The sequence below is a fragment of the Paenibacillus sp. EKM211P genome, assembly GCF_011066175.1.
Taxonomy (GTDB): domain Bacteria; phylum Bacillota; class Bacilli; order Paenibacillales; family Paenibacillaceae; genus Paenibacillus; species Paenibacillus polymyxa.
On record NZ_JAAMNS010000002.1, the window covers coordinates 173,015 to 288,357 of the forward strand.

Consider the following 115,343-nt stretch of genomic DNA (forward strand, 5'->3'; position numbering starts at 1 on the left):
CGGAGAACTCAACATCTTCGTTTTTGGCAGATTGCATGCGTTTGATTTTCTCGGTTTTGGTCAGCACTTTATCGAACCGTTTGTTTTTAGACATCGGTCACTGCTCCTTCCAAACTTGTCACAGCATTCCACCCGCTTGTTCCACAATCGACATCGCCTGATGATGAATGGATTCGTCCACCACCGCAGTCAACAAAATATCGCGGCCTGTCGGTCCACCTTGTCCTCCATCACTCATGCCACTGGCAGCAGGATCAGCCGCAGCCAGTATCGCTGGAGAAGCATCTGTAAAATCCACGCCCTGTGTGAGTGAGGACAAGCTGCTAATCTGTCCCGAAAACACAGGCAATCCGGCGTTGCCTGTAGACTGCCGCGGATACCGGCTAAAACGATCTATCGACATATCCGTTACCCGGAGAGCTTCCAGTTTTCTCGCGGCTCCCTGTGCTTCCTCAGGACTTTTGAAATACGCCAAAATATTTTTTTCGCCCATCCCGAAATCTCCCTGTGTAGTATTGAGCGCAACTCGTGTTTGAGAACATAGATCGTTACGCTTTGTTATATCCTGCTCATTGGCAAGACTTTATATTCTCCACGAAAGCTTAACGGATACAGACATTGCATTGTCATGAACAGCAGGGCAAGACGGTGAACTAAAGTTTGTGAAGAACATAACTTTTACGGACGTAAAGTAGCAGCCGGAGCTTCACCTGACATGGCTACTCCTGTCTCCCAGGCTGCGTGAATAACAGCATCCCGTACCTTTTGCACCACCTTTGGATTAAAAACATCCGGTATGATATAAGTTTCACTTAGCTCCTCAGGGCAAATTGCATCAGCGATGGCAAGCCCGGCAGCCAGTTTCATCTCCTCGTTAATCGTCTTCGCATGGCAATCCAGAGCGCCCCGGAAAATTCCCGGAAAGCACAACACGTTATTAATCTGATTAGGAAAATCGGAGCGACCGGTAGCAAGCACACGAACATAAGGTGAAGCTATTGCCGGATCAATTTCTGGCTTCGGATTCGCCATGGCGAACACTATAGGATCAGTTGCCATGCTCTGTATGTCTTCCACAGTCAGTATATCTGGACCCGACACACCGATGAACACATCAGCTCCCACAATTACCTCAGATAAGCTTCCACTTAGATTATGCGGGTTAGTCATGTTCGCATACTCTGTCCAATGCGGGTTACTGTATTCCACATCGCGGTGAATGGCTCCTTGCCGATCGACCCCAATCAGATTGCGTACTCCTGCCTTGAGCAGCATGCGCGAGCAAGCCATACCCGCCGCACCGATACCGGCAAAAACTACTTTGACATCTTCCATTTTTTTGCCGCATACCTTTAATGCATTGACCAAACCCGCTAATACCACGACTGCCGTACCATGCTGATCATCATGAAATACTGGAATGTCGAGTTCCTGCTTCAACCGTCTCTCGATCTCAAAACAGCGTGGTGAAGATATATCTTCCAAGTTAATGCCGCCAAAGGCAGGAGCGATCATTTTGACAATTTGAACAATCTCATCAGGGTCCTTCGTATTGAGACAGATTGGGAATGCGTCGACACCTGCAAATTGTTTGAACAGTACTGCCTTCCCCTCCATCACAGGCATAGCTGCCTCCGGCCCGATATCTCCTAATCCAAGTACCGCTGTTCCATCTGAAACGACTGCTACTGTATTTTTTTTGATCGTTAATTGAAACGCTTTGGCTGGATCATTGGCAATTTCCATGCAAATTTGAGCCACACCTGGCGTATAAACTTTGGACAACCCCTCCATCGTTTCAATTCGCTTCTTGGGTAAGGTCTCCATTTTGCCACCTTCGTGTAATTCTCTGATTTCATCTCTTAAACTGCCCATATATTTCTCCATCCTTTCATGACTGTATATGATATGAATTTTATAGCTTGGTCTAAAACTCATCAGCTCCATAATTGTAGTAACAAGGTTGCTAAAATGACGGTGCCTGCTCCACCAATCCGTGTTGCAATTTGGGCAAAAGGCATCAGTTCCATCCGATTGGATGCAGACAGAATGGCTACATCGCCCGTGCCCCCCAATCCGCCGCGACAACTGGTCACCAAGGCAGCTTCTACGGGATACATATGAATCCATTTTCCTGTGAAGTATCCAGTAACAATCAATGCAACCACTACAGATGCACAGGTGATCGCATAAGGAACCGTTAGAATCCCAACTACACTATCTAATGGCACATACAAAATACCTAACCCCACCATCAAGGGCCACGTCAAACTAGCGGTTATACATTTGTACAAATGAAAAGCTCCCTGCTCCAATGTGTTCGGCATGATCTGAATACACTTTATTAATGCGGCCGCCAGAATCATGAGAATCGGCCCTGGAATATGGAGATACGGCTCTAGCAGCTTACCCACAATAAAGAAAGTACAGGCCAACAGCAGACCACCACCCATTAATGGAAAAGAAACGGATTGCCCCAAATTTACCGGAGCTAACTTGTCTTCGTCCTTTTCTAGTTTTAACAACCTTCCGTTACCAGAAGTTTTTGGTTTTTTCTCCGCTAATCTCTTCAAGACGCCTGCACCTATAATTGCAACAATGTTACCGATAATGGCAGCCGGGATAAACTGGGATACGAATTCCGCAGAATCCTTGCCCAGTACCATTCCATACGAAATGGACAACGGTAAAATACCTTCTCCAATCCCACCGGAAATAATCGGAATGATGATGAAAAAAAATGTATGATAAGCACTGTAGCCAAAAGCCATACCCACCACCATACCGACAGCAACAGCAGCAATAGATCCTATGATAATGGGGGCAAAAATTTTGACAATTCCATTCATCAGCATTTTGCGATCCATGCCAAGAATGCTTCCTGTTACTAGACATGCGATGTAAAAATAAAGGAAATTTGAGGTTTTCATAAGCGTGTGCACAGCCCCCATTGCAGATGGACTGAACATATTCCAAAATACCATTAACGATGGAACCATAAGGGATAAAATGGCTGGCCCGCCTATATGTTTGAGCAGTGGAAGTTTGGCCCCTAGATCACTGAGCAGTATACCTAAAATCATGATGACGGCAAACCCGCCCAATAGATCGTTCGGAAGTCTTTCTGTAATTGCAGCCGCATAAACAATTAGCGCAATCACGGCATATAGCGGAAGAGGAATAACTCCCACCTTTATCCTGCCCAGCATCCTAAACCCATCTACAGTATTTTTACTCCATCTTTGCCCCTTTTGCATGACAGGCTGGTTCGTAGCATTTTCCATAAATCTCCCTCCATAAAGTGAAGAATGATGATCATGTTCCCATTCTACACCTTGGAAAACGCTTTATTTGGTTTTAAAACTAAGAACTAACTTTAGTAACTAAAGTAATCAGAAATAGGGCTAAATATAACTATTCATGATTCCTTCTGCCTGCGGCAACACCTGGTATTGGTAAACAGGACGTCCAATGGTACCATATATAGTTTCCATAGAAAGCACTTCAATCTCTGTCATAAAAGCCAGATACTTGCGCATAGACACCCTGGAGATCCCTGCACTCTCCGCAATATCCTCGGTGGAAAACAGAACCTTATGATGCTGCTGGATACAATTCCATATCATAGCCAGCGTGGATTTCGTTATCCCCTTAGGCAACCGTGCCAAGTCTTTAGTCAAGCTTTTATGATAAATCAGTCGGTCCAGCTCCTCCTGCGACAGTAGACTACGCTCACGAACAATACTAATGTGTTCTCGGTACCCGGTAAGGGCCTCTAAAAAACGGTTAAAGTGGAAAGGCTTGATTAAATAATCCACCGCGCCAAAGTTCATCGCTTTTTTGATGCTACTCATGTCACTTGCAGCTGAGATGACAATAACGTCCACATTCACTCCAGCCTCCCGTATAAATGACAGTAAATCGAGGCCATTACTTTCTTGCATATACACATCCAGCAATATCAGATCAATGGCTTGTTCAGCTATATATTTCTTAGCCTCTTCCACCGAAGAAGCCCAACCACCACATTGGAAACCCTCTACCTGCTCCGTATATTTGCGGTTGAATTCCGCAACCATCGGATCATCTTCTACAATCAGGACATTAATCATGTTCATCATTCCCCGCTATAATGTATGGAATCTTAATCTGAAAACAGCACCCCTGCTCGACTGGGATCAACTTTACACTACCTTGTAGCCTTTTCACGCTTTGCGACACTAGGTAAAGTCCCATCCCTCGCGACTCTCCCTTGGTCGAAAAACCTTTTTCAAAAATGGCCTTCCCAAGGCCCTCCGGTATACCTGGACCATTGTCGCACATGATACTGGTCAGACAGCCATTTTTCTGGTTTTCTTCATAATAAAGTGAAAGGGTAATCCGCTTGTGCTCCAGAGATTCCATCGCCTCCACTGCATTATCAAACAGATTGCCAAGAATAGTAATCAGTTCATGAGTCGTTTGAGTTTGACTGGATTCAGGCAAGTAACTACCCGGAGTCAGTTCAAAATTTACCCCTGCCTCTCTGGCCCGGCTTAATTTCCCTAACACAAACCCCGCCATCACTGGGTCCTTAAGCTGCCGAGTAATGGAGCCAATCTCTACTTGATGATGCTCGACAGCATCCATAATATAGTGCTCCAGTTTATCATACATTCGCAAATGCACCATCCCCATAATGACATGCAACTTGTTCATAAATTCATGAGCCTGCGCGCGTAGTGCTTCCGTGTACAGAGAAACTCCTGTCAAACGTTCAGCAAGCTGTTTCATCTCCGTCTTATCCCGAAAGGTTACAATGGCTCCGACAATTTTTCCTTTGACCCGTATCGGAACACTGGTGGTCAGCAAGGTGATCCCACCCAGCTGCATTTCCTCATCCATCAGTGGAGTGCTTACTTCCAAGACCTCTTGTAATCGGAAAGCAGATAAATAAACAGTAATTTCCTGTCCAGAGAATGAGAAATCTTCAATCCCCGCTTGCCTCAGTAGACGGATCGCTTCTGCATTCATCAGCATGATACGACCGCATTCATCCACCGCAATGACGCCTTCCTTGATGGACTGTAACATCGCGCTGCGTTCCTCCAGCAAACGTGCGATTTCCGGCGGCTCCAGACCGACCAGCATATTTTTGATTTTACGGGCCAGCACAACCGCTCCTCCTGTGCCAATCAACATTCCGATCCCAATGGCGATAGCAATAAGACGGGTGTTGCCTTCCTGGGCCCGCTGTACATCCTGCATGGATATACCGACAACAATCGCACCTACCTGTTTTCCCGTCACACTAAACACGGGGGAGAAGGCCCGCATGGACATGCCCAATGTCCCCTTTGCAACGGACACGCTCTCCTGACCATGAAGTGCAGTATACTCGTCCCCTCCGACAAAGGCTTTGCCGATCCTCCTAGCATCCGGGTGGGTTTTACGAATTCCCTTCATATCCATAACCACGACAAATTGGATATGATTCGCCGTTGAGACCTTCTTCACATACTCCTGCATGGAAGGAGAAGAACCTGTCTGTTGCAATTGCTCAATAATAAGCGGTGTATGGGCGAGTGTACGCGCAATGGACATTGCCTTTTCCTCGAGTCCTTTCTCCGTTTCATGCTCAACTCTCTCGGCAAATAACAGTGTTACTGGCAGGAGCACAAGTGCCATAACCAGACATACGAGCAGCGTTATTAGACCTCTAAGCTTTAATAGCGGCTTACCTCGACGCAGACTTGCCCGTATTTTTTCGATGGAACTCACCCCTTTCTAGTTGATAGAAGCTCAATTGTTAACTCTGGTTATACAAAAATGGCTATGTATGTGTTTACGTGAATATAAAAAAAGGGACTATCCCGCAATTGCGGAATAGTCCCTCGGATTCATAATTGAAGCTCCGCGATTTCGACTTTGGCTTAGTCGCCTCGGAAAGCCCGCTTCACACGGTCAAAAAAGGACTGCTCATTCTCATGTGTCTGCTCTCCACTAAGCGAAGAGAACTGACGCAGCAAATCCTTCTGTTCCTCACTCAGCTTGCTAGGCGTTACCACAACTACCTTAATATGCTGGTCACCTTGACCTACGCCGCGCAGTTTTGGTACACCCTTTCCTTTAAGACGGAAATAAGTCCCTGTTTGCGTGCCTGCTGGAACTTTCAGCTTCACTTTCTCGGTCAACGTCGGGATCTCAACTTCATCTCCCAACGCTGCCTGTGAGAACGTCAGCGGAATTTCACAGTAGATATCGTCTCCCTCACGCTCAAAGAAGTCGTGCGACTTCACGCGGAATACGACGTACAGGTCACCTGCCGGTCCTCCGTTGACACCGCCTTCGCCTTCACCGTTGATACGCATTTGTGCGCCGTCGTCCACACCCGCTGGAATGCGGATATGAATTTTACGTTTCTTGCGGACACGGCCTGATCCGCTACAAGTCGTACATTTTTCTTTGATGATTTTACCGGAACCGCCGCAATTGGAGCAGGCGCGTCGGTTAACCATGCGGCCAAACGGTGTATTCTGCACCACTTCTTCCTGTCCACTGCCGTGGCAGACGGAACAGGTCTGTGGTTGAGTGCCCGCTTTGGCTCCTGTACCATGACACGTATCACATGTTTCCGTACGTTCAATTTGAATGTCGGTTTCTTTACCAAACACCGCTTCTTTGAATTCGATTGTCATCGTATATTGAAGATCGTTCCCTCGTTGCGGTGCATTCGGGTCACGTCGACCATTACCGCCACCAAAGAACATATCAAAAATATCACCAAATCCGCCACCGAAGTCGGCACCACCGAAGCCGCCTCCCATGCCCTGATTCGGGTCTACATGACCGTATTGGTCGTATCTTGCCCGCTTCTGACCATCACTGAGGACATCGTAAGCTTCTTTAACTTCTTTGAATTTAGTTTCTGCGTCCGCAGCCTTGTTCACGTCCGGATGATACTGACGCGCAAGCTTACGGTAAGCCTTTTTGACTTCTTCATCCGAAGCGCCTTTTGCGACACCCAGCACCTCATAATAATCACGCTTATCAGCCAATGTTCCACCCCCATGCCTACAACGTGTCTGCACTACATATAAAAGGAAAGCCAAAGGCGCGGGATGACCCGGCTTTGACCTTCCCATCATTTCAAGGCAGTACAACCCGTAATATGCTTATTTATCTTGGAAATAACAGTTACCCTTAGGCTAATTGCTATTTATCAAGGCAGCTACGCTGCTAATTATTGTTCAGTATATCATAACGTACCGGTATACCGTAAAGTTGCCACTACCCGATTCGTTGCTTAGTCTTTCTTCTGATCTTCGTCAACAACTTCATAGTCCGCATCAACTACATTGTCACGGCCTTTGCTGTCTGCTGCTCCGTCTTGAGCTTGCGCTGCTTGAGCAGCTTGCTCATACAATTTCACAGACAATTGCTGAACAATCTCAGTCAGCTCTTCAGTAGCTTTTTTGATGTCTTCCAGGTTATCGGATTCCAGCGTTTTTTGCAGATTTTCTTTAGCTGCATTTGCTTTTTCGACTTCACCTGCATCCGCTTTTTCGCCCAGATCTTTAATCGTTTTGTCTACGGAGTAGATCAGTTGGTCTGCAGCGTTTTTCGCTTCTACCAACTCTTTACGTTTCTTATCTTCTTCCGCATGCAACTCGGCATCCTTCATCATACGTTCTACTTCTTCGTCACTCAAGCCGCTAGAAGAAGTGATCGTAATTTTTTGGCTTTTGCCTGTGCCTTTATCTGTAGCAGATACGTTCACGATACCGTTCGCATCCAGATCGAAAGTAACTTCGATTTGCGGTACACCACGTGGTGCTGGAGGGATATCTCCCAATTGGAAACGGCCCAGTGTTTTGTTGCCTGCTGCCATTTCGCGTTCACCTTGCAGCACGTGAATTTCTACGCTAGGCTGATTGTCGGCATACGTCGAGAATACCTGCGATTTGCTCGTAGGGATTGTCGTGTTACGATCAATCATTTTAGTGAATACGCCACCTGCGGTTTCAATACCGAGGGACAGTGGAGTTACGTCAAGGAGAACGACGTCTTTCACATCACCTGTCAATACACCTGCTTGAACTGCCGCGCCCAAAGCTACCACTTCATCAGGGTTTACACCTTTGTGAGGCTCTTTACCTGTCAGTTTTTTGATTGCTTCTTGTACAGCTGGAATACGTGTGGAGCCGCCGACCAAAACGATTTTATCGATGTCGCTAGCACTCATGCCTGCATCTTTCATCGCTTGACGAGTAGGTCCCAAAGTACGTTCTACCAGACCTGCGGACAATTCTTCAAACTTCGCACGAGTCAGGTTCAACTCCAAATGCTGTGGAACGCCATCAGCTACTGTGATAAACGGCAAGGAAATTGTCGTTGTCAGCACGCCGGACAGTTCTTTTTTCGCTTTTTCTGCTGCATCTTTCAGACGTTGTACAGCTGCTTTATCTTTGCTCAGGTCAATACCTTGATCTTTCTTGAACTCATTTACGAGGTAATCAATAATCACTTGGTCAAAGTCATCGCCACCCAGCTTGTTGTCGCCGCTTGTTGCTTTAACTTCGAAGAAGCCATCGCCCAGTTCCAAAATGGATACGTCGAATGTACCGCCGCCCAAGTCATATACGAGGATGGTTTGGTCTTCGGATTTTTCCATACCATATGCTAATGCAGCTGCTGTTGGCTCATTGACAATCCGCAGAACTTCCAGACCGGCAATTTTACCTGCGTCCTTAGTTGCTTGACGTTGACCATCATTGAAGTAAGCTGGAACAGTGATAACCGCTTGAGAAACCGTTTGGCCCAGGTAAGCTTCAGCGTCAGCTTTCAGCTTTTGCAAAATCATAGCGGAAATTTCCTGTGCGGAATATTCCTTACCGTCGATGTTTTCTTTATGATTTGTACCCATGTGGCGCTTGATGGACATGATTGTACGATCCGGGTTCGTAATTGCTTGGCGTTTTGCCGTTTCCCCTACAGTACGCTCCCCATCTTTTTTGAAACCGACAACGGAAGGGGTTGTGCGCGCGCCTTCCGGATTTGGAATAACGACGGCTTCGCCGCCCTCCATAACAGCCACACAAGAGTTGGTTGTACCTAAGTCAATACCGATTACTTTGCTCATCGGACAATTCCTCCTTCTGTATATACGAGGCCCTCAGGCCAGAATGGTTGAATCAAAAATGATGTAATTCTAATGTATATAGAAAAAGTTACATGCTAACTTTTACCATCGCTGGACGAAGCACCTTGTCCTTCAGCATGTATCCTTTTTGTACCTCTTCAACGACGATGCCTTCATCATGCTCTTCGCTCTCCACCTGCATAATAGCCTGATGGAAATCAGGATTAAACGGTTGTCCCACTGCATTCATGGCCGTCACTCCCTCTGCCTGAAGCACACTCTCAAACTGGCGGAAAATCATTTCCACGCCTTTGGTGAATGACTCAGACTCCGCTCCTTGCGATGCTGTTGCCAGCGCTCGCTCGAAGTTATCCAGAACAGGCACCAACTCGGTAACAAGCTTCATAGACGCATATTTAGCAAGGTCTTCCTTTTCTTTCAGCGTACGGCGGCGAAAATTATCAAAATCCGCCTGTGCGCGCAAAAACCGTTGCTGATGCTCCTCAGCCTCTGCACGAAGTTTTGCCACCTCTGTGTTTTCTTCCTCGGCTTCCAGTGCTGCCGCTTCATTCACCAGCTCGTCCTGCTGGCTCGTTTCGGCGGCTTCCTCTGTGCTTACATTTTGTTGTTTGTCATCTTGGAACGCTTGTTCTTCCTTCAAAATGTTTCACCTCCTTCAAGTTGTAACTCCCCTATAAAAGCACGCAACAATGCACCCGCGCAGGATACAAACCGTATCCCAGCGCGGAACATGTAGGACCGCAACCTATGCGATCTTATTTTATTTAAACCGTTGCGTTAGCATTGCGGTCAAATCCTTAGACAGGATACCCAAAATATTAATAACTCTCGCATACTCCATCCGCGTCGGACCCAATATACCTATAGTACCCAACGCTTCTCCGTCTACTGCATATGTAGCAGTAATCAGGCTGCAATTGGCAAATGCTTCATGATCATTTTCTGTGCCGATGCGGACTTGAATTTCAGGTGCTCCGGCTACAGGAGTCATCAGTTTAAGTAGCGTTGGTGTTTCCTCCAGCAGATCGAGAATATGTTTAACCTTTTCTACATCTTTAAATTCAGGCTGATTCAGCATGTTCGTCGCACCGCTTAAATATAGGCGCTGATCTGATTCATTATCGAGTGCTTTATCCAGCACCTTCATAGCGTCCTCAAAATGAGATACATGCTTCTCCATTTCCTGACCCAGCGCGGTGTAAAGGCGTGATTTAAGCTGATAAATCGGTACACCGACCAGCTTGCTGTTCAGTAAATTCACAACCTTTTCCATCTCGGAGATTGAAATTCCAGGCGGAATATCCACCGTTTTATTCTCCACCTGACCGGTATTGGTCACGATAATCGCCACAGCCGTCGTTTCGTTGAGCGGCAACAGCTGAAAATGACGCAACGAAGTATGAAAAACCTCCGGCCCAAGCAGGATGGAAGTATAATTGGTCATATGGGACAAAATGCCTGATGCATGCTGGATCACTTGCTCCATTACATTCAGCTTTTCGGCGTAAAAGGCTTTTAGTTCCCGCATTTCCATAGGCTTCAGTGTATTTAGCGGCACCAAATGGTCCACATAATAACGATAGCCTTTATGAGACGGGATGCGTCCCGCAGAAGTATGGGGTTGCTCCAGATAGCCCTGTTCCTCCAAATCCGACATTTCATTACGGATTGTGGCTGGGCTGAATCCGACATCCTGCCTTTTGGATATGCTGCGGGAACCCACTGGCTCAGCCGAACGAATGTAGTCATCAATAATCGCATTCAAAATGAGTCTCTGACGTTCGGTTAACAAGCGAATCCCCCCTTGTCATTTATCCATAATAGCATGATTGTTAAATGGAATCATTAGCACTCGTTCGCGATGAGTGCTAACTGATAATACAAAAATACCAAACCGACCTGATCATTGTCAAGTCAGATCAGTATTTTCAATAAACGATATTTATTATATCCATTTTAATTACTATGGCAAAACAGAGGGTTTGCATTTTTTCACGGAAAACCTCATTATTTACCATATCCAAACCATATTTATGTATAGGGATGCGTAAAACTGAAAAATTTGAGACTGTGCCTACAAACTATATAACTTTATTGCCTTTAAGGAGGAATGGGGTCTGAGAAGCAAGCGCCGCAACCTTTTATACGCATTAATCGCTCTTTTACCTACAATTTGTATGTTTTACATTTTAATCGAATTGTTTCCGTACACAGGACTAGGAAGAATACTTGCTTTGCCACTAGTTTTTATTCTGAACGCTGCCCTTATCATTTCGGTGATCCACTTAATTCGTAAATTAAGCCCCCTATGGTGTGCCTTAATTTTGGTCCCTACAATTCTGTTAAGCATGTGGAATACCATTTTATTTTACCCACAAGAATTCAGTCCAAGCATTCCCAAGCAAATCAAATATAGTGTGGCAGCTATACTGCATTATGATGATGTAACACCAGCCGACTGGGAAGGGTACACATATCATCCAAGCCGAACCGGAGAGTCTGAAAAATATGTTGTCGCCTTGTATAAATACAAGCGTCAGGTCCCGTTAGATGGCACTACATACTTTTATAATGATACGGATTACCATAAGGACCATCCCATAGGAAGCTTGAGTGATATACCTTCGGAACTGGAGCCTCATCATCAATTCATTTGGTGGTTACTCCAAACATTTGAGAAATAAACAGGGACACAATAATGTAAGCCGTAACACATACACACGGCTACGTCCTGATAAAAAAACACTGAACTGACCTCATTATTGACAGGTCAGTTCAGTACTTTCAACACTGCGATTTCATCACAATTGTTTTGCTTACTACAGTGAATGCAGTCGGTCCATACCTTCTCGGGGAAAATCTCTTTGCTAACTACATCAAAACCGTTTTTTATAAAAAAGGATACCTCGTAGGTCAGTGCCATAATTTTAGGAATACGTTGCCGCCGTGCTTCTATAATAAGGCCTTCCACAAGCTTGGAGCCTATCCCCATTCCTTTATGCCCCTCAGAGATGCCAAGGGAGCGAATCTCTACCAAATCAGCCCCCAATTTGCATAAAGAACCACAGCCAACGACTTGGCCGTCCACCTCTGCAACAATAAACAGCTCCAGTTGGCGCGTAAGCACTTCCCTTGAACGTGGCAGCATAATCCCCCGCTCTGCATAGCCACTAATCATTTGATATAAAGGCTCCACATCCTCAGGAACCGCACTTCTGCACAATACATCTTTACACACTGAAGCCATCTTGCTCTCCTCCTGCCGCTTGCCGCATATAATGAATAAATATACAACATAACGCATAGAATCGCAATACTCCATTTACCCTGCTGTGGCAGAATGGTGTAATAAAATGATAGCCCAGCTTACGATGTCAAAATGTATTGTATTGAAACCTGCAACTTATGAATTTACCGTGATAGAACCGATGAACTCTGCAAATACGTCATTTCCGAATAAAATACCGCGTTCGCTCAAACGATACCCATCCTCGATTGATTCAATTAATCCCGCATTCAGCATTTTTCTGAGAGGAACTGTAAACGTGTCTTCCAATGTCTGACCAAATTGAGCCTCAAAGCGGGATTTAGACACACCTTCCAGCATTCTCAAACCGACCATGAGGAAATCCTCCATGGCTTCCGCCGTCGGCACCTCAAAACTGTCCAAACGCGGTAGGCCATTCCGAGTAGCCTCCACATAAGGGTTAATGCCCTTAATGTTCATATGACGCTCTCTGCCAACATAACCATGTGCCCCAGCGCCAAGACCATAATAATCCTCATTCCGCCAATAAGTCATATTGTGCTTACTACCCAAACCTGGTTTAGCGAAATTACTAATTTCATACTGTTCATAACCCGCTTCTTTCATGCGACGCATAAGGAGCAAATACATTTCCAGTTCGTCATCTTCATGTGGAAGTGGCAGCTGGTTTTTCTGGTATAACGTGTGGAAGAGCGTGTTCTCTTCAACCTTCAAACTGTAGATAGAGTAATGAGGAAGATCCAGCTCCAGCGCTCTACTGACGCTTTCATCCAGCATGTCGACCGTTTGGTTCGGCAAACCGAACATCAGGTCAATCGACAGATTGTCCAAGCCGGCCTTACGTGCGTTTTCCAAACTACGATAGACGTCATCTGTACTATGAATACGACCTATGCCTGTAAGCAGCTCATTCTGGAAAGCCTGCACACCAAAGCTGAGTCGATTGACACCGCCTTCTTTCATCACAGAAAGTTTTTCAAAATCAGTTGTGCCTGGATTGGCTTCCATAGAAAACTCAATATCTTCCGCCCAGTTTGGAAAATAGGTACGAACGCTCTTCAGGAAATATTCCATTTCCTTCGGATTGAGGGTTGTTGGTGTTCCGCCCCCGACAAAAATGGTTTTTATCTGTCCTGGCGGGTGAAGTTTGACCGTATGTTCCATCTCCCGTTCCAAGGCATACAGATATTCCATAACAGGCTGATCCTTGAGCACATAAGAGTTAAAGTCACAGTAAAAGCATTTATTCGTGCAAAAAGGTATATGCAGATAAACCGCTTGAGGCGCGGATGAATATTCATGTTTTTGTATGGATGCGGTCATACCGATCCTCCTTGTCGATTCAGGGTTTAGTGAGAAAATGAGCCGAGGTCGAGACCAACCGCTTCGTGTTCCATTTGATCTTCTGATCGCTGTTACTCCCCAATTTTCCATTATATAAGCACTCTTAGGGATAAAATTGGGGAGTAAAGGCGAACGCTACGCTTCTCCAGATTCAAATGGCCCACTCCGCTGCTGCCCACCACGAGTCGGCCCATTTTTGTGGTGTAGGTGTTGCAGTAAAAGAGACACTGCTTTAAGAAATACTCTAAAGTTTTAATGATACTATGCTTTGTTACGCTGATTGTAACTTGAACGAGCTCCCTGTCCTGAATAGCTTGCTCAAATAAAGAACGTCCATTCTCCATGCATGGCAAATGCCCCATGAAAGAATGGACGAATACTTCAAACTGCTTTACTCATCTATCTTCAGTACCGCCATAAATGCTTCCTGTGGTACTTCTACGTTACCGACCTGCTTCATACGCTTCTTGCCTTCTTTTTGCTTCTCAAGCAGTTTCCGTTTACGGGAAATATCGCCGCCATAACATTTGGCCAAGACGTTTTTACGCATAGCCTTAACGGTTTCACGCGCAACAACCTTTGTTCCTACAGATGCCTGGATTGGCACCTCGAACATTTGCCGCGGGATCAACTCGCGCAGCTTCTCACAAATGATACGTCCGCGGTGGTAAGCTCGATCTCTATGCACGATGAACGACAGCGCATCGACCTGCTCACCATTCAACAGAATATCCATCTTCACCAGATTTGATTGGCGATAGCCTGAAATCTCATAGTCAAAGGAAGCATAGCCTTTGGTGCTGGATTTTAGCTGATCAAAGAAATCATATACGATTTCAGACAAAGGAATCTGGTACGTAATTGTTACCCGTGTTGTATCTAGGTACTCCATGTTCACGTACTCACCACGCTTGTTCTGACAAAGCTCCATAACTGTACCTACATAATCATTTGGCACGATGATACCCGCTTTAACATATGGCTCTTGTACATGTTCAATACGCCCTACTTCTGGGTAGTTGGAAGGGTTATCGATTTCGATCGTTTCCCCATTAGTCAATTGTACACGGTAAATTACGCTTGGTGCCGTTGTAATCAACGGAATATTGAATTCACGTTCAATACGTTCCTGAATAACGTCCATATGCAGCAGACCAAGGAAACCGCAACGGAAACCGAAGCCCAGCGCACTGGATGTTTCCGGTTCAAAGCTGAGCGAAGCATCGTTCAGCTGCAGCTTTTCAAGCGCCTCACGCAGATCGTTGTATTCCGATGTTTCAATCGGATACAGACCGCAATACACCATCGGATTAATTTTCCGATAGCCTGGCATCGGTTCTGGTGTTGGATTTTTGGCATCCGTTACCGTATCCCCGACACGAGTGTCGCCCACATGCTTGATTCCGGCCACGATAAAACCAACATCACCGATATTTAGCTCATCCACGATCGTCATACGTGGCATGAAAGCTCCAACCTCGATAACCTCAAACGTTTTGTCAGTCGCCATCATTTTAATTTTCGAACCCGCACGGATACTGCCGTCCACAACACGTACATATACGATTACGCCTTTATAAGGATCATAATGCGAATCGAAAATAAGCGCCTTAAGCGGATTATCCGGATTTCCTTGCGGAGCAGGCACACTTCTGACCACCTGTTCCAATATTTCCTTGATACCGATTCCAGCTTTGGCTGAAGCATGTACAGTTTCACTCGTGTCCAAACCGATAACATCCTCGATTTCCTGCTTTACCCGTTCAGGATCAGCACTTGGCAAATCAATCTTGTTAAGCACTGGCAAAATCTCCAGATTGTTGTCGAGCGCCAAATAAACATTAGCCAATGTCTGCGCCTCAATCCCCTGCGCTGCGTCTACTACCAGCAAAGCACCTTCGCAGGCTGCCAAACTACGAGATACCTCATAGGTAAAATCGACGTGTCCCGGTGTATCAATCAAATTCAAAATGTACTCTTCGCCGTCATCGGCCTTATAGGTGAGTCGCACTGCCTGGAGCTTAATTGTAATCCCGCGCTCCCGCTCCAGTTCCATCTGGTCAAGCACTTGCTCCTGCATTTCGCGGGAAGTGAGTGCACCGGTGTACTCCAAGATCCGGTCAGCCAGCGTGGATTTACCATGGTCTATATGTGCAATGATACTAAAGTTCCGAATTTTACGTTGTCTTGCCAAAATGTCAGTCATGCCTTACCCCCACACAATGCCTAGTATCAATCAGCTTATTATAGCAGTTGTAAGGGGGGGCAGCAATATTTCTATTCTGTTACCCCGTCAAATACAGATACAACCCAGCGAATACCTTGTCTTGACAGGTTTTGAAGCAGCCCAGCCGTTTTATCGGCCATGGTATCCACCGAAGCCTGCTGCGCCTTTACGGCTAGCAGCTCACGAGGCGTCTCTAGGCCCTGCCGAATATTGTCATTCTGAGCAGTCTTCGTATCCCATTCATGTGTCCAGCGTGCGGTCTGCTCCTCACTTCGTTCGTTTGTTTTTCCTTCATTCGTGTCCGTTTGTGGCTCGAACTCGACCTTTCCACTTGTATTATACGTACGATTATACGCTCGGGCATTAGCTGCCGGGGTATCTTCAATCACCGTCTGCTCATAATCAACTTTCTGTTGATTCACCGATGAAACTGGATTCTCGTCCCATTCCGGGCCATAGACTGAGCGCAGGCCAGAGCCTGCCAGCTGCATGCCAAGTAATACGCCTGCTCCGATCAGAAGCACAAATCCAAGCGCTTTTTTACGAAAATGTCCGGTCATTATATCCCCCCCCTAACTGCTACCTTATTTAATTACCGCTGTTGTTCTTTTTGGTGTCAGATACGTTAGTACCCGCCTTCTGTGCTTTCTGATCCTCCCAATACACTTCACTGATCATGTCCGCCAAAACGTCAGAAGTTCGTTTTAACTCCTCCTCGGTGTTGTCAATCCCTCCGATTTCGATCAAAATGCTATGAGAAGACAAGCTTTGATTGTATTCACCATTGTTTCCTTTGCCGCCATCTTTTCCCCATACACCGCGCGATACGCCGTGATATGATTTTTCCAGCTTTTCATGAATGCGAGCAGCAAAAGCTTCATTTTTGCGCCAATTTTTGTTGTCATGTCCGATAATAAAATACACTTTGGCATAAGAAAGTCCATTAATCGTGGCTGTTGTTTTTCCATGACGTTGGGAATCACGATGAATATCGAGCAGATAAGTTAAACCTTTATTTTGAGCCAAAGCCTCCTTGACTGTTGTGCGTGAATATTTATAGGAGTAGTTCCAATTGTAATTTTGAACTGTGGTGGCATAATCCTTGTTTACATGCAGTGTAGATATCCCTTGCTTTTCCAGTCTCTTCTTTACAAAGTCTCCTACCCTTGATACATTAGCTGACTTAGAGCCTGAATTGGGGTTGGAACTGGTTTTGCTCAGTAATGGGTTATATGCTTCTCTGGGATGAGAATGGTAGATTAATATACGCTTCTCGCCTTTGGCGGAATCACCTGGATCATCCTCACGTGCAGGGTCTGTTTCCGGTGTTGTCGGAATATCCGGCGTAGTAGACGGCGGGTTCTCAGCTGCGTTTGAGCTCCCAGGGGTATCTGTCGTTCCCTGATCAGGCTGATAATCCGTAGGACCCTCTACCTTGATGTTCCCCGAACCCTTACGCAGCAAGACAGGCGCTCCAGCAGCCATGCCAGGAATTTCACGAGAAATGAGACTTTTGGGATCTTGCGGATTAATACCTGTAAGCATCTGAAAAACAAATGGCGACCATTGTTCACCCGACAACGAAGAATGCTGTTTCTTTTGTGCCAAATGAGGTACCTCCATACCTAGCATATCCGCGAAAAAACCGCTGGACACCGAGCCTGCCAATCCTTTCATCGAAGAAACAGGAGAAGTTTGCAAACGATTTTCTGCCAGCCCTCCTAGTCCCAAAACGACAAATAAAAGCGCCGAGCCCATGATGAGCAGCACAAGCGTATGTCCCATTGCCAAAATTTCGATACCTTTTCTTCTCCATCTTCCGACGTTCCAGGTCTGAATTTTTTTCATGTGAGCCTTGTCCTCCTTCGTCCCGTCGAAACCCGCTTATTGCATTTCAGAACACAGGGTTCCTATCTGTTTCGGAAATCTCTTATACTTCAACTCTATGAACGGAGAACAATTACTAGAACACAAAAATCTCTATCTACAGGACAAGCCCATCCCTTTTTGAAAGAGATAGGCTACCTGTTAAATAGAGATTTTCTGCCGTGTCTTAGAAAGATGGTTTTGCTAGCCTTTCATTAATGCGTATAAGCGGCGACATTGTCGGGATCAACAGCTTCATGTAGAGCTGCGTTCAAACCGGTCGCAATGATATTCGCGATATCTTCAATAAATTCATCGATCTCTTTTGGAGTCACAATCAAATCATGCCCCAGCGGTTGAAGTACCTCTCTCACCAGCCCGAGTCTCTCAGGTTCTGAAATATCATCCAACATTCCCAGAATTACTTTGGTAGAAGCCTTTTCTTTGGTAAAATGCGTTTTCATCAGTTCGATTACATTATTGACGATGGTCGAAGCATAGCATACCGTTGGAACGCCGATAGCAATACACGGAACTCCCATAATATCCTTGGTGATACCGCGGCGCTTGTTGCCAATACCTGAACCCGGATGTATTCCGATATCCGCCACCTGAATGGTCGTATTGACACGCTCCAGTGAACGTGACGCCAAAGCATCAATAGCAATAATAAGCTCTGGTTTTGTGCGGTCCACAATGCCTTGAACGATCTCACTGGATTCGATTCCCGTGATACCAAGAACACCCGGCGCAATCGCACTCACATCCCGATATCCAGGGTTGATCTGATCAGGTGTCAGTTCAAAATATTGACGGGTGACCATTAAATTTTCAACGACAAGCGGACCCAGCGAATCAGGAGTCACGTTCCAATTCCCCAGCCCTACCACCAGCACCCTTGCCACCTTAGAGATCCCTATTTTTTGTATAAAATGCTCCATTTCTTTTGCAAAGGCAATGGCTACCCGTTGTTGGAGTCCAGTGTCGCCTTCACGCAAGCCAGGTACTTCGAGCGTAACGTAATGCCCTTGTACCCGCCCAATACGGTTGGCTCCTTCCTCATTTAATACATCCAGCCGCGTAATTTTAATCCCGTTATCTTCCTCCACATTCTCATTTATACCCGCCAGCGGTACAGGCTGATTCCGTTCTGCCAGCTCTCTTGCCTCTAATGCCAAATCCGTGCGTACCGCATACTTCTGCAAATCCAGATCCATCTGTTAAACCTCCTTGTATACCATCTCTGGCTATAGTGTGCGAGACACCCAACAGGTTTATGCACATCCATTTTCATCCTGTAATTTGCATCGTCTTAGAATGTTTTCTTATTGCAATTTGAGGTGTGGCATGCTAAAATATTTTAAGTTGTGAAACGTTTGTGTTCATAAGTAATGCCTTTACAGGAGGTGAATGTAATGCCAAACATCAAATCCGCTATCAAACGCGTTAAAACTAGCGACAAACGCCGTGCGTTGAACGCTTCCCAAAAATCCGCGCTTCGTACAGCAGTTAAAGCTGCCGATACAGCGTTGGTAGGTAACGAAGCTGAAGCTGCTGCTGCTGCTTTCAAAGTGGCTTCCCAAAAGCTGGACAAGGCTGTAACTAAAGGTCTGATCCACAAAAATGCAGCTGCTCGCAAGAAATCCCGCTTGGCGAAAAAACTTAACGCTCTTACAGCTCAAGCGTAAGCAAGAGCTACTTTTATACGTTAATGAAAAAATCCTGACCAGCCTTGGCTGATCAGGATTTTTTAGTTTATAACTTTATGAGATTAGATTGAAGCGCCTGCCCCCATTTTCATTAAAAACAGTTCCAGTCCCAGCACCTTGTCAACGACACCTGTCTTCATATGATAGTCCAGTTCGCCCAGTTCATAGAGAAGCTGGCGCAGCTGCTCAGAACGGAAGCGTCGTGCTTGATCTCCTGCAACTTTCACCCCATAAGGATGCAAGCTGAGCTGACTCGCAATTTGTTGCTGAGAATAGCTTTGACCTGCCAGCTCTTTGACCTGCAACATAATACGAAACTGCCGTGTGATCAAAGCTGCTATCTTGATGGGTTCTTCTTTTTGCTTAAGCAATTCATAAAAAATACTGAGCGCCTTATCCAGCCGCAAATTAGCCAGATCCTCAACCATCGCAAATACGTTCTGCTCTGTATTACGAGGCACAAGGGATTCAATGTCAGCGGATGAGATCGTTCCCTGCGCTCCTGCGTACAAGCACAGCTTATCTATCTCGGCTGCCAAGGATTGAAGCCCGACACCCGTGTATTGAATGAGTCTCTCAGCCGCTCCTGCTGCCAACTGCACTTCTCTTTCTGCTGCACGCTTATGGACCCAAGCCACAAGATCATCTCCACCCATAGGGGCGAAAGCAATAACTGAGGCATCACTTTTCAGTTTCTTGACGATCTTTTTCCGTTCATCCAACTTTTCAGCCTGAACCGTAAAAACGATGACGCTATAGTCAGTCGGGTTATCCATGTAAGTCAACAGCGTCTCAAGACGGTGCTCTATTTTGCCGTTATCTTTGCCTGCAAATACACTGGTATCCCGTACAATAATTAGCTTCTTTGGCACCAGAAAAGGCGCTGTTTCTGCGTCCTCTACAACCACCTCAATTGGCGTCTCGGTTAAATCATAAGAACTAATGGCGAAGTCACGATGCTCCTCCTCCACCACCTTCTCTTTTAGCATCTCAACAAACTGCTTCATTTGATATTTTTCATTGCCATATAACAGATACACTGGCGAAATATCACCTTTACGAATAGCCTTAGAGGCTGTTTTTACATCCATTTTCCGTTCCCCCCACCCACTGATCGTACCTGACATCTGACCGGAAGGCAAGTCATGACACAAACAAAGGGACCCCACCTTTAGGCAGAATCCCTTCACCACCATCTATATCAACACGGCAGCAGAAAGCTCTAGAAACTTTCGGCCGTCGGGATACGACGTCGGTTCATATAGTTTATTCTCTGTTTCTAAAAAGTGTGCCAACTTACGAAAACTATTTTCCAGTGCCACGCGGAACGGTGTACGTATATTTACTTGCAGTCCCATCCTGCTCTGTCTCATACATAAAGGTCTGGCTGTCATCTGACCAGCTTCCTTTGACCCAAGCACCCTTCAGGGTACGGACTTCCAGTGTTGTTCGGTCTACACCGTTATCGGAAAGCTTATACACTTTCAGCTTTTTGCCCTCAATAGCCACCGCATAGCTACCATCAGGCGAGTTGAACTGATCTGTAGAGGCCGACTGGGCACCATAGGTGGAAGCATTATTACTGTCCGGAGAGACCAGCGAATTAGATACAAAGCCTTCTCTACGAACCGGGTCTTGTGACACCGATGATTGCTGATCATTAGAATCGGCATTGCTGCTATCCGCCCCTAAAGAGTTCCCCTCATCCTTGGTGGCACTTTTGGATGTCGCATCTTTCGAAGTTTCATTTGAAGCAATTCGACTCTGTACCTTTAATTCTTGACTAAGCGACGAAGATGCATCATTTGTACTTGTATCATCGCTATTATCCTCCTGAGCGGTACTCGTACCCGCTAAAGGTGCCTTTTCCATTTTCGGATCCAGCTGTTCATCAGGAGCAATCGTGGGTTGATCAGTTTTTTTCTGTTTTAGCTGTTTGTCATCGGATGTAGGAGCATCTGCAGGCGAGTCATCCTTTGTCGCCTGACGATCGATGTTCGGCTGTCCCTGCTTTTCATCCTGATGGGATGAATGCTTAGTCGGTGCAGACTTTGTTGAAGGTTCCTCGCCAGCTTGCTGATCATCCACCTTCCCAGTATCCTGTTTGGAAGGATTCTTTTCGCTATCTGAACTGTCTGTTCCCTGGTTGCCCAGGTCAGGTTCCTTATCTGCAGGTGTCAGTGAGGAATCAGCACCTTGTCCCTGTTCAGATGGCTGCTTGGTCGATTCCGCTCCAATGGCTGCATCACGTCCTCCACTCCCATTGGTCGTACCTGGAATTTCCGTCTGAGTCTGCTGGCTTGTCACCTCGGGTGACTGGGATGTAAGTATACCTTCCGCATCCTGCACCGTTTTAGGCTCGAAGTTGAATACTACAATCCCCAGTACAACGGCAGCAGCAGCCACGCCCATGGCAGCACGCCCTCCCACCCGGTTCCACCAAGGTACAGGCTGAGTACGTTGTCTAGGCCCTGCTCCAGACTCTGGATCAGCAGCCACAGGCTGCATTTCCTGAAGCGCGCTTCCCTGCTCTTCACGTGCGCGGTCAATGGCATCAAGCTGAGGCATGATGGAATCCACCAGGCTGAACGCCGGGGAAACCGCAGGCAATTCCTCCAGCTCGCGAGAGAGTGTCTGAAGAATATGGAATTTTTCCGCACAGTCCGGGCAAGTCGCAATATGGTTCATTAATTGGGACGTCTCTTCTTCGCCCAGTTCATGATCCACATAACGCTGCATCCAATCCATCACCTCTTCTCCACACTTCATCCTGATACACCACCTTTCTGATATTCCTGAAGTAGCCCTTGCAATTGCTGTCTTGCACGATACAAGTATGACTTGACCGTATTTAGCGGCAAATCCAGAGAATCGGCAATCTCGTTATAAGAGAAATCCTGCAAATATCTCAGGACAATTACCGTCCGGTGGTGTTCTGGGAGCTGTTGTATAGCCTCACGAACATCCTGTGCCATGTAAGAGGTTAACACCTCAACCTCCACGTTTTGGGGGTCGTTAAATATCATGTCATGCTCGTCAATGGAAACCGAAGGCTTTGTTCTTCTGAATTTGTCGATGCATATGTTCGTTACAATGCGCTGGACCCAGGTTTTAAACTGTGCTTTTTCCTCATAAGAATTAATTTTGGAATATATTCGTATGAGGGCTTCTTGTGAAGCATCCATGGCGTCCTGCTCATTATTTAGAATGTAATATGCCGTACGGTACACATGCTGTTCTATCTCTCTTAATAGGGTAATGAGAGCGTCGCGATCGCCCGATTGAGCGGCTCGGATGAGTCCCTGCTCTACCACAAAGGATCCCCCTCTCCCTGCAATATTACAGACGTATCCCTTTTGCAAATTGTTGCAGGATAGACGCCTGACGCTAATTTTATTTTTTTAATAAAAAAAATTATAACAAAATGCCCAGAATCCCCATTGTATCCTCCCTTAGAATAACAGAAAAAGGGAAGGTAGTCACCTTCCCTCAGCCCCTACATACATCTAAATACTAGACCTATTAAACTGCATGAAACATTTTGTCACTTCTTAGAAATCAGAAAATCAGATATGAGTTGTAATCGATAAGATAGAGCAATCGGATCTTGAAAATAAAAATCGTCGATTAAGAATTGATATACCTTATCTGATTTAACGGCAGGCAGGTTCTTGGCTGTTACAAGCCTGCTTTTTTGTAGTTGAAGATGATTTTAACAAAATCATTTTGAATTCGTCTGTTCACGTCTGCGTTGATACCGAACACTCAGCTTCCCTTGCTGCGCACGAATCTGTACCTCTCCCATTGTATCTGTTCGATATATGGCAGAATCAACCTCCGCCAAACGTTCCAATACTGCTTGATTCGGATGGCCATAAGTGTTGCTTGCACCAACTGAAATGACGGATACTTTAGGCTGCCAGTAGGACAACCACTCTTCCGAAGTAGAGTACTTACTTCCGTGATGTGCCACTTTCATAACGTCTACAGCTTTCCTTGCAGCTCCTGTCGCCCCCTGAGCTTTCACACTGGATGGAGAATGGGTTAATTCAGAAAGTAACAGCGACTCTGCGGCATCATCCATATCTCCTGTGAATAAAAATGAGGCCCCCTCCATCTCTAAAATCATGGCAACGGAATAATGATTCTGTTCCTTCATAACAGGCAACTGCTCAGATTCGTTCTCCTCCAGCTTAAACGGATAGAGAAAGCGAATTTTCGTATCCCGGTCTGGTTCCCACTCCATGCTATGATGTGCACCGTACAGCTTGATCTGCTTGTCCAAAGCCGTGTTTAACAACTTTCGAAATGGAGCTTTGTCTGTTAGGGTACCGTTAAAAAACAAGGTGGTTACGGGAATCTGGTCAAATATAGCCTGTAGTCCTCCGGCATGATCATGGTCTCCATGCGTTAAGATGACAGCGTCCAGCCGATGCACCCCACGTTGCTTTAGCAAAGGGACAATCGTATCCGCGCCAACCTCGTAGGGATCTGTACGCTTGCGCCAAGCATTTTTCCCTGTTGCAAAGTCCATCGTACCCCCGCCATCTACCAAAATATGTTTCCCTCCCGGCGTTGTAATTAAAATGCTATCACCTTGGCCCACATCCAGATATTGAACAACTCCCGTGTTTCTTTCACTAGGAGATTGGTACCCTATACATAGTATGCCAAGCCAGGCAATACCACTTAAAGCCAGTGCCACATGACGATATCCATCCCACTGTCGATGCGCAAATTTCCCTGCACCCTTCGGTTCATGATCCGTTTGCAAAATAGCCGCCCACTCGGCAGAAGCCGCTAGTCCTGTATGCACAGGTGAAGCTATGGGATTAGATTTCACATCGGAAATGTCGCCTGTTTGCCTTCGAGATATCAACCATGTTTTGAGCCAGTACAGAACGCTGTACAAAGCTGCGTAATATGCCAGAACCCACAGAATAGAAGAAGACGGCCAAATACTCACATAAGCATCATCCACATTCATCCATTTCACAAGCGAAAAGGTTAGATCGTTTAATTGCTCCGCTGGCCACGCAAGGATGCGAGCCCCCTCCCCCCATAAAAAGGCCATTCCCATTGCCACCGTACCTAGTGGAAGCACGATATATGTAATTAGGGGGACAAGTAAAAAATTAGCCGCAAATGATAATATCGAAAATTGATTAAAGTAGAACACCGTCATTGGAAACGAAACAAGCTGTGCCGTAATTGTGATCGCAACTTCACCACCGATCAGGAGGGGCCATTTGGCGAAAAACGGCTTCATAAGCGGCATATATATGAGCAACCCACCTGTCACCAAAAAGGAAAGCTGAAAGCTGACGCTAAGCAGGTAGTATGGATTCCATAGCAGCATAAGCAACGCAGATATACTTAAAATATTAAGTCCGTCTTTGAGCAACCCTCGCCGAGCTGCAAACAAGCCGATCATCGCCATAATCCCTGCTCTTACAACAGAGGGAGAAGCACCTGTCAGCAGCACATAAGCCGGAATCAGTACCATCACAATCGTAAGGGAGGTTTCACGGCTAACTCGTAACAGCTTGAGTAAATATAATAATGTGGCCGCATATACCGCCACATGCATACCTGATATCGCCAAAATATGCGTTAAACCAAGCTGCGTAAATTCATTATACGTTGCTGGGTCCAGCTCATCTGTAACCCCAAGTATCAGACCTTTCATATATCCTGCGTGAAGAAGTGATGTAAAAGCAGATTCCATTTTCTGACCTAACTGCTCTCTAAGCTGATCATTCCATCTCAATAATGTGTAGCGGTTCCACAGTGAAGCCTTCTGCCTCTGTAACGAGGCGGCTCCAGCCCCCTTGATAAGCCAGTGAATTTCCTGCGTGTGCAGGTACTCACTGTAATCAAAGCTACCAAAGTTCCCCGCTTTTGCTGGTGCCTTTAAGCTGCCACGCAGCAGGATTGCATCCCCACGCTGCCATGCTGCCGCAAGTTGCTGTTCCTGCTTCGCAGCCAACTTGATATGAACAATGGCCTGTTCAGAAATAGACCCCCGATGTTCATCCTTATTGGAATGACTGGCAAAGTGATGAATTGAAGTAACTCTCATCTCAAACTGCGCGCGATCACCATCAATCTCAACTTCTGAAGCAATAAACCCTGCTGCTTGAACAGGCATGTCTTCTATGACAGAAGAAGATACATGAAGTGCACCAGGAATACTGCTCACGTTATGCGTATCATGCCAAAACCAATGAAATCCACCACCACTCAATGCAATCCATAGCAATACCATATGTCGGATAGGAATTTTCATCAATAAAGCTATAAGCGGGAAAACCAGAGTAATTCCCGCCCACAGCACCAAAAGTATACGTCCCGAATACAGACACGCTCCCGCACTTCCTATAATCCAACAAACAGTGAGGCTTAATATAGGCCTAGCAAACACAAGTTGGGCTTGAATACAATCACCTTCCCATTAGCAAACATTGCTTTCTGTCAACACACAAAACAAAAAAAGAACCCCTGACAAAATAACATTGTCAGAGGTTCTTCCTCGTTATTATTTAATCCTTAACATCCATCAGCGTTTCCTGCGGTGGATGATAAGTCTCCAGCATGCGAAAGGCGATTCCCTTTTCCTCCATCATAGCTCGAACCTTGTCGGCATCTTTTGGATAAGGTCGGTGATATACAATCTCCACAATGCCGCTGTTCGCCAGCATATTGGCACACGTCCAGCACGGCTGGTCGGTGACATATACTGAGGAGCCTTCACGGTCAATCCGGTCAGTAAACAGCAGCAGGTTCTGCTCCGCATGAATAGTGCGAATACAACGCTGCTTCTTAACCATTTCCTCCCGTCCATCACGGTGAACGACCTCATATTCCTCCGAGATCATACAGCCTGCCTCAGAACAGTCAGGCACCCCGGATGGTGCTCCATTATAGGCCGTCCCCAATAGCTTCTTACCTTGCACAAGTACGGCTCCAACATGACGCCGCGAGCAGCGCGAACGGGTGGATACCATATAAGCGATATCCATGAAATAGGTGTCCCAGTCCTTGCGTACATCTGCACTCATTTCCATCTCTCCCGTATAAACAAGTTAAACGTAAAACATATCCGTTACAGCCACTCTCAAAGCCTACACCGTAAACTTAAATAAGTTATAAGCTAACATACGGCTTCATTTTCGCTAACATTTTAGCTCCGATTCCCTTTACATGATCCAAATCGTTCACACGTTTGAACAGCCCGTGCTGATTACGATAGTTCAAAATAGCCTCGGCCTTTTTAGCCCCAACTCCCGGCAGCTCCATTAACTCGGCAGCAGTCGCTGTGTTAATGTTCACCTTTTTTTCACCGGAAACGGATGGAGTAGCCGAATCATTCACCGTATTTGTCCTACTCGTCGTTGCAGCATTCGAACTGGCAACAGCTGTGTCTGATCTCGAATCCGCAACATCTGACTGCTTTACGGTACTTGAATTCCCCGCCATGGAGTGTTCAGAGTTTTCACTTAAATCAGCAGATATACCCGTAGAACTCTGCTTAGTATTATGCTTCACATTGTCAACAGCTTCGTCATTCGCACTGCGTTCAGCTTGGTCTGAAGCCTCTTTTACAGCATGCTTTCCTTCGGCATACTCACTGCTGCGCTGTGACTCAATTGGCTGCGACTCTATCGCCAAAGCCTGCTCCACCTTATGGTTAAGCAAACTCCACTCTTCTTGTGGCTCAGTTCGCTGCCCTCCAGCAAACAAAATAAGTCCACTCCCGATTACAGCAAGCGTTATTGCCGTTCCTGTCCATACGCGTTTCATTTTTCGTATCGTCCCCTACTCCACATGGATTTCGAGAATTTTGAGCCAACTGAAAACACCGTCTCAATTAAACAGAGCAAGTCTGTTCAATTCCCGTCAAACCGGAGGTTGTAAACACCTCCATACGGTATCGCTGTGAGTATTTATACACAAGGGTGGTACGACCCCAGGCACGATCTAATGTGCTCAGACATAAAATTCGTCATGTCGGCCAAGACCAAGTGCATACACTAAGAAGAATGACAGCACAGCGTCTATACCGCAAAGTATGAAAGGAGGACGTTGAACAATGAAAGTTGGATTTATCGGGACTGGCAGCATGGGAAGTCTGCTAATCGAATCTTTTATTCATTCGGACGCACTCAAACCGCAGCAAATATTAGCAAGCAACCGAACGTATTCCAAGGTAACCGAGCTAGCCCGTCGTTATCCAGGTTTGCATGCAGCCCAAAGCAACCGTGAGACGGCAGCGGAAAGCGATATCCTATTTATCTGCGTGAAGCCGCTGGAATCAAAAACCGTAACGGATGAAATACGCAATGTCATTACAGAAGAGCAGATCGTCGTTTCTATCACAAGTCCAGTACAGATCCGTATTTTGGAGCATGCACTGAAAGCCAAGGTGTCCAAAATTATTCCGAGTATCACTCACCAGATTGGAAGCGGAGCCTCACTGTGCATCCATGGAAACCGGATTACAGAGGAGGATCGCTCCCTTCTGGAAGAGCTTATGTCCCACATCAGCAGGCCAATTCGGGTTAAAGAGTCTCACACACGGATCACATCGGATTTTTCGAGCTGCGGCCCTGCTTTCTTGGCCTTTTTTATGGACCAGTGGATTCAAGCCGCAGTTCAAGCTACGGGTATAGACCGTACAGAACTATGCGCATTGGCCGGTGAAATGATCATCGGCACTGGAAAGCTGCTCACGGAAGGCGGGATGACACCAGCCGAGTTACAAGCAAGAGTAGCGGTTCCCGGAGGTATAACCGCTGAAGCTCTTGCGTTGTTAGACATCAGCCTGCATAGTGTCTTCCCTGAGCTAATACGGGTCACGCACAACAAGTATGAAGAGGACATGCAAAAGATAGATGCCTCCTTCGGCTTAAAGCCGATTAACCGGCAACAATATTAACCAGCTTACCCGGAACAGCAATTACCTTGCGAACCGTTTTACCAGCCAGTGCTTCCTGAACGCTGTCCAGCGACAATGCAAAAGTTTCCATCGCTTTGGCATCAAGATCTTTGGCAATCGTTGCACGCTGTACGATTTTACCATTCATCTGAATGACAATTTCCACTTCAGCGTCTACCGTCCATGCTTCATCATAGGCAGGCCAAGCCGCGTAGGTAATGCTCTCGTTGTGTCCCAGTAGCTGCCACAGTTCCTCGGCTAGATGCGGTGCAAGCGGCGACAGCATTTGCACGAAGTTTTCCATCGCTGCACGCGGCAGAAGGTCTGCTTTGTATGCATCATTGGTGAAGATCATCAGCTGGCTGATCGCTGTATTGAAACGCAATGCATCCAGATCCTCGGTTACCTTTTTCAGCGTTTTATGCCAGGTCCGTTTGAACTCGTCGCTACCGCCGTCATTTTTAATTTTTTCGTTCAGGCTACCATCCTCGGAAACAAACAGGCGCCATACGCGGGACAGAAAACGATGCGCTCCCTCTACCCCATTCTCATTCCATGGCTTGGTCGCTTCCAGCGGCCCCATAAACATCTCATAAATACGCAGCGTATCGGCGCCAAACGTATTAACAATATCATCTGGATTGATGACATTACCGCGTGATTTACTCATTTTTTCATTATTGTTGCCTAGAATCATACCCTGGTTGACCAGCTTATAGAAAGGCTCTTTCGTTTCCACTACGCCGATATCATACAGCACCTTGTGCCAGAAACGGGCATACAGCAAGTGAAGAACCGCATGTTCCGCTCCGCCAATATACAGGTCAACAGGCATCCATTCGCGCTGTTTCTCTTTGGACACAAGCTCTTTATCATTTTTTGGATCAATAAAGCGCAGGTAGTACCAGCAGCTTCCTGCCCATTGCGGCATCGTATTTGTCTCGCGACGTGCTTTCATACCTGTTTCAGGATCAACGGTTTCTACCCAATCTGTCGCATTCGCCAGTGGGGATTCACCTGTACCTGAAGGCTTGATATTGTCCATCTCTGGCAATACGAGCGGCAGTTGATCCTCAGGAACTGTTTTAATCGTTCCATCTTCTAGATGAATTACTGGAATCGGCTCGCCCCAATAGCGTTGGCGGCTGAACAGCCAGTCACGCAGACGATAGGTTACTTTGCCCTGCCCCTTACCCTCAGCTTCGAGCCATTCAATCATTTTCGGAATAGCTTCCTCATTGGTCAGTCCATTCAGCAGGCCTGAATTGACATGCGGACCATCCTCGGTGTATGGCTCTTTGTCCACGTCTCCACCTTGAACGACCTCAGTGATTTTCAATCCGAACTTCTTGGCAAATTCCCAGTCACGTGCATCATGGCCCGGTACTGCCATAATTGCACCTGTTCCGTAGCCTGCCAGTACATAGTCCGCAATCCAGATTGGCAGCTTTTCGCCGTTCACCGGATTTACTGCATAAGCTCCTGTGAATACGCCTGTTTTATCTTTGGCCAGATCCGTACGCTCCAGGTCACTTTTCCGAGCAGCTTGTTCACGATACTGTTGTACAGCGTCCTTTTGCTCAGGTGTAGTGATCATATCCACCAATTCCTGCTCTGGGGCCAGCACACAGTAGCTTGCACCGAACAATGTATCTGGACGGGTTGTAAATACTGTGAGTTGTTCGTCATAGCCTTCAATTGGAAAATGAACCTCTGCCCCGGTAGACTTACCAATCCAGTTCCGCTGCATATCCTTAATGCTTTCGGACCAGTCCAGTTCCTCCAGATCGTCAAGCAAACGATCGGCGTATTCCGTAATTTTCAGCATCCATTGACGCATGGGTTTGCGGATAACCGGATGGCCGCCACGCTCACTCTTACCATCAATTACTTCTTCATTCGCCAGTACCGTTCCCAGTGCTGGGCACCAGTTCACGGGCACTTCAGCTACATAAGCGAGGCCACGCTTGTACAGCTGGATGAAAATCCACTGTGTCCATTTGTAATAATCAGGATCAGTTGTGCTGATTTCACGATCCCAGTCATATGAAAAGCCAAGTGATTTGATTTGACGGCGGAAGTTATTTACGTTCTTCACCGTAATTTCGCGTGGGTGCTCGCCTGTATCCAGCGCATGCTGTTCGGCAGGCAGACCAAAGGCGTCCCAACCCATCGGATGCAGTACGTTGTAGCCACGCATTCTTTTATAACGTGAAACAATATCTGTAGCTGTATATCCCTCCGGGTGGCCTACATGCAGACCAGCTCCAGACGGATACGGAAACATATCCAAAGCATAAAACTTCGGTTTACCCGGTTCTTCCCCAGTGCGGAACGTTTTGTTCTCATCCCAATATTTCTGCCATTTTGGTTCAATACTTTGCGGTTGATAGCCGTGCTTCGGCTGTGTGTCTGTCATTGTCTTTTCCTCCTCAAACGGTATGCAACAAAAAAACCTCTGCATCCCGTAGCGTGTCAGCGCTAGGGACGAGAGGTTATATTCCCGTGGTACCACCCTAGTTAGCAGAAAGCGTTCTTCGCATTCTACTCCCTTTGCACCTGATAACGGAGGTGATCCGATGCGTATTAATAACAGGACACTGACACCTATATAGGTGCTTTCCTGCGTTGGACGCATATCTCCGAGGTGAGTTCGCTTTGCACTGTCAACCGGCTTGCACCACCCGCCGGCTCTCTACATGTCCAGACAAAACTACTATTCCTCATCAGCGATTATTTAACCGTTAATAATGGCACTATTATATTGAAAACCGCGAAGAAAGTCAAATAAGGACTACATTTGATACGAAGCGCCATCTTCATACTAGTTGTCCATGACACATGAATACGAATGTTTTATAATAACTCCAAGTTGCAATGGTTCAAGTTGAGATGAGATAAGAAAGGTGAGTGGAGACATGGCACAGATTAAAATTTTCGGGACAAAAGAAAAGCTAAATCCGATCAAAAAGCAACTTTCAGAGGTGATTCACTCTGCCGTGGTGGATGCGTTCAATTATCCTCCAGACAAGAGGTTTCATCGTTTTTTCCCTATGAATCATGAAGATTTTATATATGCAGATGGTCGCTCCGACGCATACACCATTATTGAAATCAGTATCTTCGAAGGCAGAACGACAGAAGCTAAGAAGCAACTCATCAATCTGTTATTTCAAAGAATTAACGATCTTTTGGGTATTTCTCCACAGGATCTTGAAATTACTATATTTGAAACCCCGAAACAGAATTGGGGCATTCGGGGTGTACCGGGTGATGAACTTCAGCTGAACTATAAAGTGAATATATGAGAGCAAAAAGACGCCCTTCATGACTTCATGAAAAGCGTCTTTCTTTTTCTATATTAGCTCAATGAATCCTGCTATTTTACAGCGACATAAAAAAGTCTCGCCGCGTCATCTGTTGCTTCTACCCATTCAAAATCTGCATATACCTTCACATCACGAAAACCCGCTTTGGACAATTCTGCCTTCATCCAGTCTGGATCATAAGCACGCTGTACGTGAATTTCCTCAAAACGCTGGTACAGATCGCGTCCTTCATGTTCTGCTTTCGCAAAGATACTGAGATGATGCTCAATTTCACAACGGGGAGTGTCCAATGCGCATGTCCAGATATACGAAATAGAGCGTTCATCCAGTACGAATGGTTGTTCTTCATCATAACGCAAAAATGTCTGGGGATGATGTACATCAAACAGAAAGGTTCCACCAGGCTTCAGACCAGCATACGTTCTGCGAAAAGCAGAAATGATATCTTCTTCCTCAAGTAAATAATTCAGGCAATCGCAAAAAGAAATGACAGAATCCACGGGCTCCGGTAAAATCCATTCTCGCATATCCTGCTGTATCCAGCGAACGCTCCCCTCACGAAACAATCGCTGCCCTTGAGGAGTAGTTTCCATTTTGCGACGGGCTACTGCCAGCATGTCAGAGGACAAATCGATGCCAGCCACCTCGAAGCCTGAGTTAACCAGTGGAATCGTAATTGAGCCCGTTCCGCAGCCCAGCTCAGCCACTGTATGTGGCATACCGTATCGATCCCAAGCTTGCCGTGCAAAGCGCAACCAGTCCGGGTACGGCATGTCCTGCATTAGCTCATCATACACATAGGCAAACTTGCGGTAAGAAGCCATCTTTATTCCCCATTCCCGTCCTTCGGTTTAGGCATCTTCTCCACCAGGTAGGTCCAGTTTTCTTTTTGTGTAACCAGCCCTTCCTTCATCAGCTTGCCCATCGCACGCTTGAAGGCGGATTTACTGATACCAAACCGTTGCTTAATAATATCCGGCGGCGTTGCGTCAGAATATGGCATGCCGCCACCCGGACGTTCCTTCAGAAATGCAATCAACCGATCCGCATCCTCATCACGGCCTACTTCCTTGCGTGGCGACATCGCCAGATTGACCCGGCCGTCTTCGCGAACAAGCGTGACCCGTACCTTAACCTCCTCGCCCAAGCGAAGCATGCGGTTACGTTCCGACGAATGAATCATTCCTATTGCACCAAAACCAAGCACACCCCCGTCCACCAGGACGAATGTGCCCATCTGAAGCGGCTTGTACACCGTCGCCTGCACCCATGTATTAAGCCACGAACTAGGAGCATGGAAACACAATGGAGCCAGTTCCTGCTCCCCTGCCAGCTTAGCTCGCAGTCTGCCTTGTTTGTCATGCTCCATAATGGCATACACGTAGTCACCCACCCGAGGATGCAGATCACGGTTTTCTGGCAACTCACGAATCGGCAGCAAAAGTTGGCGCCCCAATCCCATCTCCAGGAAGCATCCCAACCGCGGATGCACATCGGCCACCTCAAGCTTGGCCATTTCCCCCAGAGACAAGAACGGCTTTTTCATAGTTGCAGCCAAACGGTCCTCTGTATCATGGAAGATAAATACCTCCAGCCGTTCACCCACCTCGATTTCACGAGTCAGCTCGGTATAATGCAGCAGAACATCCTGCTCACCGACGGTAAGAAAGTAGCCGAAAGGAGATACCTCACGATCCACCATAATGGTGACATAAGTACCAGCGATCAAACTCATACCTTCTCCACAACCTTAGCATCCGACCAAAGCCGTTCAATGTTATAATATTCGCGTTCGTCGCGATGGAAGACATGCACTACAACATCTCCCAAATCCATTAGAACCCAGCGAGCAGAATCCATTCCTTCGATTCCTTTGATGGTTACACCTTCATCATGAGCGCGTTTGCGAATTTCTGTTACAATCGCCTGTACTTGTGTATCCGAATTACCGTGACAGATTACAAAATAATCCGCAACTAGCGATACTCCACGCAAATCCAGTGCGACAATATTCATTGCCTTTTTATCATTAGCGGCCTCAACCGCCGTTTGCATTAATTTCTCATTCGTTAGGGTCATTCATGAACCTCCGTTTTTTTCTGTTTTAGCTGTCGAATCAAGTCATTGCGCGACAAAACCGTCAGCGGAAAAATAACCTTTTGCTTTTCCAGCAACAATGAAATCGTAGAATCAAAGCCAGCGATAAGGCCCTGCTCCAAACTTTTCTTTGCCTGTTTACGGATATGTTCAACCCCGGGAAAATCCCGCCCCGGTTCGATGTAATCAGCCAGACACACGACTTTATCCAGCAGGCTCATACCTACGCGGCCTGACGTATGCCAGCGGATCGCATTCCTTATTTCCGGATCATCCACTCCGTAATCTCTTGCCGCAACGCAGTACCCTACCTCTGAATGCCAGAGCTGCTTGTCATGCTCCAATAGCGCCTGATCACATTCGGGATAGTTACGAATCACTTCCTCCATCTGCTGAACAGGCCAATATTTCGCTACATCATGCAAAATAGCCGCCAGTTCTGCCTTATCCGGGTCTGCTCCATAACGCTTCGCAAGCTCAACAGAGGTATGCATAACACCCAGCGTGTGCTTCCAGCGTTTTTCAGGCATCTGGCCAGATACGACTTCCATTAGCTGCTCACGGCTGTACTTCATACAAACCGCCCCTTGTAATATAGTCATGAACACGATCAGGCACAAGATAACGAATAGTGCGGCCTTCTGCCACACGCTCTCGTATATCCGTCGAAGAAATGTCCACCACTGGCATATCCGCCAGCAGTACCTTGTCCTGCAAATAATATGGCAACTCATCCAGCGCAAGCTGGAAGCCCGGTCGCCGCACCCCAATAAAACAAATCCGCTGCGCCAATTCCTCAATCCCCTGCCAATGAGGCAAGTAGTTCACCATATCTGCACCAATAATAAAATAAAAATCTACAGCAGGATGCAGCTCCTGAAGTTTCTTGATCGTGTCAATGGTATAGGATACCCCCCCGCGAAGCACTTCAATATCCAGCACTTCAAAAGCAGGATGACCCGCCACCGCTTCACTCGTCATCTCCAGACGCTCCTTGCCGCTTGCCCCCGCTTGATGCTTGTGCGGAGGAATATGAGAAGGCATAAACCATACTTGATCCAGCCCATAGGCATCTCTTGCCGCTTCTCCAGCCAGCAGATGTCCAATATGAATGGGATCAAATGTACCACCCATAATACCGATTTTCATAATTTTCTCCCCGCGTATTATCCTCTAGGCAACTCGATTTGCTTATGATCACGAGATTCCTTGTACAAAATAATGGTGCTCCCAATAAGCTGTACAAGCTCGGAACCCGTCTCTGCTGCCAGTTCTTCCGCAATTTCATGTTTGTCGTCTAAACAGTTGTTCAAAATTTGTACTTTCATCAGCTCACGCTTTTCAATCGCATCATTGATGTGACGCATAAGATGCTCATTCGTACCGTTTTTACCTACTTGAAAAACTGGGTCCAAATGATGCGCCATGGAGCGCAGATATCTTTTTTGTTTACCTGTTAACATGTATATTTAACCCCTTCGTCGCCACATATACAATGCGGCATTTCCATAATTTTAATGTATATCCGACTTACGTTAGGCTTCTCAGCACAGCCGCTCTCATTTGGTCTGCTGCAGGGGCCACTCCCGTAAAATACTCAAAAGCCACTGCCCCTTGGTACACAAACATGCCTAAACCTCCATGTACAGTGCAGCCACGCTGTTCACGACTTTCGCGTAAAAGCCTCGTTTCCAGCGGGTTGTAGATCAAATCGCTCACAATGATTCCCTGCGGAATCAGATTCGTTTCCAGTGGAAGCTCATCAGATAAAGGAGACATTCCCACCGAGGTTGTATTAATCAATACATCCACTGTCGTGAGTACATTCTTGGCTTCCTCGTTGGAATAGCCCATTACTGGAATTGCTTCTGTCGTCCACTCCAATGCCAGTTGTTCAGCTTTGTCACGTGTTCGGTTCAGAATAATGACCGATTCAGGTCGCTCCTCCAACAAAGCATGAATCACGCCCCGAGCAGCCCCACCGGCTCCTAGAACAGCAATTCTTGCACCCTTTAACTCAACAGAAGTCTCTTCTTTAAGGGAACGCACATAGCCAATTCCGTCCGTATTATAGCCCTTGAGCCGTCCATTGTCATTCACTATCGTATTGACAGCGCCGATGAGCCTGGCCCCTTCATCAATCTCATCCAGATATTTCATAACCTCAACCTTATGGGGAATCGTCACATTGACTCCGCGGAAATGCAAAGCCCGAATCCCCTTCACAGCATCCTCCAGCTGATCCGGTGTGACATGAAGAGGTACAAAATCTCCCTCAATCCCCGCTGCCTGTAAAGCTATTTTATGCATAAGAGGCGATTTGGAGTGCTTGATCGGATCACCCAATACGCCCAATAGTACAAGATCTCGTTCGGTCGCTCCAGACTCCCCGCTGTTCATCGTTGCTCTCCCCCATATTGCAAAATATTAGGCCGCTCAAATACATGAATGGCGGCAGGAACCCGTATGTGTTCCTTGCCGCCCTATAGCTTGGTTACAGCATTGTTAAATCAACGCAGGCCGCAAAAGCACACGGACTCCCCGAGGAGCATGAACCGCTACCAGAGCTCCGTTCTCACTATTTACCCTAATCCATCCCAAACCGGATATATAGATGTCCGATGGAGATTTGCGTGGAACGCGGAACTCATGTCTGGTCCATTCTGGCATCTCTGCCAATTGATCGCGTGTTGGTGGAGACAATAGCTCCCCGGCATGATCAACGAACAACTGATCAGCTCGCTCCAGCTTCGTGCGATGTATTTTAAGACCACCGTTAATGTAGCAGGTAAAAGATTGGTGCTGACCGTCTACAAAATCAAATCGGGCCATACCGCCGAAAAACAATGTTTGTCCGGCATCAAGCTGATATGCAGCAGGCTTCAGCGGCTTGTCCGGCATAATAGCACTCAAGTCCTGACGGGAGACAATTTCACTGAACCGCCAAGGGTACACAATACCCGGAGTATCAATAATGTGCTTGCCGTCGTCGAGCGGAATATTCACCATATCGAGTGTAGTTCCTGGGTAACGGGATGTTGTGAGTTCCTGCTCCATATCGCTATAATCACGAATCAAGCGGTTAATGAGCGTGGATTTACCCACATTTGTGGCTCCGACTACATATACATCACGGTTACCACGCAGTTCAGATACCACATCCAGCAGACGGTCAAAGCCCTGATTTTTTTTAGCAGAGCACAGTACGATTTCTTCCGTGCGTAGCCCTTGCTCCTTCGCTTGCTTTTGTACCCAGTTACGTACCTTGTTCCAGTTTGTGACCTTAGGCAACAAATCAGTCTTATTGACTGCCAGTACAACCGGATTCGAACCTACAAAACGCTGTAGGCCGGAAATCAAGCTGCCTTCAAAATCAAAAATATCTACAATGTGGATGACGAGCGCATCCTTGTCCCCAATCTGACTAAGCAGCTTCAAGAATTCATCTTGATCTACCGTCACCGAAGAGGTTTCATTATAGTTTTTGATCCGGAAGCAACGCTGACAGATGACCGGTTCACGAGTTAATAATTTTTCCGGAATATATCCCGGAAAGTCCGGGCTAGTGGTCTGCATGGCGATACCGCAACCACTACATTTGACGGCAGTTCCACCGTCAGGTCTTTCAGTCATTCTTCTTTTCCTCCTCAAGCCATAAGCCTTTCTTACGTAACCTTGTGAGCGCGATTCGCTCCAACCGTCGATTAAATCGGGTCATGACTCCTTCATCATGAATGGATATCGGCAGCACCAAAACGGTATGCAAACCCATTCGGTTGCCTCCCAATACGTCCGTCAACATTTGATCCCCGACCATAATAGTCTCTTCCGGAGTAAGCCCCATCATACGAATGGCTCTACGAAAGGACGAGTTGGATGGCTTCCGGGCGGCATGTATAAATTCAATGTCCAAAGGCGTAGCAAACACGGATACACGGTCCATATTGTTATTAGACACGATGACAAGCTTAAAACCCGCCTGTTTGACCTTTTCAAACCAGGCCACCAGCTCGGGAGTTGCGTTCGGCGCTTTTGCACCGACCAGCGTGTTATCCAGATCCGTAATAATGCCGCGATATCCTTGAGCATACAAGCCTTCAAGATCAATATCAAAGACGGTATTCACCCGTAATTTGGGCATCAGCATTTCAAACAACGTCGGTCACCTCAGTTTCATACGACAAACTATACCATATTACTATGGCTTAGTAAAAAGCTATCCGCAACAAACGGACAGCTTTTTACTAAACATATAGATTAAGATTAAAAATTGCGACACCAAACCTAGTAAAAATGACTAGCCTTCATCCTTCTGGTCAGACTTGGCTCTTCGCCCAGCCCATCGTTTTATCCATGGTTCCTTTTGCAACAGGGAAGCTTGCTGGCGAACACTGCGCCAATCCTCGGCGGTTACCGACGAAGGACTATAACGTGCTTGTTCAAAGCGTCCTAGTAACTGATGTAAAATCACAGCGCGTTCCGGTGCTTCTTGTGACCATCTGTCGACTGATTCCCTCAGTGTCTCATGGCTTGCGCGGACATAGCCTTTCCTTCGCATGTACCGTAACCAGTGTTCCGTTTCGACGATCACCTTTTCATCTGGGGTCAGCGGTTTACCTGTGCGTAAACGCAGCAGGTAAAAGTGAATGTCTGCCCGATTACGCCAAATGATATAAGCAGCCCACAGCAGAAGAATGGCAACAGCAGAGCCTATGATTACAGGATGAATCTCTAAACCTTCCCCTGGATCCGTCTGCGGAGTCTGCTCAGGCTGCTCTGATTCTGGCTGATCCTTGACCTCTGGGGCGGCTGGAGTCTTTGAATCCTCCTGCTCTGTAAGCAGCGGCATGTCAAAGCCGGGCGTAGCTTCTACAGGAATCCAGCCATATTCGCCTAAATATACCTCTGCCCAGGAATGAGCGTCCGCGTTTGTCACGGAATAAGAGGACATGTTTTCGTCACCATCGCCCATGGTTGCATCATCTGAAAACGTCTGCTGGCCAGGAGCATACCCTTTGACCCAACGGGCTGGAACCCCAACGGAGCGAGCCATCATGACTAATGAAGTGGAATAATAATCGCAATAGCCCTCCCGAATCTCAAACAGAAAGGCATCCACGAAATCCCTGCTTCTTTTCCGTGAGAGATCCGGATTGTTCGTATATGCGTAATTTTGCTGTAGATACTGCTGTAGCAATCCGACTTTTTCATACGGCGTTTTGGCCGTCGCCGTTACATTGCGAGCCAAATCACGAACCCGCTGCGGCAATTCCTCTGGAATTTGTAAGTAGGCTTCCTGTTTATTTTTTCCATACAACTCATTAAAACTTTTTCTACGCAGCTCTTTCTCAGGGATCACTGGAACATGCGATACCAAAGTATACGTTTTAGGATAAGCAGTTCTTCGAGATGCTGGATTCCAAAGCAGTTCTGCCTGTTCCGGATTCCAACGCAACCCGTTTGCCCGTGAATCTCTGTCCACCGATTGAACACGATGCACCGAATAGGCGCCAAACAGAACGGGATAGCTCTGATCATTTTGCATGGTAACGGTCTGCACGACCTGCTCAGTAGAGTGTCTCGTTTCTTGTGCGTTTTCAAGCTCTGCGGTCATCGACACCTCATTTGGTGCTGGATCATCGTTGCCCACGTCAACCCAACCTGTACCGGAATAGGTTCGTTTCGTTTCTCCTCGCCAATAGCTTCGCTGATTAGTTGTGATGGTCATGACAGGCGAATAATCAAAATTAAAACCTCCACCCAATCGATTATCCTGGCGACTATAACCAGATGCGGTGTTCATGCGCTGATTCAGTGCCCCAGATCCATTGGTGGTTCCTGCGGTGGTTGAGCTAATGCGCTGGGTCCACGCTGTATAGGGGTCCGTCAAAGCTGGCTGTACCTCGGGCATATTCACACCCGCCATAATTATAAGCGCAAAAATGACAGCAATATTGGCCGCAATTTTATACGGATAACGTCGAATATGCTTCCATCCTTGAGGATAATGCTGACGAAAATACTGCAGATGCTGTGTCACTAGCCATCCCATACCAGCAAAGACGATCCAGGCAACCTCCTCCCACAGCACAGTTGGTGTGAAGGAATCAAGCACCGCCAGAGCTGCAACGTTGATGCCCACAAAAACTAGAATCCGCTGCTTCGTGGTAACGATGAGCGGCACCATTTCAATGACTAGCCAAGCAATGAGGGAAAACCAAAGATAAGGAGACATATTAGATATAAACTGATCCAGACGATTGGCTGCCCCGCCAAAGGGGATAATGATGGAGTAAGACACTAATGTCCGATACAAAATAAAGAACAGCGTTACCGCCTTAACGACAAATTCAATCCATGGACGGAATGGTAGTAAAATCTTCACCAGCGCCAGCATTGTAATGGTCATCAGTACAAGTGCCCTCGTCTCTTCCAGCCATAATTCAGAAGCAAAAGACACCCATTGCATAGCAATAATAATAATCCACAAGAACGTAAAGGCGGGAGCCCAGGAGCCCTTTAACGATTGTAACCAGCTTTTCATTGTGTCCCTCCCCCCATTACAGCCGGGAGCTCTTCGAGGCTCTCAACATCGTAGCCCTTAATTCCCCTTGCACGAAGCATACTCATCCACTTTTCAGCTTCTCCCTCGGCAGAGCCTTCGCCGATATAGACATGGCACGGAGTCATCCCCCGGGTATCGGCCCAGCGAAGAAGTTCCAGCGCCTGATGATCCTTCAGCGGACTAATCAGTATAAAATAACAGCCTTGCGGAAACTGGCGCACACAGCTTTCTACAGCAGTCATCAAGCTGCCTTGCGAAGTGGTGTGGATGTCTACCAAGTGATGCATCATTCGTTGTCGTTCCATCATCTGCTCACTTGGCTGAAAAACAGTCCCCTTCTCTCCAGCTGTACACAGTCCGACCCCCATCCGCTCCCGTCCACCATATTCCAGTAATGAAGCGGTAGAAGATACAGCTAGCTCAAACTGATCGGGGTTTACATAATGCTTTGTTTGCACGTCCAGCACAAGCATCGTTTTGGGAACCGTTTCATGTTCAAATTCCTTGGATTTCCAGCTACCTGTACGAGCTGTCGCATTCCAGTGGATGCGTGAAAACCGATCTCCATATACATAATCTCGTACACCGTTGATTTGTGTCGTTTCACGGCGCGTTCGAGTTTGAACGGTCTGCGGTCCAGACATCCTTGAGCGGCGATCATTGATCTGCCAATATGGAATGAATGCCGTGCGAGGAAGCACCCGAAATTCACCGCGTGCATTCAACCTGCCCTTGTGCTCCAACAGGCCAAAGATGTCCTCACTCACACATTCGGTTTCCTCAAAATAGTAGCTTCCTCGTTCTAAAGCAGGGGTTTGAAATGTAAGCTGGCCGCCACCTTTCATACTAGGGATAACACTGTCTTCAAACGACCAGGATTCCCCCGTATGTCGCTTGAGCACCTCGCGAACAATGACATAGGGTAACGGAAGAAAGCCAGGAATGCTCAGACTGAGCTTTACGTGTACCTGATCTCCCGCATGCAGCAGCTCGCCAAACTCCGAGCCTTGCGAAAGCTGACGATGGCCCTGGACGCGACGAACTCCACTTAGACCAACCATCCATAAATAAACGATTAACAACGTAACCATAGAAAACAGCATGACCGATGTCTTTCCACCCTGAAACAACAAATAAAGCAGGCACACTACCCATATACATAGCATAAGCCAGATGCGACTTGATAGCCGGGGAAGCCTGCGCTTCCTTTTAACCATGTTCATTCCCTAAGAACGCTCCATTCGTACGGGTACATGAACCTGTCGGAGCACAGACTGCAGCACGGACTGGGCGTTGGAACTATCGAGGCGTGCTTCGGGACGCAGCAGCAAACGGTGCGTCAGCACATAAGGTGCCAGCGCCTTCACATCATCAGGCAACACATAGTCACGGTTATCCTGAAAAGCGAATGCCTTGGCAGCCATGACAAAAGCAAGTGCGGCCCGTGGACTAGCTCCCAGCAGCACAGATGGATGTTCTCTCGTCGCACGCACGATATCGAGTAAATAGGACGTCACCGCTTCATCCATATAGATATTTCTGATTTCCTGCTGGATGTCAGCAATCTGTTCCATATGCGCTACAGCCTCCAGACGGTCTGCTGGCTGGCTGGCCTGATGATGAAGCAGCATGTTTCGCTCTGTCTCCAAATCAGGATAACCCAAGCTGATTTTGAGCATAAAACGATCTAATTGTGCTTCCGGCAGCATATAAGTACCTTCAAAATCAATCGGGTTTTGAGTGGCACACAACATAAAAGGATGAGGCAACATATGAGTGTCCCCATCCACCGTCACACTTCGTTCCTCCATAACCTCCAGCAGAGCTGACTGGGTTTTCGTCGTCGCTCGGTTAATTTCGTCTGCCAGTAAAATGTTAGTCATAACTGGACCCGGACGGAAATAAAAACGCTCATCCCGTGGATGGAATATAGATACCCCTGTAATATCACTCGGTAGAATATCAGGATTACATTGAACACGGCGATAATCACCACGCATGGATTTTGCAAGAGCCTTGATCATTTGCGTTTTCCCCGTACCCGGAACGTCTTCGATCAGAATGTGTCCACCCGCCAGCATAGCCGTAAGCAATAATTTTATTTCAAAGGATTTCCCTAATATGCAGGATTCCAGATTAGAACGGATTGCAGATACAATCTGCACAGATTCTTGACGCACGGGCATAACTCTGTAAACCTCCTAGATAGCAACATGTTTCCTATTATTGTACATGAAGGTGGACATAGAGTACACTTAACTCCTTGCCCATATTATTCAAGCTCCATCTTCTCTTATAGGTACATATTTTTTGGAACAGTCAAAAACCCTTCGGTTATCAAATCCGAAGGGTTCACGTATACAATTTATTTTACTTTTTTTATCCCATTTAAAGCACCCTGCTATATGCTTCCTTTTGGACGAACAAACAAGCATGCCAGAAAAGAGAAAATAATCGCCGAGGAAATCCCTGCGCTTGTCAGACTAAAGATCCCTGTAATAACACCAAGCCATCCGTCCTTTTCCAATTCGGTTAGTGCACCATGTACGAGTGAGTTACCAAAGCTGGTAATTGGAATCGTCGCACCCGCTCCAGCAAATTTGATAAGGGGATCATATATTCCGACAGCGTCGGCAATTGCACCTGCTACCACCAACGTACTCATTGTGTGTGCCGGGGTCAATTTGATTACATCCATCATCAACTGACCCACGACACAAATGGCACCGCCCACTAAAAAAGCCCATAGAAATATCATACTTTTCCTCCCGCTTCAAAAGCTACAGCATGTGCAACACATGGAATGCTTTCACCCTGCTGTGTAGTCAAAGGAGACAATAACGCTCCGGTCGCCACGACCAGCACCTTTTGTAGTTCTCCCTTTTCGATCCGCTTTAACAGATGTCCATAGGTTACAACAGCTGAGCATCCGCAACCACTTCCACCTGCAATGACCTTCTTTTGCTTATTGATGTCGTAAATCAGTAAACCGCAATCATTAAATTCCGTTTGATTCATATCGAATCCATCTTTTTTAAGCAGCTCCTTGGCAATCGGCAGCCCTACGGAGGCTAAATCCCCTGTTACAATAAGATCATAGTAGCCTGGGTCCCTGCCTGTATCTCGAAAATGAGACAAAAGCGTGTCCGCCGCCGCTGGAGCCATGGCTCCGCCCATATTAAAGGGGTCTTTAATGCCCATATCCATTACACGCCCAATAGTAGCACAATCTACCACCGTCCCTGACTTCGCATGTCCCACAATGGCCGCACCGGAACCGGTAACAGTATACTGAGCTGTGGGGGGCTTCTGTGCTCCGTATTCATTAGGATAGCGGAATTGTTTTTCCACAGTACAGTTATGGCTGGTTGTACCCGCCATCACGTAGTCGCCCGCCTCTGAATCCACGATAAGTGCTGCTAAAGCCAAGCTTTCCATCGACGTTGAGCAGGCTCCGAAAACACCTAAATAAGGAATAGCAAGCTTGCTAGCCGAAAATGAGCTGCTGATAATCTGATTCATCAGATCACCACTTATGAAAAATTGCACTTCCTCTTTGTTTAAATTTGAATTAATTAACGCAAGCTCTGTAGAATGCTCAATTAATCTTCGTTCCGCTTTTTCCCATGTTTTCTCGTTTATTTCGATATTGTCATAAATATAATCGAAATCTGTGGACAACGGCCCCTCTCCTTCATCCGGGCCTACAACAGTTGCACTCCCAATGATGCGCGGTCTCGACTCGAACTTCCAGGTTTGTCCTCCCTGTCTTCTCATAAGTGATTGCCCCCCACACCGAGGATTGCGTATATAACGCCCACGATAAATGCGGCCACAACACCAAATACGACAACGGAGCCTGCCAGCTTGAACATATTTGCACCCACTCCAAGTACCAATCCCTCGGAACGATACTCCAATGCAGCTGAACACATTGAGTTCGCAAAACCTGTGATGGGTACAGCGGTTCCCGCTCCTGCCCATTGGGCAATCTTATCGTAGACCCCGATGCAGGTTAATATAACAGACAAGAGGATCATCATGGATGCAGTTGGTGCCGCAGCTTCTTTGGCTGGAATATGCATCCCTGCCATAAAGGCTTCCTGAATCGCCTGCCCAATCACACAGATGACGCCACCAACCAGAAAAGCACGCACACAATTGGCAAATACTTTTCTGGAAGGTTCATGCTTTTGGGAAACACTTTGATAGTCTTTCTCATTTATGGACAACGGCGACGAATTGGTACGAAAACCGCGCTGTCCTGACTTAGCTGGCATCATTCACCACCCCTTATTCAAAAGTTCCGCGCTTGGCGGTTCAGATTGCTTGGCTCCTTAACATTATGAGCTTTTTGGGGAAATGTTATGTCAGGAAAATGATATCGTGGACATTCCGTACAAATCCATTCATACTGAATACATGACGACCACTGGTTAATTAATAAGGAGTGAGGTATACATCATGGAAGCAAAAACATTGGAATTGTTTAAAACCTTAACAGAGTTCCCTTCCATTCCTGGACATGAGCGTGAGCTGCGGGCATGGGTTAAAGAACGAATATCCGGTTATACGGATGAAATCGTGCAGGACCGTTTGGGCAGTCTTTTTGGTGTACTGCGCGGGCAAGAAAGTGGCCCACGTGTAATGGTGGCAGGACATCTGGATGAAGTTGGTTTTATTGTAAATGGCATTACGGAAAATGGAATGATTCGTTTTCAGCCGGTTGGAGGCTGGTGGAGCCAAGCCATCATGTCACAACGTCTTCAAGTATTGACCCCAAATGGCCCAATCATTGGTGTAGTTGGATCTGTCTCACCACATTTGCTTGATGAAGCGCAACGCAGCAAACCGATGGACATCAAACATATGTACCTGGATATCGGCGTAGACAGCAAACAGGAGGCGCAAAATCTGGGGATTGTACCCGGAACGGCGATCGCTCCGATCTGTGATTTCACTCCACTTGCGAATCCAAAAAAAATCATGGCTAAAGCATGGGACAATCGATATGGTGTAGGCCTGGCCATTGAGCTGTTGGAGGCATTACATAAGGAAAAGGACCAGCTTCCAAATACATTGTATGCAGGAGCTACGGTTCAGGAGGAAGTGGGACTGCGCGGTGCACGCACAGCTGCCAATCTGATTCAGCCGGATATTTTCTTTGCACTGGATTGCAGTGCTGCCAACGATATGGGTGGAGATCCGAACGCATACGGACAGCTTGGTAAAGGCGCACTGTTGCGGGTTTTTGATCCAGGTATGATTACACACCGCGGAATTGTGGAGTATGTGCAGGACATGGCGGAAACTCACAAAATCAAGTACCAATATTTTATCTCCACTGGGGGAACGGATGCTGGTCAAGTGCACTTGAGCGGAATTGGTGTGCCATCTACCGTCATCGGCATATGTGGACGATACATCCACACTTCCTCGTCCATTATTCACACCGATGATTATGATGCGGCCAAGGAACTGATCATTAAGTTGGTTCAAAATCTGGATCGCACAACACTGAATACCATTATTGAACGAGCTTAAGAAGTAACAGAGAATAAGAATCTATAAAAAAACAGTCAAGACACATACGTGTGCTTGACTGTTTTTTAATTTAATAGAAGAAAAAATAGAAGTTCTCAAATTAAATGCTTGTACCGAAGCAAAGCAATCACTACAAGTACAGCTGTTAAGGTGATACAGATATTTTCTACCTTTGCTCCCTTCCGGGTTCCGGTGCTCATTAATCTAAATCTTAGCTTCCATTTGAATGGCGGCAAAGGCTTAATTCCGTTATTCGTCAAGGAATCTGCCAATAAATGTAGCAAGTACGCTATACCTCCAGCCAGCCATATACTGTCGCCATGTAAACGTGTCGTGCCGTAAAGCAGCGCGGTCCATGCTACTGTCCCATATACCGTATGCGTCAATCCTCGGTGCGGAACAAGCGTACATATGATCAGCAGACACCCGGCGATATAATTCCACGGTGCATATGATTCCCCATACCAGGCAAGGCCGATACCAATTAGAAAAATGATAACTTTACGCATAGACCGTGACGGCATAAAAGAAGCGCTGATCATCAGCAAAGCCAAAACAAGATTCCAGGGTGGCGGAGCCAAACGGGTGAAAAACACCCAACCCGCAGCCCCAATCATTAGAAGCTGTATGAGCCTAAGCATTTTGTTCGGTAACGCACGGCTCACAAGCATTGAGTTAGGCTCGTCAATATCCGGCAGCAATGAACCAACCACAGCGGCTGCCACGGCAGCCGGAGTCACTTCGAATCCACTTAAGGCTAATACCGATAGGGAGACCCCGGTTCCAATAATTAAATGGGCTCTTCCCATCATGATGCATAACATCCTTTCTTGCAGTATACACAGAGTCGACATTACTCTATTTGAATCAGCATGATTCGATTGTATACGACAATCAAAACGAGAACAATAGTTCGCTTATTCTATTTAAAAGACTTCATCCAAAAGTCCTAGTTTCGCCCCCCATTACTTGACCCTCCCCTTATTCTTTATCTGTACAGCTATTTCTCAAAAAACACGCCATATGACCTATGGGTATGTTGACAAATATCTTCAACATTTTCTTTTTGCCTCAAAGTCCTATTGTACAATTTGGAATATTAGGTAATATAGTGTTTATATTTACTATATAAATCTATTAAATGAACAAGGAGGAAATGATTATGCAAGAAAAATCTCTGTTCCGAAAGTTCAAAACGATTGGTCTGACGTCGTTGCTAAGTGTCGTATTGTTCGCACTTCCCGCTTCAGCTGCTTGGAATGATACATACACCGGGTACGCCACATATACAGGATCAGGTTACTCTGGAGGAGCATTACTGCTTGACCCTATCCCTTCTGATGCCAAAATTACAGCGCTTAACCCCACACAACTGAATTATAACGGAATCAAAGCCGCATTAGCTGGAGCCTATCTAGAAGTCCAAGGCCCCAAAGGAAAAACGACCGTCTATGTAACAGATTTATATCCTGAGGGTCCGAGTGGCGCACTTGATCTATCTCCGAATGCCTTCAACCTGATCGGCAATCAAAAGGATGGAAAAATCAATATTTCATGGAAAATTGTCAAAGCTCCGGTTAGTGGCAATGTCTCCTACCGCATTAAAGAAGGCAGCAGCCAATGGTGGGCAGCCATTCAAGTACGCAATCATAAATATCCAGTCTTAAAAATGGAGGTCCAACAAAATGGGCAATGGCTCAATCTCGAAAAACAGGATTACAACCACTTTCTGGGTACTAACTTAGGAAAACAGCCTCTGAAAATACGGATTACGGACATTCGCGGTGTCGTACTGAACGATACCATCCCAGCTCTAGCCGAAAATGGCACAGGCCAAGCCTATATCGTTAAAGGTAATGTTCAATTTCCAGACTGATTGAAGTGCCGCCTCATCTTTGCTTCTTTTCATTTGAACCAATAAAAACGGCCGGGAACCGACGCAATCCAGTTTGCGTATACGTGTTCCCGGTCTTTTTACGGAAAAATCATTATTTTTCACAAAGAATCGGTTTGTTCACTGTCCTGTTCATAAGATCATACGTATAATGAATACATAAATAGGGTGTACTTTACAGCTACGTGCACACAGACAGGAGGCCTGTTCATATGAGCAATTTCAAAAAGCATCATAAGCTACACAGCAAATTGCTGGTCAGCATTACGTTATGTATAACACTAACATTGCTGGTATCCACCACTGTATATTATTTCTACTATATTCGCGTGGAAAAGGAGCAGGCGTTCGAAGCCAATCACAATAGCTTAACGTTGAGAAGCAAAGAGGTCATCAACATGACATCTATTGCTCAATCGTTGGCATTTCAAATGTATCGCAGCAGTACCCTATCCAAGCTGTTGTATTATCCCAAGCCCAATGTATATGATGTAACCGCTGCCATGACCGAATTAAATAATTATCTTAACTCCATGCCTTATATTGAATCCATCTACGTGTATAACCCTAAAAGTGACACCTTCTACATTGCGTCCTCACAAGGCCAAAACGGGTTATTCAGCAAGCATGAACTGGCTGATACAGACATCATTCGCGTGCTGGATCATTATCAGGACTACAAACCCTTTACGCCTATTCCACGCACGTATCCGTTGCTGTCTGCCTCAGACTCCGAAGCTGGCGTAGAGCAAGCAAGCCCAGACATCGTAGCCTATACGTATTTATGTTATGACGCAATCAACTCGAACGAAGCGATAAATTCGGCTGTGATTGTGAACGTGTCAGCGGCCTGGATGAACAAGGAAATGGCGTCGACCCCCATCTCAGGTGGGACTGCTTATATTTTAGACGATCAAGGCAGATTGTTATCTGGTACAACGTTGACAGACGAAGCTTTGAACGAAAAAGAACAGCTATGGCTGCACACTAGAGTCAAAAAACAGGAAACAGGCTATTTTGTAGAAGACTTTCATGGTAAAAGATCACTGATTTCCTATACTTCCCCGGATGGACTAGGTTGGCAGTATATTAGTGTCACACCTTATGAAAGCGTTATCAAAATGGCGAGTGTTATTCGTAATGCCATGGTACTGATCGCGGCCATCATCGGAATGGCAGGATTTGTAGCTTCCTGGCTGCTGTCCAAAATGCTGTATACGCCTATTGGTCAAATTGTTGTGCATATGAATTCACTGGAATCGGAGAAACGCAACAGTATGTACACGATTCGGCAAAACATTTTACGGAATGTGATTCGGGGAATCCGAAATCTTCCTGCTGGTGAAGAACCGGAACGACTGCGCGAGCTTGGGATTACATTTCAGTTCGACAAAGACTATCGGCTTGTACTCCTGCGCATAGATGAATATGCCCGCTGGCAAAGCGAGCGTGGACCTGATCTGCTACCTTACAAGTTTGCCATCATGAATATCGCTTCTGAAATATGCGGGCAAACATATCGGGTGGAGACCGTTGATATGGATGAGGATAGCGTCCTGCTGATGCTCAACATTTTAGACCCTGCGGAACATACAGACACGGTACTACTGGAAACCCTATTACGCCAAATACGCGAAGCCTGTCTCGAATATTTGAAGCTAAGTGTATCACTAACCTACAGCGTAATTACAAGTCAACCAGAACGGCTGCATTTGCTGTACCGCCAGGTAGAGAACGCATCTATGCACCGTTTTTTTCAGGGTCATGGCTGTATTATTGATGCGCGAAACACTACAGATGAAGATGTCCAAAATACTTATGTATTTCCATCGGATAAAGAAAAAAAATTGCTGGATACGCTGCTATCTGGTCATACGGAGGATGCACACCGGATGTTCCAAGATCTGTTGATGCATATGGAGCAATATCCGTTTTCCTCTGTGCGGGTGGCAATATCTCGGCTTATCATGAGTGTGAATAATGCCGTTCGGCATATAAGTGAGCTCAATGGATTTGCTATCGAATCTAAACCTGAATTACCATCCGCAGATCGATTAGAGACCGCCGAGGATCTTATTGCTCATTACCAATTGGTCTTTGAACAGATTCGCTCCAATCTGGCGGAAAAACGAAATACAAAGCAAGAACGATTGGTACAACAAATCAACGAACGAATGGAGCAAGCTTATACGGACCCTAATTTCTGTCTCAATCAGATTGCGGAAGAGCTGGATATGTCGCCAATTTATGTCAGCAGGCTTTATAAGCAACAAACCATGTCTACCATCGTAGACGTCATCCAGCAGCTTCGTATTCGCAAGGCCTGTGAGCTGCTGGAACAGACCGACTGGTCGGTGGCTGACGTGGCAGAACAAACCGGGTTTGCGAGTAGCTCTTATTTCCACCGTATGTTTAAACGCAGTTTAGGCGTGACACCCACAGATTTTCGCCGTTCTAAAGCGAATGCGCAATAGGCGATATCAAAAAAGCAAGCCTCCAACTTTCTGGAGACTTGCTTCTACTTTAGATCACAGCTCTTAACGTTTTACTTGATCCCCTTCTCCTTCACATAGGCTTCCCATTGTTTTGTATATTCGGTTTGAATCTTCTCCAAACCAGCTTGGTTCGCCTTTTGCATGAAAGTCTCAAGACCTTGATCAACATTGTCGATCAGCCCAGCTTGAAGCGGGTACAGATACTGCTTCTCGACCTGTTCTAATGCCGCCTTTTCTGCTTGGTAGGTCGTATAGTCCTCTGCAAAACCGGTAAACAGGTCAGGCTTCTGGATTTTATCCAGCTCGGCAAAAATCTTCTTCACACGGTCAAAGCCTGAATCAAACAGCATGTATTCCGGGTTACGCCAAGCCCAGCTGTTCATTCCTTCCCGTGAAAATCCATTCGTACTGCCGCTACCTATCATATGATAGTAACCATCTTTGACTTCGTAGTTTTTGCCTTCAATACCATATTGCGTAAGCAAATTATAACGTTTGTCTGTTACCAGCTTTTCATAAAAGGCCAATGCACGGGCTGGGTTCGGGCTGCTTTTTGGAATTGCAAAGCCATTATGGATCGGATGCACCGGAGTTGCATAGCCTGTTGTCAGCGGGAATGGATAGTACTCAAGCTTCCAGTCGGGATGAGATGCTTTGAGCTTAATGACCATATCATTAAACCGGGTTGGGTTGTCGCCAAAAATACTCGCAGCTTTACCAGAAGTGACCTGATCCTGAAGCGTATCTTTTACGTTTAATACGTTTTTAGGAATGAATCCTTTATCAGCCCAGCGTTTATAAGTATTCAGCTCTTCTTTTTGTTCATCTGAGCCCCAATATTTATACACCTCTGTTGGTTTTTCATATTTGATACCAATGCCATAAGGCAAAGCACCTATACTCTTCGTTACTAATTCGGTATAACGATCATGCAGATTTCCCTTGATATCACTGTTCAAAGATACCGTTTTCATACTAGGCTCATGCTGACGTATCCCGTCCATGTAAGCCTCGTAACTTTTGATGTCTGTCGGTTTAGGCAAATTGTACTTTTCGCGTAAATCCTCACGCCATACAAAACCGTTTGTGACATATTCTTTATACGTGCCAGGCACGGTATAAATTTTGCCTCCGATTTTAACCCCATCCCACATGTCCTGAGGCACGAATTTTTGCAAGGCAGGTGCGGCCTTAGGCAGCAGATCGTCTAGCGGCAGGAATGCCCCCTTCTTGGCATAGGCCTGATACTGCGTCCAATCTGCAGTGAAGATCAGGTCGATAGGCTGACCCGAAGACAATAACAGCTTATATTTTTGATCCCAGTCTGTCCACGTCGTATAGTTAAATTTGACGGTGGCATTCAGATCTTTTTCTGCCAACTTATTAATCTCTGCCTCAATGGTAGACAGATCCTTAGGAGCATCACCCAGCATATAAAATTGCAGCTGTACTTTCTGGGCTTTATCATCCTCTCCATTTGCTTTTTGTGAGCTGTTTCCGCTACCGCCCCCACATCCGGCTAAGAGCGCCATGATAACCATTACTGCAATCAGGATGGACATGCGTTGTTTTCTTTTCTTTGTGAATGTCATGTGAATCCTCCCTTTGAAATGGTAGTCCGTTTAAATAAAACGCTTACAAAAAGTGCTGCTTGGATGGCACAATGTCAGCACATTATGCCATCTCAGCCTTTAGTGCCGCTTATCCTTTTACCGCACCAATCGTCAGCCCCTTGACAAAGTAACGCTGAATGAACGGGTACAGGAGTAAAATGGGACCCGTAACCACGATCGCCATTGCCATTTTGGTCGACTCTGTCGGCATATCGTTGGACAGGGACACGCCGGTACCTGCACCCATTTGAGCAATAAATTGCATGGAGTTAATGACATTATACAGATAGTATTGCAACTGGTATTTATGCGGGTCATTAATAAAGAGTGAGGATGAAAACCAGTCATTCCAGTAAGCCAAAGCCAGAAACAGCCCCACAGTGGCAATACCCGGTGTAGATAAAGGCAGTACAATTCGGTAGTAAATTTTAAAATCACCCGCACCGTCTATTTTAGCGGACTCGAACAGTTCTTCCGGCATGGAGGAACGAATGAAGTTTTTCATCAAAATGATCAGAAATGGAGTCATTAATCCCGGGAAAATAAGCACTGTATACGTATCTAGCAGCCCCAAATACTTCGTGAGCATAATGTACCAAGGTACTAATCCGCCTCCAAACAACGTCGTAAAGTAAATATAGAATGAAAACGCGTTGCGGTATTTAAAATCTTTGCGTGCCAGCACATATCCGGCCATCGTCATCAGGAACAGGCCCAGCGTCGTACCTACAACCGTGGTAAAAATCGTCACCCCATATGCCCGCAACACCTCTTCAGGAAAGGTGAACACCGTCCGGTATCCTTCCAGCGAGAATTGCTGTGGAATGAAGTGATAGCCATCCCTGATAATCGATTCATTACTGGTTAGTGAAGCCGAAATAATAAGTAGGAACGGGAGTAAACAAGCAATGGATGCCACAATGATAATCACATAAGAGATAATTTTAAAAAGTCGAGTGTATACATCCTCTTTGATCGCCATCCGTTTCGGTCCTCCTTTCTAGAATAAGGCATATTCGTCGTTCAGCTTGCGAATGATATAGTTCACGGTCATGATCAGTACAAATCCGAACAGGGATTGATACACGCCTGCGGCCGAAGCCATACCCACATCAAAAGTTACTTTCAAGGAACGATACACATAAGTGTCCAAAATATCCGTCGTATTGTACAGCACACCGTTGTTACCGATTAACTGATAGAACAGATCAAATTGTCCTTTCATAATACTACCCAGTGCAAATAACAGCAGCACAACGAATGTTGACTTGAGCATAGGAACGGTAATGTACCAAATTCGTTGAAAAATGTTGGCTCCGTCTATTTTAGCTGCCTCATAATACTCGTCACTGATCCCTGTGATCGCTGCCAGGTAGATTACCATACTGTAGCCGAGATTTTTCCACAAATAGAACAGGATAATCAGGAAAATCCACACCCATGGTTTGTTATACACATCCACACGTTCACCACCAAATTGCACGAGCAGCGTGTTCAGAAAACCATTATCATAATTAAATATGTTATACACGATGACACTTAGAATGACGAAGGAAACAAAGTATGGAAGAAACATCACAGATTGAGTGATCTTTTTAAAGTAGCGGCCTCGCAACTCATTCAGCAAAATAGCGAGGACAATCGCTAACACGTTGCCGAGTAAAATAAACGCTGCATTATATCCAACTGTATTCAATGTCAATTTGGTCAGCGTGCCGGATTGCCATAGAAAGCGAAAATTCTGGAGTCCGACAAACTGGGCCTCAAATAGGCTGGTATTAAAGTCAAACTGGGTAAATGCGTAATAAATGCCAACCATAGGAATGTACGAATTTATGAAGAAAAAGATTAAAGTAGGTAACAACATCAGAAATAATACTCGATTGCGGATCAGTTCATAGAAAAAACCGTGTTTCTTGCCTGTTCCCAGCCTACCGTTCAAGCGGGAATCCGTCGTAAGCATTGCAGAATTTTTGGGCATAGGCTGATTCAATGTGAGTCACTCCCCCTCTATATACATTACCGACTGCAAGGTTTGTAGCATTGCCGCCGTATAACTATATATTATGTAAGCGCATTCAAAATGAAAAGTGAAGCCTCTCATGCTTCATGAACAAAGGAGTGTCCAGAGGAGTGAACAATTCTGATATTTGTGAAGTTTTATGTGATATGAGGCGCCTGATCGACGCCTTCAGCCCATTCGTCAAGCATATTTGGACGATCTGCTCTATTCCTTTTGCCCACCCTGAAAAATGGTTTCATCCTGTTTTACTCGAAATCCGTTTTTCTTGGCCTGCTCCAGCAGCTCAGCGGCATTATCCTGCGGCTTATATCCGATTAGTTCTTCCAAGTAACCAATGTCATAATAATTATCCGTATTGGCTGACGTACCGTACAAATTAAGATAACTCATCTCCGAAGGGGCCTCGATACAGCAGACGGTCAGATGGATCATATCGCGCTCGGAGATCCATATATGAGCAGCACGCTCCGAATGCGGCCGATCATCCCCAGGAAAATTACCGATGCGGATATTCATTGAAGATATTTTGCCCTGATCGGCATATAGCCGTCCCAGCAGTTCAATGTAGCACTTACTCAATCCATAAAAGCTATCCGGTCGGTAGGGATCTTCTACATCTATGGTTTCGCCTACTTTATAAAACCCTGTGGCATGATTGGAACTGGCAAAAATAATGCGCTTTACCCCATTTCTGACTGCAGCTTCATACAGCTTATACGCTCCGCTTACATTGCCAGACAGTACTTTACCGAGGAAATCCCCCTCATCCTTAATCCATGCAAAATGCAATACCGTATCCACTCCATGTGTAAGTTCAGCCAATCTTGCAGCATCATGTATATCCAGTTCGACAATCCCTGTTTCTTCATCCCTCTTCACATCGGCGGCGGTTATTTCATATTTCCCTTCCGTTTTTAGCCCTTCGTAGAGTACTTTTCCAATTGTGCCCGCTGCTCCTGTTATCAATAATTTCCGTGCCATCGTCCGCATCTCCCTTCTTTATGTGACAGTGTGCTGTCATCCATAGCTTAACCAACTCCCTAGAGTGGGAACCTTGTTACCATCATTCATTACATTCTGTCACCTATAAAAAAAGGACTCTGCTACCTGAGCAGAGTCCTTACTTGTTGCTATTATTAAGTTATTAATTTCAAGCTTGCCGTACTACCCTCACTCTGCGATTAACCAGATAAATGCTAAAGCCGATTAATACCAGACCGATCAGCAGAAAAGCCGTAATCGATTCGTGAAGCAGCATAGAACTGACAAATACCGAAATCACCGGCACCAAAAACGTATAGGAAGCGACCTTACTAGCATCTCCCGAATTGACCAGCGTGAAATACAGCAGCCAGGATAGTGAAATTCCCAGCACAGTCCCGAACACCAGTCCTGACACATATGGAACATTCCATACGATGTCTGACCAGCTTTCCGTTACCGATCCAGCTCCTGTCAACACGATGCCTCCAAGTGTACATTGAAATGCGACCAGCCACAACGAATCCACACGCTTGTTAACCTTTTTCACATACACGGTTCCCAACGCCCAGCTCACCGCTGTAACAATGGCAATAATTACACCTGCAATAGCCACATGTCCTGAAAATCCTCCGACACTGACAGCTGCCACGCCCAGAAATCCAATGATCAATCCAATCACTTTGAGCTTGGACATTGCTTCCCCCAGCCACATCCATGCAAAAATGCCAACCAGCACAGGCTGAAGATATACCAGCACAGAGAACAGGCCTGATGGAACGTACATGAGCCCCACGGTTTGCAAGCCGTAAAACAGTACTACGTTAAAAATACCTGAAATAGCATACACCCGCCAATTTTCTTTCCAGCGAATGCGATTCCATCTCGGTGCTAAAATCGCTCCCAATAGCAGACCACCCAACAGTGTGCGTAGTCCTGCAAACAAAAGGGGAGGCGTGAATTCCAGTGCAACTTTATAGATGGGCCAAGAAATGCCCCACAATACAACCAGTAGCGCGATCATCATTATCCGCTTGGCTGTCGTTAACTCTCCCATGATGCTCTCGCTCCTCTATGAAAAAAATCACTAGACTTTATATATTACGCCTACGGGACAACTTTATCAAACAAAAATATATAGGTAAAAGCTTCGATTCTCCAGCACGCTTGTTCATGGGATAGGGTTCCGAACAGAGGAATCCAGTCTTTGGCCTATGTTACAATGTACCCAATAGATAAAGCTTATAAGGATAGGAGGGTGTCTGCACTTGATTTATTTCATCAAATTTTTATACAGCTTCGTGCTTCCTCCCGGTTTGTTCATCCTCGTGATGGCAGGGCTTGTAATCTGGCTATGGAAACGGGCGCGTAAACCTGCTGTGGTACTGCTCTTTGTTACATTGCTGCTGTATGTTTCATCGACCAATTTGGCTGGAGATTTGTTAATCCGTAGTCTGGAAAAGCAGTATCCACAGCCCCGTACCATTCAAGGCGATGTTATTGTCGTACTTGGGGGTGGAGCTACAGAGGGAACTCCCGACATCAATGGACAAGGTAATCTGTTAGGGTCTGCGGCCAACCGACTGCTCACTGCGGCTAGACTGCATGAAGCAACAGGTCTACCTATTCTTTTTTCCGGTGGACAAGTGTTTGGAGACAGTGGTAACGAAGCGAATATTGCGCAGAGGCAGCTAGTAGGACTCGGTATTCCGGCAAAGGACATCTTCATCGAAAACCGTTCCTTAAATACACAGCAAAATGCCGTATATACCTCCCAAATTTTAAAACAGCACCAGCTCACAAAACCTATTCTGGTGACCTCCGCATTCCATATGCCCCGTGCTGCACTGGAATTTCAGCGTGCAGGTATGCAAGCCACAGCTTATCCAACCGACTATCTGGCAAGTGAAAAGCTGTCACTGTATGCTGCCAAACTTTCACCGTCTGCTGGGGCCATATCTACAACCGGGACAGCCCTCAAGGAGTATTTGGGGATTTTGGCCTTAAAGCTTAAATAATGTGATACACAGGTGTAAAGCGAACACAGCACAAACAAGCGTCTTGCGCTCACCGCTATAAGCCAGTAAGCGATTAAGACGCTTGTTTTATCATTACATATTCTCATGCAAGAAAATTTCCGATATTTGTTCTTCTGATATGACCTTAAAGCCCTCCCTTTTTAACAAGGCGGAGGTTACCCCATTGCCTGCAATTTTACGGTTTTCGAATGCTCCACTATAGATCGCTGCCGATCCGCAGGACGGACTGTTTTCTTTTAAAACAATAAGTGACGCGTTAACCTCTCTGGCTATATGTAAAGCTTCGTGCGCACCTCTAATGTACATATCACTGACATCATTGCCTGAATACTCGATCACCTTGGCGGTGCCAGTCAGCACATCCTCCCCTGTCCCTCCAACAATCTCAGCAGGCTCTCTCGGCGTCATAAAGCCCCCCAGTAGCTCAGGACAGATCGTCATTGCCTTCTTTTCCTCTACCAACTTCTGAATATGTACATCCAGGCTATCCGTCCCGTTATATCGCACCTTCATGCCTGCCAAACATGAACTTACCAGAATCATTAATCCACCTCATATCCATTGCTTTCACTGTTGAGTAATTTAAAGTATAAACGAGTTTGATTGTAGAGTCATCGTACGAAATGTAGTTACTGCTATCTTTCTAACGGCCGTTGCTTCTGCAGCCATCCAATAAACCATGTGAAATCCTTCCTTAAACAAGGATGTCGTCCAATTGATGAAATACTCATGATCCTGCATGTTGAAAAACTCCTGACGATTTGAAATATGTATTAATGCTGCTCAAGAAAGATATCTGGCAATTTGTTACGAAGCAGTTTTCGGAGTACAGGCACGGATGGGCACCTGCCTACATACAATAAACAGACCGCAAGCCTGGTAAGTAACAAAGTCCAGTAAGTTCGCAACTACCTCAGGAGGTGTCATCCGTGCCCGGACTATTTAGTGCTATCGCTCTGTTCATCAAGGAATTGACGCTACTCGTTTCCTACGTGAAAAACAACGCCTTTCCGCAGCCATTGACTGAGAAAGAGGAAGCTCGACACCTGAAGCTGTTTGCCGAAGGCAACGCACATTCCCGTAACACACTTATTGAACATAACCTAAGGCTGGTGGCCCATATTGTAAAAAAATTTGACAACACCGGCGAAGATTTGGAGGATCTTATATCCATCGGCACCATCGGACTGATCAAGGCTATTGAAAGCTTTCAGACCGGAAAAGGAACAAAACTGGCAACATTTGCAGCCCGTTGTATAGAAAATGAGATCCTGATGCATTTAAGATCCTTGAAAAAAACACGTAAAGACGTATCTCTCCACGATCCTATAGGAACTGACAAGGAAGGCAACGAGATTACTTTAATCGATATCCTCGGTTCCGAGGCGGACGATATTGTAGACAAGGTACAGCTCAAAATCGAGAAGAGTAAAATTTATCGCAATCTGGATATTTTAGATGAGCGTGAAAAAGAAGTGGTGATTGGCCGATTCGGCCTGGAAGCCGGAGGAAAAGAACGAACACAGCGGGAAATTGCACGAGAACTGGGAATTTCTCGCTCGTATGTGTCACGAATTGAAAAGCGTGCGTTGATGAAGTTGTACCATGAATTTTACAAGCAGAAAGGATAATGCATAGGCAGATACCTAAAACCTATACTATTTGGAGGCCCTCATTAGGGCCTTTTTTCATTATTTTTATTTCAAATAGAGTTCCTTGTTAATAAGATGTCTCGGACACAAATATACTCAATGTGAGGGTTAATCACAGATCACAAATGTTTTTAACATTTTTATATTTTTATATTCTTCACAGCTCTAAAATAATCTTGTATTTACATTAGCCAGCACTTGTTTTCCCTTTTTCTTCCAGTACAGTATTAACTTTTTTCTAAATATGATAATGGAAGTGGGGAATAGACTATCGTATCTCCATCATTATCTCGTTTTAAAATAATAGCAAACTCGGCACCCTTACTCTCATCGCCTCTCGGCAGCGGGAATATCATAGCGGGACAACGCAACTCATAATTATGAGGAAATTCCTTTCGAAAATCCTCTAAAGCATAATTCAGAATCGCATCTATTTTATTGGTAAGCACATGATATCCGCCTATTACAAAATCATTGTATTCTTGGGAAGCGATATACTTCTCAAATAATTTGGTTTTGTATTCCTCAACCGTACTAAAGCAAACTTCCCAATCCAAAGGAAATACACCATCTGCTAAATAATAAGTGTATATTTTCATATCTCATACATTCCCCTTCTCGCACCTAAAATAGTTATTCAAGTTATTCATATTCTTTCTTTCAAACATTTCTATTTAAACTAGCCTAGTCTTTGGAATGAGCTAGTTAAGAACCCGAAAACGGCACCCTTTTCTTATTTCCTCCTATATCGTTTAATTTTTAATTACGTTAGGTTCTTATTCTGTCATTGCTAGTATAGTCCACGAGATAACTAGTTGCCATTAGGTATACATTCATTGAGAGTTTCATATAAATCATATACAACAACGGTGTTCAGCATATTAAAAATCATAACTAAGGGAGGTAAATCAACATGACAAAATTCAGTCAAAATCCAGACAGTTATTCGTTTTCCATGGAACCCGCCGTAATAACTGAAGATAATGTTACGACGAACGGAGATAGCAAAAATACTTTTCCGAAAAATGTTCTAATCGATAATAATCTTTATTGGGAAAGCAGCTTAAGCGGTAGAGGTGGAGAAATCATTTTTAAATTAGATACAGGCAAAACGATCAATGATATTCTCTTAGCCCAACCATCTTTTCGAGCTTTTATACTTTCGTTTTCTTTTCATGGCTCGAATGACGGAGAAAACTGGTATAGGTTAGGACAAGTAGAGGCTTTGCCAAGTACTGCAAAAATAACCTATCAATTTAGTAATGAGATTCCTTTTTCATATTATAAAATAACTGTACTTTCCTCTGGATTAAACAATACAACCAGCTATTATGGTATCCGGTATATTCAACTAAGAACCGCTCTCATCAATGGCGTCCCTGCCTACAGAGCATCCAATATAAATCCCGCTATTGCGGAATAAGCTAGTACACAGAAATAAGGGGGGCCGACGCCCCCCTTATTTTGGCTACTTCATTTGAAGCATATTATAAATCATCTCAGCCGCTTCCGCACGCGTAACTTCCTGTTTGGCACGAAAGCTGCCGTCTGGATATCCTTGTACTAAATTAATCTCAGTTAGACCAAGTACATCCTTTCTGGCCCACTCTACAATTTGAGAGGAATCTGAGTATACACTGCTTTCTTGCTGTGGTGTAGCCTTGATAATGTTATTCACCATTTTAGCGGCCTGCTCCCGATTTATGACCCGATCTGGACCGAAGGCTTTGCTACTAAAACCTCGAGCAACTTGATCCTTAATTGCTGTTTTGAGCAGATCAACATACCATGCAGATAGATCAATATCCTCGAAGTCTAGAGTCACATCTGTTTCGAGCGGTAATTTAAGAGAACGAACAAGCATCGAAGTAAATTCCATACGTGTTACGGGTCTATTCGGTTCAAAAAGCGTGATGGATCTCCCCTTCACTACGCCCAAATCGGCAAGCGCATTTATTTTCTCTCTATTAAATACCCGATCAATGTCACTAAAATGATTTGGCTTCGTCTCGATTGTTGAGCCTTGAAAGAACTCTGTTTTTGTTTCTATCGGTTCCTCGACAACAGGCTGAATCGGTTTTACACCCCCCGCGCCTCCTGCTCCAACACCTGTGTCCACAGCATTCCCTGTAGTTTTACCACTCGCTTCTTTTGCCTCTGTGCGTTTTCCTTGACTATTTTCTGCCCAAAGTTGAACGGTATACAATTGCTTTTCTCTCAGCTGTCTCCAGATAAAAGCTCGATCCTTACCACGATATAGGACTACTCCTTCACTAGCGAGAACAAAAATATCATTTTCATGCTCTGACTCCCAATGGATGATAAATTCACTATTGGTTGTTTCTGTCTTCGAAAACGCAAATGCTGAAGACGGTAACGTCTCGACCTGACCTTCTGACTGCTTACCTTCACCGCTTGTGTTCACTGGCTTAACGTTAATACGATACAATGAAGAGCTGTCTAATCCGTCTACTTTAAACTCTTGAGTAGTCGTATGGCCGATAAGCATCTCGTTTTTGTAGACATTGTAAGCATCCGCACCCGGAGCTTCTGGCCATGTAATAAGCAAATCGGTATCCGTTACGCTTTTCACAACCAACCTATGATTTGGTATTTGACCTGGCAATGTACGATACGTAAAGGGAGCAACGTCGCCTTCTCCCGTAGTATTCATCGCCTGTATACCAAACGAGTAAATTATACCAGGCTGGATATCTGAAAGTATGATGCAAGCTTCTCTAGTGTCAAAAACTTCCCCTGTATCTTTGCGGATTACTGCATATTGGGAAGCACTCTTGATTTCATTCCAGGTCAGCGAAATCTGTCTATTCTCAAGTTCTGTAACTTTTACATTTTGTACTTGAGGCGGGAGCGTCAGCAGTTCACCCAACGCTGGCGGGCTGTAACCACTGCTGTTCCCACTGCTCACTTGAAAAGTGTAGTTACTCCCACCTGCTAAACCAGATACAACTATCCGTGGTTCCGTACTATAATAATTTTGACCGTTGATTGTTACCTTATATTGAGTTACCCCGTCAACCGGAGCCCATATCAATGTGGCATCGTGCTCGCGAACATCTACAGCTGCAAGTTGTAAGGCCGAATTAGGTAGCGTTAATGCATTGATAGAAGCATCCAAACCTGTACCACTTCGATTGTAAGCCCGAATTTTTATATTGGCAGATCTACCTGCTGGCAAACCTTCAAAAGTATAAGAATGGATACCACGCGGAATTTGCACCTTTGGTTCATCGTTAACATTCAAAATGTACCCTTCAGCCCCCTGCACATCTTGCCACGCTACACCAACAGAATATACATCCTTCGTTACACTTGAAAGTGTAGTTACCCGTTCTGGTAATGTCATAACGCCGAGATGAGCATAGTCTCCAAATCCTGTTTCATTTTCAGCAGATATACGATAGTTATACTCCGTTCCCGCCTGAAGCTCAGTATCGGTGAATTCTGTATACACATCGTTATAAACCGAGACCTTATCTCGCTCTAGAGCATAGTAGGTGGCAGTGATTACAGAATTCCACTTCAAGTCGATTCCATCTTCTCTTACGGTTACATTCCGGAATCCGCTTGGGCTGTCTGGTAGACTTAAAAAAGATACATGTTTTGCTGCCCCCTCTCCCATGGCGTTTATAGCGGATACAGAAACTTCATAATACTTACCAGGCTCCATCCCCTTAATCGGATTATACACATCCTGTGTAACCGTATCCTTAAATATGATTTCTCCCGTGCTTGCGTCCGCTGCTGTAATAATATATTTATTAGCTGAAAAAACTGGCGTAAAGTCGGCCATGATTTCTGCTGAATGACGAGAGACCGGTCGCAACTGAACATGCTCAGGGGCATCAGGTAACGTTAATACACGGACTCGATTAGAATATGCATTGCCTCCTACATGATTACTGCAACGCAGTTCATACTCATATTCATGTCCTCCTAATAGCCCTGTATCTGTAAAAGAATTTGTCGGATGGTTAACATCCCAAACCTCATTTGTTGTTAGATTTCGGACTGTATAGACATAACCATCATCAAGACCGGAGGGGAGAGTCCATTGCAAATCAACCTCTGTGTTGCGTACAGATGTTGCCGAAAGCTCAACCGGCTGCGGTTGCTTTTGAATGCGAAGTGCACTGCTGACCGTTTCATACATGTTTCCTGCCTGGTCTTTCACCTTCGCATGGACATACCATTCGCCTTCATTTGAGAGATCCAACTGGACTATGGGATCGGCTGCAGCCTCCCAGTTTTCAGGTGAATCGGAGCTGTTCGTGACTTTGTACTGCCTTGACGATGGTTCAATCCCTGAGTACTGGTCAGCATATCGCATGTTCACATGAATATTAGTATCTTTCCATTCACGCATATTGGGTGTCAGTTGAATGCCCGGCGGCTCCAAATCGATATAAGACATTGCGTTCACCGGAACGCTTCGATTTCCAGCTGCATCTACAGCTTGAGCAGTCACTTTTACAATTCCCGAACTATTTAATATTCCCGATGAACCAGGCACATAAGCGCCAGAACCCAATTGATATTCATAATGCACTGCTGTAGTATCCGTTGCACCCGAGAGTGTAAACTGTACTGGTTTATTGATATATCGGTTAGGATTCGTTACCTCAGAAAACATAACTTTCGGAGGGGTGGGTTTGGTACGATCAATCATGACCGATTGAGTCACAATGGGACTAGACACATCAAGATTATTGATCGTCCGCGCTGATAGTTCGTAACTCCCTTCTGCATTTAATGTAAAAGTGCCGTTATATGTCAGCCACTCCCCAGTTGGACTCAAACGATACTGTGTCTTCTTAATTCCATTTGTAGAGTCACTTCCTGACTCAATGGCAATGTCCACATCACGGTTCGTTGGACCCGTTTCGCTAGCCCGTATAACAGGAGCCGTCGGCCCCTTTTTATCAACGGTGACTTCTTTGCTTACCTCCAGGCTCACATTACCGACATTATCAATGGAACGAGCATAAATCGTGCTTTTGCCATCTTGGTTCACATGAAACACTCCACTATAATCCTGCCAAGCCTGATTCACAACACCGGACAATCGAAATTGAGTATGGGCTAGTCCAGAATAATCGTCTGCGCCCGGTTGTAATGAAATGGTATATTCATTACTGTTTCCTGTTGCATCTATAATGGGGGGAGTTGGTGGCATCCTGTCTATTCGGACATTGGCGGAAGAAAGACCACTATACTGGTTATTGACGTCCACTGTTCGGGCATAAATTGTATTTACACCATGATCATTGACAGTGAAGGGACCAATATATTGCTGAAATGCTCCTCCATTCAGGCTATATTCATAGTACTTTAATCCTTCAGGAGCCACATCCCCATCAATCCACACGGTTACAGGCTCTTTGGTCCACCCTGTAACAGCCTGTCCCTCTGCACCAGCATGAATCTGGGGTGGTTTAGGCATCAAGTCTGATTTGGGAATAATACGAATTCCAAACTTGGATATTTCATCACTTGTCTGTTGACTAGTTCCCATCGCTCTGAAATATCGTACATCCCTTAATGTAATAGAGTCGGTGATATCTATCCATTTTCCCTGGTAATAGCTATTGGCATAGAATTTCGTTACATTAGTCCATGTATATAAATTCGTTCCGTTGGGTCTCCAGCTGTCGCCTGCGGCGGCATTAGATGTATATATATCTGTATGATAAGACCCCTCAATGTAAACAAAAATCCTGTAATCCGAAGTCTTAATAGATCTTCCAATATCAACAAAACGATTTGTCGGCTGTTTAGTTCCATCACACGTATACCTTGCCGACCCCATGCCAGTGTATACTTCCGTTGCTCCTACTCCACTTCCTGACCAAGAGCCCCAACTATCGCCCCCACCTGGCAAATTATTTTGGCAAAAAGGGCCTCCGATGATTTCTTGGGTAGCGGCCGATACCCTTTCCGGAAATATGGGAATGGTCATTAATAAGAGGAGTAAAGCCAGTACTCCATACACCCATTTATTGTGCTTCCTAACCTTTCGTTTATTTTTTCGATACATACACTTCTCCTTACTTTATTTTATTTTCAAAGAGTTCTACGTACTCGCTTTGGCTAAAATAGAAAAAGCACCTCAAACGAAGGCAGTAATGCCTAAGTTTGAGGTGCTTCCTCAATTTCACGAGTATGTTTTGAAGTTATTATACTTCGTTTCAAACAGGATGTAAACAGAACAGCAAAATGAACTGAAATAAATTTTCGAAACACTCATCCCAGAGACCCTTTTGAAACTTTAATTGGCCTGAACACCCAAGTTCCGAAAAAATCCCCGCATATTCTGCATGTAAGAATCCTCAGGAGCAGAAGATTCCTTAAGAAGATTTTGCATACTATTCATAAACGCGGAAGCTGAGGATGTATCCGCTTTGTCAAACCGATTCGTTAACTGTGGTTTATTTAACAGCTCTTCAGTCTGTTCTGTACGTTCCTTGTATTTATGAATCCAATCGGGGTTTTGAGGAACCTTTTGTGCAAAACTCAACAGCTGGCTTAATCCATTTCCTCCACCCTTAATGTCATTCATGAACGCAGTATATTTTTGAGGATCGACCTGTTTCATCACTTCCGACAGCTTGACGTAGTCCTCAGGGGCACCTATCGGACGATCTGTAGGAGTCGTGTAGCTAATATCTCCGGTCTCTGAATCAATGGTTCGTGTCAAGGCAATACCAGCTATCTGGTTCATGGTTTGCATAAATTCCTTGGCTTTATCGCCTTCCATGTAATGATCCGCAATATACTTGGACTGGGAAACTCCCATCTCCAGCAATACCGCGCGCTGCTTCTCATCCGTTACCGTTCCATCGACGATAAAATTGGATTGAATCATATTGTACACAGCATCGGATACTTCTTCCGGTTGGCCCTCCAAAACCCGGTTTAATGCATCGTTGATCTGAGTTGTGCCAAAATACTTGGCAGCATGTGACACGATATCCCCCTCAGCCAGCTTTCTGCCAGCTTCACTAATCTCCACGGTGTCCTGAACGACGAACCTGGACACTTTTTCTTCATGTAGCTGGGGGGACGGAACTTGCTTGCTTGTCGGATTGATCCGTAAGCTACCAGAGCTAAGAACCGCTTGTTGTGCTTTAAGAGGTTCAAAATTCATTCTACTTCCTCCTGTCATGTTTGTAACAGGCAATCTAAGGCGTATGTACGATGTAATGTAACCCTGTTGCTATATATATCGGACAAAGCATATATGGAATGAATATACGCTTTGTCCTAAAAATGAACAATTTTTGAAGCAAGATCCTGACTCTGAATATAAATTGTTAAAATAAACAATCTGACGTTGTCATTGCTTTATAGACAGTACATCAACCACCATAAATGCTATAAGCAAAGTGATATACAATATCTGTAGCTGTAAGTGAAGTACCTGACACCTGGGCAGCTACACCTGAAAGATCATAGTAATGTGTAAAGCTTATGGGACCAGACAAGTATTCTGCAATACTTCCCGTAGAATGCGGCAGGGAAAGGGTCACACTAAAGGCTCCATTTTGATCCGTATAACCAGTACCTGTACGAGTTCGATTCCCGCTGCTTTCAGTCCAGTTCTGGTTCAACCATGTCACATTAACTGGTGCATTTGCTACTGGATAATTATCCGTTGTAGTAACAACACCCTTTACAGTCAGGCTGGTGTTTCCATTAACCCGATAATGGCGACCGTATGAGTAGGCTGGATAGTCATTCGGACCGTTTTTAGAGTCATAACCGTTAATTACAATTTTTCCAGCCCGAAGTACTGGTTTAAGTGTGAGTGCATATAAATGGTCGGGTGAATACTGGTTTGTGGTGTACACTCGCACATAGTAGGTTCCCGTATTCAAAGTGACATTATGATTGGTTTGCGGCAGAAGCGCCATTTGGTTGCCACTAAGAGCCCCGTAAACTTCCGCTTTGTAACCGTAGCTTTCCGAAGTGCTGTCCAGTTTGACATTCAAACCATCATAATTGCGATTCGCAGGAATTGTGATTTGATACCAATCGTTGTCAATTCCTGAATGAATGGAGCGTGAATTCAGGGTAGAGCCCCCTGTACTAAATGTAAAGTTGTAGGCATGAAAAGCACTCTCATCCGGTTCATAGGCATCATATTGAGAGCTTATATCCACAGTTAAATAGAAAGGGTCATTTATGCTTGATCCCTTTTTGGAATGGACTGCAATTGCGTAAGCTTTCTCAGATCCGGTAGCATTGCGGCTTCCTACGTTTTCAGGAAGTGATGCAGACCCATGCTCATACTTGTTAAAATAGGTTCCATAGGTGGAGGCATCAATAGCATTGGGGTTAATATCCCCTGTCGTCATATCAAATTCGTATAAATATAAGTCATAGTCAAGCTGTTCTGAAAATGGACCATCCAACTGTGCCTGCAACAATTCACCTGGCTTCACATAAATCGGATATAAAAACTGTGTGCCTCCCTCTTCCGTAATTGTACCTGAATACGTAGCAGAAGAAGCTGTGGCTGCCGTTGGACTAGCTTTCAGGGAAGGAAGGGTCTCCCTTTTCAAAGAGAATGTCTCTGGTGCTTTAAAATTGATATTTTCCTGCATGTTATAAACGGAGGATGTAATACCCTCAGGCTTGTCCGCCCGGATTAAATGCTCAATAACATCTTCTTTGTTCGTTGTTAGCTGAAAACTGGAATCAGCTTCAATAGCTTGTTTTTCCTTGTTCATCTCTGTGCCTTGACTCGCGTTTGCAGTCATCCCAAAAGCAAACAGGAGCATCAAGCTTAGCATAACTGAAATAGCCTTTCTGAACCTCTTCATACTGAAATCCCCTCTCAAATGGTTTAAGGAATTCCCGCTATTCCCTGGAGAATCAGGGTATCTTCTAGGCTGTTGTCTCTATCATAAAACATTCTTGGTTCTAATGGAATATATTGTAGCAAATATTTTTAGTCGTCATTTCCTAAAATAGAAAGCTCTAGAATCCATAGATTAAATGATAATACTAGGATAATAGACTTACTTTAGACACCTTTTTACCATAAAAACCCTACCATTCTCTTATTTATACGATATAATAAACTGATATTGGTAGTTCTTTTAGACTAATTAATATATCTAATTACCCATAAACATACATAGAAAAAGGGGAATACAGATGAAAAAACTTAGTATATTTATGTTAGTATTGTGTTGCTTTTCAATTTTGGCAGCTTGCTCTACCGATCCGGTAAAAAAAGATTTAATTACCTATGTGAATGATGGAATGCTTCCGTTAACACAAGATGAAAAAGCAGTAACTGAAAAATATGAATCTGTGACCGGGGATAACTTCACAGATGATGAAACACTATATAATACGTTACGAGATGATATTATCCCAGAATACACCAAATACCTCGATAAAGTTGAAGCAGTAAAGACGGAAACTCCTGAGGTACGGGCCGTCCACGAAACCTACATCAAGGCGGTTAGCACTCAAAAAGAAGCACTCATTACGATGATCGATGCGTTGGAAAAAGGAGATCTAAACTTAATTAATGAAAGTAACACCAAGCTTAGCGAGGGTAAAAAGCTCTTCAGAGATTTTGGTGAACAGGTTAACACACTGGCTAAAGAGCACGATGTGAAGATCAATAAGAAATAAATTTTAAAGCTCCCATCTCGGGAGCTTTTTCTATATCCTAGGAATACTCGAAGCAAATTACCGCTTTCCTTATTTCTCTATCATAAAATAAGTATACCTTATCAGCTCCAAACGCTTGAAAATAATATCCGGTGAAAGAACCGATATAGGTAAATGTCTCACCATTGGCACGTTTAGGCACATGAAGCAAGTTAGTTTGCTCGAACTGGAGCATCTCTTCCAAGGATTCGTCATATTCCTTGATGTAGCTTTGGGCCTCATCAGACTGAAATGCGATGTCATCCAGAATACCGTTGACTTCGGGAAAGCTTAGCCCCCAACCACTGGATTGTTTTTCCTCAAAATCGTGAGTGAGCTCTTCCACAGACTTTTTGGCCTCTCCAAAGGAGGAATAAGGATAGATTTTATTATTTTCTAAGAAAAATGCTTTGCGAGCTTCGTAATCTTGTTCATTAGCTGTGTACACCTGATCCAGTCCGTCCAACGCCATGACTTCTCTCTTCATACGTAGGTACGCTTTATCCCCGGTAGATTTCAGCGCTTCATAGGTAGCTTCCAGCTGCACTTTCTGATGAAGACTAAAATAATTCCAGTCTGCTTCGAATTTGTATTTGCCGTCAATTACATCGAATCCCAGCATATCTTCCTTGGTATATAAGGTATGAAATTGCTGAGTATTTTCACCCACACAGCCTTCGTGGATTTCTTTTACGGAAACAAAATGAAGCCACTCGTCCTGCTCTGGAAATAAAAATTGGAGATTAATCGAGCAAATGGGCAGAAAGTGTTTGCGGTGATGTTCAAGATCGCTGGCAAATACGTCCTCGTATGCTGGAAAACGTTTGATAAATCTCTCTGGTATGTTCATGGATGCTCCTCCTAAATTATACGGTTCTATGGTTGCTTTTCGATCCGAAACGTCCCCTCACTCGAAATCACGCTGTAAATTTCATCAAATCCTTCTTCGTAACTTGGGACCTCTAGTTTACTCATTACACTTTTAATACCGATTTCAGGAATATACTCTTTGCCTGTGCGCTGCTCATTACGCTTAATAGATTCAGCATAATCAGGTTCAAAATAGTAGCCAATGATTTTAAATCCCTTGTTTTTACAAGCATCTATATATTTCTTTCGTTCTTCGACTGTGGGATTTGTATTGTCCACTACAAAACGCTGCATCGTTTCGATGGAGGTCTGAAGGTACATATTTTCCCTATTTCGTGTTTTAAGCATATCAAGATTTATTCGCATATGTGTTTTGAAGAATCGTTCTTTATAAAAAGTCGATTTGCCCGAAGCCTGAATTCCTATAAAAATGACACACTCCAAACCTCACACATCCTTGTTCAGATATACATATTGGTTAATATAATCTCTATTTTGTGAAAAGATTGGCGTGTCATGATCAACATCCCACTTGCTTCTGACGGCTTCTCCTTTGTTATACTGTTGTTTGGTAATACAGATTCCCCGCTTTTGCCAGACCGGAAGGTCGTTCCAGTTCAGTCCTTTTTCCACAAAAAGCTTGTCTTGGAGCTGACTTCCGTTCAATCCTTGTAGTTCTGAATGCTTAAAATGAGCTTGAGCTACCATAGAAATGCTGTTTTTAGTAGCATCTTGTTGTCTCCATAGAAAGTAGTTGGCAACCTCATCGTGAGGCAAAACCCATGCTCTTGCATCAAAAGTGGCTAGAGGCTTATCCGGATAAACTTTCTGGATTTCCTCATTAAATTTGGCAGTAGCCAAAGAGGCAGATATAGACACCATCTTTTGAAGATTATTTTCAAACCATGATTGTGTCGTTAATTTGTCATAATTCGTAAGAAGCAGAGAGATTTCATCACTCTGATGGTACACCAGTTTACAGCCCATAATATTATAAGCCAAATATTTGCACGTCTCCCATAATGCAAAGATTAACTTTTCATCAAAAGGTTTCGTCATCCCACGTGTAAAAGTATGAAAATGAGCACCATCGATTCTGATAATTACGGGTAAACGGCGGGGCAGACTTAATCTATAAGCATTTTCATATTCCTTCATTCTATTTCCAAAATCATCTTTTTTCATAAACTATGTAGCTCCTTCGCTTTTCATAGTATCTATTAATCAAAGGTGCTGCTGAACTCTCCAACAATATACAATCCAATGTCGGTTTCACCTTCTCTTTTTTATTTCACAGCAATATTATCCTCAAATACAAAAACGGAGATGGCTATATCTTCTTCCACTTTAATATCTGAAAAGAGATGCAGTAAGCGGGAATCCATATAATCCTCCAGTTCTTTATTGAACTGTACAGGATAGATTTTTTGTACCATTTTGGTTCGAGCTGCATGCACCATCTCTCTTCCTGCAACCTCTTGTGCAAGAAATTTTTCGGATGGAGTTAAATTGCCGTATAGCATTGTGATGGCCATATTATCTACAAAGGTTGTATGTATGCGTTCCGGGCCTTTTCCAAATAGCTCTTTACGTACTTTTCGAATAATTTCGTTAAAACCCGTTTCCTTTCTCATATCGCACCGCTCTCCTAAATCTACTAAAATCCTTGTTACTATTTCCATCATAACCGATTCCTATCATATAAAACAGAGATGAAGCGAAAGTGATTCTTGGAACATGCTTACCATTGGACGCATAGAAAAGAAAACACAGCCCGCCCGATCGGACAGACTGCGTATATTACTGAATCCAAACAGACTAATCTTTCACCAATCGATTCGACAGCATCAACATGATAAAAGAGAATAAAATAATGACGGCTACCCAACTCCAGGAGAGTGTCATATTTCCGACCTCGGACGCGGTGTAAATCGCCGTAGGCAGGGTTTGAGTCTGTTCAGGAATATTACCCGCAAGCATCAGTGTAGCTCCAAACTCCCCTAACCCTCGGGCAAATCCGAGAATGTATCCTGAAATGAGCGGTCGGTAGGCAAGGGGCATCGTAATATGTCGAAACACTTGCCATTCATTGGCACCTTGCGCACGTGCAGCCTGCTCTACCTCGGGATCTACAGCTTCAAAGCCTGCTTTGATCGTCCGATAAGCCAGTGGAAAAGCAACAACTACGGCCGCCACCACTGCGGCTCCCCACGTAAATACAATGGTCTGCTGGAACAGACTTTCAAAGGCAGTGCCAATCCAGCTTTTCCTTCCCAGCAAGATGAGCAATATGAAGCCGACAACAGTGGGCGGCAAAACGAGCGGAAGAAGTAGGACGGTCTCAATCACGCTGGTTCCTCTCCGCAGCGAGCAGTTCGCCATCATCCGAGCTACCACAGTAGCTAATAAAAAGACAATAATGCTGGCAACGACAGCGACTTTGACAGATACGATAACCGGAGGAAGAAAAGCCGACCAATCCAACGGGACCCCCTCCTTTATCTGTGAATTCTATTTCTTTTCTGTTGGAGCTGAAAATCCATCTTTACTGAATACGCTCATGGCTTCATCTGTACGCAGAAAATCGACAAACTCGCCTGCTTCCTTGCTGTGTTTGGTTGCTTTTACAATACCTTCTGGATACAGGATAGGTGCATGCAATTCCTCAGGTACTTCTAGTGCTACGACTGTTTTATCGGATGATTTGGCATCTGTCAAATAAACGAGTCCAGCATCGGCATTGCCTGTTTCAACATAGTTTAATACCTGTCTTACGTCTTTGGCGAATACCATCTTCGGTTCCAGCTTGTCCCACAATCCGGCCTTTGTCAGCGATTCTTTGGAATATTGTCCGGCTGGAACGGTAGTAGGCTCCCCAACAGCAAGCTTTAGGAAAGAAGGATTTGTCAGATCATTGAGTGTAATACTTTTGTTATACGTGCTGTTCGCCTTATCTTGCGGAACAACCACAACCAGTTTATTTTGAAGCAGTACGCTATCTTTTTCCATTAATGAAGCATCGGTTAAAGCCTTCATTTGCTTCATGCCTGCCGATATAAATACGTCAGCGGGTGCACCCTGCTCAATTTGTTTTTGTAAAGTACCGGATGAAGCATAGTTAAAGGTAAGCTTGATATCTGGGTGCTGCTTTTCATATTGATCCTTGAGCGTATTCAGACTATCTTGAAGACTCGCAGCGGCAGATACAATCAACTCTGTTTTGGGTGCGGACGGTGTCGACTGTACAGCAGCCGGAGACGAACACCCAGCCAGAACCCATGCCAACAATCCAACAAACATGAATATGTACCCGAATCTCTTTTTCAATTTGTTTTTCCCCTGTCCTCTAAATTCCGGAATGAGTTGACAATGCAATCTCATAACGGTCCAAATCTATTGGGTCAACCCAAATATTTGTGATAAATAGATCTTGCCTCGGCGATATCCTTGGTGCCATGGATCAGAACACGTCCATCCTGAAAAAGAACCAACCGATGCGATCCAATGACAACGGATACTAGATATGGATTATGCTCCACTTTGCCCCCTTGGCGGGATAGCAGGCGTGCCGCTTCGTTCAGATCACGTACAGCACCCGTGACTGGTCGGATCTGAACCGTATCACGTCCGCACAGTACAGCCGTTTTAGCCTGATGCTCCGATTGTAGAAATGGATACACTGGATGCTCACCACATGTCGGACAATCAATTTTTTTCATGGCGCTGATCTGGATCGCCTGATGTTGATTATTCCATAGATCGAAGGAAATCAGCTTGCCTTGTAAGGCTGAATTGTCCCCAGTCAGCAGCTTCAATGCTTCGGCACTTTGGTAAGCTGCCACCATTTGTACAGCTGGACTAATGATACCGACCGTATCACAGGTGGCACCGCCGAGCGGTACAGTTCCGAGCAGACAATGCAGACAGGGTGTCTGTCCTGGAACGATCGTAAAGGTTGTCCCGTAGCTACCAACACACGCTCCATAAATCCAGGGGATTTGGTGCTTTACAGCGTAATCGTTCAAAAGCAGACGTGTATCGAAATTATCAGTGGCATCTACGATGAGGTCCACCCCTGTCGCAATATCGCCGATTTCCTCCAGTGATACATCTTGAACTAGTGCACGGATGTCCACGTCCGAATTGATTTGCTGCAATCGCCTCTGGGCGGCCACTGCCTTGGGTATCTGTTCATGGGCATCCGCTTCGTCGTAGAGCTGCTGGCGTTGCAGGTTGCTCCAGTCTACATAATCTCGGTCTACCAACGTCAACCGTCCGATGCCCGCTCGCACCAGCATGTCCGCGTTCGCAGTTCCCAGTGCTCCAGCACCTACCATTAATACATGCTTGCTGCGGATATTTTTTTGTCCTGTCGGCCCGATTTTTCCGAATAATTCCTGCCTTGAATATCGGGTGTGAGACGCCTGCGTGTGTGCTTTTGCATCAGCATCTGTTATTGGTTCCTTTTTCATTTCAGACATGTTAATTTACGCCCCCATACTTCTTATCCATTAATTGCTGCAAGTTGATCAGACAAGATAAAAGCCCAGATGTCCCGCCTAACTCGAAGTTATGGGGTGTTATGAGGATTCCAGCCACCTAGCTGGTGCCCCTTCCACTCCGAGCCGTCTTCCCACACTTCCTTTTTCCAAATCGGTACGATTTGCTTCAAGCGTTCAATGGCATGGCGACTGGCCTCGTAGCAAGCATCACGGTGCGCAGCAGAAACAGCAATCACGACACTGGTCTCTCCAATCCTTACCGTACCAAGCCGATGTGTAATAGCAGTGCGCGTTGACGGCCAACGATCTGCAATTTCGTCACCTATCTGCTTCATCGTGTTCATGGCCATCGGCACATATGCTTCATATTCAAGCAGCACCGTTCGCTGACCTTGTGTAAATTCCCGAGTCGTACCATTAAAGGTCAATGAAGCCCCATGTGAAGGGTCGTGTACCTTGGAGGTTACCTCATCGGCATCAATCAGATCGTAGGTAATAGCGTATAAGCCACATTTTGAAACGACCGTCTCCATTCCGGGTGCTGACTGATGAAGAGCAATTGCGTCTGATGGAAGCACAAGTTCATCTGGAGAAGCCAACTTCTTATGATGGGTAAAAAAAGAACCTGACAGTTGTGAAGCTATCTCCGGGTACAGCTCATTCAGCCTTGTTCGAATGTCTGCAATGGTCACCGTTTCCTGTGAAAGTTCCATAGTGATCACGTCACCAAATTGTTCCGCCATACCTGCGAATAATTGAATATGATATTGCATTATGCACCCGCCCCCCTTTAATACACCCTATCTATCGAATTCACCTAGTCTGTTATTGAAACTCATCCTCCTGAAACCGGAGGAATAATCGCAATCTCATCATGTATACTAACCAGATCCTCAGGAGCGGCGTAGGCTTGATTTCTGGCAACAAAAGCCCCCTGCAACTGGGCCGCTGCTTCAGGGAAATATTTGGACAGCAAGTCTTTTAATTCGTTGACGGTCATCGTTTCCTGATCAGCAGACACCGTGATCATAGGCTTTCCCATCAGTTCTGCAAGTCCGGCAAATACTTGAATATGATAGTTCATTAAGTAGGTTCCCCCCTTTCAGTACAAGGACTGACCATCGCATATACACCAAGAAAAACCAACATGAACTAATACCTCGAAAGGTTTTATTCCATGCTGGTTAACGATGATGGTCTACATTGATTATTTTTTATATTATATTTTAGATTCTACCAGTTCATCAATCCGCTCCGTGTGCGTGTACACGTTCAAAGAACGACTTCGTATAAAACCGACGGTAGTAATCCCGAGATCCTCTGCCAATTCAAGTGCAAGCTCTGTGGGAGCTGACTTGGACAAAACAACCTCACAACCAATTTTCGCAACCTTCAACAAAATTTCAGACGAGATGCGCCCACTGAATACGATGATTTTATCTTGTAATATAATATCATGCTTTAGGCAGTACCCATAGATTTTATCGAGCGCATTGTGTCGGCCGATATCCATTCTGGACAGGATTATTCCGTCTTTATCACACAGCGCAGCATTGTGAACGCCACCAGTCTCCTGAAACGTATGTGCCGAGGTTTGCATCAAATTCATCAGGCGGAAACAGTCATCAAAAGATACCTTAACATGGGCATCATTCATTCTTTTTGCCACTTTGGCATCATTTATAAAGTAAAATCCCTGTCTACTTTTTCCGCAGCAGGAGGTAATGTATCGTTTGGAATGAAAGTTTTGATAAAACTCATTCATCCGACGGGTTTTAATATGAACAAATCCTTCTTTTTCCTGAACCCAAATTTCTTCGATATCATCATACCGTTGAATGACGCCTTCAGAGGCCAAAAAGCCTACTGCCATATCCTCTACATACTCTGGTGTACAAACCATGGTGGCAAATTCCTGCTGATTGATTTTAATGGTCACCGGATACTCCGTCACCACTGTGTCTTCAAAACGCTTGATCTGACCGTCCCGGTAACGTAGGATCTCGCGTTTTACCTCAGCCGGCTTTTCCATGTGCTCAACTCCCTTGTTTCTGACAGGCTGGCTCTTTGGTTCACCCGCCGATATGTGACATTTCAATTTTGGACGATGCTTGCTTTGTATGAGTCAACCGTTCCTCTGAATAGCGGTCGGTACGTCCTCTCCAAACACGCTCAATGTAAGATCTAATCTCATCATCGGATTGCTCGGACCGCAGCATCGTGCGAAGCTTGTACCCTTTAGACGCAAACAGGCATGTGTACAAGGAGCCCTCAGCAGAAATTCTCGCCCGTGTACATGTGGAGCAGAAAGCGTCCGTAACGGATGAAATAATGCCAATTTCCCCGTCTCTGTCCAGATACCTATAGCGCGTCGCCACCTCACCTTTGTACTGGGGTGGAACAGGTTCTAACGGCATGTGCTCGTGGATCGTTTCGATGATCTGTTGCTTGGAAACAACCTGATCCAATTTCCAGCCATTGGTGTTGCCTACATCCATAAATTCAACAAAGCGCAAAATATGCTTTTTCTTTTGAAAATAGTCGGCCATGGGCACGATATCCTGATCGTTAAAGCCCTTTTGCACGACCATATTTATTTTCACCTGCATTCCCGCTTGAGCTGCAGCCTCAATACCTTCCAGCACCGCCTTTACACTGCTTCTCCCCCCGTTCATTCGGCGGAATCGATCATCATCAAGCGAATCCAGACTAACTGTCACTCTCTTCAGCCCCGCCTCTCGCAGTGACGCTGCATACTTAGGCAAAAAGACACCGTTCGTCGTCATAGCAATATCTTCAACCCCATCGAGTTGAGTTAACGAATGAATGAGCGAGGACAGATCTTTTCTCAGCAACGGCTCACCACCAGTAATGCGAAGCTTTGTAACACCTAGCGAGACAAAGATACGAGAGAGGCGGGTAATTTCCGCAAAGGTCAATATTTTTTCTTTTGGCAAAAACGGATAGTCATGGCCAAATATTTCTTCAGGCATACAATATCGGCACCGAAAATTACATCGGTCTATGACGGATATTCTCAAGTCCCGTAACGGACGATTCCATTGATCGTCGCTGCGGTTCGCCATCCCGTTCACCTCAATCCGTCTTCATTAATAAACCTCTTTAAACTCTGAACTGAACCAAAAAACCGGCATCACAACAACTTCTTCGCTTATTAATACCGAAGAATCTGCTAAATGCCGGTTAATTTATCTACATCAGGATTTTACGAATCCTCACATCATGTGATATAGAAAAATCAAACTAACAAGCGCTGCGCCAAATAAAATATACGCGATTCTCACGTACACTCCATTCACGAATGCTCTCAAATAGATACATCCCTATTGTTAGCAATCCTGGAACGTTTGTCAATGATTTTTCGTTTTCTCAATTGATAATCATTATCGATTAAAAATTTTAATAAATCACCGTTGAACTATCTTAAATTTTACGCTATAGTTACACCAGATGACATGCAGAAAATGACATATTCAATTTATTGATATACAGACGGTGCGTACTGTCTGGTATTAATACATACTCCTATGGCGGATTGGCCTCCAGGACCTAGAGCTTGGTCACTACTCCACCATAAACACAAGTGCTTAAACACGAGCACTTGTGTTTATGGTGGAGTTTTTTTGTTCCCAATTTTAAAATTCAAAATCTGAAAGGAGCCTGAACCGTGACGGATAGTACGATCAAAATTACATTAAACGGACAGGAACTGAAAACGAATAGCAGTGCAACCATTCTTGAAGTAATCAACGAAAACAATATTGCCCATCCCCAACTGTGTTACGTTCCCGAAGTGGATCCGATCCGCACCTGTGACACATGTATCGTGGAAGTAGACGGAAAGCTTGTACGCTCCTGTTCAACACTTGCTACGAATGGAATGAATATTCATCTACATTCAGATCGCGCAAAAGCAGCTCAAACCGAGGCTATGGATCGTTTGCTGGAAAATCACCTCCTCTACTGTACAGTGTGCGATAACAACAACGGTAATTGTAAACTGCATAACACCGCAGAGCTTATGGAAATTGAACATCAAAAATATCCGTATCGACCGAAGGTTGATCCCACAGAAGTGGATATGTCCCACCCTTTTTACCGTTATGATCCCAATCAATGTATTGCATGCGGCCAATGCGTAGAGGTATGTCAGAACCTTCAGGTCAATGAAACACTGTCCCTCGACTGGGAGGCTGAACGCCCTCGCGTGATCTGGGACGATGGGGTTGCAATTAACGATTCCTCTTGCGTCAGCTGCGGTCAGTGTGTAACGGTCTGCCCATGTAACGCCTTAATGGAAAAATCCATGCTGGGAGAGGCCGGCTTCATGAGCGGCATAAATAAGGATTTATTAAATCCAATGGTTGATCTAATTAAGGAAGTGGAGCCAGGCTACAGCGGTATTTTTGCAATTTCGGAAGCTGAAGCAGCGATGCGTGAAACCCGTACGAAAAAAACAAAAACCGTCTGCACGTTTTGTGGTGTAGGTTGCAGCTTTGAAGTTTGGACCAAAGGCCGCAAAATTTTGAAGGTACAACCTACCTCTGAGGGGCCTGTTAACGGCATTTCGACCTGCGTCAAAGGGAAATTCGGTTGGGATTTTGTGAATAGCGATCAGCGTTTGACCTCGCCTTTAATTCGTCAAGGAGACGAATTCGTGGAAACAACCTGGGAAGAAGCCTTGAGCCTGATGGCCAGCAAAATGGGAGCGATCAAAGAAACCTACGGCGGCGAGGCACTCGGCTTTATTTCTTCGTCCAAATTTACCAATGAAGAAAATTATCTGATGCAAAAGCTGGCTCGTCAGGTGTTCCAAACGAATAACGTTGATAACTGCTCACGGTATTGCCAATCTCCTGCATCATGGGGTCTACAATACACCGGAGGCATCGGCGGAGACAGCGGTACGATTAAAGACATTGCCTCAGCAGGTTTGGTCATACTGGTCGGCTGTGCGCCGGGAGAAGGACATCCTGTGCTGGCTACCCGCATCAAACGTGCGCATAAGCTGCATGGTCAAAAGCTGATCTCGGTGGACCTGCGCAAACATGAAATGGCAGAACGCGCAGATCTGTTCATGCGTCCGAAGCAAGGTACGGATTATGTATGGTTATCCGCTGTAGCCAAATACATCATTGAGCAAAACTGGCATGATGCTAAATTCATTAAGGAACATGTAAATTTCTATCCTGAATATTTGAAATTGCTGGAGAACTTCACCTTGGAATTCGCCGAACAGGAAACTGGCATCTCCAAAGAGACGCTGATTCAGGTAGCAACCATAATTCACGAAGCGGATGGCACGGCCATTTGCTGGGGTATGGGCGTGACACAAAACATCGCAGGCTCCTACACTTCGATTGCAATTGCCAACCTGCTGCTGGTGACTGGCAACTTTATGCGTCCGGGTGCAGGCGCATATCCGCTTCGTGGTCATAACAATGTGCAGGGCGCTGCCGATATGGGTACGATGCCAGATATTTTCCCTGGCTATCAGCCCGTAACGAACGATGCCATTCGTTCCAAGTTCGAAGCGGCCTACGGCGTACAAATTCCAAGCCAACGCGGACTGGATAACATTCAAATGCTGGAAGCCATTGAGACGGGTAAGCTCAAAGGTATGTATATCGCTGGAGAAGAAATGGCATGGGTGGATGCGGACTCCAACCATACCCAAGAAATGCTGGCGAATTTGGATTTCCTTGTCGTTCAGGATGTATTTCTGAGCAAGACAGCTGAATTCGCTGATGTCATTTTGCCAGCCGTACCTTCACTCGAAAAAGACGGAACCTTCACAAACACCGAACGTCGCGTACAGCGTTTATACGAGGCGCTCCGCCCTGTAGGAGACAGCAAACCGGATTGGTGGATTTTCAGCCAATTTGCCAAGCACATGGGATTTGATTGGGATTACAGTCATCCGAGTGAAATTTTTGAGGAAATGGCGGCGCTCACTCCATTTTTCTCCCAATGTAATTATGACGTATTGGCAGGCTGGAACAGCTTCCATTGGGGATCGCCGGATGGTAGCAACACACCGCTTCTGCATACCAATGGCTTTAACTTTCCAGATAAAAAAGCACGCTTGGGACTTTTCGAATATGTACCACCAAAAGAGTACCCCGCTGAATTCGATCTGACCTTAAATAATGGTCGACTGCTCGAACAATTTCATGAAGGAAATATGACGACAAAGTCAACAGGCCTTCAGCTCAAACTTCCAAAAGTATTTGTGGAAGTGTCCCCTGAGTTGGCTGAGGAGCGTGGAGTTACAGACGGATCGCTGGTTCGGCTGGAATCTCCCTATGGTGCGGTCAAGCTACGTGTTCTGGTGACGGACCGGGTACAGGGAACTGAAATTTATGTGCCAATGCACTCTACCAGCCATGAGGGTGCTGTCAATCTATTAACTGGTGGAGCATTTGATGTCATCACCCGTACACCAGCCTATAAACAAACCAAAGTACGGATGCAAATTTTGGAGATCGATGGTCAAAATCCACTGCCACATATCAATCCACGTTATAAAAAGCGGCATCCGCAAAATGGGGTTGAAGTGAACCGTAAGTGGAGTCGTCCCGGTTACGTCGATTTGGTAGATCAAAAATAAGGAGGTCGAACCATGGCTAAGCCTATTTCAATTGTGAGAAAACGTATTTTGACAGCAGAAGAACGGCAAAAACAATCCCTGGATCAACTGACTGCCGATCTGGCGGACAATGGGGCGGCATTGCAGAAGACACTTGAGATTGTACGGGAGCTGCATGACAGCGGTCTTCTCGAAGCAGCCCAGTCTATGCTAAAAGCCAAAGAAACCATCGCCAAAATCGCTGTAGGACAAGCGACGCGCAAGCCTGTGACGAAGATGATCAATAATCTGATGGGTGCAGCAGGGATGCTGTCTGAGGTAGACCCCGAGCTGATGAAAAAACTGGCAAGCAGCGTCACTACGGGCCTGAACGAAGCCGAAGAGCATCTAAAGCAGAATAAAAAGACTCGCCTACGTGATCTTATGAAGGCCATGAATGATCCAGATGTAAACCGGGCTATGGGGTTCGGTATTCATTTTCTCAAAGGCATGGGAAAAGGTTTGTCTGATAAATAGCTTAATAGATATGAAAGTGGAAGACTGCTAACCACAGATAATAAAAAGAGCTGCACCCGTTTTCGGAGCCAGCTCTTTTTATTTATTTTTTATCCACCTGTAACAAGGTCACCGTTTTAAGAGAAACAGCATCTTTTATTTGCTCCTCCGCGATAACCTTAAGTTTTAGCAAGCTGGAAATTTTTAAAGTGTCCGGCTTGGAAAACAAACGCCATAATTGAGGATCAGGCAATGCATCATACAATTTTGCATGATCGTATTCCTTGCGCTGCTGCTGTACAATCCTGACTCTGTAGTTGCCAATTTTCCAATCGGATACTTCCTGCTCTGCGCAATGAGCGGTAATGTCATTACGCAAATCAGCCAGTTCGCCTTCAATTTCTTTTTGCTTTTGCTTTAACTGGTAATAGCGACGCACCTTGTTTTCCAATTCCATCACGCTCCTCTGCTTACATATGTATGTTGGCAGAAGCGTTTTAGGACAAGTTTTATCATGTCAGGATATAAGGTGTAACTGCAACTGACACAACATTTCCCGGGTAATGGTAACGTCGATGAATTGAGCCCTCATTATTCAAACTTTATTTAGGTACATTCGCCCCCGGAGTTACAGGTCCCGCTCCTTTGGACTCCCCCTTGCGCTTCATATAATTGGCCCAGTATGCCGTCAGAATTGGCAACAAAATAGAGGTCACTATGACCGAAGCGGCTACTAATGCTGTTGCAGATTGTGCAACAGGCAAAAATTCAGGTTTGATATTGGCAACAATGACTGGATTGGCTACCGCTGCACCTGCTGTGCTGGAGGCTGCAATTCCTGCCGTACCATTGCCACCACCAATATATTTGTCCGCCAGAATCAGCGGAATACCTGTAATGATAATGACAAAAATGCCCAACAAAATACCTAGTATGCCTGTCTGAACAATAACACTCAGGTCAATAGAACACCCCAGTGCAAAACCAAAAAATGGAATCAGGGCCTGTGTCGCGTTTCCAAAATATTTACGGAAGTCATGATCCAGATTGCCCAACATAAAGCCGACCAAAAATGGTAATACGGCACCGACAAATGTTTGCGGTTCAAAAACGGCCAGTCCGGTACTACCTAGAATAAGCATGGTTACCAACGGGCCCGATTCCAGTGACATCAGCACAAATGCTCCTGCCTCTTCCTTGGAGCCATACTGCTGCATAATGGAGGCATAGAGCCCGCCGTTCGTCATATCCATAGCCGAGATCAACGCCAGCACCGACAAACCTGCAAATAGCCCACTTTCTACGCCGCCAACAGGCAGCAATCTGGACGCTATGATCGCCACGATCCAGGCGACCGCGATTTTAGTCAATACGAGCGTTCCTGATTTACGCAAAACAGTGCCTGTCGCTCGCACATCTATGGAAGCACCCATACAAAAAAACCACACTGCCAAAATGGGCACCGTACCGGTCATCAATCCCTTGGTAAAAGATCCAAAATAGTCGCCTGCCCATGGAGTAAACGTATGAAAAAGTGCGCCAATAAACAGCGGCACCAGCATAATGCCCCCAGGAATTTTATCGATATTTTGTTTGATTTTCATAACTTCATTCAACCCTTTCGTTTTTGCCAATGCAAAAACAAGGCCGTTTTACTTGCGACTTAAGCCGAGTTCAGGAATTAATTTGGCGAAAGTATCATGACTATCCTTCAGTTGACGTGCGAATGCCTCTGCATCCTGGACACGCAACCCTAACCCATACTTCCGCATTTCCTCCCTGAATTCCTCATCTTTCGTCCCCTTGATCAGTGCATCCGCTAACGTTTGAGCCACCTCATTCGGTGTATCCTTGGGTACAGCCAGCCCTCTCCAAGTGCCGATAAAATGGACACGTAGCCCAGTCGCCTGCTGAAGTGTCGGCACTTTTGGAAACGCTTCCGAAACAGTGTCTGCTTGGATTGCCAGTATGCGAAGCTTCCCATCGTCCACGTATTTCTTTACTTCTGCGGGGCTGACGGGTACAGCATCCACGAATCCACTCATTAAAGCAGAAACTGCTGGGCCTGCTCCCTCATAAGGAATATGGGTAAAGCGGACTCCGCTTTTCTGCTCCAGCATCGCGGCAGCGAGGTGCCAGATGCTTCCTGTGCCTGCATTACCCATTTTCAGCTTGCCTGGATAGACCCTAGCATCCTCCAGAAATGCCTCCGCTGTCTTCCAAGGCGCATCCGCCCGAACCGTAATGGCAGAAGGGTCCATATTGGTTTGAAGCAGCGGCTTAAAACGCTCGTAGGTGATGGGTAGCAGTCCCAAATGTGGTAATGTAGTCAGTTCAGCGACCAGATACGTTACGGTATAACCGTCCGCCTGCGCCTCAGCTCCCTCCATCAGCCCGACAGAACCGCCGCCTCCTGTTCGATTAACGACGATGATCGGCTGCCCGAGATGCTTTTCGGCGGCTTTAGCCAACGCTCTTGCGGTAATATCTGTACCGCCCCCCGCCGCATATGGAACGACAAGCGTTACTGGCTTCGCAGGAAATATACGACTGTGATCCTGCAGGGTACGGTGATCCACATATTCACTGATACTCAAGGCAGAAAGCATAGCCACTCCTGCCGCAACCAGCACATATTTTTGCCATGGCTTTTTCTTCATTACGCTTCCTCTTCTCCAAAAATGAACTGGGCCCATCTTGCACCCGTTGTCACCTCCAACCTTTACGGACATATTGTTCACGCTTACATGAAGTCAATGTACCGCACCGTGGAGGTCCACATCTATCGCCTAATCCTCGTATTTATCTTCGATTTCACCAAAGCGCCGATCTTTTGACCGATCTGCATATTCATTAGAAGATTTGTTGATTTGTCTGAATTTCCCTGGGGTCACTTGTTTATACTTGCGGAATACACGAATAAAGCTGTTCTCATTTCGGTACCCGACCTGTTCTGCAATTTCACCAATTTTCAAATGCGTTTCACATAGCAATATGCATGCCTTTTTGACACGTAATCCAGTCAAATAATCGTAAACGGTACTCCCCGTTTCCTCCTTGAACATACTGCTCACCGAGGACACGCTCATGTGAACATGATCCGCAATTTCCTGAAGCCCGATGTTCAAATGCAGATAGTTTTCCATATAGTCGATCATCTCTTGTACACGTACAAAATCTTTGGACTGTTGGCGTCCATGCCATTTTTCTTCAATATCAGTCAACATAATGGCCAGCAAAAGCTCAATGTCTTGAAGGTCTAGCGTCAGAATCTGATTCCAATGATAATCAGCGAGCTGATCTGGCGGTGTCACACTCTGAGTGGTACACCATTTTAGCAAATCTTCCAGCAGTTCATGAACAAATAGGTAGACCTGGTTTGGAGATGTCCTATAGTGTCGAAGTTCTTCTACCCATTGGCTGACTAGCTTTGCACTTGCACCAGGCTCCTGTGACTCCACAGCACGAATCAGATCCACACGCCGATGGTCCAGTAATCTTGCATCCTGAGCCTGATCCTGTGATTGCACATCCACTATGCAATCCCATTTCACATTTATGTTGCTGCTCATATTCATATGTGAACGTCCATACCCCTCGTATAAACGTAAATTAAGCGCCTCTTTTCCTTGTATAAAAGACGCCCGTACCTCTTGAATATCTGTTACCTTATGGCCGATCCCTACCGAAATAGTCATGGGAAGATACTCCCCAACAACCTGAATTAGCCTGTCAACGCTCTTACGAAGCCATGTTCTCTCTTTGGCTGCTCCCTCTGCTCCAACTTCATATACACTCTCCCTGAGCTGCAGCAGGACAACCAGACCATTCTCCTCCTCCGGCGCACTGACTGCTTTCCACTGAGGCTCAAGCATCTCCAGCAAAATATTGTTCAGCGCATATTTGAGCAGCATTTTGTCCTCTTCTGGAAAGCTTGCGGTCCACGTAGAATACCGATCAATCGACACGATTATAACAACCAAAGAATTACGGTCCCAATCGGAAAAATACTGTTCCCATTTCGTACGCATTTCCTGTACACCCATTCTACGCTGGATGACATCTTCTATATATTTGGAGCGCAGCTCCGGCAAGCTTCGCTCTACCACCAATGATTTGCGGTGAAATTCTCCAACCAACTTGCTAATCACGGGTTCCAAATCATACAATCCTCCCTCGCGCGTTCCCTTATTACCTGAATTCAAGAGGCTATTAATTTTTTTCATGGGGCGAAAAGCCGCATAACTGTAATAGTAAACCGCTGAGCACCCAGCCAGGATAGAGATCAAGGCCAGCCATAGCATCATATTGCGCGCCAGCTTTACATTTTTCAGCAGCTTGTCCATCGGCACGAGTGATACTAGACGCCAGCCTGTGACATCTGAGAATGTCTGGTTCGCCATATATTCCATATCTCCAATTTTTACATAAGCGTAAGGATTCACATCCAGCTCTTTCAAAACCCTGCCCATCTCATTTAAGGGTAAGGACGATCTCAGCTTGGGATAGATCAGCTCGCCCTCGAGATCATAGACGTATTGCGAGTTGGATAAATGAATATACAGTTTGGAGAAAAAACGGTCGTAATCCAGATTGATTAACACTGCACCCATGACCTGTCCATTCTCGACTATAGGCCTAGCCAGCGAGAGCAGTTCTATCGTGCCATGCTGTTGATCCGTGCCATACCATCTTCGCTTAATCAGTAGCGGCTTTTTTTGAATGTTCTGAATCCAGGGAACCCAGGTTGTATCCGGTGCCTGCTTCCAATCGGGCAAATAACCATAATTGCTGGAGATGAGAGCATGATTCTCCAAAGAAATGACTTCAACCGAATAAATTTCTTCGCTCGAAGAAAGGGTTTTCAAATATTTCTGAAGCCGATCTATAACGGAAGCTTTGTTGGATACCGACTTTCCGTCCGTATGAATACGTATAAAAGACTCTACATCCGGATGATAAGCCGCATCCAGCGCCTTGTTATCCGACTCACGAAAAGCCCGATTGGTCACATCCAGATTGATCTGCAACAATTCTATATTAGGTGTGTTCAGCTCGGTATCCAAACCTTCACGGTATCTTGAATACGATAGCAAGCCGATCACGCTGATCACGAGCGACACGCACAGCGTGAGCAGCAGGATCAGTCTTGTCTGCTTATTTTTCAGTATCAAACGAAGCTTAAGTCGCAACATTCCTGTAACTTCATCCTTCCGGACTACGTTGTCCATCTTCCTCTTACTCTATATTAGATGACATATTACCTCTACATCTATTTGACGCATGAAGTGGAATTTCCTGCCTTTACAAATCAAACTTAACAGAAGTCTCATCATTAAAAATAAAAAGAAGAAGTCTCCCTGTACAAGGTAGAACTTCTTCTTACGTGCTGCCTGCCTTCATTGGTCAGCAGCATAGGTATTCGTATTACAGTGTTTAGCTCGTCTTTTCCACCTGAAAACGATCTAGCTCTCGCTGCATTTCCTCGCGAATCTGGCGAAGCTCCTTTACCTTCTCAGCCGATTCCTCGAAGGAACGCTTCTGCTCCACCGTGGAAGCCGTAATCTCTTCACTGCCTGCGGCGGACTGCTGAGTGATTGCGCTAATATTCTCAATAGCTTGCTGCACCTGTACACTCAGTTCTCGCGATACATTCATGTCTATAGATAACTTGTTGACTTGGCCGGCAATTTGCTGGACTTTGCCACTAATCTCTCTAAACGATTCTCCGGTGGAGGAGGTTGCCTTCTCCTGCTCGCGGAACAGCTCCTGACTTTGCTCCACAGAAGCCTTCACCTTATCCATAGCCTGCGTGATCCCCTCAACAGCGGTATAAATTTTCTTTACAGCAGATTCAGATTGACTCGCCAGCTTTTTCACTTCATTGGCAACAACAGCAAAGCCTTTTCCCGCTTCACCCGCACGTGCAGCCTCAATCGACGCATTCAAGGATAAGAGTGACGTCTGGCTGGCAATTTCAGATACATAACCAGTCATAGTTGTGATCTCGGCTGCATTAGACTCCAGCTCTCTGACTGTTTGCTCCACTTCGGACATTGCTGAACGATTCTCCGCAACGATTCGCATTTGATCACTCATGACACGCGCACCCTGCTCAATGACACGCAAAGCATCCTCACTATACGCGGTGGATTGCGTGGTCTCCAGCAGATTTGATTCAAACTTCTGCTGCATATCATCCACCACGCCAACCGTCGATGACAGGTCCTCAGCAATTTTCTGACTACCTATCGCAAGTTCCTCTGTTGATGTGCTGACTTGTGTCACAATTTCCTTCATGGCCTCATTGTGCTGATCAATATCCCGAGCCATCAGATCGACACGATTCCCCGCCTGATCAATGGAGAGTACAATGCTGCGCAACTTCCCAATCATAACACGGAAAGATTCATTGAGCTCGTCCAGTTCATCTCGGCCCTTTGTTGGAGGAAGTTGAACGGTTAAATTCCCCTCGGCAATTTGCTTCGCTGCATCCGTTAACTTGCGGGTTCTAAGGGCAAGCTGCCTGGAGGTATATGTATTATATAGCCCAACCGCCACTAGAAGTAGAACTGCGCCTGTCAAGGCTAATTGCCAAGTAAAACGAATACTCTTGGTCAACTCTTCTGTGTATTGGTCGTAACGCGCCTTGGTCAGTAGATCCAGCATAAATACATCGTTCTGAATCCCCTGGGCACGCATGGCCTCTCGTTTGGATTCTGGGCTGTTCTGAGCACTCATCGCTTTTTCCGTTGCTGCTTTCAATTGGTTGAATTTTGTTTTAATCGTATCCAGTCGCTTTTGCTGTGCTTCGGTCTGCATCATGCCCTGTGAAAGCAAAGTAATCGTTTTTTCAGACTGAGTTAGCTGATTTTGCACATCGGCTTTGTTGCTCTCCGTCATGGAAGTAGAATAATTTTGCAGCGCCTGCCCCGACTGAATCAAATAGGCATTAAGCTGCTGTACATTCAACATAGCTGGAACCAGATTACTGCTTTGAGCGTTAATACGTAACAATTCAAAAATGATATAAGCTACTAAAGCCAGGCAAGCGATCAGGGAAATCATCGCGTTAAGCACCAGTTTACCTTGCAGTTTCATCAGTATTCATCCTCCGTTTGCGAAAATTTATTGGGTGGGTACAGTAAGTGTGCCGGATTTGATTTTTTCCATTAAATCATCCATCACCTTTTGCTGATCCGCATTCAGTGTCACGACACGAATAGGCGCCAAGCCTATACCTTCTTCCGCAAGTCCAAACACCATATCCTTCTCCGTAAATTTTCTTTGATGATCTGCAAAGCCTTTGACTACTGTGTAAATTGCAGTGTCTACATTTTTAATCATTGAGGTCACTACCGCTTTTTCCGCAATAAAAAACTGGTCGCTATCGACCCCGATGGCGAATTTATGCTGCTTCTGCGCTTCCTGTAATGCACCTACACCGGTTAGCCCTGCTGCTGCAAAAATGACATCAATCTGATTCTGGTTGATCATGTCATCTGCAATTTTCGTACCCAGCTCCGGCTTGCCAAAATCTCCTGCATACGTTGCCGTAACTTTCGCATTAGGTTTGACTGATTGCACCCCTGCACGATACCCAATTTCAAACTTTTTCAGCAGAGGAGATTCCGCACCTCCAAGAAAACCCACCTTTTCCGTACGACTCGTCAAACCGGCAACAACTCCGGCCATAAAACTGCCCTCTTCTGCTTTGAACGTAATGGAGGCCACATTCGGCAATTCCGATGTTTCATCCACGATTAAAAATTTACGGTCTGGATTCTTTTTGGCAACGGCCTCCAAACTGTCCTTCACCATATAACCCAACCCAATGATTAAATCTGCTTTTTCTTGAACAAGCTGATTAAAAGCAGCATCATACGTCTTGGTCTCAGTTATTTCCCGGTATTCAAAAACAATCTTCCCCTCATCCCGTGCCTTGACCAAACCTCGAAAAGCCGCGTCACTGTAAGATTGGTCACCCAGACCAATATCTGACAGCACGATTCCCACCTTAATAGGTTGGGCCTTGGTTTGTACGTCTGATTGCCCACATGCACTTAGCAATAATGCAAAGATCGTGACAATGGGAATCCACCTAAAAGTTAATAATAGAGCTCGTTTCTTCATGACATATCACCTCAACATAAAATGCAAATCCCCAACATCTTTATATCGGTTATAAAAGCATGTTTTTTCATAATAATTTCTGTAAATTCATTGTTAATAGAAGTGTGATAAGTGTGATGTCTTTGTTTATTATGTAAAAAATGTATATTTTCCATTGTTTTTATTATACGAACTGTCTAAATTCATTTATCTCCGTTTATCTCGAAAGATTAAAGTGTAATTTCCATTGAAAAACCTAGGTATTTTGAAACTGAAACCATCACTCTATGTTGAAACTGAAAGGAGCTACATTTAGAATGACTTCAACAAATTCAATTCCGCAGCCTAAAACATATGGTCCCTTAGGAAATCTGCCCTTGATCGATACACATGCCCCTGTCCAGTCTCTGGTTAAGCTTGCTAATGAGCACGGTCCCATCTTTCGCATGGATCTGCCTGAAGGAACGAACATTTATATTTCCGGTCATAAGCTGGTCGCAGATGCTTGTGATGAATCCCGTTTCGACAAACAGGTGTGGGCTCCCTTACAAAAAGTACGAGCTTTTGCCGGAGACGGACTATTCACAAGCTGGACTGAGGAACCGAACTGGCGCAAGGCCCACCAAATATTGCTACCAAGCTTCAGTCAGCGGGCTATGAAGGGTTACCACAATATGATGCTTGATCTTGCTGTTCAGCTGGTACAGAAATGGTCTCGGCTCAATCCAGATGAAAGTGTAGAGGTACCGGAAGATATGACCCGGCTGACTTTGGATACCATCGGATTATGCGGCTTTAATTATCGTTTTAACAGCTTTTACCGCGACCAGCCCCATCCGTTCGTGACCAGTATGACACGCGCACTGGATGAAGCAATGGGTCAGTTGCAACGCCTCAATTTGCAAAACAAGCTGATGTTATCGAAGAAAAAACAGTTTAAACACGACATCGAAACGATGTTCTCTCTAGTGGACAGCATTATTCAAGAACGCAAAACCGTGGGCAACCAAGGTGAAGAGGATTTACTGGCACGTATGCTGGAAGGCAAGGACCCGGAAACAGGTGAAACGCTGGATGATGAAAATATCCGTTATCAGATCATCACCTTTCTCATCGCCGGTCATGAAACGACCAGTGGGCTTTTATCCTTTGCCATTTACTATTTGCTTAAAAATCCACGAACGCTAACTAAAGCCTATGAAGAAGTAGATCGCGTGCTGACCGATTCGCTGCCTTCCTATACTCAGGTGCGTGAGCTCAAGTACATAAGGATGATACTGAATGAAGCCCTGCGGCTATGGCCGACAGCGCCCGCCTTCTCTCTCTTTGCCAAAGAAGCTACACTGCTCGACGGAACCTATCCGCTTAAAAAAGGCGACAGTGTCAATGTACTCATCCCGAAACTGCACCGTGATACTGAAGCTTGGGGTGAAGATGTTGAGGAATTTAAACCGGAACGCTTTGAGGACCCATCCGTCATCCCACAAGATGCTTATAAGCCGTTTGGCAACGGTCAACGTGCTTGTATTGGACAACAGTTTGCCTTACAGGAGGCCACCCTTGTGCTGGGGATGGTACTGAAACATTTTGAGCTGATTGATCATACTCATTATGAGTTGAAAGTCAAAGAGACGCTCACACTCAAGCCTGAAGACTTCACCATTCAAGTACGTCCGCGCAGCACACAGACTACCATCATGTTGCCAGGTGCCGCTCAAGAACTTCATGAAAAGGAGGAACAAAAAGTTGCAGCCCCCCATGCCGAAAAGCATGATACTTCTTTGTTGTCTTTATACGGCTCGAATCTGGGTACAGCTGAGGGACTTGCAGGTGAACTAGCCGATTTAGGTCGGAATTGGGGTTTCAACAGCAGCATAGCAACTCTGAATGATCATGTGGACCATTTGCCTAAAGAAGGCGTGGTACTTATTACGACCGCATCTTATAACGGGCATCCGCCGGATAATGCGGATGCCTTCGTAGAATGGTTGAAGGAGGTAGATGAGGGACAATTGGCAGGCATAAGGTATGCTGTCTTTGGTTGCGGTGACCGGAATTGGGCCAGCACGTATCAGCGCATTCCAAGGATGATCGATGAACTGATGGCTGCCAAAGGGGCAAAACGACTGTATGATCGCGGCGAGGGCGACGCTAGTGGTGACTTCGAGAAGGATTGGGAAGTCTGGAACCACGGCTTATGGCCGGAATTGCTGAATGCTTTCGGGATAGAGCACAGTGATACAGAACCACAGGACACCAGCAGTCTGAGCATAGAGTTTGTAAGCGACGTACTTAGCGCTCCTCTGGCGGCCAACTATGAGGCAGCTACTGCCGTTGTTACTGTGAATCGTGAACTGCACGCTGCTGAAAGTGAACGCAGTACTCGGCATCTGGAGATCCAATTACCAACCGGATTGTCCTATCGCGAGGGTGATCATCTGGGTGTTTTGCCGCGTAATCCTGCTTCGCTGGTGAATAGGGTGATGCAACGCTTTAAGTTACAGGATCAAAACTACATCGTATTGAGAGGCAGTGACCGGGATGCGGCACATCTCCCCTTAGATCGGCCTGTCAGTGTAGGAGATTTGCTCACTCTCAGTGTGGAACTGCAAGAACCGGCGACCAGAGCCCAGCTACGGCAACTGGCATCCTTTACAGTGTGTCCTCCGCACAAGAAAGAAATCGAAGCTTTGCTAGAGGATACCAGCTTTGATCAAGAGATACGAAAGAAGCGTGTCACGATGCTAGATATTCTGGAGAAGTATCCAGCCTGTGAACTGCCATTTGAAAATTTTATCTCGCTGTTACCACCACTCAAGCCTAGATACTACTCCATCTCCAGTTCTCCGCTTGAATCGGAGAATTCAGCGAGTATAACTGTGAGCGTTGTGCGTGGACCAGCCCGTAGCGGACAGGGCGAATACCTCGGTATTGCCTCCAATTATTTGGCACAGCTCCAACCAGATGATCCGGTTGTCATTTTTGTGCGAAAGCCTCAGTCTGGCTTCCGTTTGCCGGAAGACCCGACCGTGCCTGTCATCATGGTCGGTCCGGGTACTGGTGTTGCCCCATTCCGCGGATTTCTCCAAACACGCCATGTGCTTAAGGAGAGAGGAGAACAGCTCGGCGAGGCTCATTTATACTATGGCTGCCGTGATCCAAAGCTCGATTATCTATACAAGCAAGAGCTGCAAACCTGGGAGCAGGAAGGAATCGTTACGGTTCATACAGCCTTTTCACGTCTGCCTGGTCAACCTAAAAGGTATGTACAGCACGTTATGAATGAAGATGCAGACACTCTGATTCACTTGCTTGATGAAGGAGCGCATCTGTATGTATGCGGTGATGGTAGCCGGATGGCCCCCGACGTTGAAGGCACGCTCTGTGCGGCCTACGCGGATATACACCATACAAGTAAAGAAGAAGCGCAGCAATGGTTGGATCATCTCCAACAGGAAAAACGCTATGCCAAGGATGTCTGGACAGGTATCTGATGATAACGGTATTTAAAGATCCATCATGTTAAAAATAAAAGGGACTGACTACCAGGCATCGATCTCGTTGGCTAGTAGTTCAATCCCTTTTATGATTTGCTCTTGCTCCACCATTTGGAGGCAACCACGTCGGTTTTACTTTCTATACGTTCCATGACCTCGTCACGACGTTTGGCTTTGAACAGGTCAATCATATCCACCAAATCATTGCGGTCCAATAATTTAACCCCGTTGACAGCAGCAAGTGTTTTACAGGATTCCGTGTAACGTCCGGAGGTGATGACAACAGACTTATCGGCCGCATAATAACGCATGGAAGTATAAATTTCCTGTACAGCCCCCAAGCCGACCGGATGTTGTACAGCATAACGCTTGGCCTGAATTACGACTCTGGCGCCTTCTCGGTCTGTAAATACCAGATCTGCTCCAAAATCCCGGCTGCTGGTTGTTTTATAAATGTCCTTATAGCCAAGTGCGGATAATAGCCGCTGCAAATAAAGCTCAAATTCCGAGCCGTCTTCCATACGATCTATATCCTGAATTCCAATTTTACGCGGGTCCAGATCACGTAAAATCCGATTCCGACGACCACGTATCATCCCCCTGATGGTGAGCACAAGCAGTAATAGTAATACAATAAGTCCTATTCCTAATTCCTTATATGCCGATAATTGCTCCAGCAGCATTCCTCTTCCCCTTTTCTACAGCAGGTATGCAAGCGGTATATTCCTTAGTAGGCTTACCGTTACCACCTATCACACTGACACAGTTTTACACAAAAGCAACCCCGCCGAATTCGACAGGGCTGCCTTCATTTTATCTCAAAGTTGCCTACATTCTAAACTCCGCAATATTATTCACGATTCAGCAAAGATTCTCCTGCAATACCAGGCTGAGTCATCTGGTACGGGTCCAATATAATGTCTAATTCTTCCTCAGTCAGTACATTATACAGCAGACACAATTCACGTACCGATTTGCCAGTCGTAATTGCTTCGCGGGCAATGCGTGATACTACCTCATATCCGAGGTGCGGATTGAGCGCTGTAATAATACCTACGCTGTTCTCTACATATTCACGGCACCGCTCCACATTTGCTTCAATTCCTTCCACACAATGAACACGGAAAACGTGGAAGCCTTGCTTCATAATTTCCAGCGATTGCAGCAAATTATAGACAAGTACAGGCTCCATCACGTTCAGCTCCAGTTGGCCCGCCTCCGAAGCCAAGCAGATTGTATGATCATTACCAATGACCTGAAAAGCAATTTGGTTAATGACTTCACACATGACTGGATTTACCTTGCCCGGCATAATGGATGATCCTGGCTGACGAGCAGGCAGACTCAATTCTCCCAGACCAGCACGAGGTCCAGAAGCCATCAAGCGGATGTCATTAGCCACCTTGGACATATTCATCATACAAATCTTTAAGGCAGCAGACACTTCAGTATAGGCATCCGTATTTTGTGTGGCATCTACGAGATGTTCATCTGCTTCCACAGGAAAGCCACTGACCTCAGCCAGTACCTCAGCGACACGCTGAATATAGCGGCGGTCTGCGTTCAAGCCAGTACCCACCGCTGTTGCACCCATATTAATCGTTAGCAGGTGCTCCTTGGTCGCACGGACGCGTCCGATATCACGGCCCAGTACACGCGCATAAGCCTGAAACTCCTGCCCTAATCGGATCGGTACTGCATCCTGCAAGTGGGTTCTACCCATTTTGATCACACTATCAAACTCGTTGGCCTTGCGGGAAAATGCTTCCTGAAGCTCACTCATGGTGACTAACAGCTTATCAATCATACTTAATACAGCCAAATGTACGGCCGTAGGAAAAGCATCGTTTGTCGATTGCGCCATATTAACGTGATTATTAGGACTGATCTCCTGATAGTCTCCTCGCTGCTTACCGATCAGCTCCAGCGCCCTGTTTGCAATCACTTCATTTGTATTCATATTAATGGACGTGCCTGCGCCGCCCTGAATCGGATCGACGATAAAATGATCATGCAACTGTCCTTGAATAATCTCGTCAGCAGCCTGAATAATGGCCTCTGCTTTGGAGCGATGTAGACGGGTTAGTTCCATGTTTACCGTCGCTGCTCCCTTTTTTACAATCGCCATGGCTTTAATCAACTCAGGATGCAATCGTTGGCCTGTAATTGGAAAATTTTCTTTTGCTCTTAGAGTTTGTACACCGTAATAAGCATCTGACGGCACTTCCTTGGTTCCTAAAAAATCATGCTCCAGCCTCATATTCTTTGATTCCTCCGCTGTGTTTGCTACGTTCTTCAATTCGGTACAGTCAAATGACAAAAAAGACCTTTTCTGATCTCCTCTTCATTATACGTTCCAATTCCCGTGCTTTACCAGTCGAATAAACGCGGAAAAAGGTTATGTAATCCTATGACAAGTTATGATTACCCGTAAATACCACGGTTATTCGGCAAATGCTCAGCAATGACTGGAATACGGATTTAAAGGCTTATAATAATATCGAGTGGCGTGCAGCTGACCATCGGCTGATTGAGCGTAGTTCGGAATAACACCAGCTTCCACAAACCCGATCGACTCATATAATCTATTAGAAGGATCTCCCACCCGCGTATCCAGCACCAGTAGGGTTCTGTTATGACGCACTGCCTCTTCTTCGGCTGCCTTCATTAACTGTCGTGCGATCCCAAGCCTGCGTCCAGACGGATGCACCATAAGCTTTGCAATTTCCGCACGATGTGTAGCGTTTGCTTTTTGGGCTAACTGAAGCTGAACCGTCCCAACAGGTACTCCGTCCTTCTCGGCAATCCACAGTACTACACCGTCCTCAAGCACACTGTTCCAATAAGCTGCTGCCTCCTGATACCCTAGGGGTGGTAAGAAACCTATAGATGCACCATCAGCAACCACGTCAATCAACAGCCTGCTTAGTGAATCTGACAATGTTTCGCTGAGCACTTGAACAGGGTATATTCTCACTTCGTTAGACATTGTAATTCCTCCTGATGAGTTCGATAACATGCAAGAAAGAAAGTAAACTATCTTTTTAGGACAGATTACTTACCATCATACTTCGTTTACTTAATCACCCTTACTTCTATTACTGCTCTGCCATATAAAAGAACTCCCACAGATGACCATCCAAATCCTGAAAGCTCCATCCATACATAAAACCATGATCTTGAGGCTCATTGGAGGGTTTGCCGCCTGCTTTCAAAGCTTTGTGGACGATCTCATCCACCTTTTCTCGGCTCTCCACCGATAGGGCAACAATCGCTTCTGTGCTTTTCGTGGCATCTGAAATTTCCTTTGAAGTGAACGCTTTAAAACGTTCTTCAACCAATAGCATGACAAAAATATGCTCACTAACAACCATGCAGGTTGCATGTTCATCCGTGAACTGAGCGTTGAATTCAAATCCGATGGTAGTGAAAAAATCAATGGAGTGTTGCAGGTTTTTAACTGGTAAATTCACAAAGATTTGTTTAGCTGTTACTCCCACGACGCTTCACCTCTTCCTTCTACTTTATCATACGACTTCTCCACAAAAGATAACTTAACTATCTCACAAAGTCAATCAATCTGACATTTACATAGTTCTATGGTCGATAAGTCAATTGGCTTGCTTGCCTGCGCTCTTTCCGTGTGTTTTTCACCGAACTACCAATGCTTACCTTATCTCCTAGCTTTACATCATGACTAGGCTAGTACATCAAAATGGCTTCAGATGTTTTTTCATCCTGATCCACTCGATCATCCAACTCTTGAATATAGAAGCTCCCCTCTCTTCATTTTTCCTATGATTACGCTTACAAACATATCCTATTTTTAAGATACCACAAATTAGCCAATTTAGTACCTTAAATATGTAAAATGAATTCTTCTTGCCGTAGCATAATCAGATCATATTATTGTAAACTTGTTCTAATACAGAAAAAGGTGGCACACACGCTATGGAGCATTTGCTTAACGACCAGGTCAAAAATATTCAAATCAGCGGCATCCGCAAAATCGCCAATAAAGTTGCCGCATTACCCGGAACTCTGTCATTAACGATTGGGCAGCCGGATTTCCCTACCCCTACGCATATTATGGAAGCTGCCCATCGGGCGATTGATGAAGGCCGAACCATTTATACACCTAATCCGGGACTGCCGGAATTACGAGAAGCTGCAGCAGGGTTTGTAGCCCGCAAATACGGCCTGAATTACCGAGGACAGGATGAGGTTATCGTGACGAACGGAGCCAGTGAAGCGCTGGATATTACCCTGCGCACGATTTTGTCACCCGGAGACGAAGTCATTCTACCTGTGCCGATCTACCCAGGATATGAGCCATTGATCCGTTTGTCAGGTGGCATTCCCGTGTTGGCTGACACCCGCAACAGCGGCTTCAAGCTAACGGCCGAGGTACTAGAGCCTTATCTGACTGAGCGGACAAAAGCAGTCATTCTCGGGTATCCTTCGAATCCAACCGGACGAGTAATGAGTCGCGAAGAGCTGGAAGCCGTCGCGGATTTGCTCAAGGAACGCGATTTGTTTATCATCTCGGATGAAATATACAGCGAACTGATTTATGATACATCGCACGTATCTATTGCGACTCTTCCAGGTTTGCGGGAGCGCACCATCGTCATTAACGGACTGTCCAAATCACATTCCATGACAGGATGGCGCATTGGTTTTACACTTGCACCCTCCGAGATTACACAGCACATGGTCAAAGTACATCAGTACAACGTGACCTGTGCTAGCTCAATTAGCCAATATGCAGCACTGGAAGCCCTGACCGTTGGGGTGGATGATGCACTTCCGATGCGCGATGAGTACCGCCGACGTCGCGACTATGTACACGGAAGACTGATAGATATGGGGATTCCGCTGGAGAAGCCTGAGGGAGCCTTCTATCTTTTCCCTTCCATCGCCCATTTTGGATTAAGCTCAATGGACTTCACCTTGAAGCTACTGGAAGAGCAAGGAGTGGCTGTCGTGCCGGGAGATGCCTTTTCTTCCTATGGCGAAGGTTACATTCGCTTATCTTACGCCTACGGACAGGATGTGCTGGAGCAAGGGTTGGATAAAATAGAGAGGTTTGTTAGGGGAATTGTTAGGAGTTAAGGTGGGAGAGGCGCTACGCAGTCCATTTGAACTTCCGATCGCCGTTGCTGGGGGATTCTTTAATTGTATAAACGCTTATAGGTAAGAATCCCACAGCAAAGGCGAACGCTGCCGCTTCTCCAGATTCAATTGGCCCGCTTCGCTCACTGCCCGCCTTAAAGTCCCACAATTATCTAACGTGTGTGGAGTGGTAGGGCTAAAAACATTACTCACCCGCCCCACGCGGTGGGTAAAAAAAACAGGCCCTTGAATCACCTACACGGGTGGTTCAAGGGCCTGTTTGCTTTCCCTACTCCCTCACCGTCGGCGTGGGGGATTCATAGGTACGTGGCTTTAAGCACGGCGCAGCGGAGGGGGCGGAATGGTGCTGGACAAGCGAAGCGGTCGCCTTAAAATTCCGATTTTCACCTTTACATATTCAATCATAAAAATCGGAATTTAACAGCGATGGTAAGCACCATCCGCCTCCGCAGCGGCCTCTAAAGCACCATCCCCTGATCCACAACGCCACTCCCCTACTTTAAATGCATTTTGAATTGCAGGAACAATTCATTATAGTGAGCGAGCATTCGCTTACCCAGATTGTTGTATACTTCCAGCTTATCTGTAATTTCAGATGGAGGATAGAAACGCTCATCGCCAGAAATATCCCCAGGCAGCAATTTCTTTGCATCCTTGTTTGGCGTGGAGTAACCTACAAACTCGGCATTTTGAGCGGCTACATCGGGCTGCATCATAAAATTGATAAATTTATGAGCCGCGTCCACATGGGTGGCCGTTTTTGGAATAACTATATTATCGAACCACAGGTTGGACCCTTCATCTGGCACGACGTAATCCAGCTTATCATTCTGATCCATGATTTCGGAAGCATCACCGGACCATACAACTCCAGCAGCAGCTTCCTCGTTGGCCAGCAGCATTTTAATCTCATCGCCAACCACTGCCTTGACATTGGGTGCTAGCTTCTCCAGCTTCGTCAAAGCTTGCTGCAAATGCGCCTGGTTCGTATCATTCAAGGAATAGTGGAGACTGTTCAGCGACATGCCCATAATCTCCCTAGCTCCATCAACTAGCAACAGGTTATTACGCAGCTTCGGGTCCCATAGGCCATCCCAGCTATGAAAATCAATGCCCTTCGTTAGCTCCGGGTTAAAGACAATCCCGACTGTACCCCAAAAATATGGAACCGAATATTGGTTATTCGGATCAAACGAAAGGTTTAGATAATGAGCATCTACATGCTTCAAATTCGGCAGTTTGCTGTGGTCCAATGGGAGCAACAGATGCTCCTGCTTCATTTTAGCCAACGCATATTCCGAGGGAACCGCTACATCAAATGAAGTTCCCCCCTGCTCGATTTTCGTCAGCATCGCTTCATTGGAATCAAATGTTTGATAAATGACGGTAATGCCCGTCTCCTTCTGAAACCGTTCCAGCAGCTCAGGATCAATGTAGTCTCCCCAGTTGTACACCGTCAGTGTGTTACCACCGGAGTAGCCTTGGCTGGAGTTCAGCCACGCTGCCACGCCCATCAGGCCAAACGAGATAATGAAAATGGACAGAAACACGCGCACAAGCGACTTCATCTAGGCACCCCCATTTCCGCCGCAGGCTCTTTTTTACCATTACGATTCGCCTTGCGCATAATAAAGTAATAGCCCACCACCAGCAGCACAGTAAACAGGAATATGAGCGTGGACAGCGCATTGATGGACAAGGAAACCCCTTGACGGGCACGTGAGTATATTTCCACTGATAAGGTCGAATAGCCACTGCCAGTCACAAAAAAGGTCACCGCAAAATCATCCAGCGAGTACGTTAACGCCATAAAAAAGCCTGCATAAATTCCTGGCTTAATAAAGGGCAAAATCACCTTGGTTAGCACATCCAGCCGGCTGGCACCCAAATCACGCGCGGCATCGACCAGAGATGGACTCATTTCCTGAAGCCGTGGCAAAATCATAATGACCGCAATCGGCACACTAAACGCAATATGGGATAACAAAACAGAGTAAAAACCCAGCTTAATCCCAACCATCGTGAACAAAATGAGGAAGGAAGCGCCGATAATGACGTCCGGGTTCACGATTAATACATTGTTGAGCGACAGCAGCGTATTTTTGACTCGACGGTTCTGCATTTGATGAATAGCCAGCGCACCCATGATCCCAATTATCGTAGCCAATGCAGACGACAGCAAAGCAATCACCAAAGTGTTAATGACAATAATGATTAAACGGGTGTCTGCGAACACCTCTTTGTAATATTGAAGTGTAAAGCCTTCAAACTCGTGCATGGTCCCGCCGCTGTTGAAGGAATAGTACATCAAATACAAGATAGGTGCATACAACACGAGAAAAACAATCACCAAATAAATATTTCCGAATCGGTTTTTATTTGCCATGCCGCACCCTCCGTTTCGTTCGCGAGGTGAGCAGCATAATGATCGCCATCGCCAAAATCAGGAACACAGCAACTGTAGAGCCCATACCCCAGTCCTGAGTAACCAGAAAATGCTGCTCTATCGCCGTTCCCAGCGTAATCACACGGTTACCCGCAATCAGACGGGTAATCATAAACAGCGACAGCGCTGGAATAAACACAGCCATACAGCCGGATCGCACACCCGAAAGTGTTAACGGGAAAATAACCCTGCGAAACGCGGTCCATTTGGAGGCTCCCAAATCACGGGCTGCGTCCAGCAGTGAAGGATTCAAGCCTTCCAACGCGTTATAGATGGGCAAAATCATAAAAGGCACAAAAATATACACAGATACAAACACAAAGCTGGAGCTGGTAAACAATATTTGCTGACCCCCCAACCCAACCATTCCTAGCACCGCATTCACCGGACCATAGGTTCCGAAAATGCCAATAAAAGCATACGTTTTGAGCAACAAGTTAATCCAGGTTGGCAAAATAATGAGCAACAGCCACAGCTGCTTATGCTTGGTGCGAGTAAGTAAATAGGCCGCCGGATACGCCACGAGCAGTGAACATACCGTAATCAGAAATGCATACCAAAACGAGCTAAGCGTCATGCTTAAGTAAACAGGTGTCAGAAACTGAACGTAGTTGCTGAATGTGAGATGACCATCCACATCAAATAGTGAATAGTAAAATACAAGGACAACTGGCGCCGCCACGAACAGCACAATCCATAAATAGTAAGGCAGCAGATACGCTGCTCTTGTATTACCGGACATGCTGATCTACCTCTTCATAGGCTTCCAGACGCCGATCGAATTCTTCCTCTGTCTCCCCAAAGCGCATGACATGAATGGCTTCCGGGTCAAATTTCAGGCCGATTTCACTTCCCAGCTCCGCCTTTTTGGTAGAATGCACGAGCCATTCCTGTCCTGAATCATCATAGCAGCTTATTTCATAGTGAACCCCACGGAACAATTGAGTATCCACCTTTACCCGCAGCTTGCCTTCAGCAACACTCGTAATCTCCAAATCCTCGGGCCGGATCACAATTTCAATCGGTTCGTTCGGACGCAATCCTCCGTCAACACATTCAAACTGTCGACCGTTAAATTCCACTTGATAATCCGCGATCATACGTCCAGGAACAATATTCGATTCGCCAATAAAGTCAGCCACAAATCGATTAATCGGCTCATCATAGATATCATTTGGCGTGCCGCTCTGCTCAATCTTGCCTTTGTTCATGACAAAAATTTCGTCTGACATGGCCAGCGCTTCCTCCTGATCATGCGTAACGAATATAAAAGTGATTCCCAGGCGCTGCTGCATTTCACGCAAAATATACTGCATTTCTGTCCGCAGCTTTAAATCCAGTGCCGACAAAGGTTCATCCAGTAAGAGAACATCAGGCTCATTGACGATAGCCCGTGCAATAGCTACACGCTGACGCTGTCCCCCGGACATTTCAGAAATTTCCCGTTCGCCGTAGCCTTCCAGATTGACAAAGGACAACGCCTGTGTCACCTTCTCCTGAATGTCCTTTTTGTTCATCTTTTTAATCCGCAGACCAAAAGCGACATTTTCAAACACATTCAGATGTGGAAATAGCGCATAATCCTGAAAAACCGTATTGACCTGCCGCTCGTTGGCTGGAACACGATTAATGAGTTTTCCATTCAAATAAATAGAGCCCTCTGTCGGCTCTGCAAAACCTGCAATCATACGCAGAATCGTCGTTTTACCACAGCCGGATGGACCCAGCAGTGTATAAAATTTGCCACGCTCAATCTCAAAGCTGACATCCGCCAGCACTGGGGGATCGTTGTCATATTGTTTGGTCACCCGTTCAAATCGGATGATGGTTTGCTCTCCCATAACACCCTCCTTCAAAAATTCGACTTCATTCCATTACATTCTCTACATTAAAAACAATTATTCAGGCTGTATCATTCACCCTTGTGACTTCCATGTAAAATAGTCTGTCAGCACTCGGATAGCTACCTCGATTGCTTCCTCTGCAGGCTCCAGCTTGGCATGGTGCAAGCCATAAGGCGTATCCACGCCAAGCCAGAACATCAAGCCAGGAATTCGTTCCAGAAAATACCCGAAGTCCTCTCCGGTCATCGCTTCTCCGCATTCAACAAGCTGCACATCCTGCCGATTACTAACCCATTTCATGAATTCCTCAGTCACCTTGGCTTCATTGTATACTTGCAAATAATTGGAGCCATAATGAATCTTCGCTTGGCATTCAAATCCAGCTTCCACACCGCGCACCAGCGCCTCAATCCGCGATTTAACCAGCGTCATCGTATCGGCAGACAACGTTCGGATCGTACCTTCCAAACGGGCGGTTTCCGCGATAATATTCTGCTTCGTGCCTCCGCTAACCTTACCAACCGTAATGACCGCTGCATCCAGTGGATTCACATTACGGGCTACCACCGTCTGTAATTGTCCCACCAGCTGACAAGCAGCCACTACCATATCATTCGCCTTGTGTGGATACGCCGCATGCCCCCCCGTACCCTTGAGGTCGATGAAAAGCTCCGATGTATTGGCAAATAGGATGCCCGAGCGAGTGGCTATGGTGCCTACAGGATATTCTGGTGCAACATGCAATGCGACAATTTCATCCGGCATCCAGTCGGCCAGCTCCGTGCTGTCCCGCATAGGCAAGGCTCCACCAGGTCCTTCCTCAGCTGGTTGAAACAACACGACCAGATCATCCTTAATCGGATGACTCGCAAAGTGTGTTACAATTCCCAATCCAATCGTCATATGTAAGTCGTGACCACAAGCATGCATGTAGCCGGGATGAGTCGAACGGAAATCGTAACCCGTCTCTTCCTCAATCGGTAAACCATCCATATCACAACGATATCCATAGCGGCGCTCAGGAGCCGTTCCATGAATAAGTACTAACACGCCCGTACGCCATGTACGAATGTCCAGCCGCTCCTGAGGGAGCGTTTCCAAGTAGTTCAGCAAATATCGTTGTGTTTTATATTCCTCAAACCCTGGCTCGGGAATTTGATGCAGATCCCTTCGTATTTGAACAAAAGAACGATCATCGGCTGTGCTCATTTTGCTGCTACGCCTCCTTTTTATAGCTCATCAGCTCTTATCGGGCAAAAGAATAAAAGGACAAAAGCCCGGCGCAGCCGCCGAGCCTTGTCCGTTGTGCTTCGTCCCTATGTTATGCTGTCAGTGTATTATGCTCCTGACAAGGAATCGTTCACCTTTGGTACCTAAAAAACGTTGCCTTCTTACAGAACGCGCAGTTCTTTCAAAATCTCAGTTTTGGATTTGGTCTTGTCATCGACCTGTTTGATTACACGTGCAGGTGTACCAGCTACTACGGAGTATGGAGGCACATCTTCAGTTACAACCGCTCCGGCTGCAACAACTGCACCTTTACCAATGCGTACGCCTTCCAGTACAACCGAGTTCGCACCGATCAATACTTCGTCTTCTACGATAACAGGCTGTGCGGACGGTGGCTCAATGACACCTGCAAGGACAACGCCTGCACCGATGTGGCACATGTTGCCGACTTTAACACGACCGCCCAGTACAGCATTCATATCAATCATGGTGCCTTCACCAATCGTAACGCCAATGTTAATCACTGCGCCCATCATAATGACGGCGTTGTTACCAATGCCCACCATATCGCGGATATAGGCGCCTGGCTCAATGCGTGCATTAATGCCTTTCAGATCCAGCATTGGAACAGCAGAGTTACGGCGGTCATTTTCCACCACATAATCTTCTTCTTTCGCGTTTGCGCTATCCAGTACAGGCTTGATATCCGCCCAATCACCAAATACCACACCGCTGTCTCCAGAAATAAAAGCTTGAACATTCTCGCCAAAAGATGCGGAAGCCAAAGCCCCTTTTACATATACTTTAACAGGCGTCTTTTTCTTGCTGTTTTTAATCACGTTGATGACTTCTTGTGTATTCATTTCGATGGACATATTAAATCTAACAACTCCTTCATCGCTTCATACGACTTCGCAAGCCGGAATGATCTTATTCTCTCATCCTTTATAGCACAAAAGTGCAGGTCTCGCAATTACAGATTAGACCTTCGACTCGCTAATCCAGTACGTAAAACAACAAATTTCAGCAGTTTGAATGCCTTAAATTCATGATTATAAGCCAGCGACCACCTTAATTTTAAACAGGATTATTTATTAGCTTGCAGGCTCTCCAGCGATGTATAAATGAAGGATTCGAATCCTTCAGCAGGTTCACCATGTGGAATGTTCACTTTCACGCTGAAAGCGCCCGTAGTATTTTCCACAACAATATATTGTTGGGTGATCTTCGAACCGTTCGCTTGCAAGAACAGACGGCTGCTGGTCAGCGCTTGAGGCACGGCTGCTTTGTCCAGCTTTTGCACCTTGCCAATGGAAGCCAGGTCCTTCTCGCCATCTTTTTGAAGTTCATCTAAATTAAAGTTGGAGGGCAGCTTCGTAATTTCGGCGTAGTAGTTATCATCTACCGCTAAAGCGACACGGTTTTGATCGGGAAACAGGGACATCGGATCAAACACATACAGCGAATAGCCCTCTCCCTTTGCCAAAGTTGCTGTCTGCTTTTCCTTTTTCCCTTCAAGGTTAAGCTCAAAAGTTTGAGTTTTCGCGCGATCCCCGCCTACTTGTTGACCAGAGCTTCCGTTTTGACTGCTATCTGTTGAAGCCTCTGTCTTTTGTATTTTCGTTAAAGTCAGTTGCTTCGCTGTCGCGTCGCCCTCTACTGCTTTTTCGGTATATTCAAACGCTACTGGATCACCTTCTTTAAGCCCAGCTATTACCGTGTCTAGTCCTTCTCCTAGCTGGAAGGATTGGGCTTCGCCATTGGTTTCAATCTCTACCGTATGCGGGTCAGCAGCTCCGTTGTATACACCTGTGCCTTTTTTAACCTGCGGCTCAGCGACCGGCTCCGGAGTGGCTTGCGGCTGTTGCGTTTGCGGTTGGTCTGCCCCTTGAGGTGCATTGTTATTGGTTTGCTGTTTCGTACCACAGGCTGATAGAGCCAGCACTGCCACAACAGTCAGTAGTATGATTGAAAATGTGTTATGTTTTTTCATAAAATCCACCTCCACGATGATAGACGAGCTTGTGCAGCAAAAGTTCTATACAGCATCTCACTTAAAATCCTTTCCTCTCGCTCCCGTTGATTATATTCTCAGGATTTTGCAAAATCCTAATACCATGGGGATGCCAGGTACGGTATAATGGGCTATATTAAACCTCATTTTCGAGATACCGTTAGAAGGAATATTAACGTATTTATTTTCTTCCATACGGATGGAGCTGCCACATGAATCAAGCACACAAACCGTCGTTTTCCTTTGAATTATTATACATCATAGGTATTATCGCTATTTCGTTCTCCTCGATCTTCGTCAGATGGTCTGAAGCCGAGGTGTCCGTCATCGCTATGTACCGTTTGTACCTGACCAATCTTCTGATGCTGCCATTGGTCTGGAAATACCGCACCGAGCTATTCAGCCTCACTCGCAAGCAGTGGATGCTGATCCTCTGGTCCGGTATCGCGCTAGGGCTGCATTTCTTGCTGTGGATGGGCTCGCTGCGACTGACCACCGTTGCAAGCTCTACTGTTATTATGACATTGGAACCGATCCTTGTCATGCTCGGTTCTTTTTTGTTTTTCCGGACAGGCACAAATCGCGCTATGCTCTTTGGAATGGGCATGGCCTTTGTCGGCTCACTGGCCATTGGCGCAGGGGATTTTCATGTCTCAGGACAAGCCCTGCTCGGCGATGCACTGTCCTTTTTGGGTATGGTAGCCGTGTCCGTCCACATGCTAATGGGCAAGCATCTACGCGAGCATTTGAGCGCTTTTGTCTATAATTTTTGGGTTTTTATCATCGCAGCCACATCGCTTGCGCTGTATAATGTGGTCAATGCCATACCTTTTACGGGATACGCTCCACAGGAATGGGGGCTGTTCCTGCTGCTTGCCATTGTGCCTACGCTGTTCGGACATTATCTGTTTAACTGGCTGCTCAAATACATTAACGCCACCGCGGTGTCGATGGCGGTACTCGGTGAGCCCGTTATTTCTTCCCTGCTGGCTTGGGTGCTGCTCGGGGAGAGGTTGTCTACTTTGCAATTTGGTGCAGGCTTTTTTATCCTGTTCGGGGTATGGGTTTTTATCCGATACGGAGCGGATTTTAAAAAGCAAGTTGTCCACCAAAGTGAGTTGCCCGGCACTGAGCACCCCCTGAAGGCTAACTCTTAGCTTATTACCCCATTTTCATAAACCATACTCAATGGATTAAATTTACTATTAAAAAAAGGAAGGCGGAATCCTCTATGAAATCCATCGTATCCAAACGCTGGCTGCTGGCCCGATTGTATGAACCAGACATAATCATTGCCGACTGCCGTTCCGTGCTCGGACAAGCCGGAGCTGGACGAAACGAATTTAATGAAGACCATATCCCAGGGGCGGTTCACTTCGATTTGGAAGAAGACCTTACCGCTCCTCTAGGCGAGCATGGTGGCCGCCATCCGCTACCTGATGTGGATACACTTGCCGCACGTTTGAGTCGTGCTGGGATCAACTCCGCTTCACGCATCGTCGCTTATGATGACCAGGGAGGTATGATGGCCTCCCGCTTCTGGTGGCTGCTGCGCTACCTCGGGCATGAGCAGGTATACGTACTGGAAGAAAGCTACAGCGCTTGGAAGGAAGCAAAATTCCCCGTTACGGCAGACCAGCCGATTCGTATTCCCTCGACCTTTGTGCCAAATGTTCAGCCACAAATGCTCACAAGTATGAAAGAAGTACAACGTATATCCGAAACTTCTGTTCCTGTTGGCTCCTATATCGGTTTTTCACCTATATTGATCGACTCCAGAGAGCGTCCGCGCTACCTGGGGCTGGAAGAGCCCATAGATCAAGCAGCGGGGCATATCCCCGGTGCAGTGAATTTCTTCTGGAAAGAGGTCTTGGATGAAAAGGGGTCATTTAAAAACGAAGAGCAGTTAAAACAGCATTTCTCAGACCTTGATCAGAACGCTGAGATCATCGTATATTGCGGATCAGGCGTATCTGCCTGTCCAAATGTCCTGGCCTTGAATGAGGCAGGATTTAGTAATGTGAGACTCTATCCGGGGAGCTGGAGCGATTGGATCAGCTATGAGGAAAATCCGGTGGCGACCGGGGAGGAATAATCCGTTTTTAACGGATATAAAGGTTTTAAAGACAAACCCACTGCCTTAAGCGGTTAGACTCATGGCAGTGGGTTTGCTTTATTTATGTAAAGGATCTCTAGGTTGATTTCGGAATATAGTTATCATTAGCTTTGCATACTAATTAAAATATAGGGTTTAATTCCAACCACTTTTGAAGCAGTTTAATATCTTCATCTACATTTCTGATGACAGCAGAGTCTCCCCAAGTATTTGGAAGATAAGAAATGTATAGAGTGCCAATATTAAAAATTCTTCTGAAGGGAATAAAGAGGGCAATAGAATCTACTTCACTTTGGCTCATAGCTCTAACCTCGTTATATCCATTTAAGAATTGATATTTTCGTTCTTCTCTCTTTTTTAATTTCGTTTCGTCACATCCCATGCCAAATGGGAAAGCATACATAGATATGTCATATGCTCTCCATCCATTTCCACAGAAATCAAAATCAAAAAGGATAGGATTGCTGTTAGCGTCAACTCGGATATTCCCACTATATATGTCGCCGTGACATATACCATATTGCGGTCTTTCAACAGTTAAACACTCTAGTTTATCGCTCACATTCTTTGCAACTTCCTCTAAAAAATGCAGGTCAAAATCATGAATGGTTGAGAACTGCCTTATAGCATCCATAGAATTATCTATAAATGAGTCAGCATCTAGATTCCATCGTTTTTTTCCAAGCTCACATTTGTCCCAAGCATTATGAATTGTAGCAATATAACTACCTAGTCTCTCGTTTAATTCAGCTGTTTCCTCAATTTGGTTAAACTCATGTTTTCCAACAGACGTATATAGTACTCCATACCTTATCCCATTTGCAGTGTTAAACTGTGAAATAAATTTTCCATCATGTCTTGTAACTGGTGTAGTAATTTCAATGTCTGATAATTTTAGGTGATTGAGCAAATCTACCTCTGTTTGTATTTCTTCCATGCTTCTTATTCCTTTACGGTATACCTTAAAGAAATACTCTTTTTCGTCTGCATTAACTCTATATATGTCATGTATGCCTCTATAAAATAACCGGCATTTAAGTAAGGCATAAGAAAAATATTCTCTTGAAATGTACTCACGGAGTGCATCTGCAGATAGTACAGATATCTCCAACGGAAAAATATCCAAATGAATATCTCCCTTCAATTTTATTTCTCATCGAATTTATCAATCATTTAATCCCTTTCCAGCGAGAATGTCCTGCATACATTTTTCAATCCTCGATTCCCGAGTTTTAGATTGTTTGGGCGCAGCAAAATGCATAATGTATGCTCTTTGTCGTCCCGGCGTCAATGCAGCAAAAGCAGTTTTCAAAGCAGGATCTTCATCTAATTTAGCTTGAAATTCTTCAGGAAAAATGAGTTCTGTATTCTTTTTGAAATCCACTTTCAACCCGGCTTTTTCCACTTCAATGGCTTCATTAATATAGTCCTTTAAGATGGCTTCCATCTCAACAATTCCTTCAACATTAGTAAACCGTATCTGGCGCCCCGCCTGCGTATCCTCCCCAGGTTTGATTAGAATACCATTGGGGTCATTTAACAAAGCACCTTTGAAAAACATAAGCGCACAGTGTTCTTTAAAGCCTTGTATTATAGCTATGTTACTATTCTGAAACATGTAACATGGTTTACCCCACTTCAATTCTTCGGTTAGCTGGCAGTCAAGCATGATCGCTCTCAACTTCTCCATTTCCGCCTGCCATTTTTTTACTTTATCTAAATACACATCAACCTTAGGATTCATTTCCTCTCTATTTGTCATGTTAGCTCCCCCCTTATGTTTTTGCTCATCATGTTTATGTATATATATTTACAGAAAACCGATTTTCGATACTAAATGTAGAAGAAATCACGATATCAAGGGCAAAGCCGAAACGTATATTTTTATTATACGAATTCAGTCAATCGAAGAATAGCCGTTATATCGCTATATTTATTATACGTTCACCTCATCCCATCTATAAATTACATAACCCAATTGACATATAACTAGCAATAAATAAACTACGTTTATGCATAGATATATTTTAATTTTTTCTTGTATTTATCTAAATCTACTTCTTCGTTCACTTCTCTTTCTTTTATTTTCTTACTCCAACTCATTATTCTTGAGAATTCTACTGCACCCAATACTCCCCATAGCAATGGAAAGACTAGAAATATGGCATTTACTAGAGACAATAATATACCCATCCCTACATCATCCATTGTTCTAATTGATTTAAAATAAATGTGCACCACTAGTGTCAGACTAAATAATCCCAAGCCTATAATACTTACTATTGGTTTGTCTTGCATTCTCATTTTTTTATTCCCTTCGGTTCCAATTACATATAACAATCTGTATTCACGATGTCCCAGCGCTTTAGGACTAATAGTCCGTCTGTTACTTGCGGCAGTTAAGCGGTTGATGTATCTGTTGAATTGCTTCCCCGAAATAGCTATCCAATATTTTGAACAACTATATATCTTAATTTATATTCTTGTTGTTTTTCTGCATGTGTCAGATATTCTCTTATGGAGCCCATTTCTAATATATTCAAATCATTAAAATGTTCAATTAAATTTTCTTCAGTAAAGAAGTGAGCATATTTCCCTTTCTTGTATTCATATGTTCCTTCCTCAACTTTCCTACCCACACCATTATTAAAATCGCTATCAGAAAAACACGTAAAATACATCACTCCCTGTTCCTTCAAATGCATCACACAATTCTGTATCAGTTTTTTTCGGTCTTCTAACAAAAATAAATGTAATAAATCATAACAATATATGCCGTCATACCTTTTGCTTGTACGAAACTCTAACACCGATTCTTGAATAAAATTCGTTTTTAAATCCCATTCTTTTGCTAGATTTATAGCTGAACTAGATATCTCAATTCCATCAACCTCAAAATAAGAAGAGAACATCTTGGTATTTCTCCCATACCCAGCCCCAGGAACCAAAATATGATGTGCATTATTCTTTTTGAACAAATCTATAGCTTGGGTTACAGTTTGACTTGGTTCACAACCCCAAATCATTCCTTCTTCAGCAAACCTTTTGTTCCAATAATCTCTCATATTATTCACCTGCCTATATACTCACATAGCTCTTCTTTTAAGCTCATCAATCTGTCTTATATGATGTTGATCATGCCAGATAAAATCTCTTAGATAAGATATTACAGTAAACTTCCCGTCAGCATATTCTTTAGTAAACTTATCATCTTCCAAACTCTCTATACTCTGCAATATCATGTTACGGTACTGAATAGTCATTTCAATTAATTCTTCCTTCGTTTTTGTTTTCCCATATTCAACAGCACCCTGATTAAATTGATTAAAATCAATATGTGTTAATGTCACAGGCGTATTGTTTAATATCGGATGTATGGCTGCTTCAAAAAAATATTTATCCCACAGCAGTATATGACTTACGATATCGTGAACTGACCATTTATCTTCGGCAATCTTTATTTGCCAATCCATTTCACGAATCTCAGAAACAAAACGTATCCATTCCTTGAACTCCTCTAGTAACTGCGACTTCTCATTCATGGTTTCAGACCCCTCTTTTCAGATTTGAGTTAGTTAGATAATGTATTTGTATTCATGAACCCCAAAAGTGGGGTTTGCTAAAAATTTTTTTATGAATTTTCCCGTTTCTTTAGGCACAATTCCTAGCTTCAATCTAAGATCCTCAACCCTCACTCCCTCCTCGACACGTCTCAAAAATTGATTATTTTCAGGTATCTCATAATTTTTCAACCAGTCGAGTCTAACTTCTTTTTCAACATTCCTGCCTGGTAAAAATTCATAAATCTCCGGTCGCCATGTGAGTTCATGTATTTTATCTAAATCTTCTAAAAGATATTCCCGAAGGATAATGTCTTTACATTCTATAGACAGGCTATACGTGGAATCCTCTTCAGAGTGCATGTTGACTCTCCTTTGATTGTATTGGTACTACAATGGATTCGCACTGCTTTCCTATAATGTTTCTGTGTTCGCGAGATCTGCCGCTAATCGGATGTGTCTGGCTAAATCCATTCCCCAAAATTCCTCTGTCAGACTGAGGGCGTTAGCCTGATGTGTGAAACTTTTATTAGATGACTCCTTCCAGACTTCATTGTACTGACTTACACTAATTTCTTAGCTACAAAGGTTATACAATCCATTGATAGTTTCACGAGTTGTTTATTTCTTTCAATTTCATATTCCAGTTGCTTTACTAATCGTTTTTTAACTTCCCATCCAATGTAGTGATGTCTTAATAATTCCATCATACTTTCAGTCGAGATATTTACTTCAAACATTGGCTCTAATTGTTGTGCATCCTTCATTCTCATCTCTTTTATATTCGTTCCAACAACAATGCAATTGGTTCCATTTATTTTTGTTCCTGTAGTCATTTCTTCAATTTTTAATTCCATTTCCCTTTCCGATCTTACATGCTCCAAAGCAGATACAGCTATTATAATGTCATACTCATCTTGTTTAATATTGAAGTTTTCAATATCAGATAATTTTGTTTCAATAAATTGTTCGACACCATACTCTCTACTATAATTTTCCAACTTATCAATAGCAGACTTTAAAAAATCCACGCAAACTACTTTTCCTTTTCTAATCTTCATGGATTCAGCTATAGGAATACTATTTCTACCAATTCCAGCTCCTAAATCAAGCACCGATAGATTATCGTAATCTTTATATTCAGCTAGAAGGTCCAATACCGTTTGTACCGGTCTATGTAACCAAGAACCGGACTCAAACAAATTGTAATTGTCATAACAGAAATCATGATACTTCTTCTCTTCTAATCTTATATTCTCTACCTTATTCAAGTTCTCACCACGAGCTTTCTGCATGTTTTATCTTTAACGTCTCTGTATTCACACGAACTCAAGGGTTGTCTGCTGAAAATCTCTCGCCGAAATCCATCTTGGAGACCTAGCTCCATAAGGAGCCGCAGACCAAATATTATGATATAAGATTTTTGAGTCTAACATTCTAATGCCCATAATTAACCATCTAAATAAAATGAATATTCTGTACTAACCAAACCAGAAAATCACTCTTACATCTTCAGCATTCCCTAATTTCGATAATTTTGGAATTGTTTCATTGATGAAACCCGAACATGTATCCATAATATTTCTATATTCCATAAATTGATCACAATAATAATTTTCATCCCATAATCATCATCTACTTTCATTTCCCATCTTAGAAGTTCATTCTTATGTTCAAAGGAGGCCCATGCAGTACTATTCTGAATATCTACGCAATCCGTTATCTTATTTAAATTAAGTTTTGTCATATTTTTAAACCGCATTATTACTCTTGCATAGTCTCCATGGTCCTCAATATATTCCGTATCCAAATACCAAATTTTATCAGATACATTTATAAATTCATCATTTACTGCAACTTCTCCACCTAAAGTAAGTAGTAGCAAGTTGTAGGGATCTTCTTCATATTCACTTCTTGAAGTTTCTTCTAAAAGTAATTCTTTCTTTAAATCTGCTCTCATGAAGATGCCCAATTCAGAAAGTTGGTTTAGTTGATCTTCAAATATTGTTTTCTTTTTTCTTAAATAAACCAAACAGATTAAACACCTTCTTTTTATAGTTTGCATCCCTTTCCTATAACGTTACTATGTTCATGAAGCTTGCCAGGGATTGTCTTACCTGATCAAACCTCCTGGAGTGCCTCTTGTAAACAAAAGTCCTCAGACCTGATTGCAGACCGAAGCTCCGAAGGGGCACAGCTCGAATATTATGTTATCTGATGTAGAGGTCATATGAATAATTCAATTTAATGCAAATAGAAGTTCTTTAAAAGCTCTACTATATCCCCCCCCCTAAAATCAGCATATTTTTTTGTCTTCAATAGTTCGGGAATCTGACATTTTTCAATTAATATCGGGATAACCTTTACCATTCCAGCTTCGATCTCATCCCAATATTTAGAGCACCATTCTTCTTGAACCCATTTTGATTCTATAGAGTTTTTCGACAGAATTACCAAAACATATTCACTTTCTTTCAAAGCAATACTTATACTTCTCGGAATTGACTCACCTACTTTAATACGCCATTCATCTAACCAAGGATTATGTCCTGCTTCTGCTAAGTCAGTTGCTATTAATCTAGCAAAGGTTTTATCTTTAGAAGAATGTGAGATGAAAACCTTTTTTCCATTGTTATTCAACAACAACCTCATTTTAAAATATCTATCTGAAAATAATGATTCAATAAAAATAAATTCTGTTAGCAAATCTGCTTTAGTTTTCTCATCCTTTATTTTTACTTTTGAATATTTTAAATCAAATAATATCTGTTCAATTTCACCTTGTCTCCTTAATAACTCTTCGGTTGTAACTTCTTTTAAATCATTAATTGGAATCTCGTATTCATTAGCATAGAGGGATTTCCCAGACATACATATCCAATATGCTTGTCTAAATCAGTAAAATCGTCATCATCTAAATAACCAATCCGTTTTTTTAATTTTCCAGCTGTAATAAAAACAGATGAACCATAATGTAGCATCAATAAGCCCTCTCCTTTTTTATCTTCGCCACTATTTCAGATAACGTTCAGGTATTCACGACGTCTGACGAATGTCGGATAGGTTACGTTTATGGTGTGTTCAGCTGATTCTACCTCACAATAACTACCGAAGACGCATGTCCGATGCGTGAGTATGATGTTAGGCAAAGTTAATCAGTATCGGGAGGATATACTTCAAAATGTTTGTTACGGGATTCTTTTTTTAATATCTTTAGCATCTCTTTTTCATCACTGTATATTTTAAACTCCTGAGGCACGTCATTTCTTTGGAGTTTACTATTCTTCACACCAATTAGTGGAATATGGATTCTAGTAAAAAACTGCATTAAAAAACCAAGAGCAAAATCACTTTGTAATTCGAACATATCATGATCGTAGCCACCCATATTATTTTTATGCCCTTCAATATCCATATAAAGATATCTTTTTTGATTTGGAAATTGCTTTTGAGCATTTTGTAGTAATTTCACAAGTATCGTGGCCGTCGTTTCAAAATCTTCATGTTCATAAACTAGGTGGTATATTGCAATCCCCTTATTTTTGAGCATATTTATATTGAACGGATTTTCAGAAATTGGATCTAATATGTTAATTTCCCCATTTACCCTTCTCTCCATCAGATCAAACCAATGGTCTCTCATTTCTCTAATTTGTTTACGCTTTTCCGGGTTCCCTCCAAATAGATCATGACAAGATGCACATAACGGAGCAGCATTATCAATGGTGTCGCTACCACCATCAGCTTGTGGGATTATGTGATGAATTTCGACAAACGGCTTTTGACAAATAACACAACGAAAGCAAGCCTTCTTTTTTGCTTCTAACTTCAATTTCTCTGAAAACGCCAAGTTTAATCCCTCTTTCGATTAATTTTGCCTAACATATCTGTTTTCACTGACAAATTCAGAATTTTTCACTGAAAACTCTCTCAAAATCGACCAATCCAGATCAAGCTCTGTCAGTAGCCGCAGCTAGAATATGTTGTTACGCGTTATTATTACCTTCCATGATTATCCTGACACATCTGTTCCAGTCTTTATCATCTGTATTGATTTCTCTTGTAGGGACTTTCGATCGTTTGGCTTGTTCTCTTAACATATTTTGTGTTTCCAATAATTCGTTAACTGACATTTTTACTGCTTCAGGCATGTTTATCCATTCACTTGGATTTCTGCTTATAATTCTTTCTTCAGCCGTTTCAGGAGAAATTGTTAACAATATGCACTCCGCACCTAGATATAAGAGTTTTTCTTCAATTGTTGTAACCTCAATTGGGTCTGAGTTAGAAAAAGCTACCCTGTGATTAAGGTGGAATCTTTCTAAAAACGTAAAACAGTCCTCTAGCCGTTCTTGATGCAGGCCCTAACTATACAGCCCATTCATTGAGCTTTGTTAACATTTCCGTTCGTTCCTTCAGTAAAATTAAATGCTCTTCTTGAGATAAACTTAAATACTTCCCATGCTTGTTATTCAATATTTGTGTGTAATGTTCC

At 45.0% G+C, this 115,343-nt stretch carries 107 protein-coding genes and 1 other annotated feature (2 of these 108 running past the window's edge); of the genes, 17 read left to right on the forward strand and 90 right to left on the reverse strand.

Annotation, left to right across the window (positions count from 1 at the left end; all coding sequences use genetic code 11):
- The 10 genes from G9G57_RS03795 to hrcA all read right to left on the reverse strand — a co-directional run.
- Nucleotides 1–94 carry the 5' portion of a YfhD family protein gene (locus G9G57_RS03795; RefSeq protein WP_016821609.1) on the reverse strand. Its footprint begins 92 nt before the window's first position, so 94 of the gene's 186 nt are visible here — the first part of the coding sequence; the start codon lies at nucleotides 92–94; its stop codon lies beyond the left edge, outside the window.
- A 24-nt stretch (nucleotides 95–118) separates the two neighbouring features.
- Entirely contained in the window at nucleotides 119–493 is a 375-nt protein-coding gene (locus G9G57_RS03800) for a hypothetical protein (RefSeq protein ID WP_016821610.1), read from the reverse strand.
- A gap of 185 nt (nucleotides 494–678) precedes the next feature.
- Nucleotides 679–1,875, reverse strand: coding sequence for an NAD(P)-dependent malic enzyme (locus G9G57_RS03805; RefSeq protein ID WP_019688067.1), 1,197 nt, complete (start codon nucleotides 1,873–1,875; stop codon nucleotides 679–681).
- A gap of 62 nt (nucleotides 1,876–1,937) precedes the next feature.
- Nucleotides 1,938–3,284: a 2-hydroxycarboxylate transporter family protein gene (locus G9G57_RS03810; RefSeq protein WP_017428172.1), complete on the reverse strand. Its 1,347-nt coding sequence runs from the start codon at nucleotides 3,282–3,284 to the stop codon at nucleotides 1,938–1,940.
- A 120-nt stretch (nucleotides 3,285–3,404) separates the two neighbouring features.
- The gene (gene dcuR / locus G9G57_RS03815; protein ID WP_044785372.1) at nucleotides 3,405–4,112 is read right to left on the reverse strand and encodes a two-component system response regulator DcuR; all 708 of its coding nucleotides are present in this window, start codon (nucleotides 4,110–4,112) and stop codon (nucleotides 3,405–3,407) included.
- Complete coding sequence (gene dcuS / locus G9G57_RS03820; RefSeq protein WP_102998826.1) at nucleotides 4,105–5,760, reverse strand: DcuS/MalK family sensor histidine kinase; 1,656 nt, start codon at nucleotides 5,758–5,760, stop codon at nucleotides 4,105–4,107. The genes dcuR and dcuS overlap by 8 nt, the downstream gene beginning before the upstream one ends.
- 152 nt (nucleotides 5,761–5,912) lie before the next feature.
- Entirely contained in the window at nucleotides 5,913–7,037 is a 1,125-nt protein-coding gene (gene dnaJ / locus G9G57_RS03825; protein ID WP_016821615.1) for a molecular chaperone DnaJ, read from the reverse strand.
- Nucleotides 7,038–7,285: 248 nt separating this feature from the next.
- Nucleotides 7,286–9,121, reverse strand: coding sequence for a molecular chaperone DnaK (gene dnaK / locus G9G57_RS03830; RefSeq protein WP_013372176.1), 1,836 nt, complete (start codon nucleotides 9,119–9,121; stop codon nucleotides 7,286–7,288).
- 88 nt (nucleotides 9,122–9,209) lie between these two features.
- Complete coding sequence (grpE, locus tag G9G57_RS03835) at nucleotides 9,210–9,782, reverse strand: nucleotide exchange factor GrpE (protein WP_019688072.1); 573 nt, start codon at nucleotides 9,780–9,782, stop codon at nucleotides 9,210–9,212.
- A gap of 120 nt (nucleotides 9,783–9,902) precedes the next feature.
- Nucleotides 9,903–10,934, reverse strand: coding sequence for a heat-inducible transcriptional repressor HrcA (hrcA, locus tag G9G57_RS03840; protein WP_013372178.1), 1,032 nt, complete (start codon nucleotides 10,932–10,934; stop codon nucleotides 9,903–9,905).
- 442 nt (nucleotides 10,935–11,376) lie between these two features.
- Between hrcA and G9G57_RS03845 the strand changes: the two genes are divergently transcribed.
- Nucleotides 11,377–11,826: a hypothetical protein gene (locus G9G57_RS03845; RefSeq protein WP_019688073.1), complete on the forward strand. Its 450-nt coding sequence runs from the start codon at nucleotides 11,377–11,379 to the stop codon at nucleotides 11,824–11,826.
- An 86-nt stretch (nucleotides 11,827–11,912) separates the two neighbouring features.
- On the opposite strand, the gene G9G57_RS03850 is transcribed toward G9G57_RS03845, so the two are convergent.
- The 6 genes from G9G57_RS03850 to gpr form a co-directional block, all read right to left on the reverse strand.
- On the reverse strand, nucleotides 11,913–12,389 hold the full coding sequence (locus G9G57_RS03850; RefSeq protein ID WP_017428176.1) for an N-acetyltransferase: 477 nt from the start codon (nucleotides 12,387–12,389) through the stop codon (nucleotides 11,913–11,915).
- A gap of 156 nt (nucleotides 12,390–12,545) precedes the next feature.
- The gene (gene hemW / locus G9G57_RS03855; protein WP_019688074.1) at nucleotides 12,546–13,733 is read right to left on the reverse strand and encodes a radical SAM family heme chaperone HemW; all 1,188 of its coding nucleotides are present in this window, start codon (nucleotides 13,731–13,733) and stop codon (nucleotides 12,546–12,548) included.
- Nucleotides 13,734–14,145: 412 nt separating this feature from the next.
- On the reverse strand, nucleotides 14,146–15,960 hold the full coding sequence (lepA, locus tag G9G57_RS03860; protein ID WP_016821621.1) for a translation elongation factor 4: 1,815 nt from the start codon (nucleotides 15,958–15,960) through the stop codon (nucleotides 14,146–14,148).
- 71 nt (nucleotides 15,961–16,031) lie between these two features.
- Nucleotides 16,032–16,541, reverse strand: coding sequence for a hypothetical protein (locus tag G9G57_RS03865; RefSeq protein ID WP_016821622.1), 510 nt, complete (start codon nucleotides 16,539–16,541; stop codon nucleotides 16,032–16,034).
- A 28-nt stretch (nucleotides 16,542–16,569) separates the two neighbouring features.
- Complete coding sequence (locus G9G57_RS03870; protein WP_019688075.1) at nucleotides 16,570–17,829, reverse strand: stage II sporulation protein P; 1,260 nt, start codon at nucleotides 17,827–17,829, stop codon at nucleotides 16,570–16,572.
- Between the two features lie 233 nt (nucleotides 17,830–18,062).
- On the reverse strand, nucleotides 18,063–19,064 hold the full coding sequence (gene gpr, locus G9G57_RS03875) for a GPR endopeptidase (protein WP_019688076.1): 1,002 nt from the start codon (nucleotides 19,062–19,064) through the stop codon (nucleotides 18,063–18,065).
- 198 nt (nucleotides 19,065–19,262) lie between these two features.
- Between gpr and rpsT the strand changes: the two genes are divergently transcribed.
- Nucleotides 19,263–19,535 carry a 30S ribosomal protein S20 gene (gene rpsT, locus G9G57_RS03880; RefSeq protein ID WP_013372187.1) on the forward strand — a complete coding sequence of 91 codons (273 nt, stop codon included), beginning with the start codon at nucleotides 19,263–19,265 and terminating at the stop codon, nucleotides 19,533–19,535.
- Nucleotides 19,536–19,618: 83 nt separating this feature from the next.
- Here the strand turns inward: rpsT and holA are convergent, their stop codons facing one another.
- The 6 genes from holA to G9G57_RS03910 form a co-directional block, all read right to left on the reverse strand.
- The gene (gene holA / locus G9G57_RS03885) at nucleotides 19,619–20,647 is read right to left on the reverse strand and encodes a DNA polymerase III subunit delta (protein ID WP_029515142.1); all 1,029 of its coding nucleotides are present in this window, start codon (nucleotides 20,645–20,647) and stop codon (nucleotides 19,619–19,621) included.
- Nucleotides 20,648–20,861: 214 nt separating this feature from the next.
- Nucleotides 20,862–22,325: a zf-HC2 domain-containing protein gene (locus G9G57_RS03890; protein ID WP_019688078.1), complete on the reverse strand. Its 1,464-nt coding sequence runs from the start codon at nucleotides 22,323–22,325 to the stop codon at nucleotides 20,862–20,864.
- Entirely contained in the window at nucleotides 22,322–22,870 is a 549-nt protein-coding gene (locus G9G57_RS03895) for an RNA polymerase sigma factor (RefSeq protein ID WP_013311184.1), read from the reverse strand. The genes G9G57_RS03890 and G9G57_RS03895 overlap by 4 nt, the downstream gene beginning before the upstream one ends.
- Before the next feature lie 407 nt (nucleotides 22,871–23,277).
- Nucleotides 23,278–25,896 carry a ComEC/Rec2 family competence protein gene (locus tag G9G57_RS03900; protein WP_019688079.1) on the reverse strand — a complete coding sequence of 873 codons (2,619 nt, stop codon included), beginning with the start codon at nucleotides 25,894–25,896 and terminating at the stop codon, nucleotides 23,278–23,280.
- A 202-nt stretch (nucleotides 25,897–26,098) separates the two neighbouring features.
- Nucleotides 26,099–26,617, reverse strand: a complete 519-nt coding sequence (locus G9G57_RS03905; protein WP_016821629.1) for a deoxycytidylate deaminase — start codon at nucleotides 26,615–26,617, stop codon at nucleotides 26,099–26,101.
- An 85-nt stretch (nucleotides 26,618–26,702) separates the two neighbouring features.
- Nucleotides 26,703–27,359 (reverse strand): ComEA family DNA-binding protein, encoded by a 657-nt coding sequence (locus tag G9G57_RS03910; protein ID WP_016821630.1) that lies wholly within the window; start codon nucleotides 27,357–27,359, stop codon nucleotides 26,703–26,705.
- A 289-nt stretch (nucleotides 27,360–27,648) separates the two neighbouring features.
- Between G9G57_RS03910 and comER the strand changes: the two genes are divergently transcribed.
- Nucleotides 27,649–28,494 carry a late competence protein ComER gene (comER, locus tag G9G57_RS03915; RefSeq protein WP_016821631.1) on the forward strand — a complete coding sequence of 282 codons (846 nt, stop codon included), beginning with the start codon at nucleotides 27,649–27,651 and terminating at the stop codon, nucleotides 28,492–28,494.
- Here comER and leuS read toward each other — a convergent pair.
- A complete protein-coding gene (gene leuS, locus G9G57_RS03920; RefSeq protein WP_019688080.1) occupies nucleotides 28,475–30,913 on the reverse strand; it encodes a leucine--tRNA ligase in 2,439 nt (812 codons plus the stop codon). The genes comER and leuS overlap by 20 nt on opposite strands.
- A 61-nt stretch (nucleotides 30,914–30,974) precedes the next feature.
- Nucleotides 30,975–31,233, reverse strand: a binding site (T-box leader).
- 179 nt (nucleotides 31,234–31,412) lie between these two features.
- Here leuS and G9G57_RS03925 point away from each other — a divergent pair.
- A complete protein-coding gene (locus G9G57_RS03925; protein ID WP_031461817.1) occupies nucleotides 31,413–31,802 on the forward strand; it encodes a tautomerase family protein in 390 nt (129 codons plus the stop codon).
- Between the two features lie 71 nt (nucleotides 31,803–31,873).
- Here G9G57_RS03925 and G9G57_RS03930 read toward each other — a convergent pair whose 3' ends face one another.
- The 15 genes from G9G57_RS03930 to spoVAC form a co-directional block, all read right to left on the reverse strand.
- Nucleotides 31,874–32,647 carry a class I SAM-dependent DNA methyltransferase gene (locus G9G57_RS03930; protein ID WP_164964491.1) on the reverse strand — a complete coding sequence of 258 codons (774 nt, stop codon included), beginning with the start codon at nucleotides 32,645–32,647 and terminating at the stop codon, nucleotides 31,874–31,876.
- A 2-nt stretch (nucleotides 32,648–32,649) separates the two neighbouring features.
- A complete protein-coding gene (locus G9G57_RS03935) occupies nucleotides 32,650–33,558 on the reverse strand; it encodes a CvfB family protein (protein ID WP_016821635.1) in 909 nt (302 codons plus the stop codon).
- On the reverse strand, nucleotides 33,555–33,902 hold the full coding sequence (gene rsfS / locus G9G57_RS03940) for a ribosome silencing factor (protein WP_017428187.1): 348 nt from the start codon (nucleotides 33,900–33,902) through the stop codon (nucleotides 33,555–33,557). Before rsfS ends, G9G57_RS03935 begins: the two co-directional genes overlap by 4 nt.
- A complete protein-coding gene (gene yqeK, locus G9G57_RS03945) occupies nucleotides 33,899–34,495 on the reverse strand; it encodes a bis(5'-nucleosyl)-tetraphosphatase (symmetrical) YqeK (protein ID WP_016821637.1) in 597 nt (198 codons plus the stop codon). Before yqeK ends, rsfS begins: the two co-directional genes overlap by 4 nt.
- Complete coding sequence (gene nadD / locus G9G57_RS03950) at nucleotides 34,479–35,069, reverse strand: nicotinate-nucleotide adenylyltransferase (protein WP_016821638.1); 591 nt, start codon at nucleotides 35,067–35,069, stop codon at nucleotides 34,479–34,481. Before nadD ends, yqeK begins: the two co-directional genes overlap by 17 nt.
- A 17-nt stretch (nucleotides 35,070–35,086) precedes the next feature.
- Nucleotides 35,087–35,383: a ribosome assembly RNA-binding protein YhbY gene (gene yhbY / locus G9G57_RS03955; RefSeq protein ID WP_013372202.1), complete on the reverse strand. Its 297-nt coding sequence runs from the start codon at nucleotides 35,381–35,383 to the stop codon at nucleotides 35,087–35,089.
- 67 nt (nucleotides 35,384–35,450) lie between these two features.
- Nucleotides 35,451–36,320, reverse strand: a complete 870-nt coding sequence (aroE, locus tag G9G57_RS03960) for a shikimate dehydrogenase (protein WP_090889438.1) — start codon at nucleotides 36,318–36,320, stop codon at nucleotides 35,451–35,453.
- 105 nt (nucleotides 36,321–36,425) lie between these two features.
- Complete coding sequence (gene yqeH, locus G9G57_RS03965) at nucleotides 36,426–37,553, reverse strand: ribosome biogenesis GTPase YqeH (protein WP_017428190.1); 1,128 nt, start codon at nucleotides 37,551–37,553, stop codon at nucleotides 36,426–36,428.
- Nucleotides 37,546–38,076: a YqeG family HAD IIIA-type phosphatase gene (locus G9G57_RS03970; RefSeq protein WP_013372205.1), complete on the reverse strand. Its 531-nt coding sequence runs from the start codon at nucleotides 38,074–38,076 to the stop codon at nucleotides 37,546–37,548. The genes yqeH and G9G57_RS03970 overlap by 8 nt, the downstream gene beginning before the upstream one ends.
- A gap of 141 nt (nucleotides 38,077–38,217) precedes the next feature.
- Nucleotides 38,218–40,464 carry a transglutaminase domain-containing protein gene (locus G9G57_RS03975; RefSeq protein WP_164964492.1) on the reverse strand — a complete coding sequence of 749 codons (2,247 nt, stop codon included), beginning with the start codon at nucleotides 40,462–40,464 and terminating at the stop codon, nucleotides 38,218–38,220.
- The gene (locus G9G57_RS03980) at nucleotides 40,461–41,708 is read right to left on the reverse strand and encodes a DUF58 domain-containing protein (RefSeq protein ID WP_031461823.1); all 1,248 of its coding nucleotides are present in this window, start codon (nucleotides 41,706–41,708) and stop codon (nucleotides 40,461–40,463) included. The genes G9G57_RS03975 and G9G57_RS03980 overlap by 4 nt, the downstream gene beginning before the upstream one ends.
- A gap of 3 nt (nucleotides 41,709–41,711) precedes the next feature.
- The gene (locus G9G57_RS03985) at nucleotides 41,712–42,671 is read right to left on the reverse strand and encodes an AAA family ATPase (RefSeq protein ID WP_017428193.1); all 960 of its coding nucleotides are present in this window, start codon (nucleotides 42,669–42,671) and stop codon (nucleotides 41,712–41,714) included.
- Between the two features lie 215 nt (nucleotides 42,672–42,886).
- Nucleotides 42,887–43,243: a stage V sporulation protein AE gene (gene spoVAE, locus G9G57_RS03990; RefSeq protein WP_016821644.1), complete on the reverse strand. Its 357-nt coding sequence runs from the start codon at nucleotides 43,241–43,243 to the stop codon at nucleotides 42,887–42,889.
- The gene (spoVAD, locus tag G9G57_RS03995) at nucleotides 43,240–44,262 is read right to left on the reverse strand and encodes a stage V sporulation protein AD (protein WP_016821645.1); all 1,023 of its coding nucleotides are present in this window, start codon (nucleotides 44,260–44,262) and stop codon (nucleotides 43,240–43,242) included. The genes spoVAE and spoVAD overlap by 4 nt, the downstream gene beginning before the upstream one ends.
- Nucleotides 44,259–44,765 carry a stage V sporulation protein AC gene (gene spoVAC, locus G9G57_RS04000; protein ID WP_016821646.1) on the reverse strand — a complete coding sequence of 169 codons (507 nt, stop codon included), beginning with the start codon at nucleotides 44,763–44,765 and terminating at the stop codon, nucleotides 44,259–44,261. The genes spoVAD and spoVAC overlap by 4 nt, the downstream gene beginning before the upstream one ends.
- 184 nt (nucleotides 44,766–44,949) lie before the next feature.
- Between spoVAC and G9G57_RS04005 the strand changes: the two genes are divergently transcribed.
- Nucleotides 44,950–46,029: a M42 family metallopeptidase gene (locus G9G57_RS04005; RefSeq protein WP_016821647.1), complete on the forward strand. Its 1,080-nt coding sequence runs from the start codon at nucleotides 44,950–44,952 to the stop codon at nucleotides 46,027–46,029.
- Nucleotides 46,030–46,124: 95 nt separating this feature from the next.
- Here the strand turns inward: G9G57_RS04005 and G9G57_RS04010 are convergent, their stop codons facing one another.
- On the reverse strand, nucleotides 46,125–46,841 hold the full coding sequence (locus G9G57_RS04010; protein WP_016821648.1) for a metal-dependent hydrolase: 717 nt from the start codon (nucleotides 46,839–46,841) through the stop codon (nucleotides 46,125–46,127).
- 350 nt (nucleotides 46,842–47,191) lie between these two features.
- On the opposite strand from G9G57_RS04010, the gene G9G57_RS04015 reads away from it, so the two are divergent.
- Both G9G57_RS04015 and G9G57_RS04020 read left to right on the forward strand, forming a co-directional pair.
- Nucleotides 47,192–47,905: an expansin EXLX1 family cellulose-binding protein gene (locus tag G9G57_RS04015; RefSeq protein WP_017428194.1), complete on the forward strand. Its 714-nt coding sequence runs from the start codon at nucleotides 47,192–47,194 to the stop codon at nucleotides 47,903–47,905.
- Between the two features lie 230 nt (nucleotides 47,906–48,135).
- Nucleotides 48,136–50,397, forward strand: a complete 2,262-nt coding sequence (locus G9G57_RS04020) for an AraC family transcriptional regulator (protein WP_017428195.1) — start codon at nucleotides 48,136–48,138, stop codon at nucleotides 50,395–50,397.
- 71 nt (nucleotides 50,398–50,468) lie between these two features.
- Here G9G57_RS04020 and G9G57_RS04025 read toward each other — a convergent pair whose 3' ends face one another.
- From G9G57_RS04025 to G9G57_RS04045, 5 genes are all read right to left on the reverse strand, one after another.
- Nucleotides 50,469–52,010, reverse strand: a complete 1,542-nt coding sequence (locus G9G57_RS04025) for an extracellular solute-binding protein (protein WP_016821651.1) — start codon at nucleotides 52,008–52,010, stop codon at nucleotides 50,469–50,471.
- Between the two features lie 109 nt (nucleotides 52,011–52,119).
- Entirely contained in the window at nucleotides 52,120–53,013 is an 894-nt protein-coding gene (locus tag G9G57_RS04030; RefSeq protein ID WP_016821652.1) for a carbohydrate ABC transporter permease, read from the reverse strand.
- An 18-nt stretch (nucleotides 53,014–53,031) separates the two neighbouring features.
- Entirely contained in the window at nucleotides 53,032–54,024 is a 993-nt protein-coding gene (locus tag G9G57_RS04035) for an ABC transporter permease (protein ID WP_016821653.1), read from the reverse strand.
- A 234-nt stretch (nucleotides 54,025–54,258) separates the two neighbouring features.
- On the reverse strand, nucleotides 54,259–55,035 hold the full coding sequence (locus G9G57_RS04040) for an NAD-dependent epimerase/dehydratase family protein (RefSeq protein WP_017428196.1): 777 nt from the start codon (nucleotides 55,033–55,035) through the stop codon (nucleotides 54,259–54,261).
- 169 nt (nucleotides 55,036–55,204) lie between these two features.
- Complete coding sequence (locus tag G9G57_RS04045; protein WP_164964493.1) at nucleotides 55,205–56,092, reverse strand: DMT family transporter; 888 nt, start codon at nucleotides 56,090–56,092, stop codon at nucleotides 55,205–55,207.
- A gap of 211 nt (nucleotides 56,093–56,303) precedes the next feature.
- Between G9G57_RS04045 and G9G57_RS04050 the strand changes: the two genes are divergently transcribed.
- On the forward strand, nucleotides 56,304–57,053 hold the full coding sequence (locus G9G57_RS04050) for a YdcF family protein (protein ID WP_017428198.1): 750 nt from the start codon (nucleotides 56,304–56,306) through the stop codon (nucleotides 57,051–57,053).
- A 93-nt stretch (nucleotides 57,054–57,146) separates the two neighbouring features.
- Here the strand turns inward: G9G57_RS04050 and G9G57_RS04055 are convergent, their stop codons facing one another.
- Both G9G57_RS04055 and G9G57_RS04060 read right to left on the reverse strand, forming a co-directional pair.
- Nucleotides 57,147–57,617 (reverse strand): DUF523 domain-containing protein, encoded by a 471-nt coding sequence (locus G9G57_RS04055; RefSeq protein ID WP_017428199.1) that lies wholly within the window; start codon nucleotides 57,615–57,617, stop codon nucleotides 57,147–57,149.
- A 39-nt stretch (nucleotides 57,618–57,656) separates the two neighbouring features.
- Complete coding sequence (locus tag G9G57_RS04060) at nucleotides 57,657–57,815, reverse strand: hypothetical protein (RefSeq protein WP_017428200.1); 159 nt, start codon at nucleotides 57,813–57,815, stop codon at nucleotides 57,657–57,659.
- A gap of 188 nt (nucleotides 57,816–58,003) precedes the next feature.
- Between G9G57_RS04060 and sigK the strand changes: the two genes are divergently transcribed.
- A complete protein-coding gene (sigK, locus tag G9G57_RS04065) occupies nucleotides 58,004–58,705 on the forward strand; it encodes an RNA polymerase sporulation sigma factor SigK (RefSeq protein ID WP_017428201.1) in 702 nt (233 codons plus the stop codon).
- A 248-nt stretch (nucleotides 58,706–58,953) separates the two neighbouring features.
- Here sigK and G9G57_RS04070 read toward each other — a convergent pair whose 3' ends face one another.
- Nucleotides 58,954–59,325 carry a hypothetical protein gene (locus G9G57_RS04070; RefSeq protein WP_016821659.1) on the reverse strand — a complete coding sequence of 124 codons (372 nt, stop codon included), beginning with the start codon at nucleotides 59,323–59,325 and terminating at the stop codon, nucleotides 58,954–58,956.
- Nucleotides 59,326–59,639: 314 nt separating this feature from the next.
- Between G9G57_RS04070 and G9G57_RS04075 the strand changes: the two genes are divergently transcribed.
- On the forward strand, nucleotides 59,640–60,149 hold the full coding sequence (locus G9G57_RS04075; RefSeq protein ID WP_016821660.1) for a discoidin domain-containing protein: 510 nt from the start codon (nucleotides 59,640–59,642) through the stop codon (nucleotides 60,147–60,149).
- Between the two features lie 45 nt (nucleotides 60,150–60,194).
- Here the strand turns inward: G9G57_RS04075 and G9G57_RS04080 are convergent, their stop codons facing one another.
- The 3 genes from G9G57_RS04080 to G9G57_RS04090 all read right to left on the reverse strand — a co-directional run bounded on the left by G9G57_RS04080 (nucleotide 60,195) and on the right by G9G57_RS04090 (nucleotide 67,572).
- Nucleotides 60,195–64,784, reverse strand: a complete 4,590-nt coding sequence (locus G9G57_RS04080; RefSeq protein WP_164964494.1) for a fibronectin type III domain-containing protein — start codon at nucleotides 64,782–64,784, stop codon at nucleotides 60,195–60,197.
- Between the two features lie 231 nt (nucleotides 64,785–65,015).
- Complete coding sequence (locus G9G57_RS04085) at nucleotides 65,016–65,894, reverse strand: hypothetical protein (RefSeq protein ID WP_017428203.1); 879 nt, start codon at nucleotides 65,892–65,894, stop codon at nucleotides 65,016–65,018.
- Between the two features lie 211 nt (nucleotides 65,895–66,105).
- Nucleotides 66,106–67,572 (reverse strand): Ig-like domain-containing protein, encoded by a 1,467-nt coding sequence (locus tag G9G57_RS04090; protein ID WP_017428204.1) that lies wholly within the window; start codon nucleotides 67,570–67,572, stop codon nucleotides 66,106–66,108.
- Between the two features lie 337 nt (nucleotides 67,573–67,909).
- On the opposite strand from G9G57_RS04090, the gene G9G57_RS04095 reads away from it, so the two are divergent.
- Nucleotides 67,910–68,398, forward strand: a complete 489-nt coding sequence (locus G9G57_RS04095; RefSeq protein ID WP_019688100.1) for a hypothetical protein — start codon at nucleotides 67,910–67,912, stop codon at nucleotides 68,396–68,398.
- Between the two features lie 37 nt (nucleotides 68,399–68,435).
- On the opposite strand, the gene G9G57_RS04100 is transcribed toward G9G57_RS04095, so the two are convergent.
- The 11 genes from G9G57_RS04100 to moaA form a co-directional block, all read right to left on the reverse strand.
- Nucleotides 68,436–69,266, reverse strand: a complete 831-nt coding sequence (locus G9G57_RS04100) for a siderophore biosynthesis protein (protein ID WP_164964495.1) — start codon at nucleotides 69,264–69,266, stop codon at nucleotides 68,436–68,438.
- A gap of 26 nt (nucleotides 69,267–69,292) precedes the next feature.
- Nucleotides 69,293–69,730 carry an AAA family ATPase gene (locus G9G57_RS04105; protein ID WP_013372243.1) on the reverse strand — a complete coding sequence of 146 codons (438 nt, stop codon included), beginning with the start codon at nucleotides 69,728–69,730 and terminating at the stop codon, nucleotides 69,293–69,295.
- 3 nt (nucleotides 69,731–69,733) lie between these two features.
- A complete protein-coding gene (locus G9G57_RS04110; protein WP_058712445.1) occupies nucleotides 69,734–70,471 on the reverse strand; it encodes a tRNA(His) guanylyltransferase Thg1 family protein in 738 nt (245 codons plus the stop codon).
- Between the two features lie 101 nt (nucleotides 70,472–70,572).
- Complete coding sequence (locus G9G57_RS04115; RefSeq protein ID WP_164964642.1) at nucleotides 70,573–70,920, reverse strand: DUF2294 domain-containing protein; 348 nt, start codon at nucleotides 70,918–70,920, stop codon at nucleotides 70,573–70,575.
- A gap of 184 nt (nucleotides 70,921–71,104) precedes the next feature.
- Complete coding sequence (gene modB / locus G9G57_RS04120; protein WP_090738696.1) at nucleotides 71,105–71,770, reverse strand: molybdate ABC transporter permease subunit; 666 nt, start codon at nucleotides 71,768–71,770, stop codon at nucleotides 71,105–71,107.
- A 27-nt stretch (nucleotides 71,771–71,797) separates the two neighbouring features.
- The gene (gene modA, locus G9G57_RS04125; RefSeq protein ID WP_064962067.1) at nucleotides 71,798–72,613 is read right to left on the reverse strand and encodes a molybdate ABC transporter substrate-binding protein; all 816 of its coding nucleotides are present in this window, start codon (nucleotides 72,611–72,613) and stop codon (nucleotides 71,798–71,800) included.
- 74 nt (nucleotides 72,614–72,687) lie between these two features.
- The gene (locus tag G9G57_RS04130) at nucleotides 72,688–73,767 is read right to left on the reverse strand and encodes a thiazole biosynthesis adenylyltransferase ThiF (RefSeq protein WP_446724829.1); all 1,080 of its coding nucleotides are present in this window, start codon (nucleotides 73,765–73,767) and stop codon (nucleotides 72,688–72,690) included.
- A gap of 89 nt (nucleotides 73,768–73,856) precedes the next feature.
- On the reverse strand, nucleotides 73,857–74,561 hold the full coding sequence (locus G9G57_RS04135) for a molybdenum cofactor biosynthesis protein (protein WP_025675145.1): 705 nt from the start codon (nucleotides 74,559–74,561) through the stop codon (nucleotides 73,857–73,859).
- A gap of 62 nt (nucleotides 74,562–74,623) precedes the next feature.
- On the reverse strand, nucleotides 74,624–74,872 hold the full coding sequence (gene moaD, locus G9G57_RS04140; protein WP_025675143.1) for a molybdopterin converting factor subunit 1: 249 nt from the start codon (nucleotides 74,870–74,872) through the stop codon (nucleotides 74,624–74,626).
- Nucleotides 74,873–75,007: 135 nt separating this feature from the next.
- Nucleotides 75,008–75,820 carry a formate dehydrogenase accessory sulfurtransferase FdhD gene (gene fdhD, locus G9G57_RS04145; protein WP_164964496.1) on the reverse strand — a complete coding sequence of 271 codons (813 nt, stop codon included), beginning with the start codon at nucleotides 75,818–75,820 and terminating at the stop codon, nucleotides 75,008–75,010.
- A gap of 40 nt (nucleotides 75,821–75,860) precedes the next feature.
- Nucleotides 75,861–76,874 carry a GTP 3',8-cyclase MoaA gene (gene moaA / locus G9G57_RS04150; protein ID WP_016324579.1) on the reverse strand — a complete coding sequence of 338 codons (1,014 nt, stop codon included), beginning with the start codon at nucleotides 76,872–76,874 and terminating at the stop codon, nucleotides 75,861–75,863.
- A gap of 602 nt (nucleotides 76,875–77,476) precedes the next feature.
- Here moaA and fdhF point away from each other — a divergent pair.
- Nucleotides 77,477–80,419 (forward strand): formate dehydrogenase subunit alpha, encoded by a 2,943-nt coding sequence (fdhF, locus tag G9G57_RS04155; RefSeq protein WP_164964497.1) that lies wholly within the window; start codon nucleotides 77,477–77,479, stop codon nucleotides 80,417–80,419.
- 12 nt (nucleotides 80,420–80,431) lie between these two features.
- Nucleotides 80,432–80,914: a DUF1641 domain-containing protein gene (locus tag G9G57_RS04160; protein WP_064962064.1), complete on the forward strand. Its 483-nt coding sequence runs from the start codon at nucleotides 80,432–80,434 to the stop codon at nucleotides 80,912–80,914.
- 82 nt (nucleotides 80,915–80,996) lie between these two features.
- Here the strand turns inward: G9G57_RS04160 and G9G57_RS04165 are convergent, their stop codons facing one another.
- The 6 genes from G9G57_RS04165 to G9G57_RS04190 form a co-directional block, all read right to left on the reverse strand.
- On the reverse strand, nucleotides 80,997–81,350 hold the full coding sequence (locus tag G9G57_RS04165; protein WP_064962063.1) for a hypothetical protein: 354 nt from the start codon (nucleotides 81,348–81,350) through the stop codon (nucleotides 80,997–80,999).
- A gap of 145 nt (nucleotides 81,351–81,495) precedes the next feature.
- The gene (gene kdgT, locus G9G57_RS04170) at nucleotides 81,496–82,497 is read right to left on the reverse strand and encodes a 2-keto-3-deoxygluconate transporter (RefSeq protein ID WP_164964498.1); all 1,002 of its coding nucleotides are present in this window, start codon (nucleotides 82,495–82,497) and stop codon (nucleotides 81,496–81,498) included.
- Between the two features lie 48 nt (nucleotides 82,498–82,545).
- Complete coding sequence (locus tag G9G57_RS04175) at nucleotides 82,546–83,553, reverse strand: tripartite tricarboxylate transporter substrate binding protein (RefSeq protein WP_064962061.1); 1,008 nt, start codon at nucleotides 83,551–83,553, stop codon at nucleotides 82,546–82,548.
- 129 nt (nucleotides 83,554–83,682) lie between these two features.
- Nucleotides 83,683–86,124, reverse strand: a complete 2,442-nt coding sequence (locus G9G57_RS04180; protein ID WP_081275889.1) for an AraC family transcriptional regulator — start codon at nucleotides 86,122–86,124, stop codon at nucleotides 83,683–83,685.
- A 205-nt stretch (nucleotides 86,125–86,329) separates the two neighbouring features.
- The gene (locus G9G57_RS04185; RefSeq protein WP_164964499.1) at nucleotides 86,330–87,994 is read right to left on the reverse strand and encodes a methyl-accepting chemotaxis protein; all 1,665 of its coding nucleotides are present in this window, start codon (nucleotides 87,992–87,994) and stop codon (nucleotides 86,330–86,332) included.
- A gap of 27 nt (nucleotides 87,995–88,021) precedes the next feature.
- Nucleotides 88,022–89,026 carry a BMP family lipoprotein gene (locus G9G57_RS04190; protein WP_164964500.1) on the reverse strand — a complete coding sequence of 335 codons (1,005 nt, stop codon included), beginning with the start codon at nucleotides 89,024–89,026 and terminating at the stop codon, nucleotides 88,022–88,024.
- Nucleotides 89,027–89,322: 296 nt separating this feature from the next.
- On the opposite strand from G9G57_RS04190, the gene G9G57_RS04195 reads away from it, so the two are divergent.
- Nucleotides 89,323–92,499, forward strand: coding sequence for a bifunctional cytochrome P450/NADPH--P450 reductase (locus G9G57_RS04195; RefSeq protein WP_164964501.1), 3,177 nt, complete (start codon nucleotides 89,323–89,325; stop codon nucleotides 92,497–92,499).
- A gap of 89 nt (nucleotides 92,500–92,588) precedes the next feature.
- Here G9G57_RS04195 and G9G57_RS04200 read toward each other — a convergent pair whose 3' ends face one another.
- The 4 genes from G9G57_RS04200 to G9G57_RS04215 form a co-directional block, all read right to left on the reverse strand.
- Entirely contained in the window at nucleotides 92,589–93,185 is a 597-nt protein-coding gene (locus G9G57_RS04200) for a restriction endonuclease (protein WP_164964502.1), read from the reverse strand.
- Nucleotides 93,186–93,352: 167 nt separating this feature from the next.
- Entirely contained in the window at nucleotides 93,353–94,762 is a 1,410-nt protein-coding gene (gene aspA / locus G9G57_RS04205) for an aspartate ammonia-lyase (RefSeq protein WP_013372264.1), read from the reverse strand.
- 198 nt (nucleotides 94,763–94,960) lie between these two features.
- Nucleotides 94,961–95,491 (reverse strand): GNAT family N-acetyltransferase, encoded by a 531-nt coding sequence (locus tag G9G57_RS04210; protein WP_164964503.1) that lies wholly within the window; start codon nucleotides 95,489–95,491, stop codon nucleotides 94,961–94,963.
- 109 nt (nucleotides 95,492–95,600) lie between these two features.
- A complete protein-coding gene (locus tag G9G57_RS04215; RefSeq protein WP_102998862.1) occupies nucleotides 95,601–96,002 on the reverse strand; it encodes a VOC family protein in 402 nt (133 codons plus the stop codon).
- Between the two features lie 451 nt (nucleotides 96,003–96,453).
- Between G9G57_RS04215 and G9G57_RS04220 the strand changes: the two genes are divergently transcribed.
- The gene (locus G9G57_RS04220; RefSeq protein WP_164964504.1) at nucleotides 96,454–97,617 is read left to right on the forward strand and encodes an aminotransferase A; all 1,164 of its coding nucleotides are present in this window, start codon (nucleotides 96,454–96,456) and stop codon (nucleotides 97,615–97,617) included.
- A gap of 515 nt (nucleotides 97,618–98,132) precedes the next feature.
- Here the strand turns inward: G9G57_RS04220 and G9G57_RS04225 are convergent.
- The 7 genes from G9G57_RS04225 to G9G57_RS04255 all read right to left on the reverse strand — a co-directional run bounded on the left by G9G57_RS04225 (nucleotide 98,133) and on the right by G9G57_RS04255 (nucleotide 105,151).
- Nucleotides 98,133–99,206, reverse strand: a complete 1,074-nt coding sequence (locus tag G9G57_RS04225; RefSeq protein ID WP_164964505.1) for an ABC transporter substrate-binding protein — start codon at nucleotides 99,204–99,206, stop codon at nucleotides 98,133–98,135.
- Nucleotides 99,203–100,024 carry an ABC transporter permease gene (locus G9G57_RS04230; RefSeq protein ID WP_016821691.1) on the reverse strand — a complete coding sequence of 274 codons (822 nt, stop codon included), beginning with the start codon at nucleotides 100,022–100,024 and terminating at the stop codon, nucleotides 99,203–99,205. Before G9G57_RS04230 ends, G9G57_RS04225 begins: the two co-directional genes overlap by 4 nt.
- Nucleotides 100,014–100,826 carry an ABC transporter permease gene (locus G9G57_RS04235; RefSeq protein WP_164964506.1) on the reverse strand — a complete coding sequence of 271 codons (813 nt, stop codon included), beginning with the start codon at nucleotides 100,824–100,826 and terminating at the stop codon, nucleotides 100,014–100,016. Before G9G57_RS04235 ends, G9G57_RS04230 begins: the two co-directional genes overlap by 11 nt.
- Nucleotides 100,816–101,925 carry an ABC transporter ATP-binding protein gene (locus tag G9G57_RS04240; protein ID WP_164964507.1) on the reverse strand — a complete coding sequence of 370 codons (1,110 nt, stop codon included), beginning with the start codon at nucleotides 101,923–101,925 and terminating at the stop codon, nucleotides 100,816–100,818. Before G9G57_RS04240 ends, G9G57_RS04235 begins: the two co-directional genes overlap by 11 nt.
- A 75-nt stretch (nucleotides 101,926–102,000) precedes the next feature.
- Nucleotides 102,001–103,137 (reverse strand): N-acetyldiaminopimelate deacetylase, encoded by a 1,137-nt coding sequence (locus G9G57_RS04245; RefSeq protein WP_013372272.1) that lies wholly within the window; start codon nucleotides 103,135–103,137, stop codon nucleotides 102,001–102,003.
- A gap of 182 nt (nucleotides 103,138–103,319) precedes the next feature.
- Nucleotides 103,320–104,033 carry a 2,3,4,5-tetrahydropyridine-2,6-dicarboxylate N-acetyltransferase gene (gene dapD, locus G9G57_RS04250; RefSeq protein WP_013372273.1) on the reverse strand — a complete coding sequence of 238 codons (714 nt, stop codon included), beginning with the start codon at nucleotides 104,031–104,033 and terminating at the stop codon, nucleotides 103,320–103,322.
- A 212-nt stretch (nucleotides 104,034–104,245) separates the two neighbouring features.
- Entirely contained in the window at nucleotides 104,246–105,151 is a 906-nt protein-coding gene (locus G9G57_RS04255; RefSeq protein ID WP_164964508.1) for a hypothetical protein, read from the reverse strand.
- 233 nt (nucleotides 105,152–105,384) lie between these two features.
- Between G9G57_RS04255 and G9G57_RS04260 the strand changes: the two genes are divergently transcribed.
- The gene (locus G9G57_RS04260) at nucleotides 105,385–106,329 is read left to right on the forward strand and encodes a DMT family transporter (protein ID WP_164964509.1); all 945 of its coding nucleotides are present in this window, start codon (nucleotides 105,385–105,387) and stop codon (nucleotides 106,327–106,329) included.
- 74 nt (nucleotides 106,330–106,403) lie between these two features.
- On the forward strand, nucleotides 106,404–107,267 hold the full coding sequence (locus tag G9G57_RS04265) for a sulfurtransferase (protein WP_164964510.1): 864 nt from the start codon (nucleotides 106,404–106,406) through the stop codon (nucleotides 107,265–107,267).
- A gap of 142 nt (nucleotides 107,268–107,409) precedes the next feature.
- Here G9G57_RS04265 and G9G57_RS04270 read toward each other — a convergent pair whose 3' ends face one another.
- From G9G57_RS04270 to G9G57_RS25735, 12 genes are all read right to left on the reverse strand, one after another.
- Complete coding sequence (locus G9G57_RS04270) at nucleotides 107,410–108,414, reverse strand: phosphotransferase enzyme family protein (RefSeq protein ID WP_164964511.1); 1,005 nt, start codon at nucleotides 108,412–108,414, stop codon at nucleotides 107,410–107,412.
- 39 nt (nucleotides 108,415–108,453) lie between these two features.
- Entirely contained in the window at nucleotides 108,454–109,050 is a 597-nt protein-coding gene (locus G9G57_RS04275) for a YdeI/OmpD-associated family protein (protein WP_164964512.1), read from the reverse strand.
- A gap of 248 nt (nucleotides 109,051–109,298) precedes the next feature.
- Nucleotides 109,299–109,592: a hypothetical protein gene (locus G9G57_RS04280; RefSeq protein ID WP_164964513.1), complete on the reverse strand. Its 294-nt coding sequence runs from the start codon at nucleotides 109,590–109,592 to the stop codon at nucleotides 109,299–109,301.
- 137 nt (nucleotides 109,593–109,729) lie between these two features.
- Nucleotides 109,730–110,353: a class I SAM-dependent methyltransferase gene (locus G9G57_RS04285; protein WP_164964514.1), complete on the reverse strand. Its 624-nt coding sequence runs from the start codon at nucleotides 110,351–110,353 to the stop codon at nucleotides 109,730–109,732.
- 21 nt (nucleotides 110,354–110,374) lie between these two features.
- Nucleotides 110,375–110,830, reverse strand: a complete 456-nt coding sequence (locus G9G57_RS04290) for a DinB family protein (RefSeq protein ID WP_013372283.1) — start codon at nucleotides 110,828–110,830, stop codon at nucleotides 110,375–110,377.
- 33 nt (nucleotides 110,831–110,863) lie between these two features.
- Nucleotides 110,864–111,211: a hypothetical protein gene (locus tag G9G57_RS04295; RefSeq protein ID WP_164964515.1), complete on the reverse strand. Its 348-nt coding sequence runs from the start codon at nucleotides 111,209–111,211 to the stop codon at nucleotides 110,864–110,866.
- Nucleotides 111,212–111,411: 200 nt separating this feature from the next.
- Nucleotides 111,412–112,143, reverse strand: a complete 732-nt coding sequence (locus tag G9G57_RS04300; RefSeq protein ID WP_238799237.1) for a class I SAM-dependent methyltransferase — start codon at nucleotides 112,141–112,143, stop codon at nucleotides 111,412–111,414.
- A 227-nt stretch (nucleotides 112,144–112,370) separates the two neighbouring features.
- The gene (locus G9G57_RS04305; protein ID WP_238799239.1) at nucleotides 112,371–112,880 is read right to left on the reverse strand and encodes a hypothetical protein; all 510 of its coding nucleotides are present in this window, start codon (nucleotides 112,878–112,880) and stop codon (nucleotides 112,371–112,373) included.
- 212 nt (nucleotides 112,881–113,092) lie between these two features.
- The gene (locus tag G9G57_RS04310; protein ID WP_164964516.1) at nucleotides 113,093–113,719 is read right to left on the reverse strand and encodes a toll/interleukin-1 receptor domain-containing protein; all 627 of its coding nucleotides are present in this window, start codon (nucleotides 113,717–113,719) and stop codon (nucleotides 113,093–113,095) included.
- Between the two features lie 280 nt (nucleotides 113,720–113,999).
- Nucleotides 114,000–114,698 (reverse strand): HNH endonuclease, encoded by a 699-nt coding sequence (locus tag G9G57_RS04315; RefSeq protein WP_164964517.1) that lies wholly within the window; start codon nucleotides 114,696–114,698, stop codon nucleotides 114,000–114,002.
- Nucleotides 114,699–114,834: 136 nt separating this feature from the next.
- Nucleotides 114,835–115,068, reverse strand: coding sequence for a hypothetical protein (locus tag G9G57_RS25730; RefSeq protein WP_238799241.1), 234 nt, complete (start codon nucleotides 115,066–115,068; stop codon nucleotides 114,835–114,837).
- 148 nt (nucleotides 115,069–115,216) lie between these two features.
- A protein-coding gene (locus G9G57_RS25735) for a hypothetical protein (RefSeq protein WP_238799242.1) crosses the window boundary here: on the reverse strand, nucleotides 115,217–115,343 show its 3' portion. It continues 122 nt past the right edge of the window; the window shows 127 of its 249 coding nt (coding positions 123–249); its start codon lies off the right edge, out of view; its stop codon occupies nucleotides 115,217–115,219.

Bases quoted from the DNA above. Each gene is read 5' to 3' on its own strand.
- G9G57_RS04280 (WP_164964513.1), bottom strand. From the start codon at position 109,592: ATGAGAATGCAAGACAAACCAATAGTAAGTATTATAGGCTTGGGATTA.
- dapD (WP_013372273.1), bottom strand. From the start codon at position 104,033: ATGTCCATCGAAATGAATACACAAGAAGTCATCAACGTGATTAAAAAC.
- aspA (WP_013372264.1), bottom strand. From the start codon at position 94,762: ATGAGGCTGGAGCATGATTTTTTAGGAACCAAGGAAGTGCCGTCAGAT.
- G9G57_RS04115 (WP_164964642.1), bottom strand. From the start codon at position 70,920: ATGAGAAAGGAAACGGGTTTTAACGAAATTATTCGAAAAGTACGTAAA.
- G9G57_RS04255 (WP_164964508.1), bottom strand. From the start codon at position 105,151: ATGAAAAAACATAACACATTTTCAATCATACTACTGACTGTTGTGGCA.
- G9G57_RS04055 (WP_017428199.1), bottom strand. From the start codon at position 57,617: ATGATTCTGGTAAGTTCATGTTTGGCAGGCATGAAGGTGCGATATAAC.
- G9G57_RS04005 (WP_016821647.1), top strand. From the start codon at position 44,950: ATGGAAGCAAAAACATTGGAATTGTTTAAAACCTTAACAGAGTTCCCT.
- G9G57_RS03905 (WP_016821629.1), bottom strand. From the start codon at position 26,617: ATGAGTGCAGATGTACGCAAGGACTGGGACACCTATTTCATGGATATC.
- G9G57_RS04220 (WP_164964504.1), top strand. From the start codon at position 96,454: ATGGAGCATTTGCTTAACGACCAGGTCAAAAATATTCAAATCAGCGGC.
- nadD (WP_016821638.1), bottom strand. From the start codon at position 35,069: ATGAAAATCGGTATTATGGGTGGTACATTTGATCCCATTCATATTGGA.
- G9G57_RS04200 (WP_164964502.1), bottom strand. From the start codon at position 93,185: ATGCTGCTGGAGCAATTATCGGCATATAAGGAATTAGGAATAGGACTT.
- G9G57_RS04090 (WP_017428204.1), bottom strand. From the start codon at position 67,572: ATGAAGAGGTTCAGAAAGGCTATTTCAGTTATGCTAAGCTTGATGCTC.
- G9G57_RS04135 (WP_025675145.1), bottom strand. From the start codon at position 74,561: ATGCAATATCATATTCAATTATTCGCAGGTATGGCGGAACAATTTGGT.
- G9G57_RS04100 (WP_164964495.1), bottom strand. From the start codon at position 69,266: ATGAACATACCAGAGAGATTTATCAAACGTTTTCCAGCATACGAGGAC.
- G9G57_RS04210 (WP_164964503.1), bottom strand. From the start codon at position 95,491: ATGTCTAACGAAGTGAGAATATACCCTGTTCAAGTGCTCAGCGAAACA.
- spoVAE (WP_016821644.1), bottom strand. From the start codon at position 43,243: ATGATATTTCTATGGGCTTTTTTAGTGGGCGGTGCCATTTGTGTCGTG.
- comER (WP_016821631.1), top strand. From the start codon at position 27,649: ATGAAAGTTGGATTTATCGGGACTGGCAGCATGGGAAGTCTGCTAATC.
- G9G57_RS04015 (WP_017428194.1), top strand. From the start codon at position 47,192: ATGCAAGAAAAATCTCTGTTCCGAAAGTTCAAAACGATTGGTCTGACG.
- G9G57_RS04185 (WP_164964499.1), bottom strand. From the start codon at position 87,994: ATGAAACTGCAAGGTAAACTGGTGCTTAACGCGATGATTTCCCTGATC.
- G9G57_RS04225 (WP_164964505.1), bottom strand. From the start codon at position 99,206: ATGAAGTCGCTTGTGCGCGTGTTTCTGTCCATTTTCATTATCTCGTTT.
- kdgT (WP_164964498.1), bottom strand. From the start codon at position 82,497: ATGAAAATCAAACAAAATATCGATAAAATTCCTGGGGGCATTATGCTG.
- G9G57_RS04230 (WP_016821691.1), bottom strand. From the start codon at position 100,024: ATGGCAAATAAAAACCGATTCGGAAATATTTATTTGGTGATTGTTTTT.
- G9G57_RS04275 (WP_164964512.1), bottom strand. From the start codon at position 109,050: ATGACAAATAGAGAGGAAATGAATCCTAAGGTTGATGTGTATTTAGAT.
- moaA (WP_016324579.1), bottom strand. From the start codon at position 76,874: ATGGCGAACCGCAGCGACGATCAATGGAATCGTCCGTTACGGGACTTG.
- G9G57_RS04130 (WP_446724829.1), bottom strand. From the start codon at position 73,767: ATGTCTGAAATGAAAAAGGAACCAATAACAGATGCTGATGCAAAAGCA.
- leuS (WP_019688080.1), bottom strand. From the start codon at position 30,913: ATGACAGACACACAGCCGAAGCACGGCTATCAACCGCAAAGTATTGAA.
- G9G57_RS04195 (WP_164964501.1), top strand. From the start codon at position 89,323: ATGACTTCAACAAATTCAATTCCGCAGCCTAAAACATATGGTCCCTTA.
- G9G57_RS04020 (WP_017428195.1), top strand. From the start codon at position 48,136: ATGAGCAATTTCAAAAAGCATCATAAGCTACACAGCAAATTGCTGGTC.
- G9G57_RS04110 (WP_058712445.1), bottom strand. From the start codon at position 70,471: ATGAAAAAAGATGATTTTGGAAATAGAATGAAGGAATATGAAAATGCT.
- G9G57_RS04295 (WP_164964515.1), bottom strand. From the start codon at position 111,211: ATGCACTCTGAAGAGGATTCCACGTATAGCCTGTCTATAGAATGTAAA.
- G9G57_RS04310 (WP_164964516.1), bottom strand. From the start codon at position 113,719: ATGTCTGGGAAATCCCTCTATGCTAATGAATACGAGATTCCAATTAAT.
- G9G57_RS04180 (WP_081275889.1), bottom strand. From the start codon at position 86,124: ATGGACAACGTAGTCCGGAAGGATGAAGTTACAGGAATGTTGCGACTT.
- G9G57_RS04060 (WP_017428200.1), bottom strand. From the start codon at position 57,815: ATGCAGGATCATGAGTATTTCATCAATTGGACGACATCCTTGTTTAAG.
- moaD (WP_025675143.1), bottom strand. From the start codon at position 74,872: ATGAACTATCATATTCAAGTATTTGCCGGACTTGCAGAACTGATGGGA.
- rsfS (WP_017428187.1), bottom strand. From the start codon at position 33,902: ATGACCCTAACGAATGAGAAATTAATGCAAACGGCGGTTGAGGCCGCT.
- G9G57_RS04245 (WP_013372272.1), bottom strand. From the start codon at position 103,137: ATGAGCACAGCCGATGATCGTTCTTTTGTTCAAATACGAAGGGATCTG.
- fdhD (WP_164964496.1), bottom strand. From the start codon at position 75,820: ATGGAAAAGCCGGCTGAGGTAAAACGCGAGATCCTACGTTACCGGGAC.
- G9G57_RS04040 (WP_017428196.1), bottom strand. From the start codon at position 55,035: ATGGCACGGAAATTATTGATAACAGGAGCAGCGGGCACAATTGGAAAA.
- G9G57_RS03810 (WP_017428172.1), bottom strand. From the start codon at position 3,284: ATGGAAAATGCTACGAACCAGCCTGTCATGCAAAAGGGGCAAAGATGG.
- G9G57_RS04175 (WP_064962061.1), bottom strand. From the start codon at position 83,553: ATGAAGAAAAAGCCATGGCAAAAATATGTGCTGGTTGCGGCAGGAGTG.
- gpr (WP_019688076.1), bottom strand. From the start codon at position 19,064: ATGGATCTGGATTTGCAGAAGTATGCGGTACGCACGGATTTGGCATTA.
- G9G57_RS03975 (WP_164964492.1), bottom strand. From the start codon at position 40,464: ATGAAAAGCTGGTTACAATCGTTAAAGGGCTCCTGGGCTCCCGCCTTT.
- G9G57_RS04260 (WP_164964509.1), top strand. From the start codon at position 105,385: ATGAATCAAGCACACAAACCGTCGTTTTCCTTTGAATTATTATACATC.
- G9G57_RS04240 (WP_164964507.1), bottom strand. From the start codon at position 101,925: ATGGGAGAGCAAACCATCATCCGATTTGAACGGGTGACCAAACAATAT.
- G9G57_RS04095 (WP_019688100.1), top strand. From the start codon at position 67,910: ATGAAAAAACTTAGTATATTTATGTTAGTATTGTGTTGCTTTTCAATT.
- G9G57_RS04290 (WP_013372283.1), bottom strand. From the start codon at position 110,830: ATGAATGAGAAGTCGCAGTTACTAGAGGAGTTCAAGGAATGGATACGT.
- G9G57_RS03805 (WP_019688067.1), bottom strand. From the start codon at position 1,875: ATGGGCAGTTTAAGAGATGAAATCAGAGAATTACACGAAGGTGGCAAA.
- G9G57_RS04165 (WP_064962063.1), bottom strand. From the start codon at position 81,350: ATGGAATTGGAAAACAAGGTGCGTCGCTATTACCAGTTAAAGCAAAAG.
- dnaK (WP_013372176.1), bottom strand. From the start codon at position 9,121: ATGAGCAAAGTAATCGGTATTGACTTAGGTACAACCAACTCTTGTGTG.
- G9G57_RS03850 (WP_017428176.1), bottom strand. From the start codon at position 12,389: ATGGCTTCAGTGTGTAAAGATGTATTGTGCAGAAGTGCGGTTCCTGAG.
- G9G57_RS04285 (WP_164964514.1), bottom strand. From the start codon at position 110,353: ATGAGAGATTATTGGAACAAAAGGTTTGCTGAAGAAGGAATGATTTGG.
- G9G57_RS04030 (WP_016821652.1), bottom strand. From the start codon at position 53,013: ATGGCGATCAAAGAGGATGTATACACTCGACTTTTTAAAATTATCTCT.
- G9G57_RS03865 (WP_016821622.1), bottom strand. From the start codon at position 16,541: ATGACCGGACATTTTCGTAAAAAAGCGCTTGGATTTGTGCTTCTGATC.
- G9G57_RS04025 (WP_016821651.1), bottom strand. From the start codon at position 52,010: ATGACATTCACAAAGAAAAGAAAACAACGCATGTCCATCCTGATTGCA.
- G9G57_RS04010 (WP_016821648.1), bottom strand. From the start codon at position 46,841: ATGATGGGAAGAGCCCATTTAATTATTGGAACCGGGGTCTCCCTATCG.
- G9G57_RS04080 (WP_164964494.1), bottom strand. From the start codon at position 64,784: ATGTATCGAAAAAATAAACGAAAGGTTAGGAAGCACAATAAATGGGTG.
- G9G57_RS03925 (WP_031461817.1), top strand. From the start codon at position 31,413: ATGGCACAGATTAAAATTTTCGGGACAAAAGAAAAGCTAAATCCGATC.
- G9G57_RS03870 (WP_019688075.1), bottom strand. From the start codon at position 17,829: ATGAAAAAAATTCAGACCTGGAACGTCGGAAGATGGAGAAGAAAAGGT.
- G9G57_RS03890 (WP_019688078.1), bottom strand. From the start codon at position 22,325: ATGAAGTGTGGAGAAGAGGTGATGGATTGGATGCAGCGTTATGTGGAT.
- holA (WP_029515142.1), bottom strand. From the start codon at position 20,647: ATGGATGTAAAAACAGCCTCTAAGGCTATTCGTAAAGGTGATATTTCG.
- G9G57_RS03985 (WP_017428193.1), bottom strand. From the start codon at position 42,671: ATGCCCGTGCGTCAAGAATCTGTGCAGATTGTATCTGCAATCCGTTCT.
- G9G57_RS03800 (WP_016821610.1), bottom strand. From the start codon at position 493: ATGGGCGAAAAAAATATTTTGGCGTATTTCAAAAGTCCTGAGGAAGCA.
- G9G57_RS04160 (WP_064962064.1), top strand. From the start codon at position 80,432: ATGGCTAAGCCTATTTCAATTGTGAGAAAACGTATTTTGACAGCAGAA.
- G9G57_RS04070 (WP_016821659.1), bottom strand. From the start codon at position 59,325: ATGAAAATATACACTTATTATTTAGCAGATGGTGTATTTCCTTTGGAT.
- spoVAC (WP_016821646.1), bottom strand. From the start codon at position 44,765: ATGCCAGCTAAGTCAGGACAGCGCGGTTTTCGTACCAATTCGTCGCCG.
- lepA (WP_016821621.1), bottom strand. From the start codon at position 15,960: ATGACTGACATTTTGGCAAGACAACGTAAAATTCGGAACTTTAGTATC.
- G9G57_RS04300 (WP_238799237.1), bottom strand. From the start codon at position 112,143: ATGCAGAAAGCTCGTGGTGAGAACTTGAATAAGGTAGAGAATATAAGA.
- aroE (WP_090889438.1), bottom strand. From the start codon at position 36,320: ATGAACAGCGGGGAGTCTGGAGCGACCGAACGAGATCTTGTACTATTG.
- G9G57_RS03930 (WP_164964491.1), bottom strand. From the start codon at position 32,647: ATGGCTTCTTACCGCAAGTTTGCCTATGTGTATGATGAGCTAATGCAG.
- G9G57_RS04085 (WP_017428203.1), bottom strand. From the start codon at position 65,894: ATGAATTTTGAACCTCTTAAAGCACAACAAGCGGTTCTTAGCTCTGGT.
- spoVAD (WP_016821645.1), bottom strand. From the start codon at position 44,262: ATGAGAAGACAGGGAGGACAAACCTGGAAGTTCGAGTCGAGACCGCGC.
- yqeK (WP_016821637.1), bottom strand. From the start codon at position 34,495: ATGAAGTACAGCCGTGAGCAGCTAATGGAAGTCGTATCTGGCCAGATG.
- G9G57_RS03935 (WP_016821635.1), bottom strand. From the start codon at position 33,558: ATGAGTTTGATCGCTGGTACTTATGTCACCATTATGGTGGATCGTGAG.
- G9G57_RS04045 (WP_164964493.1), bottom strand. From the start codon at position 56,092: ATGGGAGAGTTAACGACAGCCAAGCGGATAATGATGATCGCGCTACTG.
- yqeH (WP_017428190.1), bottom strand. From the start codon at position 37,553: ATGACTGAAAGACCTGACGGTGGAACTGCCGTCAAATGTAGTGGTTGC.
- rpsT (WP_013372187.1), top strand. From the start codon at position 19,263: ATGCCAAACATCAAATCCGCTATCAAACGCGTTAAAACTAGCGACAAA.
- G9G57_RS03910 (WP_016821630.1), bottom strand. From the start codon at position 27,359: ATGAAACGCGTATGGACAGGAACGGCAATAACGCTTGCTGTAATCGGG.
- G9G57_RS04235 (WP_164964506.1), bottom strand. From the start codon at position 100,826: ATGTCCGGTAATACAAGAGCAGCGTATCTGCTGCCTTACTATTTATGG.
- G9G57_RS03980 (WP_031461823.1), bottom strand. From the start codon at position 41,708: ATGAACATGGTTAAAAGGAAGCGCAGGCTTCCCCGGCTATCAAGTCGC.
- G9G57_RS04190 (WP_164964500.1), bottom strand. From the start codon at position 89,026: ATGAAGAAACGAGCTCTATTATTAACTTTTAGGTGGATTCCCATTGTC.
- G9G57_RS04075 (WP_016821660.1), top strand. From the start codon at position 59,640: ATGACAAAATTCAGTCAAAATCCAGACAGTTATTCGTTTTCCATGGAA.
- dcuR (WP_044785372.1), bottom strand. From the start codon at position 4,112: ATGATTAATGTCCTGATTGTAGAAGATGATCCGATGGTTGCGGAATTC.
- hemW (WP_019688074.1), bottom strand. From the start codon at position 13,733: ATGACCGCATCCATACAAAAACATGAATATTCATCCGCGCCTCAAGCG.
- G9G57_RS04265 (WP_164964510.1), top strand. From the start codon at position 106,404: ATGAAATCCATCGTATCCAAACGCTGGCTGCTGGCCCGATTGTATGAA.
- yhbY (WP_013372202.1), bottom strand. From the start codon at position 35,383: ATGTTAACAGGTAAACAAAAAAGATATCTGCGCTCCATGGCGCATCAT.